Source organism: Streptomyces sp. NPDC029296 (assembly GCF_055569255.1).
Genome location: NZ_JBVHXT010000005.1, coordinates 41,354 through 156,637, shown reverse-complemented (window position 1 = coordinate 156,637; position 115,284 = coordinate 41,354). Strand labels below are relative to the sequence as shown.

The 115,284-nt window shown below is 72.3% G+C and carries 91 protein-coding genes, 1 tRNA gene and 2 pseudogenes; 54 read left to right on the top strand and 40 right to left on the bottom strand.

Features of this window, described 5'->3' with window-relative positions; all coding sequences use genetic code 11:
• Positions 1-529: 529 nt before the first annotated feature.
• Together ACZ4W9_RS06365 and ACZ4W9_RS06360 are read right to left on the bottom strand one after the other, a co-directional pair.
• Complete coding sequence (locus ACZ4W9_RS06365; RefSeq protein ID WP_467933577.1) at positions 530-1,612, bottom strand: PadR family transcriptional regulator; 1,083 nt, start codon at positions 1,610-1,612, stop codon at positions 530-532.
• Between the two features lies 1 nt (position 1,613).
• On the bottom strand, positions 1,614-2,714 hold the full coding sequence (locus tag ACZ4W9_RS06360; protein WP_467933576.1) for a DUF4097 family beta strand repeat-containing protein: 1,101 nt from the start codon (positions 2,712-2,714) through the stop codon (positions 1,614-1,616).
• Positions 2,715-3,251: 537 nt separating this feature from the next.
• Between ACZ4W9_RS06360 and ACZ4W9_RS06355 the strand changes: the two genes are divergently transcribed.
• The 8 genes from ACZ4W9_RS06355 to fxsT all read left to right on the top strand — a co-directional run bounded on the left by ACZ4W9_RS06355 (position 3,252) and on the right by fxsT (position 16,319).
• Positions 3,252-3,431 carry a DUF6104 family protein gene (locus ACZ4W9_RS06355; protein WP_003992906.1) on the top strand — a complete coding sequence of 60 codons (180 nt, stop codon included), beginning with the start codon at positions 3,252-3,254 and terminating at the stop codon, positions 3,429-3,431.
• 180 nt (positions 3,432-3,611) lie between these two features.
• Positions 3,612-4,022 (top strand): CU044_2847 family protein, encoded by a 411-nt coding sequence (locus ACZ4W9_RS06350; RefSeq protein WP_467933575.1) that lies wholly within the window; start codon positions 3,612-3,614, stop codon positions 4,020-4,022.
• On the top strand, positions 4,019-6,658 hold the full coding sequence (locus ACZ4W9_RS06345) for a VMAP-C domain-containing protein (protein ID WP_467933573.1): 2,640 nt from the start codon (positions 4,019-4,021) through the stop codon (positions 6,656-6,658). The genes ACZ4W9_RS06350 and ACZ4W9_RS06345 overlap by 4 nt, the downstream gene beginning before the upstream one ends.
• A gap of 183 nt (positions 6,659-6,841) precedes the next feature.
• Positions 6,842-7,846, top strand: a complete 1,005-nt coding sequence (locus ACZ4W9_RS06340) for an AAA family ATPase (RefSeq protein ID WP_467933572.1) — start codon at positions 6,842-6,844, stop codon at positions 7,844-7,846.
• A gap of 7 nt (positions 7,847-7,853) precedes the next feature.
• On the top strand, positions 7,854-11,552 hold the full coding sequence (locus ACZ4W9_RS06335; protein WP_467933571.1) for an SAV_2336 N-terminal domain-related protein: 3,699 nt from the start codon (positions 7,854-7,856) through the stop codon (positions 11,550-11,552).
• Between the two features lie 91 nt (positions 11,553-11,643).
• Positions 11,644-11,919: a hypothetical protein gene (locus ACZ4W9_RS06330; protein ID WP_467933569.1), complete on the top strand. Its 276-nt coding sequence runs from the start codon at positions 11,644-11,646 to the stop codon at positions 11,917-11,919.
• A complete protein-coding gene (locus tag ACZ4W9_RS06325) occupies positions 11,916-13,232 on the top strand; it encodes an aKG-HExxH-type peptide beta-hydroxylase (RefSeq protein ID WP_467933568.1) in 1,317 nt (438 codons plus the stop codon). The genes ACZ4W9_RS06330 and ACZ4W9_RS06325 overlap by 4 nt, the downstream gene beginning before the upstream one ends.
• Positions 13,233-13,313: 81 nt before the next feature.
• On the top strand, positions 13,314-16,319 hold the full coding sequence (gene fxsT, locus ACZ4W9_RS06320) for an FxSxx-COOH system tetratricopeptide repeat protein (RefSeq protein ID WP_467933567.1): 3,006 nt from the start codon (positions 13,314-13,316) through the stop codon (positions 16,317-16,319).
• A gap of 55 nt (positions 16,320-16,374) precedes the next feature.
• Here fxsT and ACZ4W9_RS06315 read toward each other — a convergent pair whose 3' ends face one another.
• From ACZ4W9_RS06315 to ACZ4W9_RS06300, 4 genes are all read right to left on the bottom strand, one after another.
• A complete protein-coding gene (locus tag ACZ4W9_RS06315) occupies positions 16,375-20,226 on the bottom strand; it encodes a multifunctional oxoglutarate decarboxylase/oxoglutarate dehydrogenase thiamine pyrophosphate-binding subunit/dihydrolipoyllysine-residue succinyltransferase subunit (protein WP_467933565.1) in 3,852 nt (1,283 codons plus the stop codon).
• Positions 20,227-20,526: 300 nt separating this feature from the next.
• Positions 20,527-21,651, bottom strand: coding sequence for a sensor histidine kinase (locus ACZ4W9_RS06310; protein WP_467933564.1), 1,125 nt, complete (start codon positions 21,649-21,651; stop codon positions 20,527-20,529).
• The gene (locus ACZ4W9_RS06305) at positions 21,648-22,388 is read right to left on the bottom strand and encodes a response regulator transcription factor (RefSeq protein WP_030789897.1); all 741 of its coding nucleotides are present in this window, start codon (positions 22,386-22,388) and stop codon (positions 21,648-21,650) included. Before ACZ4W9_RS06305 ends, ACZ4W9_RS06310 begins: the two co-directional genes overlap by 4 nt.
• A gap of 112 nt (positions 22,389-22,500) precedes the next feature.
• The gene (locus tag ACZ4W9_RS06300; protein WP_467933563.1) at positions 22,501-23,178 is read right to left on the bottom strand and encodes a spermine/spermidine synthase domain-containing protein; all 678 of its coding nucleotides are present in this window, start codon (positions 23,176-23,178) and stop codon (positions 22,501-22,503) included.
• 335 nt (positions 23,179-23,513) lie between these two features.
• Here ACZ4W9_RS06300 and lon point away from each other — a divergent pair, with 335 nt between their 5' ends.
• Positions 23,514-25,943, top strand: a complete 2,430-nt coding sequence (gene lon / locus ACZ4W9_RS06295; RefSeq protein ID WP_467933562.1) for an endopeptidase La — start codon at positions 23,514-23,516, stop codon at positions 25,941-25,943.
• Positions 25,944-26,028: 85 nt separating this feature from the next.
• Here lon and ACZ4W9_RS06290 read toward each other — a convergent pair whose 3' ends face one another.
• Together ACZ4W9_RS06290 and ACZ4W9_RS06285 are read right to left on the bottom strand one after the other, a co-directional pair.
• On the bottom strand, positions 26,029-28,377 hold the full coding sequence (locus ACZ4W9_RS06290; RefSeq protein ID WP_467933560.1) for a SpoIIE family protein phosphatase: 2,349 nt from the start codon (positions 28,375-28,377) through the stop codon (positions 26,029-26,031).
• A gap of 185 nt (positions 28,378-28,562) precedes the next feature.
• Positions 28,563-29,405 (bottom strand): lysozyme, encoded by an 843-nt coding sequence (locus tag ACZ4W9_RS06285; protein ID WP_467933559.1) that lies wholly within the window; start codon positions 29,403-29,405, stop codon positions 28,563-28,565.
• 241 nt (positions 29,406-29,646) lie between these two features.
• On the opposite strand from ACZ4W9_RS06285, the gene ACZ4W9_RS06280 reads away from it, so the two are divergent.
• Entirely contained in the window at positions 29,647-30,138 is a 492-nt protein-coding gene (locus ACZ4W9_RS06280) for a MarR family winged helix-turn-helix transcriptional regulator (RefSeq protein ID WP_358688584.1), read from the top strand.
• 4 nt (positions 30,139-30,142) lie between these two features.
• Here ACZ4W9_RS06280 and ACZ4W9_RS06275 read toward each other — a convergent pair whose 3' ends face one another.
• The gene (locus ACZ4W9_RS06275; RefSeq protein WP_467933557.1) at positions 30,143-30,931 is read right to left on the bottom strand and encodes a protein phosphatase 2C domain-containing protein; all 789 of its coding nucleotides are present in this window, start codon (positions 30,929-30,931) and stop codon (positions 30,143-30,145) included.
• A gap of 384 nt (positions 30,932-31,315) precedes the next feature.
• Between ACZ4W9_RS06275 and ACZ4W9_RS06270 the strand changes: the two genes are divergently transcribed.
• The 6 genes from ACZ4W9_RS06270 (at position 31,316) to ACZ4W9_RS06245 (ending at position 37,567) form a co-directional block, all read left to right on the top strand.
• Complete coding sequence (locus tag ACZ4W9_RS06270; RefSeq protein WP_467933556.1) at positions 31,316-34,135, top strand: sensor histidine kinase; 2,820 nt, start codon at positions 31,316-31,318, stop codon at positions 34,133-34,135.
• Positions 34,132-34,629, top strand: coding sequence for a roadblock/LC7 domain-containing protein (locus tag ACZ4W9_RS06265; protein ID WP_318201427.1), 498 nt, complete (start codon positions 34,132-34,134; stop codon positions 34,627-34,629). The genes ACZ4W9_RS06270 and ACZ4W9_RS06265 overlap by 4 nt, the downstream gene beginning before the upstream one ends.
• A complete protein-coding gene (locus ACZ4W9_RS06260) occupies positions 34,626-35,051 on the top strand; it encodes a DUF742 domain-containing protein (RefSeq protein WP_467933554.1) in 426 nt (141 codons plus the stop codon). The genes ACZ4W9_RS06265 and ACZ4W9_RS06260 overlap by 4 nt, the downstream gene beginning before the upstream one ends.
• Positions 35,032-35,688 carry a GTP-binding protein gene (locus ACZ4W9_RS06255; RefSeq protein WP_467933553.1) on the top strand — a complete coding sequence of 219 codons (657 nt, stop codon included), beginning with the start codon at positions 35,032-35,034 and terminating at the stop codon, positions 35,686-35,688. Before ACZ4W9_RS06260 ends, ACZ4W9_RS06255 begins: the two co-directional genes overlap by 20 nt.
• A gap of 33 nt (positions 35,689-35,721) precedes the next feature.
• Entirely contained in the window at positions 35,722-36,975 is a 1,254-nt protein-coding gene (locus ACZ4W9_RS06250; RefSeq protein WP_467933552.1) for a styrene monooxygenase/indole monooxygenase family protein, read from the top strand.
• A gap of 85 nt (positions 36,976-37,060) precedes the next feature.
• Positions 37,061-37,567: a hypothetical protein gene (locus tag ACZ4W9_RS06245; RefSeq protein WP_467933551.1), complete on the top strand. Its 507-nt coding sequence runs from the start codon at positions 37,061-37,063 to the stop codon at positions 37,565-37,567.
• Between the two features lie 10 nt (positions 37,568-37,577).
• Here ACZ4W9_RS06245 and ACZ4W9_RS06240 read toward each other — a convergent pair whose 3' ends face one another.
• The 4 genes from ACZ4W9_RS06240 to ACZ4W9_RS06225 all read right to left on the bottom strand — a co-directional run bounded on the left by ACZ4W9_RS06240 (position 37,578) and on the right by ACZ4W9_RS06225 (position 40,833).
• On the bottom strand, positions 37,578-38,693 hold the full coding sequence (locus ACZ4W9_RS06240; protein WP_467933549.1) for a C40 family peptidase: 1,116 nt from the start codon (positions 38,691-38,693) through the stop codon (positions 37,578-37,580).
• A 112-nt stretch (positions 38,694-38,805) separates the two neighbouring features.
• Complete coding sequence (locus ACZ4W9_RS06235; RefSeq protein ID WP_467933548.1) at positions 38,806-39,132, bottom strand: hypothetical protein; 327 nt, start codon at positions 39,130-39,132, stop codon at positions 38,806-38,808.
• Entirely contained in the window at positions 39,129-39,794 is a 666-nt protein-coding gene (locus ACZ4W9_RS06230; protein WP_467933547.1) for a TetR/AcrR family transcriptional regulator, read from the bottom strand. The genes ACZ4W9_RS06235 and ACZ4W9_RS06230 overlap by 4 nt, the downstream gene beginning before the upstream one ends.
• Positions 39,795-39,894: 100 nt before the next feature.
• Positions 39,895-40,833 carry an AurF N-oxygenase family protein gene (locus ACZ4W9_RS06225; RefSeq protein ID WP_467933546.1) on the bottom strand — a complete coding sequence of 313 codons (939 nt, stop codon included), beginning with the start codon at positions 40,831-40,833 and terminating at the stop codon, positions 39,895-39,897.
• A gap of 122 nt (positions 40,834-40,955) precedes the next feature.
• Between ACZ4W9_RS06225 and ACZ4W9_RS06220 the strand changes: the two genes are divergently transcribed.
• Positions 40,956-42,065, top strand: coding sequence for a ferritin-like domain-containing protein (locus tag ACZ4W9_RS06220; RefSeq protein WP_467933545.1), 1,110 nt, complete (start codon positions 40,956-40,958; stop codon positions 42,063-42,065).
• A 92-nt stretch (positions 42,066-42,157) separates the two neighbouring features.
• Complete coding sequence (locus tag ACZ4W9_RS06215) at positions 42,158-43,012, top strand: hypothetical protein (RefSeq protein WP_467933688.1); 855 nt, start codon at positions 42,158-42,160, stop codon at positions 43,010-43,012.
• A 7-nt stretch (positions 43,013-43,019) separates the two neighbouring features.
• On the opposite strand, the gene ACZ4W9_RS06210 is transcribed toward ACZ4W9_RS06215, so the two are convergent.
• From ACZ4W9_RS06210 to ACZ4W9_RS06190, 5 genes are all read right to left on the bottom strand, one after another.
• Positions 43,020-44,477 (bottom strand): penicillin-binding transpeptidase domain-containing protein, encoded by a 1,458-nt coding sequence (locus ACZ4W9_RS06210; RefSeq protein WP_467933686.1) that lies wholly within the window; start codon positions 44,475-44,477, stop codon positions 43,020-43,022.
• 35 nt (positions 44,478-44,512) lie between these two features.
• Positions 44,513-45,874, bottom strand: coding sequence for an FtsW/RodA/SpoVE family cell cycle protein (locus ACZ4W9_RS06205; RefSeq protein WP_467933544.1), 1,362 nt, complete (start codon positions 45,872-45,874; stop codon positions 44,513-44,515).
• Positions 45,875-46,041: 167 nt separating this feature from the next.
• Positions 46,042-47,286, bottom strand: a complete 1,245-nt coding sequence (locus ACZ4W9_RS06200; protein ID WP_467933543.1) for an ATP-binding protein — start codon at positions 47,284-47,286, stop codon at positions 46,042-46,044.
• A complete protein-coding gene (locus ACZ4W9_RS06195) occupies positions 47,283-48,014 on the bottom strand; it encodes a hypothetical protein (RefSeq protein WP_467933541.1) in 732 nt (243 codons plus the stop codon). Before ACZ4W9_RS06195 ends, ACZ4W9_RS06200 begins: the two co-directional genes overlap by 4 nt.
• Positions 48,015-48,078: 64 nt before the next feature.
• Entirely contained in the window at positions 48,079-48,585 is a 507-nt protein-coding gene (locus tag ACZ4W9_RS06190) for a protein-tyrosine phosphatase family protein (RefSeq protein ID WP_467933540.1), read from the bottom strand.
• A 98-nt stretch (positions 48,586-48,683) separates the two neighbouring features.
• On the opposite strand from ACZ4W9_RS06190, the gene ACZ4W9_RS06185 reads away from it, so the two are divergent.
• Complete coding sequence (locus tag ACZ4W9_RS06185) at positions 48,684-49,487, top strand: nuclease-related domain-containing protein (RefSeq protein ID WP_467933539.1); 804 nt, start codon at positions 48,684-48,686, stop codon at positions 49,485-49,487.
• A 476-nt stretch (positions 49,488-49,963) separates the two neighbouring features.
• On the opposite strand, the gene ligD is transcribed toward ACZ4W9_RS06185, so the two are convergent.
• Positions 49,964-50,851, bottom strand: coding sequence for a non-homologous end-joining DNA ligase (gene ligD, locus ACZ4W9_RS06180; protein ID WP_467933537.1), 888 nt, complete (start codon positions 50,849-50,851; stop codon positions 49,964-49,966).
• 53 nt (positions 50,852-50,904) lie between these two features.
• On the opposite strand from ligD, the gene ku reads away from it, so the two are divergent.
• Complete coding sequence (ku, locus tag ACZ4W9_RS06175; RefSeq protein ID WP_467933536.1) at positions 50,905-51,975, top strand: non-homologous end joining protein Ku; 1,071 nt, start codon at positions 50,905-50,907, stop codon at positions 51,973-51,975.
• A gap of 27 nt (positions 51,976-52,002) precedes the next feature.
• Here ku and ACZ4W9_RS06170 read toward each other — a convergent pair whose 3' ends face one another.
• Positions 52,003-53,238: an MFS transporter gene (locus ACZ4W9_RS06170; RefSeq protein WP_467933535.1), complete on the bottom strand. Its 1,236-nt coding sequence runs from the start codon at positions 53,236-53,238 to the stop codon at positions 52,003-52,005.
• Between the two features lie 114 nt (positions 53,239-53,352).
• On the opposite strand from ACZ4W9_RS06170, the gene ACZ4W9_RS06165 reads away from it, so the two are divergent.
• Together ACZ4W9_RS06165 and ACZ4W9_RS06160 are read left to right on the top strand one after the other, a co-directional pair.
• Positions 53,353-53,748 carry an ArsR/SmtB family transcription factor gene (locus tag ACZ4W9_RS06165; protein WP_467933533.1) on the top strand — a complete coding sequence of 132 codons (396 nt, stop codon included), beginning with the start codon at positions 53,353-53,355 and terminating at the stop codon, positions 53,746-53,748.
• 114 nt (positions 53,749-53,862) lie between these two features.
• Positions 53,863-55,101: an MFS transporter gene (locus ACZ4W9_RS06160; RefSeq protein WP_467933532.1), complete on the top strand. Its 1,239-nt coding sequence runs from the start codon at positions 53,863-53,865 to the stop codon at positions 55,099-55,101.
• A gap of 4 nt (positions 55,102-55,105) precedes the next feature.
• Here ACZ4W9_RS06160 and ACZ4W9_RS06155 read toward each other — a convergent pair whose 3' ends face one another.
• The 8 genes from ACZ4W9_RS06155 to ACZ4W9_RS06120 all read right to left on the bottom strand — a co-directional run bounded on the left by ACZ4W9_RS06155 (position 55,106) and on the right by ACZ4W9_RS06120 (position 67,786).
• Positions 55,106-55,519 (bottom strand): type II toxin-antitoxin system VapC family toxin, encoded by a 414-nt coding sequence (locus ACZ4W9_RS06155; protein ID WP_467933531.1) that lies wholly within the window; start codon positions 55,517-55,519, stop codon positions 55,106-55,108.
• A complete protein-coding gene (locus ACZ4W9_RS06150; RefSeq protein WP_467933529.1) occupies positions 55,516-55,779 on the bottom strand; it encodes a CopG family transcriptional regulator in 264 nt (87 codons plus the stop codon). The genes ACZ4W9_RS06155 and ACZ4W9_RS06150 overlap by 4 nt, the downstream gene beginning before the upstream one ends.
• A 523-nt stretch (positions 55,780-56,302) precedes the next feature.
• A complete protein-coding gene (locus ACZ4W9_RS06145; protein WP_467933528.1) occupies positions 56,303-58,456 on the bottom strand; it encodes an AIPR family protein in 2,154 nt (717 codons plus the stop codon).
• Between the two features lie 62 nt (positions 58,457-58,518).
• Positions 58,519-60,027, bottom strand: coding sequence for an HsdM family class I SAM-dependent methyltransferase (locus tag ACZ4W9_RS06140; protein WP_467933527.1), 1,509 nt, complete (start codon positions 60,025-60,027; stop codon positions 58,519-58,521).
• Between the two features lie 371 nt (positions 60,028-60,398).
• Positions 60,399-61,928 (bottom strand): class I SAM-dependent DNA methyltransferase, encoded by a 1,530-nt coding sequence (locus ACZ4W9_RS06135; RefSeq protein ID WP_467933525.1) that lies wholly within the window; start codon positions 61,926-61,928, stop codon positions 60,399-60,401.
• A gap of 98 nt (positions 61,929-62,026) precedes the next feature.
• The gene (locus tag ACZ4W9_RS06130; RefSeq protein WP_467933685.1) at positions 62,027-63,547 is read right to left on the bottom strand and encodes a restriction endonuclease subunit S; all 1,521 of its coding nucleotides are present in this window, start codon (positions 63,545-63,547) and stop codon (positions 62,027-62,029) included.
• A 14-nt stretch (positions 63,548-63,561) separates the two neighbouring features.
• Entirely contained in the window at positions 63,562-67,401 is a 3,840-nt protein-coding gene (locus ACZ4W9_RS06125; RefSeq protein WP_467933524.1) for a DEAD/DEAH box helicase family protein, read from the bottom strand.
• Positions 67,402-67,714: 313 nt separating this feature from the next.
• Positions 67,715-67,786: transfer RNA gene (locus ACZ4W9_RS06120), tRNA-Arg, on the bottom strand.
• 117 nt (positions 67,787-67,903) lie between these two features.
• Here ACZ4W9_RS06120 and ACZ4W9_RS06115 point away from each other — a divergent pair.
• The 25 genes and pseudogenes from ACZ4W9_RS06115 to ACZ4W9_RS05995 all read left to right on the top strand — a co-directional run.
• Positions 67,904-68,407: pseudogene (locus ACZ4W9_RS06115) on the top strand (response regulator); the annotation flags it as partial.
• A 931-nt stretch (positions 68,408-69,338) separates the two neighbouring features.
• A complete protein-coding gene (gene nrtL / locus ACZ4W9_RS06110; RefSeq protein WP_467933523.1) occupies positions 69,339-70,319 on the top strand; it encodes an ArgS-related anticodon-binding protein NrtL in 981 nt (326 codons plus the stop codon).
• A 53-nt stretch (positions 70,320-70,372) separates the two neighbouring features.
• Positions 70,373-71,764, top strand: coding sequence for a diaminopimelate decarboxylase (gene lysA / locus ACZ4W9_RS06105; RefSeq protein WP_467933521.1), 1,392 nt, complete (start codon positions 70,373-70,375; stop codon positions 71,762-71,764).
• 162 nt (positions 71,765-71,926) lie between these two features.
• Entirely contained in the window at positions 71,927-73,219 is a 1,293-nt protein-coding gene (locus ACZ4W9_RS06100) for a homoserine dehydrogenase (RefSeq protein ID WP_318201389.1), read from the top strand.
• Positions 73,220-73,225: 6 nt separating this feature from the next.
• On the top strand, positions 73,226-74,284 hold the full coding sequence (gene thrC, locus ACZ4W9_RS06095) for a threonine synthase (protein ID WP_467933520.1): 1,059 nt from the start codon (positions 73,226-73,228) through the stop codon (positions 74,282-74,284).
• 273 nt (positions 74,285-74,557) lie between these two features.
• On the top strand, positions 74,558-75,475 hold the full coding sequence (gene thrB / locus ACZ4W9_RS06090; protein WP_467933518.1) for a homoserine kinase: 918 nt from the start codon (positions 74,558-74,560) through the stop codon (positions 75,473-75,475).
• A gap of 422 nt (positions 75,476-75,897) precedes the next feature.
• Positions 75,898-77,922, top strand: a complete 2,025-nt coding sequence (gene rho, locus ACZ4W9_RS06085) for a transcription termination factor Rho (protein WP_467933517.1) — start codon at positions 75,898-75,900, stop codon at positions 77,920-77,922.
• A gap of 358 nt (positions 77,923-78,280) precedes the next feature.
• Positions 78,281-79,411: an LCP family protein gene (locus ACZ4W9_RS06080; protein ID WP_467933516.1), complete on the top strand. Its 1,131-nt coding sequence runs from the start codon at positions 78,281-78,283 to the stop codon at positions 79,409-79,411.
• A 149-nt stretch (positions 79,412-79,560) separates the two neighbouring features.
• Positions 79,561-79,782: a 50S ribosomal protein L31 gene (gene rpmE, locus ACZ4W9_RS06075; RefSeq protein ID WP_030740744.1), complete on the top strand. Its 222-nt coding sequence runs from the start codon at positions 79,561-79,563 to the stop codon at positions 79,780-79,782.
• 109 nt (positions 79,783-79,891) lie between these two features.
• Positions 79,892-80,959 (top strand): peptide chain release factor 1, encoded by a 1,068-nt coding sequence (prfA, locus tag ACZ4W9_RS06070; RefSeq protein ID WP_467933515.1) that lies wholly within the window; start codon positions 79,892-79,894, stop codon positions 80,957-80,959.
• A 35-nt stretch (positions 80,960-80,994) separates the two neighbouring features.
• A complete protein-coding gene (prmC, locus tag ACZ4W9_RS06065) occupies positions 80,995-81,840 on the top strand; it encodes a peptide chain release factor N(5)-glutamine methyltransferase (protein WP_467933513.1) in 846 nt (281 codons plus the stop codon).
• A gap of 52 nt (positions 81,841-81,892) precedes the next feature.
• A complete protein-coding gene (locus tag ACZ4W9_RS06060; protein ID WP_467933512.1) occupies positions 81,893-82,540 on the top strand; it encodes an L-threonylcarbamoyladenylate synthase in 648 nt (215 codons plus the stop codon).
• A complete protein-coding gene (locus ACZ4W9_RS06055) occupies positions 82,537-83,214 on the top strand; it encodes an arsenate reductase/protein-tyrosine-phosphatase family protein (RefSeq protein WP_467933511.1) in 678 nt (225 codons plus the stop codon). Before ACZ4W9_RS06060 ends, ACZ4W9_RS06055 begins: the two co-directional genes overlap by 4 nt.
• A 73-nt stretch (positions 83,215-83,287) precedes the next feature.
• Positions 83,288-84,526 carry a serine hydroxymethyltransferase gene (locus ACZ4W9_RS06050; RefSeq protein ID WP_467933509.1) on the top strand — a complete coding sequence of 413 codons (1,239 nt, stop codon included), beginning with the start codon at positions 83,288-83,290 and terminating at the stop codon, positions 84,524-84,526.
• Between the two features lie 161 nt (positions 84,527-84,687).
• Positions 84,688-86,001, top strand: coding sequence for an MraY family glycosyltransferase (locus ACZ4W9_RS06045; protein ID WP_467933508.1), 1,314 nt, complete (start codon positions 84,688-84,690; stop codon positions 85,999-86,001).
• Between the two features lie 303 nt (positions 86,002-86,304).
• A complete protein-coding gene (locus ACZ4W9_RS06040) occupies positions 86,305-86,742 on the top strand; it encodes a hypothetical protein (protein ID WP_467933507.1) in 438 nt (145 codons plus the stop codon).
• A 273-nt stretch (positions 86,743-87,015) separates the two neighbouring features.
• A complete protein-coding gene (gene atpB, locus ACZ4W9_RS06035; RefSeq protein WP_467933684.1) occupies positions 87,016-87,786 on the top strand; it encodes a F0F1 ATP synthase subunit A in 771 nt (256 codons plus the stop codon).
• A gap of 80 nt (positions 87,787-87,866) precedes the next feature.
• A complete protein-coding gene (locus ACZ4W9_RS06030) occupies positions 87,867-88,109 on the top strand; it encodes an ATP synthase subunit c family protein (protein ID WP_086697884.1) in 243 nt (80 codons plus the stop codon).
• A 41-nt stretch (positions 88,110-88,150) separates the two neighbouring features.
• Positions 88,151-88,699 (top strand): F0F1 ATP synthase subunit B, encoded by a 549-nt coding sequence (locus tag ACZ4W9_RS06025; RefSeq protein WP_467933505.1) that lies wholly within the window; start codon positions 88,151-88,153, stop codon positions 88,697-88,699.
• Complete coding sequence (locus ACZ4W9_RS06020) at positions 88,696-89,511, top strand: F0F1 ATP synthase subunit delta (RefSeq protein WP_467933504.1); 816 nt, start codon at positions 88,696-88,698, stop codon at positions 89,509-89,511. The genes ACZ4W9_RS06025 and ACZ4W9_RS06020 overlap by 4 nt, the downstream gene beginning before the upstream one ends.
• A 150-nt stretch (positions 89,512-89,661) precedes the next feature.
• Positions 89,662-91,251 (top strand): F0F1 ATP synthase subunit alpha, encoded by a 1,590-nt coding sequence (atpA, locus tag ACZ4W9_RS06015; protein WP_030610097.1) that lies wholly within the window; start codon positions 89,662-89,664, stop codon positions 91,249-91,251.
• A gap of 21 nt (positions 91,252-91,272) precedes the next feature.
• Entirely contained in the window at positions 91,273-92,190 is a 918-nt protein-coding gene (locus tag ACZ4W9_RS06010) for a F0F1 ATP synthase subunit gamma (RefSeq protein WP_467933503.1), read from the top strand.
• The gene (gene atpD, locus ACZ4W9_RS06005; protein WP_362198338.1) at positions 92,190-93,626 is read left to right on the top strand and encodes a F0F1 ATP synthase subunit beta; all 1,437 of its coding nucleotides are present in this window, start codon (positions 92,190-92,192) and stop codon (positions 93,624-93,626) included. Before ACZ4W9_RS06010 ends, atpD begins: the two co-directional genes overlap by 1 nt.
• Before the next feature lie 110 nt (positions 93,627-93,736).
• Positions 93,737-94,111, top strand: a complete 375-nt coding sequence (locus tag ACZ4W9_RS06000; RefSeq protein WP_467933501.1) for a F0F1 ATP synthase subunit epsilon — start codon at positions 93,737-93,739, stop codon at positions 94,109-94,111.
• A gap of 154 nt (positions 94,112-94,265) precedes the next feature.
• The gene (locus ACZ4W9_RS05995) at positions 94,266-94,712 is read left to right on the top strand and encodes a DUF2550 domain-containing protein (protein WP_467933500.1); all 447 of its coding nucleotides are present in this window, start codon (positions 94,266-94,268) and stop codon (positions 94,710-94,712) included.
• A 38-nt stretch (positions 94,713-94,750) separates the two neighbouring features.
• Here the strand turns inward: ACZ4W9_RS05995 and ACZ4W9_RS05990 are convergent, their stop codons facing one another.
• The 3 genes from ACZ4W9_RS05990 to ACZ4W9_RS05980 all read right to left on the bottom strand — a co-directional run bounded on the left by ACZ4W9_RS05990 (position 94,751) and on the right by ACZ4W9_RS05980 (position 98,525).
• Positions 94,751-96,571, bottom strand: coding sequence for a glycosyl hydrolase family 18 protein (locus ACZ4W9_RS05990; protein WP_467933499.1), 1,821 nt, complete (start codon positions 96,569-96,571; stop codon positions 94,751-94,753).
• 137 nt (positions 96,572-96,708) lie between these two features.
• Positions 96,709-97,356: a response regulator gene (locus ACZ4W9_RS05985; RefSeq protein WP_467933497.1), complete on the bottom strand. Its 648-nt coding sequence runs from the start codon at positions 97,354-97,356 to the stop codon at positions 96,709-96,711.
• Positions 97,353-98,525 carry a sensor histidine kinase gene (locus ACZ4W9_RS05980; protein ID WP_467933496.1) on the bottom strand — a complete coding sequence of 391 codons (1,173 nt, stop codon included), beginning with the start codon at positions 98,523-98,525 and terminating at the stop codon, positions 97,353-97,355. The genes ACZ4W9_RS05985 and ACZ4W9_RS05980 overlap by 4 nt, the downstream gene beginning before the upstream one ends.
• Positions 98,526-98,676: 151 nt before the next feature.
• Here ACZ4W9_RS05980 and ACZ4W9_RS05975 point away from each other — a divergent pair, with 151 nt between their 5' ends.
• Positions 98,677-99,228 (top strand): hypothetical protein, encoded by a 552-nt coding sequence (locus ACZ4W9_RS05975; protein ID WP_467933495.1) that lies wholly within the window; start codon positions 98,677-98,679, stop codon positions 99,226-99,228.
• Here ACZ4W9_RS05975 and ACZ4W9_RS05970 read toward each other — a convergent pair.
• From ACZ4W9_RS05970 to ACZ4W9_RS05960, 3 genes are read right to left on the bottom strand one after another with little or no spacing between them, the layout of a single operon-like run.
• A complete protein-coding gene (locus ACZ4W9_RS05970; RefSeq protein ID WP_467933494.1) occupies positions 99,225-99,797 on the bottom strand; it encodes a cob(I)yrinic acid a,c-diamide adenosyltransferase in 573 nt (190 codons plus the stop codon). The genes ACZ4W9_RS05975 and ACZ4W9_RS05970 overlap by 4 nt on opposite strands.
• Positions 99,798-99,810: 13 nt before the next feature.
• On the bottom strand, positions 99,811-100,560 hold the full coding sequence (locus ACZ4W9_RS05965; protein ID WP_467933492.1) for an ABC transporter permease: 750 nt from the start codon (positions 100,558-100,560) through the stop codon (positions 99,811-99,813).
• 14 nt (positions 100,561-100,574) lie between these two features.
• A complete protein-coding gene (locus ACZ4W9_RS05960) occupies positions 100,575-101,360 on the bottom strand; it encodes an ABC transporter ATP-binding protein (protein ID WP_467933491.1) in 786 nt (261 codons plus the stop codon).
• An 80-nt stretch (positions 101,361-101,440) separates the two neighbouring features.
• Between ACZ4W9_RS05960 and ACZ4W9_RS05955 the strand changes: the two genes are divergently transcribed.
• The 4 genes from ACZ4W9_RS05955 to ACZ4W9_RS05940 all read left to right on the top strand — a co-directional run bounded on the left by ACZ4W9_RS05955 (position 101,441) and on the right by ACZ4W9_RS05940 (position 106,557).
• Positions 101,441-102,082: a TetR/AcrR family transcriptional regulator gene (locus tag ACZ4W9_RS05955; RefSeq protein ID WP_467933490.1), complete on the top strand. Its 642-nt coding sequence runs from the start codon at positions 101,441-101,443 to the stop codon at positions 102,080-102,082.
• A 123-nt stretch (positions 102,083-102,205) separates the two neighbouring features.
• Positions 102,206-103,054, top strand: coding sequence for a 3-hydroxyacyl-CoA dehydrogenase family protein (locus ACZ4W9_RS05950; protein WP_467933489.1), 849 nt, complete (start codon positions 102,206-102,208; stop codon positions 103,052-103,054).
• 157 nt (positions 103,055-103,211) lie between these two features.
• Positions 103,212-103,535: an STAS domain-containing protein gene (locus ACZ4W9_RS05945; RefSeq protein ID WP_014675024.1), complete on the top strand. Its 324-nt coding sequence runs from the start codon at positions 103,212-103,214 to the stop codon at positions 103,533-103,535.
• 316 nt (positions 103,536-103,851) lie between these two features.
• Complete coding sequence (locus ACZ4W9_RS05940) at positions 103,852-106,557, top strand: ATP-binding protein (RefSeq protein WP_467933487.1); 2,706 nt, start codon at positions 103,852-103,854, stop codon at positions 106,555-106,557.
• A gap of 348 nt (positions 106,558-106,905) precedes the next feature.
• Here ACZ4W9_RS05940 and nucS read toward each other — a convergent pair whose 3' ends face one another.
• Positions 106,906-107,577 carry an endonuclease NucS gene (gene nucS / locus ACZ4W9_RS05935; protein WP_467933486.1) on the bottom strand — a complete coding sequence of 224 codons (672 nt, stop codon included), beginning with the start codon at positions 107,575-107,577 and terminating at the stop codon, positions 106,906-106,908.
• A 275-nt stretch (positions 107,578-107,852) separates the two neighbouring features.
• Between nucS and ACZ4W9_RS05930 the strand changes: the two genes are divergently transcribed.
• Positions 107,853-108,245, top strand: a complete 393-nt coding sequence (locus tag ACZ4W9_RS05930) for an SCO5389 family protein (RefSeq protein ID WP_467933485.1) — start codon at positions 107,853-107,855, stop codon at positions 108,243-108,245.
• A gap of 138 nt (positions 108,246-108,383) precedes the next feature.
• Here ACZ4W9_RS05930 and ACZ4W9_RS05925 read toward each other — a convergent pair whose 3' ends face one another.
• Positions 108,384-109,412 (bottom strand): LLM class flavin-dependent oxidoreductase, encoded by a 1,029-nt coding sequence (locus ACZ4W9_RS05925; protein ID WP_467933483.1) that lies wholly within the window; start codon positions 109,410-109,412, stop codon positions 108,384-108,386.
• Between the two features lie 222 nt (positions 109,413-109,634).
• On the opposite strand from ACZ4W9_RS05925, the gene ACZ4W9_RS05920 reads away from it, so the two are divergent.
• Positions 109,635-109,967: an ATP/GTP-binding protein gene (locus ACZ4W9_RS05920; RefSeq protein WP_467933482.1), complete on the top strand. Its 333-nt coding sequence runs from the start codon at positions 109,635-109,637 to the stop codon at positions 109,965-109,967.
• A 36-nt stretch (positions 109,968-110,003) separates the two neighbouring features.
• Here the strand turns inward: ACZ4W9_RS05920 and ACZ4W9_RS05915 are convergent, their stop codons facing one another.
• The 4 genes and pseudogenes from ACZ4W9_RS05915 to ACZ4W9_RS05900 all read right to left on the bottom strand — a co-directional run.
• Positions 110,004-110,891 (bottom strand): ABC transporter permease, encoded by an 888-nt coding sequence (locus ACZ4W9_RS05915; protein ID WP_467933481.1) that lies wholly within the window; start codon positions 110,889-110,891, stop codon positions 110,004-110,006.
• Entirely contained in the window at positions 110,888-112,411 is a 1,524-nt protein-coding gene (locus tag ACZ4W9_RS05910; protein WP_467933479.1) for an ABC transporter ATP-binding protein, read from the bottom strand. Before ACZ4W9_RS05910 ends, ACZ4W9_RS05915 begins: the two co-directional genes overlap by 4 nt.
• Before the next feature lie 268 nt (positions 112,412-112,679).
• Complete coding sequence (locus tag ACZ4W9_RS05905) at positions 112,680-113,615, bottom strand: cellulose-binding protein (protein WP_467933478.1); 936 nt, start codon at positions 113,613-113,615, stop codon at positions 112,680-112,682.
• A 187-nt stretch (positions 113,616-113,802) separates the two neighbouring features.
• A pseudogene (locus tag ACZ4W9_RS05900) lies at positions 113,803-115,284 on the bottom strand (hypothetical protein); the annotation flags it as partial.

Here is a 115,284-nt window from a genome sequence, read left to right as displayed (position 1 = left end):
TGCCCAGCCCACCCGTCGTCCGGTCGATTCGGTTGGCCGGGAGGCGGACCTCCGGGGCCCTCTCGCCCCGGGCGTTCGCCCGCAGGTCCGCTCGACTCGGGCGGCTGGAGGTGGGTCTTCGGGGCTTCGCCTTCGGCCCGGGAGTCTGCCCAGCCCACCCGTCGTCCGGTCGATTCGGTTGGCCGGGAGGCGGACCTCCGGGGCCCTCTCGCCCCGGGCGTTCGCCCGCAGGTCCGCTCGATTCGGTCGGCCGGGAGGCGGGCCTCCGGACTGCCCTTAGCCCGGGGAGTTTGCTCACCCTCCACCCGACTCGGTCGGCTGGAGGGCGGGCACCGCAGGGCACCGTCTCGGCCTCGGGGGTTTGCCCACCCGTCCGTCGAGTCGATTTGGTCGGCCGGGAGGCGGGTCTCCGGGGCTGCTCCCCTGGCCCCCGGGGAGCGTGCCCGTTCGTTCAGTCGACTCGGTTGGGTGGTGGGTGGGCCTTCCCGGTTCGGTCGGTGGGGGTGCCTGGGGGCCGGTGTGGTGCCGGTCAGGGGGTGCGCGGGTGGAGAAGCGCCGCGATGTGGGCCGCTGCCTTGGTGAGATGGTGGCGGGTTTCCCGGAGCTGGGCCGGGGTGATGCCGTTGTCCCGGGCCGCGTCCCGGATGTCGTCGCGGAAGCGGTCCAGGAGGCGGTCCAGGTCGCGGGCCGGGTCGCCGGTGGGCGTCTCGTGGGCCCAGCCCGGTTCGTACCCGGCGGGGAAGTCCTCCGGGGCCGGGGTGTAGTGCGGCTCCGAGGGCGGGGTGGGCCGGGGCGTCTCCTCGGCGGCACGGGGGGAGCCCCAGTCCCTGCCGAAGTCCTTGCCCAGGTCCCTTCCCCAGTCCTTGCCGAAGTCCTTTCCGAACTCGCCGAACTCCCTCGCCAGTTCGGACAGGCCCTCGCGGAGGCCCGTCGGCCAGTCGCCGCGCGTGAAGTGGTCCTGGACGCTTTCCTGGACGCGCCGGGCGATGCGCTGCACCTCCTCCTGCGCCTGGACCCGCGCCCGTGCCTGCGCCTCCTGTGCCTGGCGGCGGGCCCGCTGGGCCTCCTCGCGGGCCCGGCGGCTCTCGTCCTTCGCGCGCCGCGCCTGCTCCTTCCACTCCTGCTTGGCCCGGCGCATCTCCTCCTTGGCGGCCTTCCACGCCTCCTTGTCACCCGGCTCGCCGGACTCCCCCTGGGTGAAGTCACTCCCGGACGTCCGTGAGCGGCGCGCCTCGGAGGCGGCGGCACGCATCTCGCGGCGCAGGTCGCCGGCCGCGCCGCGCACGTCGGCCCTTATCTCGGCGGCCAGTTCCGCGACCGACTCGCGGATCTCCAGCTCCAGGTCGGCCAGCTCACCGCTGCGGTCGGCCAGTTCGGCGCGGCCCGCGTCCGTGATGGCGTACACCTTGCGGCCGCCCTCGGTGGTGTGCCGGACCAGGCCCTCCGCCTCCAGCTTGGCCAGGCGCGGGTAGACCGTGCCCGCCGAGGGGGCGTAGAGGCCCTGGAACCGTTCCTCCAGGAGCCTGATCACCTCATAGCCGTGGCGCGGGGCCTCGTCGAGCAGCTTGAGCAGGTACAGGCGCAGGCGGCCGTGGGCGAAGACGGGAGGCATGTCAGAGCACCTTCTTGTCGGTCGTGCCGTCGGCCGGTGCGCCGGTGGCGGCGGCGTCCTGGCCGGAGACGGAATTGTCCCCCGGAGCGGCCGGGGAGCGATCGGCCGGGTGGGGTGCCGTTCGGGCGTCCGGTGTGGTGGCGGCGGCGGGGGCGGTGCCGTCCGTCGTGCCGGCGCCGGTGTCCGTGCCCCCACTCGTGTCCCTGCCCGTGGCCGGGTCCGTGTCCTTGTCCGCGCCCGTGCCCGTGGCGGGGTTTCGTGGGGGCCTGGGGTCTCCGGCGCGGGTTTCCTCCTCGTCCCGGGGCGGGCGGCGCAGCAGGGCTATCGAGCCGGAGACCGTGGTGGCCCGCAGCCTGCCCGTGCCCGCGCCGAGGCGGCCGGTGATCTTGTGCGTGCCCCACTGGCCGTGCACCCGCAGTCCCTCGAAGGCGTTGGAGATCACACCGCTCGCGGTGTTCGCCTCCACCTCGGCGTCCGCCGGATGCGGCAGCCGGATGGCGATCTCACCGGAGACGCTGGTCAGGCCGACGTCCGTGGGGCCGTCCGGGTCCAGGTCGACGATCACCGAGCCGCTCACGGTGTCGGCGCGCACGGAGGGGCCCGAGCCCTCGACCACGGTGAGGTCCCCCGACACGGAGTGGAACGTCAGATCCCCGGTGACCGCCTGGGCCTCCACGCTTCCCGAGACGGTCTCCGCGCGGACCGGGCCCGAGACGCCGACCAGGGTGGTGTCGCCGTTCACCCCCCTGATCACCGACGGGCCGCGCATGCCCGAGACCACCGTGCCGGCGCCCCCCACGCCCACCTCCACGCGCGTGTCCGCCGGGACCGCCAGGGAGACCACCGCGCTGCGGCGCCAGCCCCTGCGCTCGATCCACTTGAGGAGACCCTTCCAGGGCAGGTCCTCATACGCCACGGTCAGCGTGGTGCCGCTCTGGGTGACCACCAGGGGCGGGCCGTCGAGTTCCGAGACCTCCAGGCGGGCCGTCGTCTCCTCCGTGCCGACCACGTTCACCGTGCCGTTGATGATGCGGACCTGAAGTTCGCGCACGGGGCTGTCGAAGGTCAGCTTCTTGGGTTCGGTGACGGACCACTCGGACATGGGACCTCCTCGGCCGGGCAGAGCGACGACACGCCATATCGCGTCCTCTCCAAAACACGTTATATCGCGGCCACGGGAAGTCAAGACACCCTTTCGAGTGCCCGCGCGACCCCGCGCCCGGCCCATGCGGCGCGGGCGGTGGCGCACGCGGGGGATGCACCGGCGTGCGGTTGTGCGGCCAGTGGTGCGGGCGCGGGACGGTGCGAGGGGAGCGCGGACAGACGGGCGCGGGACGGTGCGAAGGGAGTGCGGACGGGCGGGCGCGGGACGGTGCGAAGGGAGTGCGGACAGACGGGCGCGGGACGGTGCGAAGGGAGTGCGGACGGGCGGGCGCGGGACGGTGCGAAGGGAGTGCGGACAGACGGGCGCGGGACGGTGCGAAGGGAGTGCGGACGGGCGGGCGCGGGACGGTGCGAAGGGAGTGCGGACGGGTGGGCGCGGTGGCGCGCGGCCGCCCCTGTCCGGCCCGCCGCGGCGGCGGCATACGCTGGTGGGGAGAGTTGCCGGCTGGATGTTCACGCAGGAGACGTAGCCCCTATGTACTTCACCGACCGCGGTATCGAGGAGCTGGAGAAGCGGCGTGGCGAGGAAGAGGTCACCTTCGAGTGGCTCGCCGAGCAGTTGCGCACGTTCGTGGACCTGAACCCGGACTTCGAGGTGCCCGTGGAGCGGCTGGCCACCTGGCTCGCCCGGCTCGACGACGAGGACGACGAGTAGGCCGACGAGCCCCCCGCGCGGAGGCCGGACACAGCCGGGCGTGCGGAGCGTGCGCGTACGGCCGCTTCCGCGCCCCCCAGGGGCGATCATCGGCCGTATCGTTCACCGGCGCACCTCTTCCCCTCCCCCTCTCCCCGCCCCGGAGTTAGCCTTCTCCTCCCATCGGCGAACGGGGGCGTCATGGCTGGAGGAGTCGAACGGATACGCCTGGACGACGGGACCGTCGTCTGGGCCAGGATCGGCGCGGCCGACGAGGAGGAGCTGGACGAGGGCGGCTACTGGGACACCGGACTCGGCGGCCGGGTCATCGACATGGCGGAGGGGCTGGCCGGCACGGTCGGGGGAGTCGTGCGCTCCCTGCGCGCCGGTCTGGACACCCCGGCCCCCGTCGAGGTCTCCGTCAGCTTCGGCATCGAACTGACGGCGCAGGCCGGCAAGATCGTGAGCGCCATCGCGGAGGGCGGCGGCCGGTCCTCCCTCACCGTGTCCCTGACCTGGACCGAACCGGCCGCGACGGCGGACGGCGCGGATCCCGCGGCACCGGACGGCACCGCCGTACCGCCGCGGTCCCCGGCGCCGGGCGCCGCATGAGCGCCTTCGACGAGATGGTGCGCCCCTCCCTCGCGCGCATCGGCGCACCGGGTGACGGGTATGCAACGGACCGTGACGCCTACTGGGGCTCGGGGTTCTTCATAGCCCCCGGCTGGCTGTTGACCTGCGCCCATGTCGTGGGGAAGGGGGGAGCCGCGGTGTGCCGAGGGGACAGCGCCCTGAACGTGACCTGGCAGGAGCGCACCGCCGACGGCACCTGGGAGCCGCGCGGCTCCACCGGGACGGCCGCCGCCGTCGTACCCCGGCCCGAGGGCGGGGGACCGCCGCGGGACCCCTGGCCGTTCCCCGACCTCGCGCTCGTCCGGGTCGCCGGCGCCGACGACGTGCGCTGCCTGTGGCTCGGCGACCGGGAGGCGGGCCCCGGCACGCCCCTCGGGCTCTACGGCTGGTCGGCGCAGACCGGAGAGCTGGGCATCCGGCACGGCACGGGCGAACTCGCGGGATCCGACGCGCGGGCCCTGCTGCTCGCCGGGAGCCTGCCCATCGGCGGACTGTCCGGCGGGCCGGTGCTCGACCTGCGGCACGGCTGCGTCATCGGTGTGATCAAGGGCCGCCGACGGGAGGAGGGCGTCGCCGTCCCGGTCACCGCGCTGTACGAACTGCTGGACTCGCGGGAGGCCGGCCGCGTGGCGCGTACGGTGCTGCGCGCCCACGACCTGCACCACGCGAGCCTCCTCGGCGCCCCCTCGCCGCAGCCGGACTGGACCGCCTTCCAGGCCGCCCTGCCCGGCCGGGCGCCGTCCGTCTCCGGGATCACCGCGGAGCTGCGCACGCGGCTGTACGGCCATCTCGCCCAGCTGCCGCCGCCGGCCGGCGCCGGTGAGGTCGTCCACCTCGTGGAGGACGTCAAGGCGCAGGTACGCGGGGAACGCCTGCGCTCGCTGCTGCTGCGCAACGTACGCACCTGGCGCGAGGGCGCCGGGCTGCTGTACGGCCTGCGCACGCCGGCGCCGGGCGGCGGCGGAACGCTCGTCGACCTCGACGCCGTGCTGCTGTACGCGGCCCGGGTGGCGCGCAAGGCCGCCCGGGAGCGCGCCGGGGAGGTGGACGCGGAGCGGCTGCGGGAGTTCACCGACTGGATCGCCGGGCAGGCCGCCGGCCACCGGCACTGGGCGGTCGGCGAGGCCATCCGCGCACTGCTGGAGGGAGCCGACGGCCGGCCGGATCCACCGGACGCGCCCACCGGGGGGCGGCTGGTTCGGCCAGGGGCGCCTCCTGACGGCTGGCCGGTTCCGCCAGGGGCGCCCGTGGACGGCCGGCCGGTTCCGCCAGGCGCCGCCACTGACGGCCCGTCCGTCCCACCGGCTGTACGGCCCGACGACCGGCCCGCCCCGCCGGCCGTGCGGCCCGACGACAGGACGACCGCACCTCCCGCCGTGCGGCCCGAGGACCGGACCACCCCTCCCGCCGTACAGCCCGTCCCCCCGGGCCGCTCGGCCGTCTCGCCCCACCTCCCCGACGGCTTCCTCGCCGATCCGTCCACCGCACCTCCCTCTCCCCATGGAAGCGCCCCGGCGCCGCCGCCCGCCGAAGCCGTCGCGGCGACGCCGGCCCCGGCCGCCTGCGCCGGCACCGCCCTGCCCGCGGGCCCCACCCCCGAGCCCGCCCGGGCGCCGCTCGCCCCGCCCGCCGCCGGTCACCGGATACCCGCCCCCGCCCCGGGGTGTCCGGCGTGGGCCGTCCCCGGGCCCTCCTCCGACTCCCGTACCGACGTCCTCGTCAAGGTCGGACCGGCCATCTACGGCCGGCATCCCTGGAGCGTGCAACTGCTCTACGACGGCCAGGACGTCACCCCCGTCGACGGCGACGACCGGGGCGTGCGGGCCGAGGAACTGGCGCGCGTGCTGCGGGAGCCGCTGGCGCGGGCGCTGAGCCAGGGCGACCACGGCGAGCACCTCGCCGCGATCGAGGTCTTCCTGCCCCGCAAGCTGTTCGATCTCCCCGTGGACGACTGGCAGTTGCTGCCCGGCCCGGACGGCACCGGACTCGCCGGGTCCACCGGGGACGACGACCAGGACGACGAGGACGACGACTTCGTGGACGAGCGGGCCCTGCCGCTCGGGATGCGGCGGACCGTCGTCATCCGGGACGTGCGGCGCAACGGCCTGCCCCCCGCCCCGGAGTGGCGGCGGCGCTGGAAGGGCGTGCGGTACGGGCCGCTGGCCCACGGGACGCTGCACGGCCGGGCGGTCGCCGACGGGCACCCGCCGGGCGCCGGGACCGGGGGCAAGTACCCCTATTACGGCGCCCTGTCGGCACTGGGCGACGCGTCCGTGCCGGTGTACTGCGGTCCCGTCGGCAGCGGCGAGGGCTACGCGGCGATGCGGGACGCGCTGCGCTCCGGGCACTCGGTGGTGCTCTGGCGCCGCGACCGGCACGACCACGACGAGTGCGGGGACTTCCACCGGCAGGCCGCCGGCCTGCTGGGCCTCGCCGGGCACGCCGACGGGCTGCACGGCCCGGTCCGCGACCTGCGCATCCGGCTGGCCGACCCGGACACCGCCCGGGCGCACGGCCTGCGCGGGAAGGTCGCCGTACTGTTCGACCCGCCGGACCGGCCGCCGTACGGGTCGGAGAACATGCGGCCCCCGCCGCTGGCCGCGCCCGGCGGCTGACCGCCGCCGGTTCCGCCCGTCCGCTGGACGCCGCGTCAACTCCGCGCGCCGGCACGGAGGTTCACCCGCGCGGACGGGGAGCCGGGCACCGCGAACCCCGGCGGATCCGGCCGGCGAACGGTAGCCTCGTACGTCGAACGGCCGGGCCCGCTGCATGATCACCCAAGCCGGGAGGAGCCCAAGGTGAACGACTGGCGGATCTACCGCGGAGTGGGTCAGCCGCACGACGGCATGCGGCGGTTGCCGGCGCCGCCGCCCTGGCGCGACTTCGCCGCCTCCCGGGACGGCACGGCGAGCGGCCCGGACGACCCCAGCAGCGCCCGCAGGCTCGGGGTGCGCCGCCGGCTCGTCGAGAACTACGCGCCCCGCCCGGCCGAGGTCGACGCGGTCAACGCGGCCCTCTATCTGCGCCGGCCCCTGCTGGTGACCGGCAACCCGGGCACGGGCAAGTCGACCCTGGCCTACGCGATCGCCCACGAACTGGGCCTCGGCAAGGTGCTGCGCTGGCCCATCGTCAGCCGTACCAGCCTCCAGGACGGGCTGTACCGGTACGACGCGATAGCCCGGCTCCAGGACGTCCAGCTGGAGCGCGCCCGTGGCGGCGACACGGCCTCCGGCATCGGCTCCTACATCCGGCTCGGCCCCCTCGGTACCGCCCTGCTGCCCGCCGGGGAGCCCCGGGTGCTGCTCATCGACGAACTCGACAAGAGCGACCTCGACTTGCCCAACGACCTGCTGAACACCCTGGAGGAGGGCGAGTTCTCGATCCCCGAGCTGGAGCGGCTGGCCGACCGGGAACCCGTGGTGGAGGTGCTCACCCACGACGGCGACCGGGTGGCCGTGCACGGCGGGCGCATCGCGTGCACCGCGTTCCCGGTGATCGTGCTGACCTCCAACGGCGAACGCGACTTCCCCGCCCCGCTGCTGCGCCGCTGCGTCCAGCTGGAGCTCGACCCGCCCGGCGAGGAGCAGCTCACCGCCATGGTCGAGGCACACCTCGGCGCGGACGGCGCGGGCGCCGGCGCGGACCTGATCCGCAGGTTCCTGGAGCGCGAACCGGGCGAGGTGCTCGCCGCCGACCAACTCCTCAACGCCCTGTTCCTCACCCAGCACGATCCGCACGCGCAGGGCCTCAGCCGGGAGCGGATCGCCGAGATGCTGATGCAACCGCTCGACCGTACGAGGTGAGGGGCGGATGCCGGGGATGCGTCTGGACGAGCTGATCGGCAAGCTGCGCCAGGGCGGTCTCCAGCCGACCGCCGAGGACCTCGCCGACGCGCTGTGGCTGGCCCGGCGGCTGGGCACGGCCGCATCCCCCGACGCCGCCGGCCCGCCCGGAGCGGACGGGACGGGCCCGGTCACCGGCGGCGCCCCCGGACCGGAGCGGCCGGCCGCGCCGCCCGGCGCCGGCGGGGAGCCGGGGCGGGGCGCCACGGCCGCGCCCCCGGCGGACCCGCCCGCGCCCGCCGTGCCGCTGCGCACCCCGGCCCCCGCCGTCCCGCCCGGCCGGACCGGCGGCACCGACGACGGCGGAGCCGCCACCACCTTCCCGGTCCGCGCCCCCGCCGCCGGCGCCCTGCCCGGACTGCTCGGCCTGCAGAAGGCACTGCGTGCCCTCGGCCGCTACCGCACGGCCCCCGTGCCCGGCCGGGACGAGCGGATCGACGAGACGGCCACCGCCGAGCGGGCCGCCGCCAGCGGCATCCTGCTCCCGGTCACCCGGCCCGGCCGGCACCGGCGCTGCGAGGTCCAGCTGCTCATGGACACCGGCCCCGCCATGGCCGTCTGGGGCGAGATGGTCGAGGAACTGCGCCAGGCCTGCCAGCAGTCCGGAGCGTTCGCCTCCGTCCGCGTCCACCAGCTCTACGCCGACGAATCCGGCACCCCCCTCGTCGGTACGACCGCCGGTCCCGGCCGGCGCACCCGGCTGCGCCCCGCCGAGGAACTGCACGACCCCAGCGGGCGCCGGCTCACCTTCGTCATCAGCGACTGCGTCGGCCCGCTGTGGCAGAGCGGCACCGCGCAACGCCTGCTGCACCGCTGGCCGCGCACCGCCCCGCTGGCCGTGGTCCAGCCGCTGCCGCCCCGGCTGTGGGGCCGTACCGCGCTGCCCGCCGAACCCGGACTGCTGGTGCGCACCGGGGAGACCGGCGGACGCCTGGACTTCCTGCCCGAGGACGAGCCGTGGGAGGAGGTCCCGCCCGGCGCCCGGCCCGTGCCCGTGCTCCAGCCCACCCCGGAGGCGTTCGAGGCCTTCGCCCGGCTGCTCGCGGGCACCGGACCCACCCGTGAGCCCGCCTGGGCCGGCTTCGCCCACCCCGCCGCCGCACCCGCCGGCCACGTCGAAGCGCCGCCCCCGCGCGGCGACGACGAGCTGCTGCGCGCCTTCCGCGCCGGCGCCTCGCCCGGCGCCCTCCGGCTGGCCGTCTACCTCGCCGCCGCGCCCCTCACGCTGCCCGTCATGCGGCTGGTCCAGCGGGCCATGCTGCCGGACACCGGGCCCATGGAGCTGGCGGAGGTGCTGCTCAGCGGACTGCTGCGGCAGGTGCCCGGCACCGAGGACCAGCCGTGCTTCGCCTACTCGCCCCGGATGCAGGACCTGCTGCTGTCCTCCCTCGACCAGGACACCGCCGGACTCGTCCTCAAGCACTGCTCGGCCTATGTGGAGCGGCACTTCGGCAAGGGCACCCGCAACTTCGCCGCCCTGGCCGCGGCCCGGCTCGCCGACCACGCCCCCACGGCCGGACAGCCGCCCGAGGACGACGGAACGCCGTACGGCGACGGGGTGGAGGCCGAGCTGTTCGCCCGGATCCCCGCCCGCGTCCTGCGCTTCTACCTGCCCGACCTGGTCACGCCCGACCCGCTGGCCGAGGCCGAGCGGCTGCTCGTGCGGTGGCGGCAGCTCGCCGACCCGGAGCTGCTGCGCCGGGCCGGTGAACAGGCCCGCGCCGCGACGGCGGGCGCCGCCCCGGCCGGCGGGTCCGGCCGCACGGCCCGGGCCCTGCTGGTCCTCGGCCGGGTGCTGCGCGCGGAGGCCGGTACGGCGGGCGCGCGGGCTCAGGGGCGGCGCGCCGGACTGCTGCGGGAGGCCGTGGCCGAACTCGCCGCCGCGTACGGCGCCGCCCGCGCCGACAGCCGGGAGCGGGCCGAGACGGCGCTCGAACTGGCCGGCGGCCGTAGGGAGCTGTGGCGCCTGACGGCGGAACCGGACCACCTGACGGAAGCGCTGCGCGTCCTCGACCCCGGCACCCCGCCCTGGCCCCGCGTCACCGCACGGGCCCGCGCCTGGCGGGCCGGCGTCGAGGGGGAGCGGGGCCCGGGTGAGGACCTGCCCGGGCCGGGCGGCCACGGCACCGGGAACACCGCGGAGACCACCGCGACCGCGAACGCCGGCACCGCCCCTCCGCGTCCGGGCACCGCCCCTCCGCCTCCGGACTCCGCCCCTCCGCCTCCGGACTCCGGCCCCGGTCCGTATCCGGACGCCGACCTCGGCCCACGCCCGGACGCCGACCTCGGCCCGCGCCCGGACGTCGGCCCCGGTCCGCGCCCGGACGTCGACCTCGGCCCGCGCCCGGACGTCGACCTCGGCCCACGTCCGGACGTCGACCTCGGTCCGCGCCCGCACGGTGCGCCATGGCCCGCCGACGGTGACGACGGCGTGCCCACGGCCTCCGGCACCCGTACCGGCCCGCCCCCCGTGCCTCCCGGCAGCCACGCAAGTCCGTCCGCGCCCACCACCGCCCCCCACGCCGCGCCCCCGCCGTCCCCCGGTGCCGTCGGCGGCCCTGTCCGGGAAGTCACCGTGGGGCAGGTGCCGGACGTGCCCTGGGAGGTGCACACCCATCGCGCCCGGGTCCTCCTGCGCGGGCGGTTGCTGCTCGACCTGCGGCGACCCGGTGACGCCGTGCCCGAACTGCGCGAAGCGTGCGCGGCGCCGGCGGGGCAGCGGGCTTCGGGGGCCGTACGGGTGCCCGTGCTGCTCGACCTCGCGCGGGCCCTGCGCGGGGCCGGGGCCGAGGACGCCGAGACCCGGCGGACGCTGCGCGAGGCGCTCCAGGCCGCCGGGGACGACCCCGCCCTGCTGCTGCCCGCCCTGGCCGCGCTCGCCGGCTTCCACGACGCGGCGGGCGAGTTCGCGGAGGCCGACGCGGCCTACGAGCGGGCCGCGCCGCTCGCCCCCGCCGACGGCCCCCCGCGCGTCCGGCTGCTCACCGCCTGGGGCGAATCGCTGCTGCGGCGGGCCGCCGCGGACGACGGCGCCGCCGTGGTGGACCGGGCCGAGTACGTGCTGCGCGAGGCGCTGACCGCGCTGCCCGCCCGGTCCGCGCGCCGCGGCCGGCTCCAGGGCCTGGTGGGCAGCGCGCTCGCCCAGCGCTTCCGCCACCTCGGCTTCCTGCCCGACCTGTTCGAAAGCCGCCATCTGCTCGGCCAGGCGGTGCGCGCGACGACCGACGCCGCCGTGCGGGCCGAGGCGTGGCTCCAGTTGGGCCGGGTGCGGCTGGAGGGCTGGTACCGCGCGGGCGCGCCGCTGCTGACGGAGGCGCTCCAGGCGTACGAGAACGCCGAGCGGGAAGCGTGCGCGGCCCACGGCGGCGACCCCGGTTCGGTGACGGCCGCCCGCGCCCTGCACGGCCGTGGCGCGGTGCTGGCGCTGATGGACCGCCCCGGCGCGGCCCGCGAGGCGTTCGGCGCGGCCCGGGAGCAGTGGCAGCGGCTCCTCGGGGCGCTGCGCGAAGCCGACTGGGCCGATGCCGAGCTGACCCGGCGGGCCGAACGGGAACCGCCGCCCCCGCACGCCCGGTCGCTGCCGGAGCGGGTCTGGCGGGAGACGGCCCCGCCCTGGTGGCCGTGGTCCGAGGACTGGCCGGACGCGGGCGCGCGTGACCGGAGTTGAGCCGTCCGGGGTTTCCGGTTCCGGCCGGTAGGGAAGAAGTGGGCAGCCACTGCGGCCGTGCGGGGCGGGCGTGGGCAGGGAGGAGCCGAGGGTGGGGGAGTTCAGCACACGGGGGGCCGGCCTCGGCGTGGACGCCGAAGGCGTCGCGTTCCCGCCCGACCTCACCGACGTCGACCTGCCGACACTGCGTGCCATGGACGATCCGGCGGTGCTCGCCGCGGTCGCCGGGGTGCTCGCCGACCCGGAGGGGCTGCGCCGGGTCTGGTACACCACCCAGAGTGACGACGGCCTTGTGACGGGCCGGCCGGGGCATGCGTTTTCGGCCTCTCCCGCGCCGCCCTTACGCGGCGAGGACACCGTGGCATGACCCGGGGAGCCGTGGGACCCGTCGGGGACATACGGCCGGCCGCCCCGGCCCCCGGCCCGCTCTCGCCGGGGATCCTCGCCGCCCTCGCCCGCACCCGGCCGCTGCCCGCCGCCACCTCGGCCCTGCACACCGCCCTGCACGCCCGGCGATTGCTGCTGCTGAAGTCCCTGCTGGTCCGGGCCGAGGCCACGGGCCCCGCCCTGCCGCCGGCGGCGCGGCGCCGCTTCGAGGACGACTGGGCGCTGCTGGAACGGGCCGAGCGCGCCGGCCCGGCGGCCGTCCGCGCCGTACTGGACTACCCGACGACCGGCGCCTGGCTGGCCGCCGTACTCGCCGCGCCCGACGGCCCCGCCTTCGCGGAGGGTCTCGCCGGCCTCGGCGCGGTGGCCGTCGCCGCCGCGCTGCGCGCCCACTGCCCGTTCACCACGACCCGGGACCTGCCGGCCGGCACCCTCGCCCTGCCCGGCACCGGGCTGCTGCGCGGCGCCCCGGGCCGGGTCCGGCTGTCCGGCCGGGCCGGGACGCTGCGGGTCGCCGACGGCGACGGCCGCGCCCTGCTGCTGCCCGGGGCCGCCGGTGCCGGCACCCGGTGGACCGCCGACGGCGCCCTCGCCTGGTCGGCGCTGCTCACCCTGCCCGGCGGCGACGCCGTACTCGACGACGTCGACCCCCACCGGGTGCCCGCCGGCGGCATCGGGCCCACGGCGCTGCCCGCCGCCGAGCGTCCCCGCTCCGACCACGCCGCCTGGGCCGCCCGGTGGCGCGGCGCGCGGGCCCTGCTGGCCGCCACCCATCCGGCCCGCGCCACGGAGACCGCGGCGCTGGTACGGGCCGTCGTCCCGCTGGTGCCGCCCGCCGGCGCCGGACCGTCGCTGAGCGCCACCGTGCGGACCGCGCCCGGCGCCGTCCTGGCCCAGCTCCCCGCCGACCGGCGGGAGCTGGCCGAGCTGCTGGTGCACGAGACGCACCACACCAAGCTGGCCGTGCTGGACGAGCTGGTCCCGCTGTGGCGGCCCGGCCGCAGCCTGCACCGGGTCGGCTGGCGGCAGGACCCGCGCCCGGTCCCCGGCGTGCTCCAGGGCGCCTACGCCCACCTCGCGCTCCTCGACCTGTGGGGGCGGGCCCGCACCGGATGCGCCCGGGCCTGGCGGCGGCGCGCCGCCGAGCGGTTCGAGGCCTGCCGGGAACAGGTCGCCGAGGCCTTGTCCGTGCTGGCCGATTCCGATGAACTGACCCCGCAGGGAAGGGAGTTCGTCCGGCAGATGGGCAGTCACCACGCACGCCTGGGGGTGCGGGCCCACCCGCCCGGGTGACGCTCCGTAGGGTCATTATTGCGTTACGTTATGTATGCGTCCGCCCGACGACCGGCGGCCGCGGTGGAACAGGGAGCGGCGATGGCGGAACAGCGGCGGCCGGGCGCGAGCGGCGCGGCGGCGGCACCCGAGCACGTGCTCGTGGTCTTCCCGGGGTACTACCGCTCGTGGGCGGCGTGGATCGCGCAGTGCCTGGAACGGCACGGCCACCGGGCCACCCTCCAGCGCTGGGACCCGCCGCGCGAGGTGGCCTTGGAGGACTCGCTCGGCGACCTGCTGCTGGCCCGGGGAAAGGTGCTGCTGGTCCTCAACGACTGGTTCTTCGAGCTGGGCCCGCGCCCGCCCGGCGAGTGGAACGACGCGCTGCGCGGCTTCGTCGCCGCGCACGCCGACCGGTTCGCCGCGGTCAACCTCACCAACCGGCCGCTGCTGCCCGCCACCGCCGTCCTCGAACCGGCCAGCCTGTGGTCGCTGAGCGAGGCCGCCGCCGAGGAACGCCTGCTGCGCCGGCTCGGCCTGGAACCGCTCGCCCGCCCCCGCGCCCTGCCGGGCCGGATCCGCTACCCCGACGAGCGCTGCGAGATCTGGGGCGAGGTGCCCCGCCGCAACCCGCGCTTCACCGGCCGCGACGACCTGCTGGGCGAACTCCACCAGCGGCTCGCCGACGCCGAGCGCGGAGCCGCCGCCTGCACCCTCGTCGGCATGTCCGGCATCGGCAAGACCCAGCTGGCCGCCGAGTACGCCCACCGCTTCAGCACCGACTACGACCTGGTGTGGTGGGTCAACAGCGACGACCGCACCATCCAGCGCGACCGCCTCGGCGAACTCGCCGTCGACCTCGGCCTGCGCATCGGCAGCGAGCCCGGCGAACGCATCCGCGCGGTCCGCAACGCCCTGCGGCGCGGCGAGCCGTACGCCAACTGGCTGCTGATCTTCGACGGCTGGGACGACACCGACGGCATCGCCTCGCTGCTCCCGCAGGGCACCGGGCACGTCCTGATCACCTCCCGCAACCGGGGCTGGAGCGAGCACACCGACGTGCTGGAGATCCCGTCCTTCCTGCGCCCCGAGTCCACCGCCTACCTCCTGCGCCGCGCCCCGCACATCACCGCCCGCGAGGCCGACGAGGTGGCCGCCGAGTTCGGCGACGTGCCGCTGCCGCTGGTGCAGGCCGCCTCCTGGCTCGGCGAGTCCCGCATGGAGGCCGCCGAATACCTGCGGATGGTGCGCGAACGCCGGCTGTCCACCGTCGACGAGCCCGTCGCCCGGGACGGCTTCCCGCAGTCCTCCCTCACCTCCTGGGCCATCCTGCTCAACCGGCTGCGCCGTTCCCAGCCGCAGGCCATCGAGGTCCTCGGCCTGTGCACCGCCTTCGCCCCCGGACGCATCCCGCTCGGCCTGATCCGCGCCTACCCGCGCGCCGAACTGCCCGGCGAACTGCGCTGGATGGCCACCGACCTGCCCGCCTGGACCCGGGCCCTGGACACCCTGGTGAACTACTCGGTGCTCACCCGGGAGACCCGCGGACCGCTCACCGCCGACGCCGGCCCGCACCAGGAGTCGGTGCACATGCACCGCCTGGTCCACGACATCGTCTCCAAACTGACCGGGGACAACGGCGGCGACCTGCACCGGCGGGCGGTGCGCACCCTGCTCGCCGAGGCCGACCCGGGCAACCCCGCCGACAGCCGCAACTGGCCCCGCTACGCCGAACTGCTGCCCCACCTCCAGCCCTCCGGCGCCCTCGCGAGCGGCCAGCCGCGCGTGCAGGAACTGGTGCTGAACTGCCTGCGCTACTGCACCCGCAGCGGCGAGTACGGCAGCGGCCTGGAACTGGCCCGGCAGGTGCGCGAGCACTGGTCCCGGTTCATGGACCCGATCGACCAGCCGATGCTCGACCTGGCCACCCAGGAGGGCAACATGCTGCGCAACAGCGGCCGGTTCCGCGAGCTGTACGAACTGCACCGGGGCGTGCTCCGGCAACTGCGGGCCGCGCCCCGGCGCAACGAGATCGGCGAGCTGGTCAGCAAGAGCGCCCTCGCCTCCGGCCTGCGCGCCCTCGGCCGCTACCAGGAGGCGTACGACCTCCAGCGCGAGGTGCTGGAGGGCAACGAACGGCTCCTCGGCCGGGACGAGCCCCCCACCCTGGTCGCCCGGCACAACCTCGGCGTCACCCTGCGCATGCTGGGCCGGTACACCGAGGCGCTCGACCTCGACCTGGAGACCCTGGCCCGGAGCGAGACCGTGCTGCGCGCCCGGCACATCAACACCCTGCACTCGGGCAACGCCGTCACCCACAGCCTGCGCCTGCTCGGCCGCTACCGGGAGGCACTGGCCCGCCAGGAACCCGTCGTACGGCTCCACGTCCAGGTGCTCGGTCCGCAGCACCCGCAGACCCTGGAGTCCCGCGCCCAGCTCGTCATGTGCCGGCGCCGCGAGGGCGGACACGCGCCGGACGTCGGCCCGACCATGGCCGGCCTGCTGGACCAGCTGGTCCAGCTGAACGGCCGCGAGCACTACCGCACCCTGGCGTTCCTCACCAACTACGGCAACTACCTGCGCGAGCACGGCGATCTCAGCCAGGCCCGCGACCTCATCGACGAGGCGGAGGCCGGCTGCCGCTCGCTGCTCGGCCCGGCGCACCCCGTGGCCACCGGCATGCTGACCAACACCGGGCTGGTGATGCAGGCCGCCGGCGAGCGGGCCGAGGCGCTGTCCATGTTCGAGTCCGCGCTCGCCGGACTGGGCGCCACGCTCGGCCCGGACCACCCGTGGGTGCTGGGCTGCGCCCTCAACGCGGCCGGCGGACGCAACTTCTGCGGCCGGATCGAGGACGCGGTGGAACTGAGCCGCGACACCCTGCGCCGGTCCCGCCACGCGCTCGGCCACGAACACCCGCTGACCCTGTCCTGCCAGGTGGCGCTCGCCGCGGACCTCCGGGCGGCGAACGAACAGGACGAGGCGGGCAAGCTGGAGGAGGACGCCCTCCTCTCCCTCACCCGCACCCTGGGCGCACAGCACCCGCACACCCTCTCGGCGAGGCAGCGGGCCAGGCCGTACTGGGACTTCGAGGCGTACCTCGGCTGACGCGAAAGGGCCCGGCACCGAGCGCGAACTCGGTACCGGGCCCTTTTCGGGAGGCCTACGCCTCGAACACCTCACGCACGAGCTGCTCCTGCTCGGCCTGGTGCCGCTTCGCGGAGCCCACCGCGGGCGACGAGGAGTGCGGACGCGAGATGCGCCGCAGCCGCTCACCGGCCGGGATGTCCGCGCCGACCGCCAGGTCCAGGTGGTCGATCAGGTTGAGCGCGATGAACGGCCACGCACCCTGGTTCGCCGGCTCCTCCTGCGCCCAGAGGTACTTCTCGGCGTTCGGGTACTTGTTGACCTCCGCCTGGAGCTCGTCACCCGGCAGCGGGTACAGCCGCTCGATGCGGATGATCGCCGTGTCCGTGACGCCCCGCTTCTGCCGCTCGGCCTCCAGGTCGTAGTAGACCTTGCCGGCGCAGAAGACGACCCTGCGGACCGCGGCCGGGTCGACCGTGGCGTCGCCGATGACCGGGCGGAACTGGCCGTTCGTGAACTCCTCCGCCTTCGACGCGGCGGCCTTCAGGCGCAGCATCGACTTCGGGGTGAAGACGACCAGCGGCTTGTGGTGCGGGTTGTGCACCTGCCACCGCAGGAGGTGGAAGTAGTTCGACGGCGAGGTCGGCATGGCGACCGTCATGTTGTTCTGCGCGCACAGCTGGAGGAACCGCTCGGGGCGCGCGGAGGAGTGGTCCGGGCCCTGGCCCTCGTAGCCGTGCGGGAGCAGCAGGACGACGCCGGAGGTCTGGCTCCACTTCTGCTCCGCCGACGAGATGAACTCGTCGACGACCGTCTGGGCGCCGTTGACGAAGTCGCCGAACTGGGCCTCCCACATCACCAGCGCGTCCGGGCGGGCCAGCGAGTAGCCGTACTCGAAGCCCATCGCCGCGTACTCGGACAGCAGCGAGTTGTAGACGTTCAGCCGCGCCTGGTCCTCGGAGAGGTACTGCAGCGGGGTGTACTCCTCGCCGGTCTCCCGGTCGATCAGCACCGCGTGGCGCTGGCCGAAGGTGCCGCGCTGGGAGTCCTGGCCGGCCAGCCGGACCGGGGTGCCGTCCAGCAGCAGGGAGCCGATGGCGAGGGTCTCGCCCATGCCCCAGTCGATCGTGCCGTCCTCCACCATCGCCGCGCGGCGCTGGAGCTGCGGCAGCAGCCGCGGGTGGACGGTGATGGTGTCGGGGATGTTGACCTGGGACTCGGCGATCCGCTTGAGGACCTCCGAGGAGATCGCGGTCGGCACCGCGACCGGGAAGCCGTCCTGGGGCGCCCGGACGTCGCCGGCGGCCGGCTGCGAGGTGGCCTCGCGGACCTCGGTGAAGACCTTCTCCAGCTGACCCTGGTAGTCCTGGAGCGCCTGCTCGGCCTCTTCCAGGGTGATGTCGCCGCGACCGATCAGCGACTCGGTGTACAGCTTGCGCACCGAGCGCTTCTTGTCGATCAGGTCGTACATCAGCGGCTGGGTGAAGGCCGGGTTGTCCGACTCGTTGTGACCGCGGCGGCGGTAGCAGATGAGGTCGATCACCACGTCCTTGTTGAACGCCTGGCGGAACTCGAAGGCGAGCCGCGCCACGCGCACGACGGCCTCGGGGTCGTCGCCGTTGACGTGGAAGATCGGGGCCTCGATCATGCGGGCCACGTCCGTCGCGTACATGGAGGAACGCGAGGACTCGGGGGCCGCGGTGAAGCCGACCTGGTTGTTGATGACGATGTGGACCGTGCCGCCGGTGCGGTAGCCGCGCAGCTGCGACATGTTCAGGGTCTCGGCCACCACGCCCTGGCCCGCGAAGGCCGCGTCGCCGTGGATCGCCACCGGCAGCACCGTGAAGTCCGTGCCGCCCTTGTTGATGATGTCCTGCTTGGCGCGGGCGACACCCTCCAGGACCGGGTCGACGGCCTCCAGGTGGGAGGGGTTGGCGACCAGCGAGACCTTGATCTGCTCGCCGTCCAGGCCGGTGAAGGTGCCCTCGGCGCCCAGGTGGTACTTCACGTCGCCGGAGCCGTGCATCGACTTCGGGTCGAGGTTGCCCTCGAACTCGCGGAAGATCTGCGCGTACGACTTGCCGACGATGTTGGCGAGGACGTTCAGCCGGCCGCGGTGGGCCATGCCGATGACGACCTCGTCCAGGCGGGACTCGGCGGCGGAGTCGATCACCGCGTCGAGCAGCGGGATGACGGATTCGCCGCCCTCCAGCGAGAACCGCTTCTGACCGACGTACTTGGTCTGCAGGAAGGTTTCGAACGCCTCGGCGGCGTTCAGCCGGCGCAGGATGCGCAGCTGCTCCTCGCGCTCCATCTTGGAGTGCGGGCGCTCCACCCGGTCCTGGATCCACTTGCGCTGCTTGGGGTCCTGGATGTGCATGAACTCGATGCCGGTGGTGCGGCAGTACGAGTCGCGGAGCACGCCGAGGATGTCGCGCAGCTTCATCATCGACTTGCCGGCGAAGCCGCCGACGGCGAACTCGCGCTCCAGGTCCCACAGGGTGAGGCCGTGCTCGACGATGTCCAGGTCGGGGTGCTTGCGCTGCTTGTACTCCAGCGGGTCGGTGTCGGCCATGACGTGGCCGCGGACCCGGTAGGAGTGGATCAGCTCGAAGACGCGGGCGGCCTTGGTGACGTCGTCGTCGTGGCTGGCGTCGATGTCCTTGAGCCAGCGGACCGGCTCGTAGGGGATGCGCAGCGCCTCGAAGACGTCGTCGTAGAAGCCGTTCTCGCCGAGCAGCAGGTTGGCGACCTGGCGCAGGAACTCGCCGGAGGCGGCGCCCTGGATGACCCGGTGGTCGTAGGTCGACGTGAGCGTCATGACCTTGGAGACGCCGAGCTTGTTCAGGGTGTCCTGGCTGGTGCCCTGGAACTCCGCCGGGTAGTCCATGGAGCCGACGCCCATGATCACGGACTGGCCGGGCATCAGACGCGGCACGGAGTGGACGGTGCCGAGGCCGCCCGGGTTGGTCAGGGAGACCGTGACGCCGGAGAAGTCGTCCATCGTCAGCTTGCCGTCGCGGGCGCGGCGGACGATGTCCTCGTAGGCCTGCCAGAACTCGAAGAAGTTCAGCGTCTCGGCCTTCTTGATGGCGGCCACGACGAGCTGGCGGTCACCGTTCGGCTTGACCAGGTCGATGGCCAGGCCGAGGTTGACGTGCGCCGGCTTGATCAGGGTCGGCTTGCCGTCCTTGACGCCGTACGCCCAGTTCATCGACGGCATGGCCTTGATGGCCTGCACCATCGCGTACCCGATGATGTGCGTGAAGGAGATCTTCCCGCCGCGGGCGCGCTTGAGGTGGTTGTTGATGACGATCCGGTTGTCGAACAGGAGCTTCACCGGGACGGCGCGGACCGAGGTGGCGGTCGGCATCTCCAGCGAGGCGTCCATGTTCTTCGCCACGGCGGCGGACGGGCCGCGCAGCGTGACCAGCTCGGGACCCTCCGGGGCCTCCTTCGCCGAAGACCGCGCGGCGCCAGCCGCTCCAGTGGAGCCGGTGCTTGCACCGGGCTTCGGCTGAGCGGGCGCCTGTGCGGGTTGCGCCGGCTTGGCCGGGGCGGCCTTCGCCGCGGGCGCCTGAGCGGGGGCCGCGGGTGCCTGGGCGGGTGCCTGAGCGGGGGCCGCGGCGGGCTTCGGGGCCGGGGCGGCGGCCTGGGGGGCCGGGGCCGCGGGTGCCTGCGGGGCCGGGGTGGTCTCTGCGGCCCCCGTGGCCGCAGCACCCGCCGGGGCCGGGGTGGCAGGAGCACCCGGCTTGTAGTCGGCGAAGAAGTCCCACCAGGCGCGGTCTACGGAATTCGGGTCCTGGAGGTACTGCTGATAGATCTCGTCGACGAGCCATTCGTTCGCACCGAACGCGGCGGCGGGGTTCTTCCCGGCTTGGTCGTCGGTGGAGATGCTCGATGAGTTACTGGGGGACTGTGGCGACACGGCGGCAACCGCCCTCTTCCGCTTCACAAGGTGATGGACAGCGGGAATAAAGGCTACGCCTCCCTGGCCGGGAAGGTCAGGTCGGGCATGGTCATCGTCGCGTAAGTCACATCGGAAATCTTGTTTCGGGGCTTGATATGGCGGGAAACAAGCGTGGTTCCGCGCAGGAGAGGGTGCGGCGGCGCGGCCCGGCGCGCCGTTGTCCGACGGGTGCCCCGGGCCTGCGCTGATCACACGTGTCGAGCCGGGCGAACGCGCGACGACCGGTGTGGATCTTGGTCTTCCGGTTCGGACCTTACGTCAACTCGCCGGGGAAGTCAGTCCCGGAAGAGTGACGATGATCCGGCAGCCACGCTCGGATTCGGCCACGCCGATCCGGCCGCCGTGCAGATCCACCGCCCACCGGGCGATGGCCAGCCCGAGCCCGGTTCCGCCGTCGCTGCCCGGGCCGTGCGGCCGGGTGGCGGCACCCCGGTTGAACCGCTCGAAGACCCGGTGCCACTCGGAGCGGGGGATGCCGGGGCCCTCGTCCAGGACCTCCAGCACCAGCGACTCCGGCTGCGGCCCGCGCCGCGCCCGTACGGTGACCCGGCCGTGCGGGGGGCTGTGCTTGACCGCGTTGTCGATCAGGTTGGCGACGACCTGGTGGATGCGCTCGGGGTCCGCGTGCGCGGTCAGCTCCGGCGGCGAGACGTCCAGGTGCAGATGGACGTCCGTGCGGGTGTGGCTGCCCGAGCCGGAGGCGATGCCCGCGCGCGCGGAGGCGACCATGTTGGCCTCCTTCAGCACGCCCGACAGGTACGGCCACACCTCGAACCGCCGGGCCTTCAGCGGCACCACGCCGTTGTCCAGCCGGGACAGGTCCAGCAGGGTCTCCACCAGGCGGCCGAGCCGCTCGGTCTGCTTCAGGGCCGTCCGCATGGTCTCCGGGTCGGCCTCGGTGACCCCGTCGACGATGTTCTCCAGCACCGCGCGCAGCCCGGCGATCGGGGTGCGCAGCTCGTGCGAGACGTTCGCCACCAGCTCCTTGCGCTGGTTGTCCTGGGCCTCCAGCTCGTCGGCCATGACGTTGATCGTCTGGGCCAGGTCGCCGAGTTCGTCCCGGCGGTTCTCCCGCACCCGGCGCGTGTAGTCGCCGTGCGATATGGAGCGGGCCACCGTGTTCATCTCGTCCAGCGGCATGGTCAGCGAGTGCGCCACGAACTGGGTGATGAGCAGGGTGGCGATCATCGAGAAGACCGTGATGAAGCGCAGCTCCGTCTTGGTGTGCACCGCGACGATCGACAGTCCGGTGGTGATCAGCACCGCGATGACGACCAGCGCGCCCAGCTTGGTCTTGATCGAGAACGGGCGTACGCCGCCCCAGGGGTCCTCGCCGAGGATCCCGGGGCTCCTCCGTGCGGCCTGGCGCCCGCTGTCGCTCACGGGGCCGGTGTCTCCAGCGCGTAGCCCACGCCGTGCACGGTCCGGATGCGCTCGGCGCCGATCTTGCGGCGCAGCGCCTTGATGTGGCTGTCGACCGTGCGGGTGCCGGAGGCGTCCGCCCAGTCCCACACCTCGGCCAGCAGCTGCTCCCGGGAGAGCACCGCGCGCGGGGTGTTCGCCAGGCACACCAGCAGGTCGAACTCGGTGGGCGTCAGGTGGACGTCCTCGGACTTCACCCGCACCCGGCGCTGCGCGTGGTCGATCTCCAGTTCGCCGAGGCGCAGGATGCCGGTGCGGGGCGTGGCGGCGGCCAGCGCGGCCCGCTCCACCCGGCGCAGCAGCACGTGCACCCGGGCCGCCAGTTCCCGCATGGAGAACGGCTTGGTCATGTAGTCGTCGGCACCCACGCCGAGCCCGACCAGCATGTCCGTCTCGTCGTCGCGCGCGGTGAGCATCAGCACCGGCACCGGCCGCTGCGCCTGCACCCGCCGGCACACCTCGAGGCCGTCGAAGCCGGGCAGCATGATGTCCAGGATCAGCAGGTCGGGCTGCCAGGCCTCGGCCGTGTCGACGGCGGCCGGTCCGTCGGCCGCCGTTTGCACCAGAAACCCCTCGGCGCGGAGCCGGGCCGCGATGGCGTCGACGATCGTGGGGTCGTCCTCGACGACCAGCACCCGGCGCTGTGCGCCCGGGGTGGTCGTCGCCGCGCCGCTCTGGGAGGTGTGTGTCTGCTCCATCGCCCGCCCCTGTTGTTGCTTTCCGGAATCCGTGGGGTGATCCCATGTCTGCGTTCGACGCTTGAATGATCGGCGTCAGGGCAGCACATTACGGGGACTCACCGCGCTGTCGCTATCCAGGTCGGACGGCGAGGTGGACGACGTCGGGAACGCCCCGGGCAACCGGCACCTCTTCGGTACGCACCTGCTGGAACCCGGCATTCCGCAAGGTTCCTTCAAATTCCGGAGAGGGTTCGGCGGACCATACCGCGAGTACTCCGCCGGGCCTCAACAGCCGTGCGCAGGCGGCGAGTCCGGCCGGCGAATAGAGGCTGTCGTTGTCCTCGGTGACGGTCCAGCCGGGGCCGTTGTCGATGTCGAGACACAGCGCGTCGAACGTGTCCGATGTCTCATTGACGTAGGTCACGAGATCCGCTCGCACGATCGCGGTGCGCGGGTCGGCGAGCGCGCCGGCGGAGATCTCGGACAGCGGGCCGTCCCGGTGCCAGTCGATGACGGCGGGCTCCCGCTCCACGACGGTGATCCGCCCCCACGCCGGGTCGGCCGCGGCGTGTGCGAGCGAGAAGCCCACGCCCAGCCCGCCGATCAGCACCGCCGGGGCGGGGCGCCCGTCCAGCGCGTCCCGCGCGGCGTCGACCAGCAGCCGTTCCGAGCGGCCGTCGGAGGTGTCCATCAGGAAGCAGCCGTTGGCGATGATCTGCAGGTGCACACCGTGCCTGCGCAGCACCACCTCGCCGTACGGGCCTTCGCGCCGATCCAGGATCACGGGAGTGTCGTACAGGGCAGTCATGCCCCCCATCCTGCTCGAACAGGGCCGGGCGGTCACGGGATTTGTGCGGGACGTCCACGGACGAGTGGCCCCCGGGCGGGGAGCGCGGATGCCCGGCGGGTGGGAGAGCGCCGCGCGCCGCCCCGCGCCCGCCGCCGGCGTGGACGGCGGCGCGCCGGCGGCGGGGCGCGGGCCCCGGCGGCAGGCGCGCCACCCCGCGGGACCCGGAGAACTCCCGCGACCCCCCACTCCCTTGGCCGTACGTGATCGCTCACAGCGAACAAGGCCCCGGGAACAATCGGCGGCGCCAGAACATTGAGTCGGCATAGCTCAAGTTGACTGCCTAAGGGGAGATCATGGCTGCTGAGTCACCGGCGTTCACGCTGACCCTGCCCGTGCTGCCGCTCGACGACGAGGTCGTGCTGCCCGGGATGGTGGTTCCGCTGGACCTGAGCGACGCCGAGGTACGGGCCGCGGTGGAGGCCGCGCAGGCCGCCGCCCGTTCCGAACCCGGAAAGCCCAAGGTGCTGCTGGTGCCGCGCATCGACGGCACGTACGCCAGGACCGGCGTCCTCGGCACGGTCGAGCAGGTCGGCCGGCTGGCCGACGGTGACCCCGGCGCCCTGATCCGCGGCCGCAGCCGGGTCCGCATCGGCGCCGGCACCACCGGGCCGGGCGCCGCGCTCTGGGTGGAGGGCGCCCGCGTCGAGGAGAGTGTCCCGGAGCCGCTGCCCGGCCAGGTCGCCGAGCTGGTCAAGGAGTACAAGGCGCTCGCCACCAGCTGGCTGCGCAAGCGCGGCGCCTGGCAGGTCGTGGACCGCGTCCAGGCCATCGACGACGTGTCCGCGCTCGCCGACAACTCCGGCTACTCGCCCTTCCTGACCACCGAGCAGAAGGTCGAACTGCTGGAGACCGCCGACCCGGTGGCCCGCCTCCGCCTCGCCACCCAGCAACTGCGCGACCACCTCGCCGAGCAGGAGGTGGCCGAGACCATCGCCAAGGACGTCCAGGAAGGCGTCGACAAGCAGCAGCGCGAGTTCCTGCTGCGCCGTCAGCTGGAGGCCGTCCGCAAGGAGCTGCGCGAGCTGAACGGCGAGCAGGAGGGCGAGGAGTCCGACGACTACCGCGCCCGCGTGGAGGCCGCCGACCTGCCGGAGAAGGTCCGCGAGGCCGCCCTGAAGGAGGTCGACAAGCTGGAGCGCGCCTCCGACCAGTCGCCCGAGGGCTCCTGGATCCGCACCTGGCTGGACACCGTCCTGGAGATGCCGTGGAACGAGCGGACCGATGACAGCGCTTCCGCGTACGACATCCGGGGCGCCAAGGCCGTGCTGGACGCCGAACACGCGGGCCTGGAGGACGTCAAGGAGCGCATCACCGAGTACCTGGCCGTGCGCAAGCGGCGCACCGACCGGGGCCTTGGCGTCATCGGCGGGCGGCGCGGCGGTGCCGTCCTCGCCCTGGTGGGCCCGCCCGGCGTCGGCAAGACCAGCCTCGGGGAGTCCGTCGCGCACGCCATGGGCCGCAAGTTCGTCCGGGTCGCCCTCGGCGGCGTCCGCGACGAGGCCGAGATCCGCGGCCACCGCCGCACGTACGTCGGCGCGCTGCCCGGCCGGATCGTGCGCGCCATCAAGGAGGCCGGGTCGATGAACCCGGTGGTCCTGCTGGACGAGATCGACAAGGTCGGCTCCGACTTCCGGGGCGACCCGGCCGCCGCCCTGCTCGAAGTCCTCGACCCGGCGCAGAACCACACCTTCCGCGACCACTACCTGGAGGTCGAGCTGGACCTCTCCGACGTGGTCTTCCTCGCCACCGCCAACGTCCTGGAAGCCATCCCGGAGGCCCTCGCCGACCGCATGGAGATCGTCCGCCTGGACGGCTACACCGAGGACGAGAAGGTCGTCATCGCCCGTGACCACCTGCTCCCGCGCCAGCTGGAGCGCACGGGCCTGGACCGGGACGAGGTCACCCTGGAGGAGAGCGCCCTGCGCAAGCTGGCCGGGGAGTACACCCGCGAGGCGGGCGTGCGCACCCTGGAGCGCTCGATCGCGCGCCTGCTCCGCAAGGTCGCCGCCCAGCACGAACTGGGCGAGCGGGAGCTGCCGTTCACCGTCACCGACGGCGATCTGCGCGACCTGATCGGCCGTCCGCACCACGTGCCCGAGTCCGCCCAGGACCCGGCCGAGCGCCGTACGGCCGTGCCCGGCGTGGCGACCGGTCTCGCGGTCACCGGCGCGGGCGGCGACGTGCTCTACGTGGAGGCGTCCCTGGCCGACCCGGAGACGGGCGCGGCGGGGCTCACCCTCACCGGCCAGCTGGGCGACGTGATGAAGGAGTCGGCGCAGATCGCGCTGAGCTTCCTGCGCAGCCACGGCGCCGAGCTGGAGCTGCCGGTGGCCGACCTGAAGGACCGGGGCGTGCACATCCACTTCCCGGCGGGCGCGGTGCCCAAGGACGGCCCGAGCGCGGGCATCACGATGACCACGGCCCTCGCCTCGCTGCTCTCCGGCCGCCTGGTCCGCACCGACGTCGCCATGACCGGCGAGGTCTCGCTGACCGGCCGCGTCCTGCCCATCGGCGGGGTGAAGCAGAAGCTGCTCGCCGCCCACCGCGCCGGGGTGACCACCGTGATCATCCCCAAGCGCAACGAGCCCGACCTGGACGACGTCCCGGCCGAGGTGCTGGACAAGCTCGACGTCCACACCGTCACGGACGTCCGCCAGGTCCTGGAACTGGCGCTCGCGCCGGCCGTGAACGGCGCGGAGCCGGCGGTTCCCGTGGCGGCGTGACGGACGCCGCGGGAAAGGCGGGGCCCGGGTTCCGTGAGGGAGGCCCGGGCCCCGGCCGTGCCCGCGTCCGGCGTCCGGCGTCCGCTCAGAGCACGGCCGGGGACTGCTCCGCCCACACCGTCTTGCCGGTCCGCTCGTGCCGGGTGCCCCAGCGCTCGGCGAGCTGGGCGACCAGCAGCAGGCCCCGGCCGCCCTCGTCGAAGATCCGGGCCCGGCGCATGTGCGGGGTGCTGCCGCCGGCGTCGTACACCTCGCAGATCAGGCCGGTGCCCGGGCGGAGCAGCCGCAGCCGGATGGGCGGGCGGCCGTAGCGGATGGCGTTGGTGACCAGCTCGCTGGCGATCAGCTCGGTGGTGAACACGGCGTCCGCCAGGCCCCAGGCGGACAGCTGCTCGTCCACGTACCGGCGGACCCGGGAGACGACGGTCGGCTCGTTGTCCAGTTCCCAGCAGGCCACCCGGTCCCCGTGCAGGGCCCGGGTGCGGGCCAGCAGCAGGGCGATGTCGTCCTCGGAGCGGTGGTCGAGCAGCTCGGTGAGGACCCGGTCGCACACCGAGTCCAGCGGGGACGCGGGGCCTTCGGCCGCCCTCTCCAGCGCCCGGCCGAGGGCGTGGTCGCGGGCCCCGGACGGCCCGTTCGCGCAGAGCGCGAGGAGGCTGCCCTCGGGCAGTTCCGTCTCGACCGTCTCGAAGGGCGGCCCGCCCATGCCCAGCGGCGGACCGGCGGGCACGTCGAGGAAGCGGACGGTGCCGTCCGGGGTCGCCACGGCGGGCGGCGGATGCCCGGCCCGGGCCGCCGCGCACCGGCGGGAGACGGGGTCGTAGACGGCGTACAGGCAGGTGGTGCCGATGCCGCCGGCGGTCTCGGCGGCCGGGTCCGCGCTGCCCTCGTCGGCGGCCAGCCGCAGCACCAGGTCGTCCAGGTGGGTGAGCAGCTCGTCGGGGGGCAGGTCCACGTCGGCCAGGGTGCGCACCGCCGTGCGCAGCCGGCCCACGGCGGCGGAGACGCGGATGCCGTGGCCGGCCACGTCGCCCACGACGAGCGCCACCCGCGCCCCCGACAGCGGGATCACGTCGAACCAGTCGCCGCCCGGACCGGCCCCGGTCGCGGCCGGCAGACAGCGGGTGGCGATCTCCAGGGCGGCCTGAACGGGCGGCGGGTGCGGGAGCAGGCCGTGCCGCAGCGGCGCCGGAGCGCGGGGCGGGGCCTCGGCGCGGGCCCGCTCGACGCAGACGGCGGCCTTGGCGGCGAACTCCTCGGCGAGCCGCACGTCCTCCGGACCGAAGGGCTCCCGCCCGGGGGTGCGGCCGAACAGGGCCACGCCGAGCGGGCCGCCCCCGGTGAGCAGCGGCACCGCCAGCAGGAACCGCGTCCCGGACGCGCGCAGCCACCCGGCGCACGGGTCCAGCGCCGCCCACTCGGCGATGCCCGGTTCCGCCGTGTCGTACAGCAGCGGACGGGCCGTCGCCAGGCACCGGGCGGGCGGCGAGCCGGCCGGGCAGACGACCGCCTCGCCGACGCAGGTGCCCCGGGCCGGCCCGCCGCCCGGGTCCGCGCGCAGGGCGGCCCGGCGCAGCACGACCTGGCCCGGCGGCGGCCCGCCGGCCCCGGAGCGCGGATGGTCCAGCAGGTCGACCGTCATGGCGTCGGCCAGCCGCGGGACGGTGGCCTTGCCCAGTTCCTGGGCGGCGAGGACCTGGTCCGCCGCCCGGACGCGGGCGCCGGGCTCGCCCGCCGGGCGCCGCCGGCCGGCGCCGCCGGGGTCCGGTGGCGGCAGGGACAGGCAAACCGCCCGTACCCGGCCGTCGGCGTCCTTCAGCGGGGTCAGGGCGACGGCCTGGGCGAGGTCCGGACCGAGCCGGCCGCGCGCCTCCTGCGGCCGGCCGGTCTCCAGCGCGGCCCGCATGGACCGCTCGGCCTCCTCGCTCGCGGCGCCGGGCACGATGTGGCCCAGGCGCAGCCCGCGCATCGCGGCCTCGGGCAGGGCGAGGGCGTCCTCCAGCCGGCGGTTGGCCCGCAGCAGGCGCAGGTCGGGGCCGAAGAGAGCCAGTGGAAAGGGGGACTGGAGAAAGGTCCACTCCTCCAGGGGATCGCCCCGGGGCGGCTGCGGCCGGGCCGTCACCGCGCTCACCACGAGCCAGTCGGTGCGCCCGGTGCCGGAGGTCCGGCGGTGGGCGATGACGTCCAGCTCCAGGCGCCGGCCGTCCTGGTGACGCAGCGGGACGGTGCCGTGCCAGCGGCCCTGCCCGGCCAGCGTGCGGCGGGTGGCGGCCGGGTCGGTGACCGGGTCGGTGGCGAGCAGTGCGGCGGCGGGCCGGCCGATCACCGCCGGGGAGTCGTAGCCGAGCAGCCGTCGCGCGCCGTCGCTCCAGCCGGTCAGGATGCCCCGCTCATCGATGGTGGCCGTGGCCGTGTACGTCGACTGTCGCTCCATCGCCGCTCATCTCGCCCTTGCTCGGCAGGCTCTCCTGACCAGCATGATCCCGGACGGGGCGGAGCACCAACGCAGGGCGGCGGCGGGTGGGGACGGCCCACGTCCGCTCCCCGTGCGCGCCGGACGCGCACGGGGTGTGCGCCGGAGCCGCCCCGCCCCCGGCCGGCCCGGGACCGGCCGTCGCCTCAGCCGTTGGCCAGGGCCTGCACCCGGTCCAGGGCGCCGTTGAACTTGTCGTGGTCGCCGACGGTCGGGCCGGAGGAGGTGTACTGCCACATGGTGTAGAACGACCACCCGGCCGGCAGGGTCCCCGGGTCGGTGGCGTAGCGGGCGATCCACAGCGGGTTGTTCGTCGCGAAGCCGCCGTAGTTGCCGGTGCACTGGGTCCACCAGCTGGTGGCCGTGTAGATCACGGCGTAGCGCCCGGTGCGCGCCTTGTAGGTGTTGACGAAGTCGGCGATCCAGCCGACCATCTGGCTCGCGGTCTTGCCGTAACACGCGGCGCCGTACGGGTTCCACTCGATGTCGAGGGCGCCGGGCAGGGTCTTGCCGTCCCCCGACCAGCCGCCGCCGTGGTCGACGAAGTAGTTGGCCTGGGTGGCGCCGCTGGTGGTGTCCGGGGTGGCGAAGTGGTAGGCGCCGCGGATCATGCCCACGTTGTAGGAGCCGTTGTACTGCTGGGCGAAGTACGGGTTCGTGTAGTACGTGCCCTCCGTCGCCTTCGTGTACGCCCAGCGCACCCCGCTGCCCCACAGCGTGGACCAGGCGACGTTGCCCTGGTACGCCGAGACGTCCACGCCCTCGGTCTGGGTGGCGTCGCCGGTGCTCGGGGTGCCGTCCCGGCCGTCGTGGGCGAGGACGCCGATGCCCAGGTAGGCGGAGCCGCGGGCGGGCGTGGCCGCCGCCCGGGCGGAGGTGAGGGGCAGCGTGAGGGAGAGCGCCGCGAGCAGGGCCGTGACCAGGACGGCGAGGGGGCGCGGGCGCAGCGGGCGGGTACGACGGGTGGGACCGGGTCTGAGCACGGTCATGGCGTGCCTCCGGGGTGGGGAGTGGGGGAGCGGGGTGGGGATCGTGGGGGGTGTCCGCCGACCGGCTGGGCGTGGGCATGCCAGTAAGGGCGTGGTAAAGAAGCTACGCACGTAGATGACGGCGTGGAAGGGGGTCCGGACGACGCCGTTGGTCTACGCCTGCGAAATACTGACCGAGCTGCGGCAATGACGACGTGTGACAGAAACTTTCAGGACTGCGAAACCGATCAGGGGTGCTGACGTGCACGAGGACAGAAACAGCGGGGGACTTCACGCCGCCAGCCAGGTGACGCCCAGTGGTGCAGACCAGGAATTCCTGGCGCTGGAACGCGAGTTGACCGTACTGCTGCGGCGCGCCCGGGCCAACCAGGCCGAGATGGCCCGCGAGGTCCACCCCGACCTGGAGTCCTCCGCCTACGGCCTGCTCATCCGGCTGGACGAACTGGGCGGCCAGCGGGCCACCGAACTCGCCGCCTACATCGGCGTCGGCAAGGCCACCATGTCCCGGCAGCTGCGCGCGCTGGAGGAACTCGGCCTGATCGCCCGCGAACCCGACCCGGCCGACGGCCGCGCCTGGCTGGTCACCCTCACCGAGGAGGGCAGCCGCCGCGTCGGCACCGTCCGCGAGGCCCGCCGCGCCCGCTACGTCCGCCAGCTCGCCCACTGGGACCGCCGCGAGGTCGCCGAGCTGGCCCGGCTGCTGCACGGGCTGAACGACGTCATGGCGAAATAGCGGCTCACAGCTCCGCGTACACCACCGTCGCGTCGTCATGCGTCTTGCCCCGCCCCAGGTAGGCCCGCTCCTGACGGTCCGCCGTCTCCAGCTCCCGCACCCGCTCGACCAGCGACCGGGCACCCTCCTTGGCGACCACGTCGAACAGCGCCGTCCAGTCGCCCACGCGGAACGTCTCCGTCCAGCGGGCCGCGCCGTCCGTCAGCGCGGCCAGCGCCCGCACCGCGCGCCGGGGCAGCACACCGGTGACCGCACGGGACGCCACGGCAGGGTCGGCGGCGGCCGTGAAGAAGCCGCCCTCCTTGTTGCGCACGTGCGCGTCGACCAGGGCGTCCGTGGCGAGCGCGGAGCGGGGCAGCCGGGCGAGCCGGTCGTCCACCACCGGGGTCACCTCCCCGCCGGGCCCCCGCAGCAGCAGCGTCGAGTCGCACAGCACCAGGTACTCGACCTCGGCGGCCGACCAGCGGGCCAGGGCGACGGTTGCCTGGGGCGTTCGCGGGTGAGAAAGGTCACAGGTGCCCGCGTGGGCGTCGGCGGTGCGCCGGATCGCCCGCGCGAGAATCTCCGGCAGCGTCAGATCTCGGCCGGAAACGGTCAGTTCGGTCAGCGCCCCGCCCAGTCGCGCGGTGAACCAGGGCACGGAGTGCAGACAGCCCGCGCCGTCGCCCGGCGGCGTCACCCCGTCCAGGACGACCACGCAACCTCCCTGTCCGGAGGCGGGTAGTCCGACACCGGCGAAGTCCTCGTTGGGTCGGGTCGCGTCGCCGGGTTCCGAAACGAGATCAGTGCGCACCCGGTCAGTCTGCACGACCCCTTCACACCGTGCGCCAGGGGCCGGCCGGCCCCGGGGATTTCCCGCGACCTCGCAGGTCAGGCGCCTGATTTGGGCAAGAATGGGACACTCCGGGAAGGCGTGGTGGCGAATATTGCCAAAGCCTGCCGCGCGCGTCCAACCGGCCCGCCGCACCGGAGCCGGACACGCGCCGGAGGAACTTGCCCGCCAACTCCCCTCCGATGTTCACTCCTTCGGGTGGCGGGTCAGGTGATGCGCGGCCCCTGCCCACCGGCGCTGGGAGGGTCGGGAACCATACGAACCGGGTGTACGCACCACTTGGCCCCGAGATGACGGGGTGCCACCCGGGCCCCTGGGTACACGAGTTCAGGAATGCGAGCACCGGTGCAGAAGAAGCGGCCTCGGCGCACAGGCAGTCAGCCGGCCCCCGCGGGGACCGTCCCGCAGACCCCCGTGGGCACCGGCCGCCCCACCCATGTGCGCACCCGGCTGATCGTCGCCGTCGCCGTGGTGGCCGCCGCCGTGGCCGGAGCCGGCGCGCCCGCGCTGCTCACCGTCTCCCGGGACGTCGGCGACAGCCAGGAACTGGTGACGCTCGCCACCCGCACCCAGGACGCGCTCACCCTCGCCCACTCCCTCGCCGACGAACGCGACGAGGTCACCTCCTACGTCGCGGCCGGCCGTCCCAAGTCCAAGGCGCCCGCCGAGGACCGCAGCGCCCGCGTGGACCGGCAGGCCGGGGAACTGCGGGCCGACCCCGACCTCCCGGGCCGCCTGCGCACCGCCCTCGACGGCGTCGACAAGGCCCGCCGGGCCGCCCTCACCGGCCGCACCGACGCCCTCCGGACCCACCAGGCCTACTCGGCGGCGATCACCGAACTGCACCGGCTCGCCGAGCGGCTGGCCGAGATGATGCCCCCGCGGGCCGGCAGCGGCGCCCACGCCCTCGCCGAACTGGACTCGGCCGTCCAGCAGTCCGCCGCCGCCCGCGGCCTGCTGCTGGCCGCGCTGAACGTCCCCTCCCACGACCGGACGGTCATCGACCCCGTCACCGGCCTGCCCACCACCTCCACCACCGGCAGCGACGCGGAGCGCAAGCAGCGCGACGCGCTCACCGCCGCCGCCCAGCAGGCCCGGCTGCGCGCCGACGCGGCCCTCGCCGGCTTCCGCGCGACCGCCCCCGAGGCGGCCGTCGACTCCTACGACTCCACGGTCACCGGAGCCGAGGTCAACTCGGCCGAGAAGTACCTGGCCACGTTCACCGGCCGGCCGGCCCTCGCCGACGGCGAACCGAAGGTCGGCGTCAAGAAGCTGGACGCGGCCCTGTCCGCCCGCGTCGACCTGATGCGCGGCGCCGAGTCCGCGCTCTACGACCACCGCACCAAGGACCTGGAGAAGCTCCGGGACGACGACGTCACCGCGCTGGAGATCCGCGTCGCCGTCCTCGGCGTGCTGCTGCTGGTCGCGGTCGGCATCGCCACCGCCATGGCCCGCAGCCTGACCCGCCCGCTGTCGGTGCTGCGCCGCGGCTCGGCCCGGCTGGCCGAGGCCGAGGACCCGGCGGCCCAGGACCCGATCGCCTTCACCGGCCGCAACGACGAGTTCGCCCAGGTGGTGCGCTCGGTCAACGCCCTGCACGCGCACGCCGCCGCCCTGCACGAGCGGGTGGCCACCCTGGAGACCGACCGCAAGCACCTGGTGGGCCAGCGCCAGAAGATGGCCGACGCCCGCGAGGAACTGCGCGCCGAACTCGCCGAGTCCGCCGCCCAGCTGGAGCGGCTGCGCACCAGCATCGGCTCCACCTTCGTCAACCTGGCCCTGCGCACCCTCGGCCTGGTCGAGCGCCAGCTCGCGGTCATCGAGGGCCTGGAGGAGCGGGAACAGGACCCCGAGCGCCTGTCCACCCTGTTCAAGCTGGACCACTTCGCCACGGTCATGCGCCGGCACAGCGAGAACCTGCTGGTCCTCGCCGGCACCGAGCACGTCCAGCAGCACCCCGGCCCGGTGCCGCTGGTCGACGTGGTCCGCGCGGCGGTCAGCGAGATCGAGCGCTACGAACGCGTCCGCATCGCCGCCCTGCCCCCGCACGCGCACCTGGCCGGGTTCGCCGCCGACGACCTCTCCCACCTGCTGGCCGAACTGATGGAGAACGCCACCTCCTTCTCCCCGCCGGACCTGCCGGTGGAGGTCTCCGGCTGGCTCCTGGAGTCGGGCGAGGTCATGCTCTCCGTCCAGGACGAGGGCATCGGCGTGGCCGAGGAGCGCCTGGCCCGCCTCAACGCCCGCCTCGGCGACTTCGATCCCCGGTCGCTCTACGACCAGGAGGACGCCGACGGTCTCGGCCTCGGCCTGTACGTCGTCGCCCGCCTCGCCCACCGCCACGGCGTCCGGGTCCAGCTGCGCGAGCAGAAGCAGGGCGGCACCGCGGCGGTCGTGGTCCTGCCGGCCCAGCTCCTCGCCGAGGCCCCGCCGGCGACCCTCCCGCCGGCGAACGCGTCCGGCAGCACCACGGGTACGTACACCCTCCCGGGTGCCGACGCGGAGGCCAACTCCAACGTCCTGCGGGCCCGCACCAAGGACCCGCTGGTGGCCCTGGCCGAACAGGCCGTACGGGACACCCACGAACAGGCCACCCCGTCCGCCGGGACCGCGGAGACCCGCCCCAAGCCGGCGGAGAGCCCCGCCGAGACCACGATGGAACTCCTCCTGCCGACACCTCAGGAGGAGCCGGCGCGGCGGGAGGACGCGACGGAACCGGAGGAACCGGCCGGCACCCCGACTTCGTCGCCCACGGCCCCGCCGGCCGCCGACGGCGAGGACGCCCCGCAGGGGCCGCCCGCGGCCGGCGACGAGACCCGCACGGGCGGCACGGGCGGGAGCCCGGACGCCGCCGGAGGCGAAGCCGACGCGCACGCACCGGCCGGGGCCCCGCGGACGGACGCCGAGGAGCGGCTCACCAGCAAGGGTCTCCCCAAGCGCACGCCCAAGATCACCGCCCCCGCCGCCCCGGCCCGCCGGCAAGGCACCCGCGTCGACGCCGAGGCCCTGCGCCGCAGGCTCGGCGGCTTCCGCAACGGCGCCGAGGCCGGCTACCGCGACGTAGAGGCGGAGATCGCCGAGAAGACGGCCGGCCACCGGCGGCCGACCAGCTACGCACACGCCGAAGAAGCCACGGGGGGCACAGCCGAGGAGGCAAGCAGTTGACCGCGCCCACAACCTACGGACTGAGCAGTGAAGCCCGTAACCTGCACTGGCTGCTGACCAACCTGGTCGAGGAAGTACCCGGCATCCAGTCCGTCGCCGTGGTCTCCTCGGACGGACTGCTGCTGCTGTCGTCCGACCCGGCGCACACGGAGCAGTCCCGTGCGGCCCGCCCGGCGAAGGGCCCGCGCGGCTCCTCCGCCGACCTCGCCACCATCGTCTCCGGCATCGGCAGCCTCACCGTGGGCGCCGCCCGGCTGCTGGAGTTCGGCGGGGTCAAGCACACCATGATCGCGATGGACGAGGGCAGCCTGTTCGTGATGTCGATCAGCGACGGCTCGCTGCTCGGCGTGCACGGCAGCGCCGAGTGCGACATGAGCGTCGTGGCGTACCACATGGCGCTGTTCGTGGGCCGTGCCGGGCATGTCCTGACGCCCGAACTCCGCAGCGAGCTGCGGAAATCCATGGAGTCCGAGTCGACGGGGAGCACCCGGTGACCGGCCCCGCGAACAAGCCCGGGAAGCAGCGGCTGCCGGTACGCGGCGGCGACCGCAAACCCGCCCGCGTCCGCCCCTACTCGCTCACCGGCGGCCGTACCCGCTTCGGCCACGTCCTCCTCGTGGAGACGTTCGTGGCCGCGCTGGAGGCCCCGGAGGAGCGCAAGGAACTGACACAAGGCTCGCAGGGCGCCCCGGGCATGCCCGAGATGCGGGCCATCGTCGAACTCTGCCGCCGTATGCGCACGGTGGCCGAAATCGCCGCGCTGCTGAAGATGCCGCTCGGCGTGGTCCGCGTCCTCCTGAGCGATCTCGCGGACCAGGGAAAGATCCGTGTGTACGGCACCGGAACCGGTCACGGCACCGGCCGCCCGGACCGCGCGCTGCTGGAAAGGGTGCTGAGTGGACTCCGCCGTCTCTGACGCCACCGCCGCCTTCGGGGGACCGTCCCTCGCCGCCTCCTTCGCCGAGCCGGACGAGGACCTGAAGGCCTGGCAGACCGACCGCACGCGCGCTCCCATCGCGACGAAGATCGTGGTGGCGGGCGGCTTCGGCGTCGGCAAGACCACCCTGGTCACCTCCGTCTCGGAGATCACGCCCCTGCAGACCGAGGCGCTGATGACCGAGGCCAGCGAGGGCACCGACGACCTGTCGGCCACACCGGGCAAGCTCACCACCACCGTGGCCATGGACTTCGGCCGCATCACGCTCGACGACGACCTGGTGCTCTACCTGTTCGGCACGCCGGGCCAGCAGCGGTTCTGGTTCATGTGGGACGACCTGGTGCGCGGCGCGATCGGCGCCGTCGTCATGGCCGACACCCGCCGGCTGAAGGACTGCTTCCCCGCGCTGGACTACTTCGAGAGCTGCGGGCTGCCCTACGTCGTCGCGGTCAACCACTTCGACGGCAGCGAGCGGTTCGAACCGGAGGACGTCCGGGAGGCGCTGACGATACCGGCGCACATCCCTGTCATGATCATGGACGCGCGACGGCGGTTCTCGGCCATCGAGACCCTCCTGGCCCTCGTCGGCCACGCGCTGGACGAAACCCCCGAGTAGTCCGGTCCCAGCCCCCGTAGGAGACACCACCGCATGCGGAAGATACTCGTCGTCGGAGCCGGCCAGTCCGGCCTCCAGCTCGCCCTCGGCCTGCAGTCGCACGGCTACGAGGTCACCCTGATGTCGAACCGGACCGCGGACGAGATCCGCACCGGCCGTGTCATGTCGACGCAGTGCATGTTCCACACGGCACTCCAGCACGAGCGCGACCTGCAGCTGAACTTCTGGGAGTCCCAGGCCCCGAAGATCGAGGGACTCGGCGTCTCGGTCGCCGCGCCCGGCTCGCACGACCCGGGCCCCACCCAGCGGGCCATCGACTGGGTGGGCAGGCTGGACGGGTTCGCGCAGTCGGTGGACCAGCGGGTGAAGATGGCCGGCTGGATGGAGACCTTCGCGCAGCGCGGCGGCCAGCTGGTCATCCACGGCGCGGCCGTCGGCGACCTGGACTACTTCTCCCGCACCTACGACCTCGTCCTGGTCGCGGCCGGCAAGGGCGAGCTGGTGTCGATGTTCGCCCGCGACCCCGAGCGCTCCCCGTACGCCGAGCCGCAGCGGGCGCTGGCGGTGGCGTACGTGCACGGCCTTGGCCCGCGTCCGGAGCACCCGGAGTTCGACGCGGTCCGCTGCAACCTGGTCCCCGGCGTCGGCGAGCTGTTCGTCATGCCGACCCTGACCCTCTCCGGGCGGGCCGACATCCTGTTCTGGGAGGGCATACCCGGCGGCCCGCTCGACGCCTTCCGGGGCGTCAAGGACCCGGCCGAGCACCTCTCCCTGACCCTGGAACTCATGGAGAGGTTCACGCCCTGGGAGTACGCGCGGGCCACCAAGGCCGAACTGACCGACGCGGGCGGCACGCTGGCCGGGCGCTACGCCCCGACCGTGCGCAACCCCGTCGGCCGGCTGCCCTCGGGCGGTCTCGTCCTGGGCGTGGCCGACGTGGTCGTGGCCAACGACCCGATCACCGGCCAGGGCTCCAACTCGGCGTCCAAGTGCGCGGCGGCCTATCTGGCGTCGATCCTGGAGCGCGGCGACAAGCCCTTCGACGAGGAGTGGATGCGGGCCACCTTCGACCGCTACTGGGCCACCGCGCAGCACGTCACCAAGTGGACCAACGCCATGCTGGCCCCGCCGCCGGAGCACGTGCTGAACCTCATCGGCGCGGCCGGCTCGCTCCAGCCCGTGGCGGACCGCTTCGCCAACGCGTTCAACGACCCGTCCGACTTCGAGGACTTCTTCTACGACCCGGAGAAGACGGCCGCCTACCTGGGGTCGCTCACGGAAGCCTGATGGTTTTGTCCCCTTTTGACACCTGATACCGGCGGAGGGACGCTGGGACAGGTGTGCAGGGGGGACAAGCCATGGAGGAGTTTCCATGAATGGTCGTCGTGTACGCCTGGCGGTTCTGGCACCCCTGGCGGTGTCGTCGCTCGCGTTGGGGTCGGTGACGTTGTCCGCCTCGACAGCGGCGGCGGCATCGCCCACCTGCGGCGTCAGAAGCACCGAGAACCCGAAGAACCTGCTCGTCAGCGGCAAGGACTTCAAGCCGAACAAGGCCGTGGCCGTCGAGTCGGGCAGCGGTGCCGAGGGCAGCGTGAAGGCGGACGCCAGTGGCGGCTTCTCCCTGACGGTCACCGACGCGAGCGGCACCGTCAGCGCCCAGCAGATCGGCGGTCCCGAGGTCAAGTGCGGTACGGCCGAGGAGGGGGAGCAGAAGAACGCCAAGGAGCAGTACAACGAGGGCTTCGACAAGGGGTTCGCGGCCGTGAAGCGGAGCTGCAGCGCGCAGGACGAGCAGCAGGGGCTCGTGGCCGTGGACGAGAACTTCAAGCAGGGGTTCAAGGAGGGGGCGAAGCAGGCGCGCGACCAGTTCTGCGACTAGGGCGCGGCCGTCACTCCGGCGCCGGCTCCGGCCGGACCGCGCCGAGCACCGGGTGGGACGCGAGCGGTGAGACCTTCACCCTCCCGCCCGGTCTCGGCGCCTGGACGACCTTCCCGTCCCCCACGTACATCGCCACGTGGGTCGCGTCGGGGAAGTACACCACCAGGTCTCCCGGGCGCAGCCGGCGCAGCGGGACCCTGGTCAGCCGGGCCCACTGCTCCTGGCTGGTGCGCGGGACCGCGACACCCGCCCGGGACCAGGCCTGTGAGGTCAGTCCCGAGCAGTCGTAGGCGTCCGGGCCCGCCGCGCCCCACCGGTAGGGCTTGCCGACCTGGTCCAGCGCGTAGCGGACCGCGCGCTCGGCGGCCGGGGCGGCGGGGGCGCCGGCCGCCGGGGCCGCGGGGCGTTCGTCGGGCAGGGCGCCCGCCGCGGTCAGTTCGCGCTGGGCCTCGGCGATCCCCTGCTCCTCCAGCCGGGCCACGGCCGCGAGCTGGTCCGGGGTGAGGGTGGCCAGCACGCGTTCCACGTCGGCCAGTCTCCTTCGGACGTCGTCGCGCTGCCCCTTCTGCCGGGCGGCCAGGCCGAGCCGGGTGTCCAGGGCCTTCCGGGCCGCGCGGGCCAGGGCGTCCTGGCGCCGCTCGGCGACGGTCAGCCGGGCCACCGTACGGGCCCGTTCGCGCGCCAGCTCCCCGATGACGTGCCCCTCGTCCAGCGCGTGCTGCGGATCGCGCGCGAGCAGGAGGCGGACGTAGGGGCCGAGGCCGCCGCCGCTCTGGTACTGCTGCCGGGCCAGTCGGCCGGCGTCCAGCCGCGTGGTCCGCAGGGCCAGCCGGGCGCGGGCGAGTTCCCCGTCCAGCCGGGCCACCTCGGCGCGCTGCCGCTCCAGCTGCTCCGTGGTGGCGTTGTAGGTCTCGGTGGCCTGCTCGGCCTGCCGGTACAGCCGCTGAAGGTCCGTCAGCAGCCGCGCCACGGAGGGCTGTGCGCCGGGCGCGGCCGGGTCCGGCCGCGCGTCGGGTACGGCCAGGGACGGCCGTGGGTCCGGTACGGCCGCGGCGGGCACGGGTGCGAGGACGGCCTGGGCCGCCACCGCGGCCGTACCGGCCAGACGCAGGAGCACTGCTGACACGCCATCACCTCCGGCGCGGGGAGGGCGGTCCCTCCGCCTCCCGTCGCACGGTGATAATCAGACGTGTCGGCACACAATATGCGGGAAGCCTGCGCGATTCGGCGCACCGCTTTCACTCGTTCGTGTCACCCGGCTTGCCGGATCGCGGGGCATCCGGCGGGGGAGCGGACGCGGCGGCCGGCTTGGACCAGGGCCACCTGAGCCGTCCGCCGGAGGTGTCGGCGGGGTCGTACCGGTACTTCCAGCCCCGCACCAGCCCGAGCCGCCGGCTGTGCCCGCGCGGCTCGCGCCGGTAGACCAGCACCGTGGGCCGGCCGCCGTCCGGGTCCGGGACGGGGATGCGGTACGTCTTCGGGGGGTGCCCGGTGGGGCCGAGCAGGACGGGCAGCACGCGCCCGTCCATGGGGCCGCCCTCGAAGGGGGTGTCCTGGCTCTTCACGGGGCCGGTACCCGGCCGTCCTCGGAGAGCGTGGCGACGAGCGCCGCCGTCTGCGGATCGCGGCCCGCCGTGACCGTGAGGACGGCCACGAACTGCTCCACCAGCCAGTCCCGCAGCTCCGCGGGCGGCGGCTGTTTGTCGTTGTCCAGCCAGATCAGGGAGGCCGCCTCCACGGCCGCGATCCACATGCGCACGGTCATCCGCAGCGGCCGGCCGGGGTCGCGGACCTCCAGGTGCTGGTAGATGTGGTCGGCGGCGGACCGGCGCACCCCGTCCACGATGGCGGTGGTGCGCTTGGTCTCCACCACGCTGCCGCCCTGGAGCAGCGCGCTGAAACCGGTGTCGTGCTGGTCGACGAAGGCCAGATAGCGGTCGAGGACACGGGACAGGCGGGACAGCGCGGACGTCTCGTGGGGCTCGTCGAAGCACTGGTTCAGCTGCTCGGCGGCCGACCCGAGCGCGGCCTCGTAGAGCTGCTGCTTGCCGCCCGGGAAGTAGCGGTACACCAGGGGACGCGAGACTCCGGCCGCCTCCGCCACGTCATCGAGGGACACATCCTCGGGCGCGCGGTGCGCGAAGAGCGAGAGCGCGGCGTCGAGGAGCTGGCTTCGTCGCTCCTCGACGCTCAGGCGGCGGTATGCGGGGGTGGCCGACGGGGTCATGGCGGTCAGCCTAACCGCCGGGGTGGGGCCGCCATGCGGCGCACGCGGGCGGCGGGGGGCACTCGCGCCGTGCTCCGCGCCCCCGGGCGGGGTGCCGGGGCTACGCCAGGAGACCCGACGACCTCCACAGCCGGCGCCCCACGCCCCGCAGGACACCGATGTCGTCCAGGAAATCGGTCAGCCGCTTGGCACCCGTCTGCATGATCTCGCGGCGGTGCCCGCTCGCCTTCACCTGGGCCATCGCCTCGCGCTTGTCCAGACCCACGTTCGTGTACACCTCCGGGTTGACGAACGCGACCGAGAACACCCGGGCGAACTCGCCCGAGGTGACCCGGGTGAACTCCTGCGACCACTTCGGCGCGGTCACCATCTGGCGCCGCAGCTCCTCACGGGCGTACCGGACGTGCCGGGCCTCCTCCACCACGTGGATCCGCGTGACGCCCCGGATCAGCGGCTGGACCCGCTCGTCGGGGAAGGTCAGCCGCTGCATCCAGTCGAGGACCTCCTCGCCGAGCAGCGTGGCGGTGAAGGAACCGGGCGTGGTCGAGATCGTCTTGAACAGCCGGCCCAGGTTCTGGTGGGTCCGGCTCACCGGGTACCAGGGGGTGTCGCCGTGCGATATCAGGCGCGCGAACATCTTGGAGTGCCGGCACTCGTCCTCGATCTCGGTGAGGGCGTACCGCACGTGCGCGCTCGTCGCCGCCTTGTCGTAGATGTGCCGGACCAGCAGTTGCATCAGGATCAGCTCGAACCAGATGCCGAGCGAGGCCAGCGCCGCGGCCTCGTGCTGGGAGAGCAGGATGCGCTGCTCCTCGCCCATCCGCCGCCACATCGGGGTGTCGTACAGCGAGACCAGCTCCGGCGGCCAGAACCACTTGCCCTCCTCGAAGGGCGCGTCCCAGTCCAGCTCCTTGTCCGGGTCGAAGGAGTGCTTGGCGGAAGAGGCGAGCAGCCGTTCGGCCACTTGTTCCCGGTCCTTGAGCAGGCCGAGCGCGTCGCGCAGCCCGTCCAGCGCGTCCGCTTCCGTCAGGGTCGTCATGGCTCCCTCACCTCGTTACCCGGGGGTAGTCGTCCTGTTCTTATAAGACTCCCTGTCAGTAAGGTCGTCAATCCCCCGCGCCGGACTTGTTGGCACGGCATCCCGGCGTAAGCCTGGGGAGTATGCGGACCCATGACCTGTACGCCGACGATCCGGGAGACTCCCCCTGGCAGGTGCCCGCCACCGGTGCGGCCCGGTTCACCTGGGAGTACGACGACGGACGCGACCGTCTGCTCGCCCTGTACCAGAAGGGCAAGGACAAGCAGTGGGACGGGCGGACCCGCATCGAATGGGACCTGGAGGTGGACCCGTACGACCCCCTCGGCACACCCGAGGAGGCCATGTCCCTGTACGGCACCCGTCATTGGGACAAGCTCTCCGAACAGGACAAGGGCGAACTGCGCCGGCACTACGCCTCCTGGCAGTTCAGCCAGTTCCTGCACGGCGAGCAGGGTGCGATGATCTGCGCGGCGCGGATCGTGGAGTCGGTGCCCGACCTGGACGCCAAGTTCTACTCCGCGACCCAGACCATGGACGAGGCCCGGCACGCCGAGATATACGGCCGCTTCCTGCACGAGAAGGTCGGCCTGCTCTACCCGGTCAACGACGACCTCCGGGCGCTGCTCGGCGACACCCTGCGCGACAGCCGCTGGGACATGCCCTGCCTGGGCATGCAGGTGCTGATCGAGGGCCTGGCGCTGGCCGCCTTCGGTATGATCCGGGACACCACGGACAAACCGCTGCCGCGACAGATCCTGACCTACGTCATGCAGGACGAGGCCCGGCACGTGGCCTTCGGCCGGATGGCACTGCGCGACTACTACCGGCAGCTCACGGACGCCGAACTGCGCGAGCGCGAGGAGTTCGTCATCGAGGGCTGCCATCTGATGCGCGACCGGCTGCGCGGGGTGGAGGTGCTGGAGAACTTCGGCATCCCGCGGGCCGAGGCGGCGCGGATCAGCGAGGACTCCGCGTTCCTGCGGCTGTTCCGCAAGCTGCTGTTCAGCCGGATCGTCCCCTGCGTCAAGGACATCGGCCTGTGGGGCGGGCGCCTTCGGCGGGCCTACGCGGACATGGGCGTCTTCGAACTCGGCGACTTCGACCTGGACCGGCTGATGGCGCAGGACGAGGAGTCGGCCGACCGGCTGGACGCCGAACGCTTCGCCGCGGAGGAACGGGAACGGGTGGCGGAGGTGGAGGCGGCGATCGAGTCGGGCACGACGGAGGACTGACCGGGCGCCCGGGAGGCGGCGGTCCGGCGCCGGGTCACGCGGGACGCGGTGCCGGGCGGGTCGCCGGGGTGCAGTAGCGTGCTGGCGTGTCCATGCCTCCGTCGCAGCCGCCGCCGTACCCGGGGCCCTACGGCCAGCAGCCCCCGCAGGCCGCCCCCGGCCCGTACGGCTCGCCGTACCCCCAGCAGGCGCCCCCTCCGCAGCAGCAGCCGTACCCCCCGCAGCAGTCGTACCCCCCGCAGCCGTACCCGGGCGGGCAGCCCTACCCGCCGCAGCAGCCCTACCCCGGCTGGGGCGTGCCGCCCATGGTGCCGCCGCCGAGGAAGCGCCGGATCGGGCTGGTGCTCGGCATCGTGGGCGGAGTCGTCACGGTCGTCGTCGCCGGTCTCGTGGTGCTCGGCATGGTGGCCGACAGCGGTTTCCCGGCGGCGCGGAACAAGCTGGTCCTGCCGCACAGCCTGCTCGACGGCGAGTACACCCTCGCCGAGGACCTCTCCGGCACCGAGGGCAAGGGGATCGAGGACGAGGCCGACGGCGCCTGGGACGCCAGGGACGTCCACGCCACCGTCGGCCGCTACAGCCCGCCCGGCGACGACTCCCGGGCCATGCTGCTCGTCTCCGGCATGTACGGCCGGTTCAAGAACACCCCCGCGATCCGCCGCGGCCTGCTCAAGGGCGCCGCCGAGGCCGACGGCGTCACCGTGGAGCAGCCCGCGCGGGACGTCACCCCGTCCGGCGCCGCCACCTCCGTCAGCTGCCAGGTGCTCACCCAGAAGAGCGCCGCGGTCACCCTGACCTACGGCGTCTGCGCCTGGGCGGACGGCAACACCGCGGCCGTCGTCGGCAACGTCGACCGCTCCGTGCGGGACCCCGCCGACGTGGACCTCCAGGAGGCCGCCCGCACCACCCTGCGGATCCGCTCCGAGATGCGGCGGCCCGCCGGCTGACCCGCGCTCACCCGCCGAGCACGGCCCGCATCACCTCGCGCGCGATCGGGGCCGCGACGCCGTTGCCGCTGATCTCGCCCCGGTCCGCCGACGCGTCCTCCACCACCACCGCGACCGCCACCTGCGGCTCCGGGGCGTCCTCGGACTTCGCCCAGGAGACGAACCAGGCGTACGGCACCCCCGTGTTGCCGACCCCGTGCTGTGCCGTGCCGGTCTTGCCGCCGACCAGCACACCGGGCAGGGACGCGTTGGTGCCGGTGCCCTCCCGGACCACCCCGGCCATCAGCTCCGCGAGCCGCGCCGCGGTGGCCGGCCGCATCACCTGCCGGCCCGGCCGGGCCCCGCTCCCGGACAGGGGCTCGCCGCCGTGCCGGGTGGTCCGCTCCACCAGGTACGGCGGACGCAGCACACCGCCGTCCGCGACCGCCGCCGCGACCATCGCCATCTGCAACGGCGTGGCCCGCGTGTTGTACTGCCCGATCGAGGACAGCGCGAGCTGCGCCCGGTCCACCCGGGTGTCGAAGGTGCTGGGCGCCACGGAGAAGGGCACGCGCACCTCGGCGTCGTTGAACCCGAACGCCTGCGCCATGGCCACCATGTCCCGCGCCCCCACGTCCACGCCCAGCTTGGCGAAGACCGTGTTGCAGGACCACTCGAAGGCGTCCCGCACCGAGGCGTCCGCACAGCCGTCGCCCTCGTTGGTCAGCCGCGTGGTGGTGCCGGGCAGCCGGTAGGGATCGGGGGAGTCGGTGCGCTCGTCCAGGTCCGTGACCACGCCCGCGTCCAGCGCCGCCGCCGCGGTGACCACCTTGAACGTCGACCCCGGCGGATACGTCTGCCGGACCGCCCGGTTGAGCATCGGCTTCTCCGGATCGTGGTTGAGCCGGGCCCACGCCGCCGTCACCGCCTCGTTGTTGCCCGACAACTCCGCCGGGTCGTACGACGGGCTGGTCACCAGTGCCAGGATCCGGCCCGTGGCCGGCTCCACCGCGGCCACCGCGCCCTTGCGCCCGGCCAGCCCCCGGTACGCGGCCTCCTGCGCCCGCCGGTCCAGGGTGGTCACCACGTCACCGCCCGGAGCGCGCCCCCGTGTAGCGTCGCGCCACAGCGGCAGCGGCGCGAGCAGCGGATCGGTGCCGGACAGTACCCCGTCCTCGGTGTGCTCCAGGAACGTGGTGCCGTACTTCTGTGAGGAGAACCCGGTGACCGGCGCGTACAACGGGCCGTCCGCGTAGGAGCGTTCGTACCGCAGCTGCTCGCCGGTGTCCACCGACCCGGTGACCGGCCGGCCGTCCACCAGGACGTCCCCGCGCGGCTGCTGGTAACGGGCGATCACGGCCCGCCGGTTGGCCGGGTTGCCGTCGTACTCCCGGGACCGCACGACCTGCACCCGGGCCGCGTTGGCCAGCAGCGCCGCCAGCAGCAGCGCGCAGAACGCGCGGGCGTGCCGGATGTACCGCGCCATCGGCCGCCCGCCCTCGGGCAGCGAGCCGTACTCGCTCATGGCGCCTCCCGGCCGTCGTACTGGCTGCGCGCCGAATCGCTCACCCGGACCAGCAGCGCCACGATCGCCCAGTTGGTGACCACCGACGAGCCGCCCTGGGCGAGGAACGGCATCGCCATGCCGGTCAGCGGGATCAGCCCGGTCACCCCGCCCGCGATCACGAACACCTGGAGCGCCACGATCGAGGCGAGCCCCACCGCGAGGAGCCGGCCGAACGGCTCGCGCAGCGCCAGCCCCGCCCGGTAGCCGCGCTCCACCAGCAGCGCGTACAGCAGCACGATCGCCGCGAGCCCCGCGAGTCCCAGCTCCTCCCCGGCCGTCGCCAGGATGAAGTCCGACTTGGTCGCGAAGCCGATCAGGATGGAGTGCCCGAGCCCGAGCCCGGTGCCCAGGATCCCGCCGGCCGCGAAGGCGAACAGGGACTGGGCGAGCTGGTTGGGGCCCCGCCCGGCCTCGATGGTGGCGAACGGGTGCAGCCAGTCCTCGATCCGCCCGCCCACGTGCGGCTCCAGCCGTCCCACCGCGACGGCGCCCAGCACGGCGAGCAGCAGCCCCACCGCGATCCAGCCGGTGCGCCCGGTGGCCACGTACAGCAGCACCACGAACAGCCCGAAGAACAGCAGCGAGGTCCCGAGGTCCCGCTCGAGCACCAGCACGCCCACACTCACCAGCCAGATCGTCAGGATCGGCCCGAGCACCCGGCCGGTCGGGAACTGCAGCCGCCACAGCCGGTGCCCGGTGTACGCCAGCGCGCTGCGGTTGGCGGCCAGATAGGCGGCGAAGAACACCGCGAGCAGCACCTTCGCGAACTCGCCGGGCTGGATGGAGAACCCGGCGATCCGGATCCAGATCCGGGCCCCGTTGACCGCCGGGAACAGGATCGGCAGCGCCAGCAGGGCGAGGGCGGCCACCACACAGACGTACGCGTACCGCTGGAGCACCCGGTGGTCCCGCAGCACCAGCACGACACCGATGAACAGGCCGACACCCAGCGTGGACCACACCAGCTGGGTCGGGGCCGCCCGGTCGCCCGGCGTCTCCAGGTCCAGCCGGTAGATCAGGACCAGCCCCAGCCCGTTGAGCAGCACCCCGATGGGCAGCGGCAGCGGATCGGCGTACGGCGCCCGGATGCGCACCGCGATGTGGGCGAACAGGGCGAGCACCCCGAGCCCGGCGCCGTATCCGACGGCACCCGGCGGTACGGTCCCGGACCGGGCCAGCCCCACCGCGCAGTAGCCGTACACGGACAGCAGGACGGCCAGCACGAGCAGGGACAGCTCGACGCCCCGGCGCCGGGGAAGACGCACGGCGCGCGCGGGAGCGGGTACCGCCGCCAGGGTGCTTCCGGCCTTCGTCATGCCCGGAACCTACCGAAAGGTGAAGTCTTGTGCCCCTTGTTCGGTGGCCGGGCGCGCCCCGGGGCGAGCGCCCGACGAGCGCCGGGCGGCATCGACACGCGGCTCCGCCGCGTGGGCGCGCCCGGCCCCACACGACGGAGGGCCCGGAAACCCCCGCGGTCCCGGGTTCACTCGCCCCCGGGCAGCCACAACGTCGCCACCGCGCCCCCGTCCGCCGCGTTCCCGAAGCCCAGCGCGGCGCCCAGCACCTCCGCCTGCCCCACCGCGATGGTCAGCCCCAGCCCGTGCCCGGTCGCCCCGCCCTCCGTGCGGAACCGCTGCGGCCCGTGGGCCACCAGGTACTCCGGATACCCGGCCCCGTGATCCCGCACGGTCACCACCGGCCCGTCCACGGTCAGCACCACCGGAGGCGCCCCGTGCCGGTGAGCGTTGGCCACCAGGTTCCCCAGCACCCGCTCCAGCCGCCGCCGGTCGGTCTCCACCCGGACGTCCCGCTCCACGCGCACCTCGGTGTCGGTGCCCGAGGCCCGTACCACCCGCTCGGCCAGCGCGCCGAGGGCCTCCGTGCCGAGCTCCAGCCGCTCCCGCCCGGTGTCCAGCCGGGAGATCTCCAGCAGGTCCTCGGTGAGGGTGCGCAGCGCCGCCACCCGGTCCCGCACCAGCTCCGTCGGACGGCCCGGCGGCAGCAGCTCGGCCGCCGCGTGCAGCCCGGTCAGCGGAGTGCGCAGCTCGTGCGCCACGTCCGCGGTGAACCGCTGCTCGCTCAGCAGCTTGCCCTGCAACGAGGCCGCCATCGAGTCCAGCGCGGCGGCCACCGCGGCGACCTCGTCGGGCGGCCGGGACGGGTCCTTCGTACGGGGGTCGTTCACCCGGGCGTCCAGATCACCCGCGCTGATCCTGCGCGCCACCCGCGCGGTGCCGTGCAGCCGCCGGGTCACCCGGGTCACCGCGAACACGCCCACCAGCACGGTCGCGCCGATCGCCAGCCCCGACGACCACACGATCGACCGGTCCAGACCGGCGATCGTGCGGGACTGCTGCGAGTAGTCGACCGCCACGCCCAGCGCCCGGTGCCCGGCCACCGGCCCCGCCGCCCACATGGCCGGGCGCCCCCGGTAGACCGCGACCATCGTGCCGCGCTGCCCGGCCACCGCCAGCCGCCGCAGCTCCGGGGGCAGCTCCGCGGGCTCCACCCGGGCGCCCGGGAGCAGCCTGTCCCCGGCCTCGTACGCCTCGGTGGCGTCCGCCAGCCGGGACAGCGCCAGGTCACGGGCCTGGCCGACGGTCTGGTCGGTCACCGAGACATGCACCAGCACACCCAGCAGCGCGGCCAGCGCGCAGCACATCACCGTCATGAACGCGGCGGCCTTGACGGCGAGCGCCCCGGACCAGTGCGGCAGCGTGGGCCTCATCGCGCACCCGGGGAGGCCGAGGGGGACGGGGACGGCTTCCCCTTGCCGTGCCGCCCGTCGCCGACGTGCAGGTACTCGTCGCGGGAGAACACCATCGCGCGCTGGCCCGGGTCCCACACCCAGGTGGTGCGGTACTCGTAGCCGGAGGTGTCGGCGGGGGAGCGCTCGATCAGCGCCCGCCCGGCCAGCTCCACCCCGGTGAGCGCGTCGTTGTCGGCCAGCACCTGCACCAGCCGGCGCCCCTCGACGGTGTAGACCCGCACCGCCGTCTGGTTGGTCGGGTACAGCCGGAAGCCGAGCGTCAGATCCGCCCGGCCGTCCCCGGTCAGGTCCCGGTAGTACGGCTTGAGCAGCGGACAGCGGGCCCGCTGTCCGCCCGGCCGGCACTGCCGCATCCGGTCCACCGTCGCGTGGTACGCCCCCTTGGGCCCGTAGTCGCCCGGGTGCGCCGCCAGCTCCGCCTCGACGACGTCCACCGGATCCACCTTCCGTACGCCGCCGGCGGGCACCGTGACGCCCTTGACGGTCTCCCGGGTCGACACGGCGTACGGATAGGCCGGGCTGGACGCCGGCCTGAGGTCCGGCCACAGCCGGGCGGGGCTGACGGCGGTCGTGGTGGGCCCGGCGCCGCGCAGCCCGCCGGTGTCCCCGCAGGCCGACACCGTCGCGGACAGCAGGACGACGGCGGCCAGGGAGAGGGCGGTACGCGCGGAACGACGGGCTGGCATCCCTACATTCTGACGGAAGTCTGCTTTGTACTGCTTCGCGCGCCGGGCACGAGGGGACGGGGAGCTACTCGGCCAGCTCCTCCAGCAGCCGCACGGTCGCCAGCCCCGTCCGCAGGTACTCCACGAACAGCTCGTTGTGCAGCGCCCACGCCGAGCGCCGGGCCCGGATCAGCTGGATCGCCTGGTCGGCCGTGTCACCCCGCTGGACCAGCGCGTGCGCGACGACCAGCCCCGAGCGGTTGTACCCGTGGTAACAGCGCACGAGCACCCGGCGGCCGGCCTCCAGCGCCTCGTTCACCGCCCGGGCCAGCCGGATCACCCCGGCCAGCTGCGTGCCGTCCAGCGGTCCGTCCGGTATCGGCCACACATGGTGCTCCACGCCCGGATCGGGCCCGTACCCCGGCAGCCGCAGCAGCGTCTGCACCACGTCGAACTCGTCTCGTACGACGGCGAGCTCCAGCCGTCCGGAACGGTCCCGGAACTCGTGGCCGCCCATCCACAGACCGGGCACGATCTCGTTCCACGCGCTCTCCGGAGCCGGCACGCCGGGCTGCATTCCGCGGGTCCGCAACGGTCCCTCCCCAACTCCCCGCACAGGGCCGCCTCCACGGTAACCGGTCTTGCCCCCGGAGCACCCCGCCTGTTCCCATGGTCGAGGGGTGATGGCGCATGAGCGGACTGCGCGTGGTGCCGGCCTTCCGGCACGGTGGTGAGCGGTTGTACGTCTGCCGCGAGGACGGAGCCGGCATCGCCTGGTACGACCGTGAGACCGGCCGGGTCAACCTCCTCGGCGAGGACAGCCGGGACGCCGTGCTGGCAGCCCTGGAACCCTTCCTCACCGGTCCGGTGACCGTGGGCCCGCCTCCCGTCCCGACCCCCGCCGAACTCGCCCGGCTGACCCTGCACCCGGACGACGACCTGGCCCCCAACCGCCCCGGCGAGGCCCTGCTCGTCGCCCTGGACCGCCACCCCGGCCCCGCGCACCGGCTGCGCCCCGACCCCCGGCGGCGCGCGCTGACCGCCGAGCAGACCGTCGGCCGGGCACTGGACGCGCTGGAGGGCGCCGGCTGGCACACCCTGCACTCCGTCCCGCTGCCCGGCGGCGACCGCGTCCACCACCTGGTGATCGGCCCCGGCGGCCTGTTCGCCGTCCACGCCCTGTACGCCCGCCGGGCCCGGGTCCGGATCGCCGACCCGATGGTCGCCCTGGGCCGCCGCGAGGCCGAACCGCTGCTGCGCCCGCTGCGCTCCGCCGCCGACCGCGCCTCCTACGCGCTGACCGCCGAGGTCCGCCCGGTACTGGCCCTGGTGGACCCGGCCGGGGTCACCGTGACGGTGCCGCCGCGGGGGGTGCGGATCCTGCGGGACCCGGAACTGGCCGACCTGGCCCGGCTGGGCGGGGTGCTCAAGCCGGCGGACGTGGAGGCACTGCACGGGATGGCCCGGGACCGGAACGTCTGGCGGAGGGTCTGAGCCCGGCGGACGGCCTCCGGGCGGGCGGCCGGGCCTGTCCGGGCGCGGTCGGGCCGGGCCGGTCGGGGTAGCGGGGCGGGGGGTCGCGGGGTGGGGCAGTGCGGGTGGGTGGTTACCGGTCGGGGCAGTGCGGCGGGGGGTTGCGGGGCGGGGCAGTGCGGTGGGTGGTTGCCGGGGCGGCAGGGCGGCAGGGCGGCCGGCGGTTGCCGGGGCGGGCAGGTGGCGGGCGGTCGCGGGTCCGGGCAGGGCGGGGCAGTGTGGCGGGTGGTTGCCGGGGCGGGCAGGGTGGCCCGGCGGTTGCCGGAGTGGGCAGGTGTCGGGCGGTCGCGGGGCCGCTCCGGGCCGGGCAGCGCGGCGGTGGTCGCCGGGCCGGGCAGGGCGGCCGGCGGTTGCCGGGGCGGGCAGGCGGCGGACGGTCGTGGGCCCGGGCCGGGCCGGGCGGTTGCCGGTCAGGGGCCGTGGCGGGCCATCGCCGGTCACGGCAGCGCGGCGGCCGACTCCGGGTCCAGCAGGGGCGCCATCAGATCGCCGTGGTCCGTCAGGCGCGGGGCGACGTCCTCGGGCCGGAACTCCAGCTGGGCGGGGGCACGGCAGTCGGCGACCTCCTGCCAGGTCACCGGCGTGGACACCAGCGGGACCGGGCGGGCGCGCACGGTGTACGGGGTGGCCGTGGTCTTGCGGGCCGCGTTCTGGCTCCAGTCGACGAACACCTTCCCCGGCCTGAGGCTCTTCGTCATCCGGTGCACCACCAGCCGGGGCAGCGCCCGCTCCGCCTCCACCGCCAGCGCCTTCGCGTACTCCGACGTCCGCTCGGACGAGCTGCCGCGCACCGCCGCCAGCAGGTGCAGCCCCTTCGACCCGGCGGTCTTCGGGTACGCCTCGATCCCGTCCGCGGCGAGCCGCTCCCGCAGCCACGAGGCGACCTCGCAGCAGTGCACGATGTGCGCGGGCGGCCCCGGGTCCAGGTCGAAGACCAGCCGGTCCGCCTCCTCGGGACGCCGCACCAGCCACTGGTGGGTGTGGAACTCGGTGACCAGGTTCGCCGCCCACACCAGGCTCGGCAGGTCCTGTACGACCACCATCCGGGCCGGGCTGTCCGCGGAGGACCGGGGGACCTCGGCGGTGGTGACCCACTCGGGCGTACCCGGCGGCACGTTCTTGGTGAAGAACAGCTGCCCTCCGGGGCCGTCCGGATAGCGCAGGAAGGACACCGCCCGGTCGCGCAGATGGGGCAGCAGGGCGGGGGCGGCGGTCGCGTAGTAGTGCAGCAGCTCCCCTTTGGTGAAGCCGGTCTCCGGATAGAGCACCTTCTCCAGGTTGCTGAGCGCGACCCGGCGCCCCTCCACCTCTGTGATAGGCGTCATAGGATGACAATCCCAGACGAACCGGAAAAAACGGCGATGGAAGGGTGCGGCACGTGCGATCGATATGGAACGGCGCGATCTCCTTCGGCCTGGTCAGCATCCCGATCAAGCTGGTGAACGCCACGGAGAGCCACGCGATCTCCTTCCGCCAGATCCACACCGAGGACAACGGCCGCATCCGCTACCGCAAGGTGTGCGAACTGGAGGACCGCGAGGTCACCCAGGCCGAGATCGGCAAGGCGTACGAGGACGCCGACGGCACGATGATCCCGATCACCGACGAGGACCTCTCCCACCTCCCCATCCCCACCGCCCGCACCATCGAGATCGTGGCCTTCGTGCCGGCCGACCGGATCGACCCGCTCCAGATGGGCGCGGCGTACTACCTCGCGGCCGGCGGGGCCCAGGCCGCCAAGCCGTACACCCTGCTGCGCGAGGCCCTCAAGCGCAGCAACAAGGTCGCCATCGCCAAGTACGCGCTGCGCGGGCGGGAGCGGCTCGGGATGCTGCGCGTGGTCGACGAGGCCATCGCCATGCACGGCCTGCTGTGGCCGGACGAGGTCCGGACCCCGGAGGGCGTCGCGCCGGACGAGCACGTCACCATCCGCGACAAGGAGCTGGACCTCGCGGACGCCCTGATGGACACCCTCGGCGAGGTCGACCTGGAGGACCTGCACGACGAGTACCGCGAGGCGCTGGAGGAGGTCATCGCCGCGAAGGCCACCGGCGAGGTCCCGGCAGAGACCCCCGCCCCCGCCGCCGGCGGCAAGGTGCTGGACCTGATGGCCGCCCTGGAGAACAGCGTCCGGGCGGCCCGCGAGTCCCGCGGCACCCCGGGCGAGGAGGCCGAGGTCAGACAGCTCCGCGGGGGCGGCTCGGCACCGAAGGAGACGGGCGCCAGGAAATCCACGTCGACGAAGAAGGCCCCGGCCGCGAAGAAGACGGCCCCCGCCCGCAAGTCGACGCCCAAGGCGGGGGAGGGCACGGGAACGGCGAAGAAGACATCGACGGCGAAGAGCACGGCGGGAAAGAAGGCGGCGACCAGGACCACGGCGAAGACGGCGGCGAAGACGACGGAGAAGACGACGGAGAAGAAGGCGGCGTCCCGCAAGCGGACGGCGTGAGGGGCGCGAGGGGGCGCGGCAGGCCGCTCAGCCGGCCGAGGCCACCCGCCCGTGCCCGGACAGCACCACCGCGCCCCCCGCCACGGCCAGCCCCGCCAGCGCCGTACCGAAGACCGTCGCCCCCGCCGTCAGCCCCACCGCGTCGCTCAGATAGCCCGCGCTCACCGGCAGCAGCCCGGCGGGAAGGTAACCCCCCACGTTGAAGGCCGCGTTGGCCTCGGCCAGCCGTGCCCCGGGCACCGCCGAGTTCAGCAGCGACAACCCGCCGAGCTGCCCCATTCCCTGCCCGGCCCCGGCCAGCAGCGCCGCCCCGGCCAGTGCCGCGACCGACCCGGTGTGCACGGCGCCGACGAGCACGGCCATGCCGAGCGCGGTCGCCCCGGCGCCCGCGGCCAGCACCGTACGCCGCCCCAGCCGCCGTACCGCGAACTGCACGCCCGTCGCGCACAGGAACATCGCGAACGCCAGCGCCCCGGAGACGGCCCGGCTGCCCGTACCCAGCAGGCCCGCCAGCAACGACGGCCCGAGCGACAGCACGAAGGACGTGGCGGTGATGCCGGGCGCGAACACGGCGATCCCCAGCGCGAGCCGCCACCCGGCCCCCCGGGGCACCCCCGGCACCCGGATCCACCCACCGGCGCCGGTGTTCCCCCGCCCCGGCCCCCGCACCGGCATGCGCAGCACCACCACGACGGCCGACACCAGCAGCGCCGCCTCCACCACGAACACGGTGACCGCGGGCCCGGGCAGCGTCTCGGACAGCACGCCGGCCAGCAGCGGTCCCACCCCCGCCCCGAACACCATCGCGCAGGAGGCGAGCAGCGCCGCGAGCCGCCGCCGGCCGGGCCCCGCCACGTCCGTCACCGCGGCCATCCCCGCCGAGACCACCGCCCCCACCGCGACACCGGTGCACAACCGGGCCACGACCAGCGCCCCGACCCCGCCGGCGGTCGCGAAGACCAGGCAGGCGACGAGGGCGAGCCCCAGCGCGGGCAGCAGCACCGGCTTGCGCCCGAACCGGTCGGAGACGACACCGCAGACCAGCAGGGACCCGAGCAGCCCGGCGATGTAACAGGCGAAGACCACCGTCAGCGTGCCCCTGCCGAACCCCATCTCGCGCTGCCACAGCACATACAGCGGGGTGGCCGCGTTGGACAGCACGAACACCGCCGTCACGGGCCAGGCGGCGAGCCACACCCAGCGGACGGGCACCTCGCCCCCGCCCGCCGCTCCCCGGGCGCGTACTCCGGCCGTCGTCGTCATGGCACAGTCCTCCCCTGGACCGAGGTACGACCCAAGTCGTACTTGTACGAGTGGAGTCGAACTTAGCATGCAGTACGATCTGAGTCGTACAGAAAGTCCGCGAGAGGGAGCCGCATGACCGGGCAGAGCACCGAAGCGACCCAGCCGGCCGTGGGCATCAAGGAGCGGCCGGAACCCCCCGGCCTCCCCGACCCGCTGCCCGAGCCGGCCGTCGCCGACATCAGGCTGGAAACCGTGCTGGGCGCGCTCAGCGACCCGCTCAGACTGCGGATCGTCCGCAAACTCCTCCTGGAGTCGCAGGAGTACGACCACACCTGCGGCTGGTTCGGCCTGGACCGCCCCAAGTCCTCGCTGACCCACCACTTCCGGGCCCTGCGCGAGGCGGGCGTCACCCGGCAGCGCCAGTACGGACTGGAGCGCCGCAGCCAGGTCCGGGTGGCCGACCTGAACGCCCGCTTCCCCGGCCTGCTGGACCTCGTCGCCGCGTGGACCCCGCCGGAGGGCGACTGAGCCGGCGCGGCTCACCGGGGTGCCCGGGATGCGGACCGCGACCCGGTCCGCGACCATGGAAGTCGTCGCGAGGGGAGGGGCAGTCAGGCGGCCGACCTCCTGGGAGTGTGAGCGATGACCGGTGACAGACCCTCCGCGGCGGCCTGGCGCAACCTGGTCATGGCCACCGTCGGCTTCACCCTCACCTTCTGGGCCTGGAACCTCATCGCCCCGCTCGCCGGCGACTTCGACGTCCGCCTGCGCATGGGGGCCTCGGCCCAGTCCCTCCTGGTGGCGGTCCCGGTACTGGTCGGCTCACTCGGCCGGGTCCCGGTCGGCGCGCTCACCGACCGCTACGGCGCCCGCCTGATGTTCCCGCTGACCAGCGCCCTGACGATCATCCCCGTACTGCTCCTGATCCCGGCCCGCTCGTCATACGTGGCCCTGCTGCTGGTGGGCTTCGTACTGGGCCTCGGCGGCACGACGTTCGCGATCGGCGTGCCACTGGTCAACTCCTGGTTCCCGCCCGCCCACCGGGGCGCGGCCCTCGGCATCTTCGGCATGGGCATGGGCGGGGTGGCGCTGTCCGGCTTCCTCACCCCGCGCATGTACCACCGGGACGAGAACCTGCCGTTCCTGGTGATGGCGATCGCGCTGGCGGTGTACGCCGTGCTGGCCGCCTTCCTGATCAACGACCGCCCCGGCCGTCAGATCCCCTCGACGCCACTGGCCACACGCCTCGGCCAGGCCGCCCGCCTCCGCGTCACCTGGGAACTGTCCGCGCTCTACGCGATCGGCTTCGGCGGCATCGTCGCGTTCGGCGTCTACCTCCCCACCTACCTGCGCACCTGGTACGGCCTCACCCCCACCGACGCCGGCACCCGGGCGGCCGGCTTCGCCCTCGTCACGGTGATCTTCCGCCCCCTCGGCGGCTGGCTCGCCGACCGCGTCCACCCGGCGATCGTCACGGCGTGGGCGCTCGGCCTGGTGGCGGTCCTGGCGATCCTCCAGTCCTTCGACCCGGCCCTGGTCCCCACCGCCACGGTCTGCCTCCTGCTGATGGCGGCGGGCCTCGGCACGGCCAGCGGCTCGGTCTTCGCCCTGGTCTCCCGGGTCACCCCCCAGCCCCAGGTGGGCAGCGTCACCGGCATCGTCGGAGCGACAGGCGGCCTCGGCGGCTTCGTCCCACCCCTGGTCATGGGCGCCGTCTACAGCGCCAAGTCCTCCTACTCCATCGCCTACATGCTCCTGTCCGACCTGGCCCTGGCGGCCTGCGTCTACTCCTACGCCCGCATGCGCACAGCGGGCCCCACCCCGGAACAGACTCCGAGCCGGACCTCCGCCCACGAGAAATCGACGGGCCGAAGCACCTGAACCGTCAGGTCTTGACGACCGTGGCGTGTGTGCCGCACAGCATCGCGAGGTCCTCCGGGTCGGAGGTGAGGATCGTGACCGGCCCGGGCGAGGCCAAGGCGGTGGCGGCGAGCATGGCGTCGATGGCGTACTTGTGGCCGTGCAGGCCGGCGTCGGCGAGCAGAGTAGCCGCGTGGCGGGCGATCGGCTCGGTGACCGGTTCGATGACCAGGCGGGACAGCGTCCACTCCAGGGCCGGACGGTTGACGCGGGGGTGGACGACTTCGACGAGGGTGGCCGCCGAGGTGATCACGCGGAGATCGTCAGCACGCGCCAAGGCGAGCCAGGCGGTGACCGTACGATCGCGCAGGACGGCCTTGGCCAGCCCTTCGCAGTCCAGGACGAGGGTGCCGCCGGGAACCGCGGGGGAACGGGTCACGCGGCGCTCGCTCCGCGCCGTGCCTGCTCGCGCCGCGCCTGGGAGAGCTGGTCGCGCAGCGATTGGATCTCTTCGTCCGTGACCGCTCCGTGCTCCGCCTCGGCGACGGCGATGAGTTCGTTGAGGTTGTCGCGCTCGATCTGACGAGCGACGGCCGCGGCCACGTAGGCGGACAGACCGGAGGGCCCACTGCGGGCCTTGGCCGCCTCGGCGATGTCGCGCGGCATGGTGATCGAGTACTTGCCGGTAGGATCACTCATGCTACTCATCCTACCCATTACCATCCCGGTTGGGCGCCCCGCTGTGGTCGGCATGGTGCCGAAGGCGGCGCGTTGACCTGGAGGCAGCCAGTGATTGCCATGTGGAGTTCGGCAGCCGCGCAGTTTGGGATTCGTTGATACGAACGGTCCTCCGCGCCCTTGGGACGACCTGCTGGGCCCGGCCGTGATGTGCGGCGTGCGGTGCGTCACGCGATCAAGCTGGGCCGACTCCGCGCGATTCTCGGAATGATGTCCCCTTCTCTCAGAACAAAAGAGTCCTTGACCTGTATCTCAGCAGGCAAGGACTCTTTTTGCACTACATGCGAAGTGCATGGCCGTGGTCGACATCCTCCCCCCTGACCTCGACCGTTCAGACTCGGGTGAACACGGCGCTAGAGTTGTGCAAGAACTTTCGGAATTATACGACGCTCATAGCCGCCTCTCGATCGTGCCTAAATAGCGCTCGCTGTAACCACAAACGCGGAGTCCGCCTTACGGCCGTAGAATTCCCCTGCTCTGGCGGCTACTCGGCGTCCTTCTCTTCCTCCATACCGTCAAGAAGTCTCCGGGCGAGGATGGCGAGCGTTTCGCCGTCCTGGGTGGCCCAGCGGGCGGTGCCCTGGTTCGAGACGGGCCGTCCTTCCCATTCGGCCAGCTCCCACATCCGTGCGATGAGCCCACTGGGCGAATACGCGTTGCCGTCGGCAGCCCAGACGATCGGGCGTGCCCGGTTGGTGTTGGTCCACTTCGCGAGTGCTCGGCGCGGGTTCGCGTCGAGCCATGCGGCGAGTGCGTCCTTCTCCGGCTGCAGGTACAGGGCGAGGTGCAGCGGTGCCCCTTCCTCCAAGACGCCCTTGTCGACGATGACGTGCACCGCGTTGGGCCTGCGGCGTTTGCGGGGCTTGTTCTCCTCGCGCCGGTACTGCGCGGCGGCGTCTTCGGTCCCGCCGCCTTCGAGCGCTGCCAGGGTCGCGGTCACGAGGTCGGCGGCCTGCCCCGGATCGGCGCACACGCGTTGCAGACTCGACCGGGTTCCCACTCCGTCCAGAGCCTGTACGAGCGCCGGGACGACACGCTTGACCAGGTCGGGCACCTGCTCCTTGGCTTCGGCGGCCCAGGTGAGCGACTGGTCCGGCTCGCCCATGCCGGCGTCCTGGGCAAGGAGTTGCCGGAACACCAGGTGGGTGATGAGGAACGTGCCGTCGTCAATGACGGCAGCCGCTCGCCCGGCGTACTGTTCGCGTTCCACACGCAGAGCCGTACGCACCGCCCGAAGGACGTTCACGGCGTTCCAGGTCTCGTACACGCTGGGCACGGACCGGAAGAGAGGGTCGTAGATACCGCTACCGCCCCGTTCCCACAGCACGTCGGTGGTGCCGGATGCGACGAGCCTGGCCGCGAACCGGCTGCCGCTATGGGCGCAGGCGAGCGCGCACGCGGCTTCCACCACGGAACAACCCTCGTCGTCCTGGGGTTCGAGTTCGCTGCGGCGCACGCTGTATACGAGGCCGAGTTCGGCACGGAACTCCTTGATGAGCACCGCCTGGACGGGTTCGAGGGCGATGCGGTCGCGCTCGGTGATGTGGTTCTGCCGGTTGGTGGCCTGGGTGGTGCGGTTGGCGAACTCGGTGTCGCCGCCAGTGACGATGAACCGGACAGTGACCTGGGCGAGTCCCGCTTCGTCGGACTGCTCGGCGGCGTCGATGACAGAACGCACCGTCTGTGCGCCGTTCACGACACTGGCGCCCTTGGCCGTGATGCGGACGGGATGGCGCTCGGGGAACTTCTGCGATCCGGGCACCGCTTCCAGGGAGTCGCACAGGACGGTGACGCCGTTGTTGAAGTACCAGAAGTGGGACGGTTCGCCGGTGAGCGTGTCCAGCAGCTCCTTGTTGATGGGGGTGAGCCCCAGCGGGTCGCGGATGTTGCGGACGAACAGCTCGTTGCCGTGCTCGACCCAGGTCGCGACCTCTTCGGCCTGTACGACGCCCTCGTAGGAGAGGTAAGGCGAGGGCACGCTGAACCAGGGGTGGAGCGTCGCCGACAGTGTGACGGGCTCGCTCTGCTGGTCCTTCAGCACCAGGGCGTGGATGTCAGGGGCGTGCAGGAAGCGATGGTCGACGTACTCACCGTGGGAGTTGAACTCTTTCTCGCCGTTGTTGATGACCTGCAGCACGCCCGGCGAAGGAGGCTTGGTGCCCATGAGGGCGATCACTTGGGTGATTCGGGTGCTTTTCTCGCCGATCAGGTCATGTGCCCGTTTGGCGAGTATCTGGCCGCGGGGGTTGAACTGGGCCGCCTCCCCGGAATCGATGAGGGTGAGCCCGGCGAAGAGCTTGTGCACCGCGGTCTCGTCCGCCTTGGCCGTCCCCTCGGGGCTCCATTTGGCCTGCACGAGGTAGATGTGCGCGTTCGCCTCGTCGATGGCGATGGCGTCGATCCCTTGGTCCTGGCCGCCGTCGATGACGCAGTCGGCCGCCCGCTCGGGGGTCCATCCGGTCATGATGCGCACTGCGTGCGCGGCCAGGGCGCGGGAGCGGAACGCGGGCTGGATCTTCTCCGGCGGACGGTTACCGAAGTCGCTCACGTCGATAAGGCCGGAGTACGTTATGTCAAAGGCGCGCGCGGTTTGGCGGACCGGGGCGGGCACGGCGGGGTGTTGGGGAATCGCGTTCATGGTTTTCCTGTATGGCTGACGGGAAGCGATAGCGACGAAAGAGGGTGGCACGGGGGCCGAGGTCAGCTGAGCGAGTCGAGTACGACCTGGAAGCTCCTCTGTGCGTCGCCGAGGTGGTCCACGATCGACTGCGCGATCTCGCGCGGGTCGCCGAAGTCGTCGGTCGCGTCGGCGGGATGCGCCTTCAAGTCGAGGCTGGCAGTGCTGCTGTCCAGTATCTTGCGCACGGCATCACGGTCGTACCGCTTGAAGCGCGACGATTCGACACGCTCCGCGCGCCCCTCTTCTCCGGGCCGGTACGCCTCCAGGAACTCCGCGAAGTCATTCTCCGTGAGCGGGTTCTCGGTGTCGGTGTGGTGCCGGTCGCGGGCGTCGTATACCCACAGCTCGTCGGTGGCCGGATCACCGTTCGGGCGCAGGACGGACTTGGTGAAGAACAGCACGTTCGACTTGGAGCCGGTGTCGTGGAACATGCCGGTCGGCAGTCGCAGCAGCGTGTGCACGTCGCAGTTCCTCAGGAGTGCCCTGCGAATGGTGGCCGCCGCTCCGCCATGGAACAGCACACCATCGGGGACGAAGACGGCTGCCCTGGCCCCCTGCGGCAAAGTGATGGCCAGATGCTGGAGGAAGTTGGCGGGGAGCGCGGCGTTCTGCGCCCAGAAGTCGTCCCGCCGCTCGGTGTTCGCCTCGACGTTGCTCTTGAACGGCGGGTTGCAGATGGCGACGGTGGCGGCCACGTCTCGCTCGTACCGGTGCACCAGGCGTTCCTTCGTGTCTAGCGAGTCCGCGCGCAGTATCGGCGGTACGTCGTGGAACTGACGCCCGGTGTTGAGGAGGACGTTCATCGTCGCCAGGCGGCACATCTGTACGTCGATGTCGGCGCCCGCGATGGCGGCGGCGTCCACCCGGCCCCCGTGCGCGGCCATCTCGCGGTGGGCGGCGATGAGGCTGCTGCCGACCCCGACGGCCGTGTCGACGACCCGGTCCCGTGGAGTCAGCGCGAGCGCCTTGGCTATCACGGTGAGCAGATGGGGCGGGGTGAGGAACTGGCCTGTCTCCCGCTTGGCCCTGATGTCGTCCCGGCAGTCGGCTATCAACAGCGAGAAGGCGGAACCGAGCTCATCCCGGCGCACGTCCGACCAACGGTACGGGTCGAACTCCTCGACGATCAGCCGCCCGAGATCCGCCATCTTATCGGCCGGCCAGGGGCGGGAGTCGTGGAAGAGAACACTCGCGATAGCCCGGCGTGGATCCTGCGGGTTCGGCTTGCCGAGTTCTGCCATCAGCTCGGTCAGGGCACGGTGCAGATCCTCACCGCCGGCGAGTACGAGTCTCGGCCAACTGCCCGCTGGCGCGATCGGCGGGCTCGCGAACACTCCCGTCCGCTGGGCGCGCTCGTGGTCGAGCTTGAGGAAGAGCAGATAAGCGATGTGCTCGGTGAACTCCAGCCGGGTCAGCCCTTTGAGGCTCGGCTTCTGTTCGAAGAACCGCTGCCAGCGCCGGAAGATACCGTCGGCCGTCCAGTGCCCCTCCGGCCCTCTCGCCCCGATGTTCTCGCGTTCCGTCGCCATGCCCCACCCGTTCTCGAACGTCCCTATCTGAGTGTGATACGCCGACGGGCCACTCCCCTGTTCCGGCAGCGCCGGATCCGATGACGAAGCGCTCCTAGAACACATCGGAACCGGCCGATCGGGCCGCAGGCGATCAACTCCCTTCCAGGGTAGGCGCAAGTACGGCGTCCAGAACCCCGAGCAGTACTTTTTTCGGCCTGCCTGACCCAGCTCTCCTACTGAATCGGAATCCAGCAACACACCTGCTTGCCGACCGGCGTGTCCGTGACCCGCCACCTCAGCGACGAGCGGAACGAAGTCACCACACTGGAAAGAGGCGAACAGCAGACGGGTTGGCGGTTTTCAGTGAACCGCCAACCCGTCTGCTGCCTCTAATCCCTGTCGGCTGACGGCGGCACGTCCTTCTTCAGTGCACGGGCCACGGCCGTGAACTGGGCCAGCGCCACTTCGAGTTCGTCGACGATCTCTTGTGCGATCACGTCCGGTGACGCGTACTCCGTGGTCGCGGCGGCGTCGGACTTGAGTACCGTGAGGTCGAGGTTGACCTTGTCCCGAGCGATCAGCTCATCGTAGTCGTACGCGCGGAAACGGTCACTCGGGGTGCGCTTGCTGAAGTCCGTGCCGCCGGAGTGGTACGCGGCGACGAAGTCGTCGAGGTGCTGGCGGCCCAGCTGGCGCTGCTTGAGAGTGAAGCGCTGGTCCGTACGGAAGTCGTAGACCCAGAGCTCGCGCGTGCCGGGGCGGCCTCCGGTGCGCTGGCCGGTCTTGTCGAAGAACAGGACGTTGGCCTTGACGCCGTTGGCGTAGAAGATGCCGGTGGGCAGACGCAGCAGCGTGTGGACGTCGCAGATGTTGAGCAGGTTCCGGCGGATGGTCTCGCCGGCGCCGCCTTCGAAGAGGACGTTGTCGGGGAGGACGAGGGCGGCTCGGCCGTTGGTCTTCAGCAGGTTGTAGATGTGCTGGACGAAGTTGAGCTGCTTGTTCGTCGTCGGCGCCCAGAAGTCGGTGCGAGAGGTGTACGACTCACCGGTCACCGAACCGACGCCGAAGGGCGGGTTGGCGAGCACGATGTCGTAGTGCCGCTTCGGCGGGCGGGCCAGAGAGTCCTGGATGGTGATGAGCGGCTTGGCCTCGGAGCTTCCGATGCCGTGCAACAGCATGTTCATCAGGGCGAGGCGGCCGGTCTCGCGGACGAGTTCGTAACCGGTGATCGCGCCGCTCTGGAGAGCGCGGCCCTTGTCGCCGTACAGCTCGTCCTCGTAGTTCTGGACGAGGTGGGCGTGCGCCGCGATGAGGAAGCCGCCGGTACCGCAGGCCGGGTCGGTGATGGTCTCACCGGGCTTCGGCTGGACGCAGTCGACCATGGCGTCGATGAGCGGGCGGGGTGTGAAGTACTGGCCGGCGCCGGTCTTGCGGTCCTCGGCGCCGCGCTGGAGGAGGCCTTCGTAGGCGTCGCCCTTGAGGTCCTGGTTCTCGGTGGTCCAGGTGTAGGGGTCGATCAGATCCTTGATCAGACGTTCCAAAACGGCGGGTTCCTGGATCTTGTTCTGCGCCTTGGTGAAAACCTCGCCGAGCATAGTGCCGCCGCGCTGACCAAGGTCCTTGAGGATGAACTCGTAGTGGTCCAACAGGGCCTCAGCGGACCGGGTGATAAGACTCTTCCAGTCCCTCCCCTCGGGAACGAGAGGCTTCTCGGGGGCATTACGACGGAAAGCCGCCGGGCGGTTGGCGCGCTCGTCGGCCATCTTCAGGAAGAGAAGGTAGGTTAGCTGCTCGACGTAGTCGAGGGTGGAGACGCCGGAGTGGCGCAGCAGCTCGCAGTACGACCAGAGGCGGTTGACGAGGGTTGAGGTAGAGGTGGTAGCCGGGGCTGCTGGGGCGGCCTTGGTGTTCGGTTCCACGGCGCGAGGGACGGGAGTCGTGCCGGGTACCGCAGAGGCCGCCACTCCAGCGGAATCAGCGGGAGTCGGCTTGCCAGTACTGCTGCTCATGATGGTGCTCACAGGGGAAGTGCTTCCTGGATGCCAGAGGGGACCGGTCGGCCGGAGGCCCGAGGGGCGGCGGGGGCAGTCGTGGGAGGTGTCCGCTTACGCTTGGCCGGCTTGATCCCAGCAGCCCGCTGAGCACGAATTCGGTCGAGGACGGCGGAAGCAGGCTCGTCGTCGGGGTCCTGTGCCACAAGGGCCCCCGTGAAAGCGGCGCGTAGAAGGGCACCACGCAGGTTCTCCCCCTGCCTGGATACTTCCTGAGCCATTTGCCGGGCAGTCTCGACTTCCGCCAAACGGCTCTCGATCGACTTGACCAAATCTCCTTGTACAGATTTCGGCGGAACCGGTACAGGCAACAGCTTGATTCGCCGGAGGCTGATGGAAGCGAGGTTCACTGTCTGCTTCCCATTGCGGTCACACCAGTTCTTGCCAAAAGTGTTAGCGTGCCAGGCGAGCAGCCGAGGATCCAGTGCATTCCCTGCAATTCGAGCACGGAAGACATGATTCTGGTGAATGCAATTCTCGATTTGCCCTTCCCATATCCATCCACGGCCCAACTTGTCGCGGTCTCCCCCTTCGTTGAGAAGGACGTCTCCGACTTCGAGCCTCAGTGATTCGGCCTTCTTTGCGGGAACCCGAATAGTTTCAACTCGATCGAGCAGAATTCGCCCGCGCTGAACATTTGCGACCCGCAGGTACGGAACCTCAACATATTCAGGATCGCTTTGCTTTTTACTGTCTTTGGTGACCCCGCCGACGACGTCCGCAATCTCCCCAAGGCGCCTCCACCGCCATCCTGCTGGGAGATCTGGAAGCGTTCCGTCATCGACATCTGCGGGTTCGATCAGAGCAGGGAACCGATCAACTCCGTCAAGCCCACCGCACGCGCCGCCCCCCGTAATCTGGTTTTTCAGGACTTCAGAGCTGGCTAGTGCGGCCTGGACTGCGACCATGCCGGTTGCGATATACGCCAACTGCTCGTTCAGCTTGGCAACAATGCGGTGCTGTTCGGCGAGGGGCGGTACAGGGATCTCCAGCTCAACCAGGTAAGGGCGTGGCACGCGGCGTTGGCCTACAGCACCGGTCATGTGATGTTCCGCCGCACGACGAACATGCCGTTGCAGCAAGAAGTGCATCAGGTATTCAGGGAGAACAGCCCCTCGACTTCGCAGCACATGAAACTCGGTACTTCCCAGAGCTCGCCCGCCTGCCAGCCCTCGCGCCTTCGCGATCTTCCCATTCTCCATACAGGGTGTGATCTTCGCGAAGAGTACGTCGTCTTCCTGGAACCTGGTCAGTGACTTCCTCTTGAAATCGCCATATCGAACCTGAGTCGACGCATCCATGCTTCCAGTCTCCGCTTCGACGGAGGCCATGGGCACCTGTGAGACGAGCTCATCATCGCCGGGTTCCTCATCAAACCCCCGGGGATTCACATCGCACAACTCACCGATGGTGGCTCGAACCCACCCCGCAGGCAGCCGCCCCGCGTCCGCGACATCCCTCTCGGAGCCCGAACCCCCCGGCCTCACACCCGAGTCGGTCGTCACGCGCTCAGCTCCCTGTCCAGCTCATTGATGATGTGTTCCGCCTGCGCCCCCCCGAATTCCGCGAGGAATCCGTCCGTGCCGTTGCGCGAGGTGAAAGGGGCGTAATCGAGGTCAGCGGTGTCGAAGCGTACACGCTCGGCCGTCGCCGCGGCGATGCGGTCGAGCCACCAGCGCTGCTGTTCGGTGAAACGCGCGCCCGCCTGTTCCTGGCGGGCGATCCAGGCCTGATAGCGCTCCCGCACGAACTCCTCGTGCGGGCGGGGTGCCGGGGCGCCCTGTGCGACGCCGCCCGCGAGTTCGTAGCGGAGCAGGGCAAGTAGATCGGAGGCCGTGTGCTTGCGCTGGGCTCCGTCTGTCACCGCCTCACCGACCTTCTCGTACGCCTTCCACAGCCTGTCCGGAGTCCACGCGCGCGGCGGGCGGGCGATGCTGCGCGCCACGTCCTTGAGCCGGTCCATGGCGACGCCGGGCGGCACGTCGGAGCCGGCGCTGAACGCGACGGACAGCGCCGCGATCTCGTCACGGTTCTCCGCGATGTAGCGGCGCCAGTCGCGGACCGTCTCCGTCGCCGCGTCTTCATCGTCGGCCACGGCCCCCGCGCGAAGCAGCTCGTCGGTGCCGTTCTCGTCATAGAGGATGTCCTTCGCGCGCCGCATCTCCAGCAGGCGGGCGCGCAGCGGCGGTGTCGCGGCGAGAGGTCGGACGGACTGCTCGATGAGGTTGCGTACCGCGCGCTTGGGATTACGGCCCGCGCGTTCGGCGGCCTCTCGGACTTCCAGCTGCCGGTCCGCGGAGACGGCTTCGACCATCCCGTGAATGATCTTCTTCAGCTCTAGCCCACCGCTCAGCCGCCGGATCTCGACGCGCTCCTCGTCCGTCATCTGGATGTCGAGTTTGGCGAGGCGGGCCGCGAGGGTGGAGACCTCTTCCTCTTCGATGGTGTTCGCGGCGGTCTTGCGGAGCAGCTTCTCCAGGCTGATCTGCTTCTCGGTGTGGCGTTCCAGCGGTGCCGCGTCGACCTTAGGCCTCCTCGTCACGCCGACCGCGTCGACGATCACGAAGCGGGTCTTGGGGCCGACGCCAGGGGTGACCTTTTCGAAGTCGGTCAAGGACAAGGTCCGGGCGCCGCGGCCCTTCATTTGCTCGAAGTAAGCCCAGCTCTTGACGTCCCTGAGGAACAGCAGGCATTCCAGCGGCTTCACGTCCGTGCCCGTGGCGATCATGTCGACGGTGACTGCGATGCGCAGCTCAGGAAGGTTACGGAAGGCCGCGAGACGATCGGAGGCGTTGCGGGCCGCGCTGGTGATCTTCGCGCAGAAGTCGTTGCCCTTGCCGAAGACATCGCGGACGACCTCGACGACCTCCTCCGCGTGGTTGTCGTTCTTAGCGAAGACCAGCGTCTTGGGCACGTACATCTCGTCCCACCGCAGCGCGCCCGTGGACGGGTCATATTTCGCACGCTCGGGAAAGATCTCTGTGAACAGACGGTCGCGGAAGGTTTGGACGACCGTACGCAGCTGATCCTTGCTGATGACTCCGACACCGACCTGGTTGGCGCCGTACTCGATGTCCTCGTCAATGTCCTCGTAGCGCTGGCGGCGGGTGCGGCGGTCGCGGACCGGGATGGTGCCATGCGCGATGACACCGCCCTCGGCCGTTATCCGCGTCTCGATCTCGTAGACGGAGAAGTCGACGTTGACACGATCGGCCACCGCCTCCTGGTAGGAGTACTCGCTGACCAGGTTGCCGTTGAAGTAGCCGAAGGTCTGAGCGACAGGAGTGGCGGTGAGGCCGACGATGGGAGCGTCGAAGTATTCAAGGACGGAGCGCCACTTGCCGTAGATGGAGCGGTGGCATTCGTCGACGATGATCAGGTCGAAAGCTTCCGGAGGGATGTCGGCGTTGTAGCCAACCTGGATGCCGCCCGGCACGTCGACGCCATAGTCGATCTCGCCGTCGCCGCGGTCGCTGCCCGGCAGGCTCGCGCCGGTCAGTTCCATGTAGAGGCGCTGGACGGTGGAGATGACGACCTTGGAGGAGGCGAACATGCCCTCTGCGCCGAGACGCTGGACGTTGTAGAGGTCGGCGAACTTTCGGTCGGTGTCGGGAGTCTTGAAGTTCTCGAACTCGGCGAAGGCTTGCACACCGAGGTTGTTGCGGTCGACGAGGAACAGGACACGCTCGGCGCGCGCGTACTTGAGCATCCGGTACGAGAACGTCACGGCCGTGAACGTCTTGCCGGCGCCGGTGGCCATCTGGACGAGGGAACGAGACTGCCCCATCCCCTGCTGGCCCTTGCCGAGCGCCACCGAGTCCTCCACGCCACGCACCGTCTTGATCTGCGCGGGGCGCAGCGGGCGTTCGTCGAGGTCGGGCATGCGCCAGCGCAGCCGAGCCCGGTAGCTGGGGGCCTGCTCGTCCTCCTCGGCCTGGCGGACCCAGCGGGCGAGGGTGCGCGGCTGGTGGAAGGAAAAGATGCGGCGGGTACGGGAGTCCGGGTCCAGGACGGACCGAAAGCGGGTCTCGCCGCCGTCGCTCACGTAGCGGAACGGGAGTGGGGTGCGCCAGGCGTTGAGGCGCTGCTGAGCGTCGGTGGGATGGTCGGCGTAGCGGTCGGCCTGGGCTTCCGCGGCGGACAGGTCGGCGCCCTCGCGCTTGGCCTCGATGACGCCGACGAGCATGCGGTCGACGTAGAGGGCGTAGTCGGCGCGGCCCCGGGCGGTGGTGACCTCGCGGACGGCGACGCCATTGCCCCGCCGGTCGCCCTGGACGTGGAGGTTGAGGTCCGCGCCACCGTCCTGGACGTCCCATCCGGCCGCTCTGAGCATCGCGTCGAGCCGCTCGCGGACCTGCACTTCGGTGAGCGGTTCGCGGGAGGCCTGCTCCGCGTTGTCGAGGAGACGGGCGCGCTCGGCGACGGCGGCCGACGCGGCGGATCGGTCGGTGCGGTCGGCACGGCTGCGGCCGATTCGCGTGGCCTCGGCGGCGGCCTGGAACTCCTTGAGCTGGTCCTGCATGGCCGCGACGGCGCGGGCCAGCTCCTCACGCTCGGCCTGCGCCTGGGCCAGCTCGCGCTCGACGGCGCTACGGGCGGCCTGTTCGGCCTGGGCCTGGGACGCCTGGTCGTGGTAGCTGAGGCGGGCGTGTTCGAGTTCCTTGCGGGCCTGGGCGACGTCCTGAAGCAGGCGCTCGTTCTCGGCGGCTGGGGTTCGGTCGGGGCTGGGTGGCACGAACGGCAACTGCGCGCGCGAGCCGGTGAGCAGCCGGTGGTACCAGACCCCGAGACGGAAGCAAGTGCGCAGGGCCCGGAAGGCGTCATCGGCGCTGTCGAGTCCCGAGTGGTTCGCGTCATTACCGAGCGTGCGCACCTCGTGAAAGGCGGTCTCTACATCGCCATGGAGATACCCCTCCCGGTCCAGTGCCCGCAATCGGTCGAACTGGGTGCCGCCCTCCACGCGGACGCGCCCCCGGCTGACGAGGTCGGCGGCCATGGCCTCGCCGAACTGGCGAGATTTGATCAGTGACGTGTTCGGGTCGCTGAAGACTTGGCTCTCGGCCGCAGTTCCGTACGCGACGAGCAGCGGAAGGTGCGGCAGCAGGAACCCGAAGTTGCGGGACCGCTCGGCCAGGCGTACGAGTCGGGGGTCTGGTGTATGAGGCGCCCCGCCTGCGCTGCTCATGAGGCGATACCGCCTTTCCGGGAGGTCGTCGATGTTTGTGCAGCGTGATCGCGAGTGAATTACTGACAAACTGAAGGGAAGGTGTTCGGTGACTTTCGGCTCTTGGGGCAGGGGAAGGCGACCGCCTCGTATCAAACTGTGAACCCTGTTGTTCAAGACACCCCCTGCGTCGAGCACCCAACAGCATAGGCTCACCACCGACACCAGCAGTCGGCTAGCTGATGGGAAGCCAGTCATCTGGGGTTCGCTTGGCTGGCGCGATCCATGGCACGTTCTGGATCTTGGACCGTTGGGTCTTGCCCAGGCGCGGTCCGCGTGCCCACCTGCGGCAACGCCCTAAGATCCCGTCCACGCCTCGTTCGCAGACCCCGACAGACGCCGCCCCGGGCGGCACACTGCTGCACACACGCGAAAACCCCGACCTCAGCGTTTCCGCTGGTGTCGGGGTCTTCAGGCACCTTGTGCAAGGTGCCCCCGGCAGGATTCGAACCTGCGCACACGGCTCCGGAGGCCGTTGCTCTATCCCCTGAGCTACGAGGGCGTGTCGGGCGCTGAGCTTCTCGCTCGCGGCGACGGGTAGAACACTAGCAGGTCCGGAGGGGTGATCAGCAATTCGGTTCCCCGGGTGGGGTGGGCAGGTCCCCTGTAGGGGGTGGAAGTGGGGAAAACCCGGACGCGGTGGCCGGTCCGCACCTACTCTCGACTTGTGCCAGGCGCTCCGGGTCGGGTGCTTGTTGTGGACGACAACAAGGTCATCCGGCAGCTGATCAGGGTCAACCTCGAGCTGGAAGGGCTAGAGGTCGTGACCGCGGCCGATGGTGCCGAGTGTCTGGATGTGGTGCATGAGGTGCGCCCGGATGTCGTGACCCTCGATGTCGTCATGCCCCGGCTGGACGGGCTCCGCACCGCCGCCCGGCTCCGCGCCGATCCCCGTACGCAGCACCTGCCCGTCGCCATCATCAGTGCGTGCACCCAGCACGAGGTCCAGGCCGGACTCGACCTCGGGGTCGACGCCTTCCTCGCCAAGCCCTTCGAGCCCGCCGAACTGGTCCGGCTCGTGAAAGACCTCATCGAGGGGAAGGCCGGGCGTGCGGCATCCGGGGGAGACGGAGACGGGTCCGCCGCGGACGACGGGCATGGGAACGGGGGCGGGCATGGGGGAGACGGGCCGGGTGAGGTGGGTGACGGGGGTGTCGTCGAGCCGGCGGTCGACGGGGGCAACGCCGAGCCAGCGGGTGTCGAGAACGGTGGCGAGGGAGAGGAGATCGACGAGGGTGTCTCCGGTCATGAGCGCCTCCCTTGCCGGCAAACCCTCCCGTGTCAGCAAGGTCTCGCCGACCACGAAGGCCTGCGCCCGCATGAAGACCTGCGTGGGTACGAGGACCCGCCCGGGCGCCATGAAGGTCTGTCCGGTCACGAAGGTTCCCCCGGTCGCGATCACCTATCCGGTCAGGAAGGGCTGGCCCCCGGCCGTGAAAGCCTCCCCGTGCACGAAGGCGTCCCCGATTCCGGTGGCCTGACCGGTTCCGACGGCCTTCCCAGCTCCCACGACCACTCCAGTCAAAGTCACGAAGGCCTCCCGAGTGCCGGTCTCCCGAGTCCCGGCGCGCTCCCCGCCGCCGGTCTCCCGACTTCCTGCGGCCTCCCCGCCTCCGGCCTGCCAAACCCCGACGGGCTCCCCAGCCCCGACGGCATTCACCCCTAGCCACGGGCCCCGGGCCCCGTGCCTCAGGCCCGCACCCCTGCCTGCCTCGGCCCCCCGGCCCGCGCCTCTGGCCTCTGCCCTCAGGCCCCTGCCCTCGACCCGCACCCCTGGCACCCCGCCCTGCTCCCGGCCCGTACCCCGGTCCGGCCCCGGGCCCCGTGCCCCAGGCCCGCACCCCTGCCCCGGCACCCCCGGCCCCCCGGCCCGCGCCTCTGACCTCCTGCCCCGGCCCCGCCCCCCAGCCGTCCACGGCTCCCCAACTCCCGCCGCCCCCAGCAGCACCGGCACGTACACGCCCTCCGCCGCCCCACCCCCTCACCCACCCCCCGCCCCGGAAAAGCCATAACCGGCTCGCCCACCCACCCCCCTCCTCCCCTACGCTTGTCCCGTGACCCCCGCCGAGCTCTCCCGCACCGTGTTGCACGCGGTGTGCCGTGCTGTCGATGACGGCGAGCTGCGCGTGGCCGTGCCCGAGCGGGTCGTGGTGACCGAGCCGGGGCCCGGGGGGTGCGGGGACTTCGCCACCGCCGTCGCGCTGCGGCTCGCCCGCGCGGCCGGGCAGCCCCCGCAGCGGGTCGCCGCGATCTTGCGGGAACGTCTCGTCGGGGCCGACGGGATCGAGGACGTCGTCGTCACCGGGCCCGGGTTCCTGAACATCCGGCTCGCGGAGCGGGTCGACCCGGTGGCCGCGCTCGTCGCGGAGGTCCGGGAGAAGGGCGCCCGGTACGGGCACGGGGACGCCCTCGCCGGACAGGTCGTCGCGCTCCGGGTGCCGTACGAGGTGCGGGCCGAGGTCGTCGCCGACAGCGTCGTACGGATCGTGGGGACCCAGGGCGGGCGGGCCACCGTAGAGCACGGCGAGCCCGTCAATCTGCGGCCCGTGCCCGCCCCGGAGGACCCCGCGCCGCTCGGGCCCGACGCCGCCCGGTGGGCCCTGCTCCACCCCGCCCCGCACGACCGGCCCCGGATCACCGCCGACCACCTGGTGCAGCGCGAGGGCAACCCGCTGTTCCGGGTGCGCTACGCCCACGCCCGCGTCCGTTCCCTCGGCCGCAACGCAGCCCGCCTCGGCTTCGCCGCCGAACCCGGTCCCCCGCACACCAAGGCGGGCGCCCCTCTTCTCACCCCCCTCGCCGACCACCCCCGGATCCTCACCGCGGCCGCCACCCACCGTGCCCCGGACCGGCTCGCCCGGCATCTCGTCACCGTCGCCGATGCCGTGCTGCCCCTGCTGCCTTCCGTGCTTCCCGTCGGCGAGGAGAAACCCTCGGCCGCCCACCGCGCCCGGCTGGCCCTCGCCGAAGCAGCCGGGACGGTGCTGGCCGGTGGCCTGTCCCTGCTCGGCATCGACGCACCCGAACATCTCTGAGGCGCGTGAGCGGATGCGCCCCGGAGAGAGACAGAGAGCCTGAGAATCACGTCATGAGCCGTTCCGCCCATCCCGCCGGGCCCCGCCACGCCGACGTCCTGCCCGAGGGGCACCACCCCGCGCCGCCCGCCGACCTCAACGCCCTGGACCGGAAGGTGTGGGCCCAGACCGTCGCGCGCGGCGACGACGGTGTGGTCGGTGTCGCGGGCATCCCCGTCACCCGGCTCGCCGAGGAGTTCGGCACGCCCGCCTACATCCTCGACGAGGCCGACTTCCGGGCCCGCGCGCGGGCCTGGCGCACCGCGTTCGGCCCGGACGCCGACGTGTTCTACGCCGGCAAGGCCTTCCTCTCCCGGGCCGTCGTGCGGTGGCTGGACGAGGAGGGGCTGAATCTGGACGTGTGCTCCGGTGGCGAGCTGGCCACCGCGCTGTCCGCGGGGATGCCCGCCGAGCGCATCGCCTTCCACGGCAACAACAAGTCCGTCGAGGAGATCCGCCGGGCCGTCGAAGCCGGCGTCGGGCGGATCGTGCTCGACTCCTTCCAGGAGATCGTGCGGGTCGCCCACACCGCCCAGTCCCTCGGCAGGCGGCAGAAGGTCCAGATCCGGATCACCGTGGGCGTCGAGGCGCACACGCACGAGTTCATCGCCACCGCCCACGAGGACCAGAAGTTCGGCATCCCGCTCGCCGGCGGGCAGGCGGCGGAAGCCGTGCGGCGGGCGCTCCAGCTCGACGGGCTGGAGCTGATCGGGATCCACTCGCACATCGGCTCGCAGATCTTCGACATGTCCGGCTTCGAGGTCGCCGCGCACCGGGTCGTCGGCCTGCTGAAGGACATCCGTGACGAGCACGGCGTCGAACTGCCCGAGATCGACCTCGGCGGCGGGCTCGGCATCGCCTACACCAGTGCCGACGACCCGCGCGAGCCGCACGAGATCGCCAAGGCGCTCACCGAGATCGTCACCCGCGAGTGCGAGGCCGCCCGGCTGCGCACGCCCCGCATCTCGGTGGAGCCCGGGCGGGCCATCGTCGGACCCACCGCCTTCACCCTGTACGAGGTCGGCACGGTCAAGCCGCTCGACGGGCTGCGGACCTACGTCTCCGTCGACGGCGGCATGTCGGACAACATCCGCACCGCGCTGTACGACGCGGAGTACAGCGTCGCGCTCGTCTCCCGCGCCTCCGACGCCGAGCCGGTGCTCGCCCGCGTCGTCGGCAAGCACTGCGAGAGCGGGGACATCGTGGTCAAGGACGCGTTCCTGCCGGGCGACCTGGCACCGGGCGACCTCGTCGCCGTGCCGGCCACCGGCGCGTACTGCCGGTCCATGGCCAGCAACTACAACCACGTCCTGCGGCCGCCCGTCGTGGCCGTCCGGGACGGCGAGGCCCGGGTGATCGTCCGGCGCGAGACGGAGGAGGACCTCCTGCGCCTCGACGTCGGGTGACGCACCCCCCGAGAACGACGGGGGCGGAAAGAACGGAAGATCTCCGGTCTTCGGCCCCCGCACAAATGAAATAGATGTCTCACGATCCGGACGAAGGGTAGAAACTCCCGTCCGGTGAGTGAGACTGGACCAACCGTAGACGGTATGAGGAAACGAGGTCGGATGATGCGTACGCGTCCGCTGAAGGTGGCGCTGCTGGGCTGTGGAGTGGTCGGCTCAGAGGTGGCGCGCATCATGACGACGCACGCCGCCGATCTCGCCGCCCGCATCGGCGCGCCGGTCGAACTCGCCGGCGTGGCCGTACGGCGCACCGGCAAGGCGCGCGAGGGCATCGACCCCGCGCTCGTCACCACCGACGCCACCGCCCTGGTCAAGCGCGGGGACATCGACGTCGTGGTCGAGGTCATCGGCGGGATCGAGCCCGCCCGGACGCTCATCACCACCGCCTTCGAGCACGGCGCCTCCGTCGTCTCCGCCAACAAGGCGCTGCTCGCCCAGGACGGCGCCGCCCTGCACGCGGCGGCCGAGGCGAACGGCAAGGACCTCTACTACGAGGCCGCCGTCGCCGGCGCCATCCCGCTGATCCGGCCGCTGCGCGAGTCCCTCGCCGGCGACAAGGTCAACCGGGTCCTCGGCATCGTCAACGGCACGACCAACTTCATCCTCGACAAGATGGACTCCACCGGCGCCGGCTACCAGGAGGCCCTGGACGAGGCCACCGCCCTCGGGTACGCGGAAGCCGACCCGACCGCCGACGTCGAGGGCTTCGACGCCGCCGCCAAGGCCGCGATCCTCGCCGGCATCGCCTTCCACACGCGCGTCCGCCTGGACGACGTCCACCGCGAGGGCATGGCCGAGGTCACCGCCGCCGACTTCCGCTCCGCCAAGGAGATGGGCTGCACCATCAAGCTGCTCGCCATCTGCGAGCGCTCGAAGGACGGGACGTCGGTCACCGCGCGGGTGCACCCCGCGATGATCCCGCTCAGCCACCCGCTCGCCTCCGTGCGCGGCGCGTACAACGCCGTCTTCGTGGAGAGCGACGCCGCCGGGCAGCTGATGTTCTACGGCCCCGGCGCCGGCGGCTCGCCCACCGCCTCCGCCGTCCTCGGCGACCTGGTGGCCGTCTGCCGCAACCGGCTCAACGGCGCCACCGGCCCCGGCGAGTCGGCCTATGCCGACCTGACCGTCTCCCCGATGGGCGACGTCGTCACCCGGTACCACATCAGCCTCGACGTGGCCGACAAACCGGGCGTGCTCGCCCAGGTCGCCACCGTTTTCGCCGAGCACGGCGTGTCCATCGACACGGTTCGGCAGCAAGGCAAGGACGGCGAGGCATCTCTCGTCGTCGTCACCCACCGGGCCTTTGACGCCTCCCTGTCCGGGACCGTCGAGGCGCTGCGCAAGCTCGACACCGTGCGGGGTGTCGCCAGCATCATGCGGGTTGAAGGAGAGTAACCAGCAATGACCCACCAGTGGCGCGGAATCATCGAGGAGTACCGGGACCGGCTGCCCGTCTCCGACACCACGCCGGTCGTGACGCTCCGCGAGGGCGGCACGCCCCTCGTGCCCGCGCAGGTGCTCTCCGAGCGCACGGGCTGTGAGGTCCACCTGAAGGTGGAGGGGGCCAACCCCACCGGGTCCTTCAAGGACCGCGGCATGACCATGGCGATCAGCAAGGCCAAGGAGGAGGGGGCGAAGGCCGTCATCTGCGCCTCCACCGGCAACACCTCCGCCTCCGCCGCCGCGTACGCGGTGCGGGCGGGCATGGTCTCGGCCGTCCTGGTGCCGCAGGGCAAGATCGCCCTCGGCAAGATGGGCCAGGCCCTCGTGCACGGCGCGAAGATCCTCCAGGTCGCCGGCAACTTCGACGACTGCCTCACCCTCGCCCGCTCGCTCAGCGAGAACTACCCCGTGGCGCTGGTGAATTCGGTCAACCCGGTGCGGATCGAGGGCCAGAAGACGGCCGCCTTCGAGATCGTGGACATGCTCGGCGACGCGCCCGACATCCACGTCCTCCCGGTCGGCAACGCGGGCAACATCACCGCGTACTGGAAGGGCTACCAGGAGTACGCCGCCGACGGCGTCTCCACCCGCACCCCGCGGATGTGGGGCTTCCAGGCCTCCGGCAGCGCCCCGATCGTGCGCGGCGAGGTCGTCAAGGACCCGTCGACCATCGCCACCGCCATCCGCATCGGCAACCCGGCCTCCTGGCAGCGCGCCCTGGCCGCGCGCGACGAGTCCGGCGGCGCCATCGACGAGGTGACGGACCGTGAGATCCTGCGCGCCTACCGCCTGTTGGCCGCGCAGGAGGGCGTCTTCGTGGAGCCCGCCTCCGCCGCCTCGGTGGCCGGTCTGCTGAAGGCCGCCGAGCAGGGCAAGGTCGACCCGGGCCAGCGCATCGTGTGCACGGTCACCGGCAACGGCCTGAAGGACCCGGACTGGGCCGTCGCCGGCGCCCCGCAGCCGGTCACCGTCCCGGTCGACGCCGCCACCGCGGCCGAGCGCCTCGGCCTCGCCTGAGCGCCCCGAACCGGGAAATCCCTGACAAGGTGCACAGGGGGCTTACGACACGCATCGTGCGCCTCCTGTGCGCCCTATGTCGCCACAGAACCTTCCTTCGATAGGCTGTAGCGAACCCGCCTGCCGCATATGCCCTCGCGCATGGCAGGCGCCGCGCCGTCTCCGCGGCCCGACGGGTGTTCGTACGTCAGTCATCGGCAGTCCACCGAATGACCATCGAATCCATCGAGCGTCATTCGACCGCAAACGCAGCTCAAGGAGAGTCTTCGAGCGATGGCCGGTCCAGCGTTCCGCGCCGCCGCCGTCCGGGTGCGCGTCCCCGCCACCAGCGCCAACCTCGGCCCGGGCTTCGACGCCCTGGGCCTCGCGCTGGGGCTCTACGACGACGTGGTCGTCCGGGTCGCCGACTCCGGGCTGCACATCGACATCGCGGGCGAGGGCAGCGAGACCCTGCCGCGGGACGAGAGCCACCTCCTCGTCCGCTCCCTGCGGACGGCCTTCGACCTGCTGGGCGGACAGCCCCGCGGTCTGGAGATCGTCTGCGCCAACCGCATCCCGCACGGCCGCGGCCTCGGCTCCTCCTCCGCCGCCATCTGCGCCGGCATCGTCGCCGCCCGCGCCGTGACCATAGGCGGCGAGGCCCGCCTGGACGACGCCGCGCTGCTGGAACTGGCCACCGAGATCGAGGGCCACCCCGACAACGTGGCCGCCTGTCTGCTCGGCGGTTTCACCCTGTCCTGGATGGAGGCCGGCACCGCCCGTGCCATCAGGATGGAGCCGCACGATTCCATCGTTCCGGTGGTTTTCGTGCCCGGAAAGCCGGTACTGACCGAGACCGCGCGCGGACTGCTCCCGCGCAGCGTGCCGCACGTGGACGCCGCCGCCAACGCGGGCCGCGCCGCCCTGCTGGTCGAGGCCCTGACCAGGCGCCCCGAGCTGCTGCTGCCCGCCACCGAGGACCGCCTCCACCAGGAGTACCGCGCCCCGGCCATGCCCGACAGCGCCGCACTGGTGGAGCGGCTGCGCGCCGACGGTATTCCGGCCGTCATCTCCGGCGCCGGTCCCACCGTCATGGCCCTCGCCGACGCCGACAGCGCCGACAAGGTCTCCCACCTCGCGGGTGAGGGCTGGGCCGCCAACCGGCTGGACCTGGATGTGCAGGGAGCGAGCGTCCTGCCGCTCGCGACGTGACACACGGTTGCCGGATTTGGAGAGGGGAATGTTTGTTGGATCCGGTAGTGTTAATCTCAAGTCTGCACCCGACCTCACCATGGCGAGGTGCCTCGTGTCCCCGTCCGGGACAGACATTCTTCCGGGAGCCTCCCGGGCCACTCCGTGACCCTTGCGCCGTACCTGGGCAGTACGACGTACGCGGACACTGAGCGGGCCACAGGTGGGGGTACCCCCCTCCGGGGGAGCTCCGGAGCAGGTGCTACCACGCCACGTGACACTGGGTGCCACGGCTCGCGGAAGCGCCGTCACCGCACATTATCTTCCGCCGCTTTGGCGGACCACCGCCCCGGCACGGTTCACAGAAGACAGGACCGTAGCCGGACAGCACAACCGGTCGCCGAGCCAGACAGGCCGACGTCCGCTCCAGGGAAGGACCCTTCGTGAGCGACACCACCGATCTGATGGGCGCACGTGTCGAGGACACCGCTGCCGCGCCCGCCACGGACGCCTCCGCGCCTGCCGCCGGTGCCGGGTCCCGGCGGCGCCGCGGTACCGGCCTCGAGGGCATGGTGCTGGCCGAGCTGCAGCAGGTCGCCTCGGGCCTCGGGATCAGGGGCACGGCGCGGATGCGCAAGAGCCAGCTGATCGAGGTCATCAAGGAGGCGCAGGCCGCCGGGGGCGCCGCTCCCAAGGCCGAGGCCGCCGCCACCGAGACCAAGCCGAAGCGCCGGGCCACCTCCCGGACGCGCACCGGCGAGGAGACCGCCGGCAAGAAGGCGGAGAAGGCCGCCGAGGCCCCCGCCGAGAAGGCCGCGGCCCAGCAGCAGATCGAGATCCCGGGCCAGCCGGCCGGGGACACCGCCCGCGCGGCTGCCGAGCGCGGGGGAGACGACGCCCCGACCGAGCGCCGTCGCCGCCGCGCCACGGCCGACGCGGGCAGCCCGGCCCAGAACGGCGCCGAGACCGTCGCCGCCGAGGCCCGCACCGAGTCCAAGGCCGAGACGCCGGCCCAGCCGCAGCAGGGCGACGCCAAGGGCGACGCCGGTGACGGCGAGGGCCGTGGCCGCCGGGACCGCCGCGAGCGCGGCCGCGACCGGGAGCGGGACCGTGACCGGGACCGGGACCGTGACCGCCGTAACAAGGGCGACGAGCAGCAGGGCGGCCAGCAGCGTCAGCAGCAGGGCCAGCAGCAGGGCGGCCGTCAGGACAGCCGGCAGGACGACGACGACTTCGAGGGCGGCCGCCGTGGCCGCCGCGGCCGCTACCGCGACCGCCGTGGCCGTCGCGGCCGCGACGAGATCGCCGAGCCGCAGCTCGCCGAGGACGACGTCCTGATCCCCGTCGCGGGCATCCTGGACATCCTCGACAACTACGCCTTCATCCGGACCTCCGGCTACCTGCCGGGTCCGAACGACGTCTACGTCTCCCTCGCCCAGGTCCGCAAGAACGGCCTGCGCAAGGGCGACCACGTCACCGGCGCGGTCCGCCAGCCGAAGGAGGGCGAGCGCCGCGAGAAGTTCAACGCGCTGGTCCGCCTGGACTCCGTCAACGGCATGGCGCCCGAACACGGCCGCGGCCGCCCGGAGTTCAACAAGCTGACCCCGCTCTACCCGCAGGACCGGCTCCGCCTGGAGACCGACCCGGGCGTGCTGACCACCCGGATCATCGACCTGGTCTCGCCGATCGGCAAGGGCCAGCGCGGTCTGATCGTGGCCCCGCCGAAGACCGGCAAGACCATGATCATGCAGGCGGTCGCCAACGCGATCACGCACAACAACCCCGAGTGCCACCTGATGGTCGTCCTCGTCGACGAGCGTCCGGAAGAGGTCACCGACATGCAGCGGTCGGTCAAGGGCGAGGTCATCTCCTCGACCTTCGACCGTCCGGCCGAGGACCACACCACGGTCGCCGAGCTGGCCATCGAGCGCGCCAAGCGCCTGGTCGAGCTGGGTCACGACGTGGTCGTGCTGCTGGACTCGATCACCCGTCTGGGCCGCGCCTACAACCTGGCGGCGCCGGCCTCCGGCCGCATCCTGTCCGGTGGTGTCGACTCGACCGCGCTCTACCCGCCGAAGCGGTTCTTCGGCGCGGCGCGCAACATCGAGGACGGCGGCTCGCTGACCATCCTCGCCACCGCCCTGGTGGACACCGGGTCCCGCATGGACGAGGTGATCTTCGAGGAGTTCAAGGGCACCGGCAACATGGAGCTGAAGCTCGACCGGAAGCTCGCGGACAAGCGGATCTTCCCCGCGGTGGACGTGGACGCGTCCGGCACCCGCAAGGAGGAGATCCTGCTCGGCGCCGAGGAGCTGGCGGTCGTCTGGAAGCTCCGCCGGGTGCTGCACGCGCTGGACCAGCAGCAGGCCATCGAGCTGCTGCTGGACAAGATGAAGCAGACCAAGTCGAACGTCGAGTTCCTGATGCAGATCCAGAAGACGACGCCGACGCCCGGCAACGGCGACTGAGCGTCCGGGCACTGCCGGGGAAAGGCCGCCTCCCTTCGGGGGAGGCGGCCTTTCCCCGTCTTCCGGCACCGCCGCTGCCCCTTCCGGCACCGCCTATGGCGAGATCTTCGCCACAGCGCCCCCGGTGCCCGCCCACCGCCGGGCGCACCGTCGGCGGCCCCGAAACCGCAGGTGAGCGCCGTCCGCCCGGCATGCCCGACTACACACCGTGGCGATTTCCGTACACGGCGGCCACTGTGCGTTGTGCAACCCTGTCCCGAGTTTCTCCGTCTGACCTGGCGGAGCGACGATGGAGCGGTGACGACCGCGCCCGACCCTGGCCGCAGGGGGTACCCGACCGCCGAGACCTAGGAGCGATGTGGCCGCCGAGAGCACGCCCGCCATAACCGAGCCGGGCACGACCGGACCCCGCCGCCGGGGGAAGGGGCGCCGCCGCAAGGCCCCCAGCACCGGTCGCAAGGCCCTGCGCGCGACCGCCTGGACGGCCGCGGGCGTCGTGGTGCTGGGCGGCGCCGGAGCCGGGTTCGTCTACTTCAAGCTCAACGGCAATCTCCGCAGCGTCGACCTCAACCAGGCCCTCGGCACCGACCGGCCCGCGAAGGTCGACAACGGCTCGCAGAACATCCTGGTCCTCGGCTCGGACACCCGCGCCGGCACGAACAAGAAGCTCGGCGGCGGCACGGACGACGGCAGCGCCCGATCCGACACGGCGATGATCGTCCATGTGTACGAGGGCCACAAACAGGCCAGCGTGGTCTCCATCCCCCGGGACACCCTCGTCGACCGCCCCGAGTGCACCGACACCAAGGGCACCGCCCACCCGGCCGCCACCGGCGTGATGTTCAACGAGGCGTACTCCACCGGGGGCGCGGCCTGCGCGGTCAAGACCGTCGAGTCGATCACCGGCATCCGCATGGACCACTACCTGGAGGTCGACTTCGAGGGCTTCCAGCAGCTCATCGACGACCTCGGCGGTGTCCGGATCACCACCACCAAGGACATCCACGACCGGCAGAGCCACCTCGACCTCAAGGCCGGCCCGCACACCCTGAACGGCGAGCAGGCCCTCGGTCTGGTCCGCACCCGGCACGGCGTGGGCGACGGCTCCGACCTCGGCCGCATCCAGCTCCAGCAGGCGTTCATCAAGGCCCTCATCGACCAGGTCAAGCACGTCGGCGTCCTCACCAACCCGAAGAAGCTCTACGACCTCGCCGACACCGCCACCAAGGCCGTGACGACCGACTCCGACCTCGGCTCGGTCAACGCCCTGATCGACTTCGCGGGGAGCCTGAAGGGCATCGGCTCCTCCCAGATGAAGATGGTCACGATGCCGGTCCAGTACGACCCGGCCAACCCCAACCGCGTCCTGCTGGACACCGCCAAGGCGCAGCTGGTCTGGAACGCCCTGCGGGACGACCGGCAGATCCCGAAGGCGGCGACGCGGGGCACGGCGACGGGCGAGGCCAAGGGCGTCGTCAGCGCCCCGTAGGACGTCCCGCGCTCCCCCCGGAATAGAACAGCGGCACCCCCGGTTTGGGTGGATGGCGCCAGTCCTGGCAGACTGGTACGTCGGCTCCGGTTCACGCCTCCGCATCCCGCGGCAGCGACCCGGCGCCCTCCCGAAACCTAGGAGACACCTTGAAGCGCGACATCCACCCCGCGTACGTCGAGACGCAGGTCAGCTGCACCTGCGGCGCGTCGTTCACCACCCGCAGCACCATCGAGTCCGGCACCATCCGGGCCGAGGTCTGCTCCGAGTGCCACCCGTTCTACACGGGCAAGCAGAAGATCCTCGACACCGGTGGCCGTGTGGCCCGCTTCGAGGCCCGCTTCGGCAAGGCCGCCGGCTCCAAGAAGTAGCGAGCCCCATTTCGCCGGTCCACGGCCACACCCCGCTCACGGGCGGGTGTGCCCGGGACCGGCGTTTTTGGTCGCCGCCCTTCCCTTCACCGCAGTACAGGAGCCCAAGATGTTCGAGGCCGTCGAGGAACTCGTCGCCGAGCACGCCGACCTGGAGAAGAAGCTCGCCGACCCGTCGGTCCACGCCGATCAGGCGAACGCGCGCAAGCTGAACAAGCGCTACGCCGAGCTGACCCCGATCGTCGCCACGTACCGCTCCTGGAAGTCGACCGGCGACGACATCGAGACCGCCCGCGAGCTGTCCGCCGTCGACCCCGACTTCGCCGCCGAGGTCAAGGACCTGGAGAAGCGGCGCGAGGAGCTGACCGAGAAGCTGCGCCTGCTGCTCGTCCCGCGCGACCCCAGCGACGACAAGGACGTCATCCTGGAGATCAAGGCGGGCGCGGGCGGCGACGAGTCCGCCCTCTTCGCCGGCGATCTGCTGCGGATGTACCTGCGCTACGCCGAGCGCGTCGGCTGGAAGACCGAGATCATCGACGCCACCGAATCCGAGCTGGGCGGCTACAAGGACGTCCAGGTCGCGGTGAAGACCCGCGGGCAGATCGAGCCCGGCCAGGGCGTCTGGGCCCGGATGAAGTACGAGGGCGGGGTGCACCGCGTGCAGCGCGTCCCGGCGACCGAGTCCCAGGGCCGCATCCACACCTCCGCGGCCGGCGTGCTCGTCACGCCCGAGGCCGAGGAGGTGGACGTGGAGATCAACCCCAACGACCTCCGCATCGACGTCTACCGGTCCTCCGGCCCCGGCGGCCAGTCCGTGAACACCACCGACTCCGCCGTGCGCATCACGCACATCCCGACCGGCGTCGTCGCCTCCTGCCAGAACGAGAAGAGCCAGCTGCAGAACAAGGAGCAGGCGATGCGTATCCTGCGTTCCAGGCTGCTCGCCATGGCGCAGGAGGAGGCGGAGCGCGAGGCCGCCGACGCCCGCCGCAGCCAGGTCCGCACCGTGGACCGCTCCGAGAAGATCCGCACCTACAACTTCCCGGAGAACCGCATCTCGGACCACCGCGTCGGCTTCAAGGCGTACAACCTGGACCAGGTCCTGGACGGCGACCTCGACGCGGTCATCCAGGCCTGCGTCGACGCCGACTCGGCGGCGAAGCTCGCCGCCGCGTAAGACCCGTACGCACGAGTACGACACGGAGGAGACGCGTGAACCTGCTGCTCGCCGAGGTGGCCCAGGCCACCCAGCGGCTGGCCGACGCCGGTGTGCCCTCGCCGCGCAACGACGCGGAGGAGCTGGCCGCCTTCGTGCACGGCGTGAAGCGCGGTCAACTGCACTCCGTGAAGGACGCCGACTTCGACGCCCGGTACTGGGAGGTCATCGCCCGGCGCGAGCAGCGCGAGCCGCTGCAGCACATCACCGGGCGGGCCTACTTCCGCTATCTGGAGCTCCAGGTCGGGCCCGGGGTGTTCGTGCCCCGGCCGGAGACCGAGTCGGTGGTCGGCTGGGCGATAGACGCGGTCCGCGCGATGGACGTCGTGGAGCCGTGCATCGTCGACCTGTGCACCGGCTCCGGCGCCATCGCCCTCGCCCTCGCCCAGGAGGTGCCGCGCTCGCGCGTGCACGCCGTGGAGCTGTCCGAGGACGCCCTCGTGTGGACCCGGAAGAACGTGGCCGGCTCCCGCGTCGACCTGCGCCAGGGCGACGCGCTGACCGCCTTCCCGGACCTCGACGGCCAGGTCGACCTGGTCGTCTCCAACCCGCCGTACATCCCGCTCACCGAATGGGAGTACGTCGCCCCGGAGGCCCGCGACTACGACCCGGAGCTGGCGTTGTTCTCCGGTGAGGACGGTCTCGACCTCATCCGGGGCATCGAACGCACCGCGCACCGGCTGCTGCGCCCCGGCGGTGTCGTCGTGATCGAGCACGCCGACACCCAGGGCGGCCAGGTGCCGTGGATCTTCACCGAGGAGCGGGGCTGGGCCGACGCCGCCGACCACCCCGACCTCAACAACCGGCCGCGCTTCGCCACCGCCCGCAAGGCGCTGCCGTGACCACCCCGACGACTTCCATCCCGCAGTACGTGTACGAGGAGGCCCGCTAGTTATGGCACGGCGATACGACACCAACGACGCGACCGACCGCGTGACGGGTCTGCGCGAGGCCGCGTCCGCCGTCCGCCGGGGCGAGCTGGTGGTCCTGCCGACCGACACGGTGTACGGCATCGGCGCCGACGCGTTCTCCTCGGAGGCGGTCGCCGACCTGCTCGCCGCCAAGGGCCGGGGCCGCAACATGCCCACCCCCGTCCTCATCGGCTCCCCGAACACCCTGCACGGCCTGGTCACGGACTTCTCCGAGCTGGCCTGGGAACTGGTCGACGCGTTCTGGCCGGGCGCCCTGACGATCGTCGCCAGGCACCAGCCGTCCCTGCAGTGGGACCTCGGCGACACCCGGGGCACGGTCGCCGTGCGCATGCCGCTGCACCCGGTCGCCATCGAGCTGCTCACCGAGGTCGGCCCGATGGCCGTCTCCTCGGCGAACCTCACCGGCCACCCGGCGCCGGAGGACTGCGACGCGGCCCAGGGCATGCTCGGCGACTCCGTCTCCGTCTACCTCGACGGCGGCCCCACCCCGGGCAACGTGCCGTCGTCCATCGTGGACGTCACCCGCGCGGTGCCGGTGCTGCTGCGCGAGGGCGCGCTCTCCGCGGAGGAGCTGCGCAAGGTCGTACCCGACCTCGAGGTGGCGAATTGACGGCCCCTGGGACGGGGCGCGGCATAGGCGGCGGGAGCTGGAGCGCGGAGGAGACGACGACGTTCGGGTTCCCCCGCGACACCTTCCGCATCCTCCACGTCAGCACCGGCAATGTGTGCCGCTCGCCCATCACCGAGCGGCTGACCCGCCACTTCGTCGCGGAGCGGCTCGGCGTGCTCGGCGGCGGTCTGATCGTGGAGAGCGCGGGCACCTGGGGCCACGAGGGCGCGCCCATGGAGTCCCACGCGGAGACGGTGCTCGCCGAGTTCGGCGCGGACGCCTCCGGCTTCGTCGGCCGGGAACTGCTGGACGAGCACGTGATCAAGGCCGACCTGGTGCTGACCGCCACCCGCGACCACCGCGCCCAGGTCATCTCCATGGGCCACTCGGCGGGTCTGCGCACCTTCACCCTGAAGGAGTTCACCCGGCTGGTCCGGGCGATAGATCCGGCCACCCTGCCGCCCCTGGAGGACGGCGTGGTCATGCGGGCCCGGGCGCTGGTGCGCGCGGCGGCGGCGCTGCGCGGCTGGCTGCTCGCCCCGACCGCCGAGGCGGACGAGGTGTACGACCCCTACGGCGCGCCCCTGACCTTCTTCCGGTCCATCGGCGACGAGATAAGGGACGCCCTGGACCCGGTGGTGACGGCACTGACGGGGGTCCCGGCGCGGGCGTAGGGCCCGCCGAGCCCCGACGCGGTCTCCGGCCTACATTGGAGCTACGTCACCGCCGACCGCCCGGGAGCCCGCCATGTCGGTCACCCACACCCTCGAGACCGACGTGCTGCGCCGGCAGGACCCGGCGATGGCCGAACTGCTGCTCGGAGAGCTGACGCGGCAGTCGACCACCCTCCAGCTGACCGCCGCCGAGAACTTCTGCTCCCCGGCCGTCCTCGCCGCCCTCGGCTCCGCGCTCGCCAACAAGTACGCCGAGGGCTATCCCGGCGCCCGCCACCACGGCGGCTGCGAGATCGCCGACGCCGCCGAACGCGCCGCCGTCGACCGCGCCAAGGACCTGTTCGGCGCCGAGCACGCCAACGTCCAGCCGCACTCCGGCTCCTCGGCCGTGCTGGCCGCCTACGCGGCCCTGCTGCGCCCCGGCGACACCGTCCTCGCCCTCGGCCTGCCCTACGGCGGCCACCTCACCCACGGCTCGCCGGCCAACTTCTCCGGCCGCTGGTTCGACTTCGTCGGCTACGGCGTCGACGCCGAGACCGGGCTGATCGACCACGACCAGGTGCGCCACCTCGCCCGCAACCACCGGCCCAAGGCCGTCGTGTGCGGCTCCATCGCCTACCCCCGCCACCCGGACTACGCCTTCTTCCGGGAGGTCGCCGACGAGGTCGGGGCCTATCTGATCGCGGACGCCGGCCACCCCATCGGGCTGGTCGCCGGGAAAGCGGCGCCGAACCCGGTGCCGTACGCGGACATCGTCTGCGCGACCACCCACAAGGTGCTGCGCGGTCCGCGCGGCGGGATGATCCTGTGCGGGGCCGAGCTGGCCCGGCGCGTGGACCGGGCCGTGTTCCCGTTCACCCAGGGCGGCGCCCAGATGCACACCATCGCCGCCAAGGCCGTCGCGTTCGGCGAGGCGGCGACCCCGGGGTTCGGCGGGTACGCCCATCGGGTGGTGGACAACGCGCGGGTGCTGGCCGGTCACCTGGCCGCCGAGGGGCTGGCCGTCACCACCGGCGGCACGGACACCCACCTGATCACCGCGGACCCGGCCCCGCTCGGCGTGGACGGCCGCACCGCGCGCGGCCGGCTGCTGGCGGCCGGACTGGTGCTGGACTGCTGTGTGCTGCCGCACGGCGACGGCCGCGGCCTGCGCCTGGGCACGGCGGCGGTGACCACCCAGGGCATGGGCGAACCGGAGATGGTGCGGGTCGCGGCGCTGCTCGCGGCCGTGCTGCGCGGGCGGACGGAGCCGGCCCGGGCGCGGGCGGAGGTCCGCGCGCTCACCGGCCGCTTCCCGCCGTATCCGGGCTGAACGGGGGTAGAAGCGGTCCCGTACCTCCCGGTGTGGACCGGTCCGGGAGGGGGCGTACGGCCCCGGGTGCAACCTCCGTCGCTACCCGGCCGTCCTCATCCATATGCATCCGTCGCTAGGGTGTGAGGCTGTGATGGCCAGCGAGACCTGTGGGGAAGCCCGTGCGTGAATACCTGCTGACGCTCTGCATCACGGCCGCGGTGACGTATCTGCTGACGGGGCCGGTACGGAAGTTCGCGATCGTGGCCGGGGCGATGCCGGAGATCCGGGCCCGTGACGTGCACCGGGAACCCACTCCGCGTCTCGGCGGTATCGCGATGTTCTTCGGCCTGTGCGCGGGCCTGCTGGTCGCGGACCACCTGACGAACCTCAGCGAGGTCTTCGCCAAGTCGAACGAGCCGCGGGCGCTGCTCTCGGGGGCCGCCCTGATCTGGCTGATCGGCGTCCTGGACGACAAGTTCGAGATCGACGCGCTGATCAAGCTGGGCGGCCAGATGATCGCCGCGGGCGTGATGGTCATGCAGGGTCTGACGATCCTGTGGCTGCCCATCCCGGGCGTCGGGAACGTCGCGCTGACCCAGTGGCAGGGCACGCTGCTGACGGTGGCCCTGGTGGTCATCACGATCAACGCGGTGAACTTCGTGGACGGCCTGGACGGTCTCGCGGCCGGCATGGTGTGCATCGCGGCCTGCTCGTTCTTCCTGTACGCCTACCGGATCTGGTACTCGTACGGCATCGAGGCCGCCGCCCCCGGCACCCTGTTCGCGGCCATCCTGATGGGCATGTGCCTGGGCTTCCTGCCGCACAACATGCACCCGGCGCGCATCTTCATGGGCGACTCCGGCTCGATGCTGATCGGCCTGGTCCTGTCGGCGGGCGCGATCTCGATCACCGGCCAGGTGGACCCGGACGCCCTCGCGCTGTTCACCGGCTCGGAGAAGGCGGCCGTCCACCAGACGGTGCCGGTCTACATCCCGCTGCTGCTCCCGCTGACCATCATCGCCGTGCCGGCGGCCGACCTGGTGCTGGCGATCGTCCGCCGCACCTGGCGGGGCCAGTCCCCGTTCGCCGCCGATCGCGGCCATCTGCACCACCGTCTGCTGGAGATCGGCCACTCGCACAGCCGGGCCGTGCTGATCATGTACTTCTGGTCGGCGCTGATCGGCTTCGGGGCGCTGGCGTACTCGGTCAACTCGGCGTCGATGTGGATCGTGCTGGGCGTGGTCTTCCTCAGCGCGATCGGCCTGGTCCTGCTGCTGCTTCCGCGCTTCACCCCGCGCGTGCCGCTGTGGGCCCAGCGCTTCGTGCCGCCGCGCTACCGCAGGCGCCGCCCGGCCCCCGAGGCCGCCGCGGAATCCGCCGCCGCCGAGGAGGGCGCCGAGAGCGCGGAGCGGTCCCCGGTCCCGGCCGGGATCTCGGGCGTCAACGGGGCGACCGCGATCGGCGCCCGATCGCGTTTCCCCGACCGCGGCTGAGACGGCCAAGGTAAGAATCTGACTAGAGCATTGCCAACTCGTGGGGGAGCAAAGCGCCCTAATACCAGACAACTGGGCGGCGTTTTTGCACAGACGGGCACGTTCACTCTCATGTGTGACAGCCAGCACACCCAACAGGTAAAGACCTCATCAAATAGTTTGTGATACGGTTCACGAGAACCCCGGATAGGACCGAGATGCCTCAGTGCGACGGTCCGCAGGTGTGAGATCTCGATCACTCGGTCCGGGACTACGCTCGTCCATGACGACACCCTGCCCCCTTGTGAAAGCGGAGTTGCCGCCATGCCGTCCAATGACGCCCGGAACCTCTTGCGGATCGCTGTGCCCACAGCGGCTGCGGGCGCGATCGTCGTCGCCGTGAGCGCCGCGGTCGCGGGAGGCAAGGGTGCGCTCGGTGCGGCCGTCGGCACGGTGCTAGCCGTCCTGTTCATGGGAATCGGCCTCTATGTGCTCCAGTGGACGGCAAAAACGCTCCCGCAGCTGTTCCAGGCGATGGGGCTCCTGCTCTACGTCGCTCAGCTGCTGCTCCTCCTGATCTTCGTCGCTGTCTTCAAGGACACCTCCCTCTTCAACGCGAAGACGTTCGCCGTGTCGCTCGTTGTCGCGACCGTCGTGTGGATGGCCGCGCAGGCTCGCGCGCACATGAAGGCCAAGATCTTCTACATCGACCCGGACTCCGCGAAGAGTGAGAAGCCCGCGAACACAGGGCCGAAGTCGTGAGGAGTAGGGGCGGGATAAAGGCTTGTGAGATCTCCTGCTATCGTCCGGTGCCAACTGCGGCATCGCGGGCGCGGGCATCTGAGCTGACGCCTGCTCGATCGCGAGGCTCGATGCCCCCCAGCCGCCCCCACATCCGTAACACCAGTCCGGTGCCGATCCGCGGCCGCGTGCCGCGCCGACACAACGAGGTTGCCGTACCCATGCGTCACGCCGAAGGAGCCCGCGGTGAGTGCTGACCAGACCCAGCTCGCCTTTGACTGGAGTTGTCGGATCATGTCCGACAACGGGTGCGGCTTCCCGGCTCCGGGCCTGCACTCGTTCCTGTTCAAGCCGATCGGCACCGTCGGGGGCTACGAGTTCAACAAGGTGATGCTGCTCGCGCTCATCACCACCGTGCTCGTCGTCGCGTTCTTCTGGGCGGCCTTCGGCAAGGCCAAGGTCGTCCCGGGCAAGATCCAGATGATCGGCGAGGCCGGCTACGACTTCGTGCGCCGCGGCATCGTGTACGAGACTCTCGGCAAGCGCGAGGGCGAGAAGTGGGTACCGCTCATGGTCTCCCTCTTCTTCTTCATCTGGATCATGAACATCTGGTCCGTGATCCCGCTGGCCCAGTTCCCGGTCGCCTCCGTCTTCGCCTTCCCGGTCGTCCTGGCCGCGCTCGTCTGGATCCTCTGGGTCGGACTGACGTTCAAGCGCCACGGCTTCGTCGGTTTCTTCAAGAATGTCACGGGCTACGACAAGTCGCTGGGCGCGGTCCTGCCGCTGGTCATGGTCATCGAGTTCCTCTCGAACCTGATCGTCCGCCCGTTCACCCACGCGGTGCGACTCTTCGCCAACATGTTCGCCGGTCACCTGATGCTGGTGATGTTCACCGTCGCCTCCTGGTACCTGCTGAACAGCTGGATGGTCCCCGCCGCGGGCGTCTCCTTCATCATGACCATGGTCATGATCCTCTTCGAGCTTTTCGTGCAGGCCGTCCAGGCGTACGTCTTCGTACTCCTCGCCTGCTCCTACATTCAGGGCGCTCTCGCCGAGCACCACTGAGCCGAACCACCCGCCCTGTAAACCCCCAGACGTCCGGTGGCCAACCCCCACCGGTCCATGAAAGAGAAGGAAGAACCGGCATGTCCGCTCTCCAGACCCTTGCTGCCGACGGTGTCACCGGCTCCCTCGGTTCCATCGGCTACGGCCTCGCCGCGATCGGCCCCGGCGTCGGCGTCGGCATCATCTTCGGTAACGGCACGCAGGCTCTCGCCCGCCAGCCCGAGGCGGCCGGTCTGATCCGCGCCAACCAGATCCTGGGCTTCGCCTTCTGTGAGGCGCTCGCCCTCATCGGCATCGTTATGCCGTTCGTGTTCGGTAAGTGATCACCCTTTCTTACTGACACGCATCGACGAAAGGCACTGATGTGATCGCCAACCTGGTGCAGCTGGCGGCCGAGGAAGAGCAGAACCCGCTCATCCCTCCGGGCCCCGAGCTGCTCGTCGGCACCATCGCCTTCGCCATCGTGTTCTTCTTCTTCTGGAAGAAGCTGCTTCCGAACATCAACAAGGTTCTGGAGGAGCGTCGCGCGGCGATCGAAGGCGGCATCGAAGAGGCCGACGCCATGAAGGTCGAGGCCCAGAGCGTCCTTGAGCAGTACAAGGCTCAGCTCGCCGAGGCCCGGCACGAGGCCGCGCGCCTGCGCCAGGAGGCGCAGGAGCAGGGTGCCGCGCTCATCGCCGAGATGCGGGCCGAGGGCCAGCGTCAGCGCGAGGAGATCGTCGCCGCCGGTCACGCGCAGATCGAGGCCGACCGCAAGGCCGCCGCGTCCGCGCTGCGTCAGGACGTCGGCCGGCTCGCCACCGAACTGGCCGGCAAGCTCGTCGGCGAGTCCCTTGAGGACCACGCCCGCCAGAGCCGTGTGATCGACCGCTTCCTCGACGAGCTCGAGGAGAAGGCCGAGGCCACGCGATGAACGGAGCGAGCCGCGAGGCACTGGCAGCCGCCCGGGAGCGTCTCGACGCGCTGACGGACTCCACGTCCGTGGACGCCGCGCAGCTCGCCGACGAGCTGGCGGCCGTCACCGCGCTGCTCGACCGCGAGGCCGGCCTGCGCCGGGTCCTCACCGACCCGGCGCAGCCCGGAGAGGCGAAGGCCCAGCTGGTCCAGCGTCTGATCGGCGGCCAGGTCAGCGGGTCCACCGCCGACCTGCTGTCCGGACTGGCGCGGTCCCGCTGGTCGCAGCCGCGCGACCTGGTGGACGCGCTGGAGGAGCTGGCGGACATCGCCGACCTCACGGCGGCGGAGAAGACGGGCACGCTCGACGACGTCGAGGACGAGCTCTTCCGGTTCGGCCGGATCGTCTCCTCCAGCACCGAACTGCGCGCCGCGCTCACCCACCGCGCCGCCGGCGCCTCGGCCAAGACCGAGCTGCTGCACCGGCTGCTGGGCGGGCGGGCCAAGCCTGCCACCGAGCGACTGGTGACGCGCCTCACCACCGCGCCGCGTGGACGTAGCCTGGAAGCGGGACTGGAGTCCCTGTCCAAGCTCGCCGCCGAGCGCCGGAACCGCGTGGTCGCCGTCGTCGCCACGGCGGTGCCGCTGAGCGACGGCCAGAAGCAGCGCCTCGGCGCCGCCCTGACCAAGCTCTACGGCCGTCGCATGCACCTCAACCTCCATGTCGACCCCGAGGTCGTCGGCGGCATCCGGGTGCAGGTCGGTGACGAGGTCATCAACGGCTCCCTCGCGGACCGGCTCGACGAGGCCGCCCGCCGCATGGCGAGCTAGCAGCAACTCGATAGATCGGTCCCTCGGCGCATACCGAGAGACGCAGTACGTACTTACGGCCCTGGTTGGGCCGTGCAGAGGATTCCTGGGGGTCGCCCCCAGACCCCCAAAGTGAAACTTCGGGCCCAACAAGGAGAGCAGGGAACCCAGATGGCGGAGCTCACGATCCGGCCGGAGGAGATCCGGGACGCGCTGGAGAACTTCGTCCAGTCGTACAAGCCGGACGCGGCCTCGCGCGAGGAGGTCGGTACGGTCACCCTTGCCGGCGACGGCATCGCGAAGGTCGAGGGCCTGCCCTCGGCCATGGCCAACGAACTGCTGAAGTTCGAGGACGGCACCCTCGGCCTCGCGCTGAACCTGGAAGAGCGCGAGATCGGCGCCATCGTCCTCGGTGAGTTCAGCGGCATCGAGGAGGGTCAGCCGGTCACGCGCACCGGTGAGGTCCTCTCCGTCGCGGTCGGCGAGGGCTACCTCGGCCGTGTCGTCGACCCGCTCGGCAACCCGATCGACGGCCTCGGCGAGATCGAGACCGACGGCCGCCGCGCCCTCGAGCTGCAGGCCCCCACGGTCATGCAGCGCAAGTCGGTGCACGAGCCGATGGAGACGGGCTACAAGGCCGTCGACGCGATGACCCCGATCGGCCGTGGCCAGCGTCAGCTGATCATCGGTGACCGCCAGACCGGCAAGACCGCCCTGGCCGTCGACACGATCATCAACCAGCGCGACAACTGGCGCTCGGGCGACCCCAAGAAGCAGGTCCGCTGCATCTACGTCGCCATCGGCCAGAAGGGCTCCACCATCGCGTCGGTCCGCCGCGCGCTGGAGGAGAACGGCGCGCTGGAGTACACGACCATCGTCGCCGCCCCGGCGTCCGACCCGGCCGGCTTCAAGTACCTGGCGCCGTACACCGGCTCGGCCATCGGCCAGCACTGGATGTACCAGGGCAAGCACGTCCTGATCATCTTCGACGACCTGTCGAAGCAGGCCGACGCCTACCGCGCCGTGTCGCTGCTGCTGCGCCGCCCGCCGGGCCGTGAGGCCTACCCGGGTGACGTCTTCTACCTGCACTCCCGTCTGCTGGAGCGCTGCGCCAAGCTCTCCGACGAGATGGGCGCGGGTTCGATGACCGGTCTGCCGATCGTCGAGACCAAGGCCAACGACGTCTCGGCGTTCATCCCGACCAACGTCATCTCCATCACCGACGGCCAGTGCTTCCTGGAGTCGGACCTCTTCAACGCCGGTCAGCGCCCCGCGCTGAACGTCGGTATCTCCGTCTCCCGAGTCGGTGGTTCCGCCCAGCACAAGGCGATGAAGCAGGTCTCCGGCCGCCTCCGCGTCGACCTCGCCCAGTTCCGTGAGCTGGAGGCGTTCGCCGCCTTCGGTTCCGACCTGGACGCCGCCTCCAAGGCCCAGCTGGAGCGCGGTCAGCGCATGGTCGAGCTGCTGAAGCAGGACCAGTACCAGCCGATGTCCACCGAGGACCAGGTCGTCTCCGTCTGGGCCGGCACCACCGGCAAGATGGACGAGGTGCCGGTCGCCGACATCCGCCGCTTCGAGAAGGAGCTGCTGGAGTACCTGCACCGCCAGGAGCAGGGCCTCATGACCTCCATCCGCGAGGGCGGCAAGATGTCCGACGACACCCTCACGGCCGTCGCCGACGCGATCGCGGACTTCAAGAAGCAGTTCGAGACCTCGGACGGCAAGCTGCTCGGCGAGGACGCCCCGTCCGCCGCCAAGTGACGTAAGGAAGGGACCTGACTCATGGGAGCCCAGCTCCGGGTCTATAAGCGTCGCATCCGATCCGTCACCGCGACCAAGAAGATCACGAAGGCGATGGAGATGATCGCCGCCTCGCGCGTCGTCAAGGCGCAGCGCAAGGTGGCGGCCTCCACTCCCTACGCGACCGAGCTGACGCGCGCGGTCACGGCGGTCGGTACGGGTTCGAACACCAAGCACCCGCTCACCACCGAGGCGGACAACCCGACCCGCGCCGCGGTCCTGCTCCTCACGAGCGACCGCGGTCTGGCCGGCGCCTTCAACTCCAACGCCATCAAGGCGGCGGAGCAGCTGACCGAGCGCTTGGAGCGCGAGGGCAAGCAGGTCGACACGTACATCGTCGGCCGACGCGGTGTCGCCCACTACAACTTCCGTGAGCGCAAGGTCGCGGAGTCGTGGACGGGCTTCACCGACGAGCCGTCGTACGCGGACGCCAAGACGGTGGCGGCGCCCCTGATCGAGGCCATCCAGAAGGACACGGCCGAGGGTGGTGTGGACGAACTCCACATCGTCTTCACCGAGTTCGTCTCGATGATGACGCAGACGGCGCTCGACGCCCGGCTGCTGCCGCTGCGCCTCGACGAGGTGTCGCAGGAGACCGCCCCCCAGGGCGAGATCCTCCCGCTGTACGACTTCGAGCCCTCGGCGGAGGACGTCCTCGACGCCCTGCTGCCGCGCTACGTGGAGAGCCGGATCTACAACGCGCTGCTCCAGTCGGCCGCTTCGAAGCACGCCGCCACGCGGCGCGCGATGAAGTCGGCCACCGACAACGCGGGTGAGCTGATCAACACGCTCTCCCGTCTTGCCAACGCGGCCCGCCAGGCCGAAATCACCCAGGAAATCAGCGAGATCGTCGGTGGCGCGAGCGCCTTGGCCGACGCGACCGCGGGGAGTGACCGATAATGACCACCACTGTTGAGACCGCGACGGCTACGGGCCGCGTCGCCCGGGTCATCGGCCCGGTCGTCGACGTGGAGTTCCCCGTCGACGCGATGCCGGAGATCTACAACGCCCTGCACGTCGAGGTCGCCGACCCGGCGAACGAGGGCGAGAAGAAGATCCTGACCCTGGAGGTCGCCCAGCACCTGGGTGACGGCCTGGTCCGCACCATCTCCATGCAGCCCACCGACGGCCTGGTCCGCCAGGCCCCGGTGACGGACACCGGCTCCGCCATCTCCGTCCCGGTCGGCGACTTCACCAAGGGCAAGGTGTTCAACACCCTCGGTGAGGTGCTGAACGTCGACGAGTCCTACGACGGCGAGCGCTGGCCGATCCACCGCAAGGCGCCGAACTTCGACGAGCTCGAGTCGAAGACCGAGATGTTCGAGACCGGCGTCAAGGTCATCGACCTGCTGACCCCGTACGTCAAGGGCGGCAAGATCGGTCTGTTCGGCGGTGCCGGCGTCGGCAAGACGGTGCTCATCCAGGAGATGATCTACCGTGTCGCCAACAACCACGACGGTGTCTCCGTGTTCGCCGGTGTCGGCGAGCGCACCCGTGAGGGCAACGACCTGATCGAGGAGATGTCCGACTCGGGCGTCATCGACAAGACCGCGCTGGTCTTCGGTCAGATGGACGAGCCCCCGGGCACCCGTCTGCGCGTCGCGCTGGCCGGCCTGACCATGGCCGAGTACTTCCGTGACGTCCAGAAGCAGGACGTGCTGTTCTTCATCGACAACATCTTCCGCTTCACGCAGGCCGGTTCCGAGGTCTCCACGCTGCTCGGCCGCATGCCGTCCGCGGTGGGTTACCAGCCGAACCTGGCCGACGAGATGGGTCTCCTCCAGGAGCGCATCACCTCGACCCGCGGTCACTCGATCACCTCGATGCAGGCGATCTACGTCCCCGCCGACGACCTGACCGACCCGGCCCCGGCCACCACCTTCGCCCACCTCGACGCGACGACGGTTCTGTCCCGTCCGATCTCCGAGAAGGGCATCTACCCGGCCGTGGACCCGCTGGACTCCACGTCCCGGATCCTGGACCCGCGCTACATCACGCAGGACCACTACAACGCGGCCATGCGCGTGAAGACGATCCTGCAGAAGTACAAGGACCTCCAGGACATCATCGCGATCCTCGGTATCGACGAGCTGGGCGAAGAGGACAAGCTCGTCGTCCACCGGGCCCGTCGTGTGGAGCGCTTCCTCTCCCAGAACACCCACGTCGCCAAGCAGTTCACCGGCGTGGACGGTTCGGACGTGCCGCTCGACGAGTCGATCGCCGCGTTCAACGCGATCTGCGACGGCGAGTACGACCACTTCCCCGAGCAGGCGTTCTTCATGTGCGGTGGTCTCGACGACCTCAAGAAGAACGCGAAGGAGCTGGGCGTCTCCTGAGCCCCGAGCTCATCGGAGGGGGCGGGCGCGTCCCGCCCCCTCACCCACGCCCACTAGAATTGACCCCAACACCCGGCGCCCCTGCCGGGTGGTGACCCGAGGAGCCACTCTTGGCTGCTGAGCTGCACGTCGAGCTGGTCGCCGCCGACCGCCAGGTCTGGTCCGGCGAGGCCACCCTGGTCGTCGCGCGCACCACGTCCGGCGACATCGGCGTCATGCCCGGTCACCAGCCGCTGCTCGGTGTGCTGGAGTCGGGCCCGGTGACCATCCGTACGAGTGAAGGTGGAACGGTCGTCGCCGCGGTGCACGGCGGTTTCGTCTCGTTCGCGGACAACAAGCTGTCCCTGCTGGCCGAGATCGCCGAGCTGTCGGACGAGATCGACGTCCAGCGCACGGAGCGGGAGCTGGAGCGGGCGAAGGCGGAGGGCGACGCCGCCGCCGAGCGCCGCGCGGACGTCCGACTGCGTGCTGCGGCGGCGCGCTGATCCAGCCGCGCGGTACGTTGACGTCACTCAGCCGCGGCCGGCCCGGAGTAATCCGGTGCCGGTCGCGGCTGAGGCAGATGTGGGTGTTTTTTCCGTTTCATTACTCAAGTACAGAAGCAGTTCCCCCAACTAGGAGACGAGGAGGTCGGTGCCGATGGTCCTCGCTCTGACTGTGTGCGGAATCGTGGTCGCGCTCGTGGTCGTGGGACTGTTCCTGTTCGGGCTGCGGCGCCGGCTCATCCAGCGCTCCGGCGGCACCTTCGACTGCTCGCTGCGCTGGGACGTCTCCGAGAAACCGGACGCGGGCGGCAAGGGCTGGTCCTACGGCGTCGCCCGCTACAACGGCGACCGCATCGAGTGGTACCGGGTCTTCTCCTACGCCGTCCGTCCCCGCCGGGTCCTGGAGCGGGCGCAGATCGAGGTGGCCGGGCGCCGGCTGCCCGACGGCGAGGAGGAACTGGCGCTGCTGTCGGACGCGGTGGTGCTGGCCTGTACGCATCGGGGCACGCGCCTCGAACTCGCCATGAGCGAAGACGCGCTGACCGGATTTCTCGCGTGGCTGGAAGCAGCCCCGCCCGGTCAGCGCGTCAATGTCGCTTAGGACTCTTTTTCGGTTGTAGCGCGGGTCCCGCGGGTGTCCTACAGGTTGTCGCTGATGGCGCTCACCAGTTCGCCGTTGGCGGTGTCACCGGTGAAGTCCCAGAAGAACGCGCCGCCGAGGCCCTGGCTGTTGGCCCAGGCCATCTTCGTCTTGATGGTGGCGGGGGTGTCGTAGGACCACCAGTTGCTGCCGCAGTGCGCGTACGCGGTGCCGGCGATGGTGCCGGTGACCGGGCAGGACGTCTTCAGGACCTTGTAGTCCTCGATGCCCTGCTCGTAGGTGCCGGCCGCGGGGCCGGTGGCGGTGCCGCCGGGGGCGTCCTGGGTGACGCCGGTCCAGCCGCGGCCGTAGAAGCCGATGCCGATGAGCAGCTTCTTGGCGGGGACGCCGATCGCCTTGAACTTGGCCATCGCGTCGGCGGTGGTGAAGCCCTCCTTCGGAATGCCGTTGTAGGAGGTCAGCGGGGAGTGCGGGGCGGTCGGGCCCTTCGCGTCCCAGGCACCGAAGAAGTCGTACGTCATCACGTTGTACCAGTCGAGGTACTGGGCGGCACCCGCGTAGTCCGCGGCGTCGATCTTGCCGCCGGTGGTGGCGTCCGCCGTGGTGGCGGCGGTGACCAGGTTGTTGGCGCCGAACTTGGCGCGCAGCGCGGCCATCAGGTTCTTGTAGGCCGCGGCCCCGCTGGTGTCACAGGTGAGACCGCAGGCGTTCGGGTACTCCCAGTCGATGTCGATGCCGTCGAAGACATCGGCCCAGCGCGGGTCCTCGACCAGGTCGTAGCAGGACTGCGCGAAGGCCGCCGGGTTCTTGGCCGCGTCACCGAAGCCGCCGGACCAGGTCCAGCCACCGAAGGACCACAGCACCTTGATGTGCGGGTACTTGGCCTTCAGCTGGCGCAGCTGGTTGAAGTTGCCGCGCAGCGGCTGGTCCCAGGTGTCGGCGACGCCGCTGACCGAGTTCTCGGCGGTGAACGCCTTGTCGTAGTCGGCGTAGGAGTCACCGATCGTGCACTTGCCGCCGGTGACGTTGCCGAAGGCGTAGTTGATGTGCGTGATCTTGGCGGCGGAACCGGACGTCACCAGGTTCTTGACGTTGTAGTTCCGGCCGTAGATGCCCCACTCGGTGAAGTAGCCGAGCTTGACCTTGTCACCGGTGGGCGGGGGAGTGGTGCCGCCGCCGGTGGTGTGCACCTTCACCGCGCCGCTGACCGGACCGGTCTGGTCGGCCGTGTCGCGGGCCTGCACGGTGTAGGAGTAGTCGGTTCCGGCGGTCAGCCCGGTGTCGGTGTACGACGTGGTGGTGACCGTGGAGACCTTCTTGCCGTCGCGCAGGACGTCGTAGTTCTTGACGCCCTTGTCGTCGGTGGCCGCGCTCCAGGAGAGCTTCACCGAGGTGTCGGTGACGGAGGAGGCGGTCGGGGTGCCGGGGGCCGACGGGGCGGCGTCGCCCGGGACCGTGGCGCCGTCGCAGCTGTCGCCGTTGAGCTTGCAGTTGGACGGGGAGCCGGAACCCGTGCCGTTGAAGCCGAAGGAGACGGAGGCGCCGGGGGCGATGGTGCCGTTCCAGCCGACGTTCTTGGCGGTCCAGTGGTCACCGGAGTTGGTGACCGTGGCGTCCCAGGCCGAGGTGGCCTTGGTGCCCGAGGGGAAGTCCCACTCGATGGTCCAGGAGCTGATGCTGCTGGTGCCGGTGTTCTTGACGGTCCACTGGCCGCCGAAGCCGGAACCCCAGTCGCTGGTCTTGGTGAAGGTGGCCGTGGCGTTGCCGGCGGCCTGGGCGGGGCTCGCGAGAGCGACGGCGCCGGCCAGGGGGAGCAGCAGGGACGCGAACCCTGCCGCGGCTCTGTGTCTGAAGCGCATGCTGCGCCTTCCTCGTCGTAGAGGTGTCAGGGGCATGACTGAGCCTTCATGCCCCACGGTGCTGCGAGGGTAGAAAGGTCTGGACCACAGGTCAATAGGTCTGGACCATTCTGGGGGCCATTCCGGCGGCTGCCCGGCTAGAGCCCCAACTCCTTCGCCAGCACGGCCGCTTGCACCCGGCTGCGCAGCCCCAGCTTGGCCAGCAACCGGCTGACGTGCGTCTTCACCGTGCCCTCCGCCATGTCGAGCCGGCCCGCGATCTCCGCGTTCGACAGGCCCTCGCCGATGCGGCCGAGCACCTCCCGCTCCCGCCGGGTCAGCTCCCCCAGGACCGCCGGATCGGCCGCCGCACCCCGGTCCGGGACCGCGCCCGCGGCGAACTCGGCGATCAGCCGCCGGGTCACGGCCGGCGCCACGATGCCCTCCCCGCGCGCCACCGTCCGCACCGCCTCCAGCAGCTCCCGCGCCTCCGCGTTCTTCAGCAGGAACCCCGCCGCCCCGGCCCGCAGCGCCCCGAACACGTACTCGTCCAGGTCGAACGTGGTCAGCACCAGCACGTCCGCGAGGCCCTCGGCCACGATCCGCCGGGTCGCGGACACCCCGTCGAGCACCGGCATCTGCACATCCATCAGCACCACGTCGGGCCGCAGCTCACGGGCCAGTTCCACCGCCCGCTCCCCGTTCGCCGCCTCCCCGGCCACCTCGATGTCGGGCGCGCTGCCCAGGATGAGTACCAGCCCGGCGCGGACGGCGGACTGGTCCTCGGCGACCAGGACACGGATCATGCGGAATCTCCTTCGGTGAGCGGAAGAGCGGCCCGTACGGCCCACAGCCCGTCCCGGGGCCCGGCCTCGAACGTGCCGCCGAGCAGCGCCGCCCGCTCCCGCATCCCGGTCAGACCGGAACCGGAGCCCGGCGCGCGGGGGCCGTCGCCCGGCCGGTAGGGGCTGGTCACCCGGATGTCCAGCAGGTCGTCCCGCTGCCGCAGCACGACGCGCACGCACCCCTCGGAAGCGTGCTTCAGGGCGTTGGTCAGCGACTCCTGCACGATCCGGTAGGCGGCCAGCTCCACGGGCGCCGGCACCTGACCGTGCCCGGCGTCCAGGCGCACGTCCAGGCCGTTGGCCCGGGCGGTGGCGACCAGCGCGCCGAGGCCCGTCAGGGTGGGGGAGGCGGCGGGCTGCCGGTCGCCCGAGCGGTCCCGCAGGATCCCGATCAGCCGGCGCATCTCGGCCAGTCCCGCCACGCTGTTCTCCCGGATGACGGCCAGCGCGTCCCGGGAGGTTGCCGCGTCGTCGAGGGAGAGCGCCGCCGTGGAGTGGATGGCGATGGCCGACAGATGGTTGGCGACCATGTCGTGCAACTCGCGGGCCACCCGGGCGCGTTCCGCGGTCACCGCCTGGGCCCGGTCCATCTCGGCCAGCAGCGCGGTCTGTTCGGCCCGCAGCCGGGCCGCCTCGGCGGCGTCGCGGTGGCCGCGCACCAGGGCGCCGGTCGTGGCGGGGGCCAGCGCCACCACCGCGACGCCCAGCCCGATCAGCAGCCCCTGCGGATCGCGCCACAGCGCCACCGGCACCACCCCGCCGAGGACCGTCAGCATCCCGGTGATCCACGGGATGCGGCGGGCCGAGGCGGGGGTGCCGTACAGGACGGCCGCGTACACCAGGTCGGTGTACAGCACGACCGTGGCCATGCTGCCGAGGGTCACCGTGTCCAGCGCCAGCATGAGGGTGCCGATCAGCAGGCCGGTGCGCGGGCGGACGCGGCGCAGCGGCTCACAGGCGGCGGTCAGCGCCAGCGGGACCAGGGGCGCCCAGGGCGCGTGCCACAGCACCAGGTCGGTCGTCGCCTCCCGGGGGTGGATGCCGAGCGCCCACAGCAGCACCCCGCCGAGCAGCCCGACCACGGCGATCCACCAGTCGTCTCGGTGCGGGCGGGGGAGCGTGCGGGCCATGCCCCCATCCAACACGGCCGCCGCACGCCCCGCCTGCTCCCCGGGAAGGGTGCGGGACTGCGACTTTCGCTTACGGCACTCTCCTCAGCGCCGACGACGCGGCCGGCCCGGGCGGCCGGGATCCTGGAGGGGTCAACGAGGGGAGCGAACCGTGATCGTCGGCCTGGTCATCGCCTGCGAGGTGGCGTTCTGGGTGCTGCTGGCGGCCGGCCTGGCCTTCCGGTACGCGCTGCGGATGCCGCGCACCGGACTGGCACTGCTGCTGTGCGAGCCGCTGCTGGAGGCCGTGCTCTTCGTCGCCACGGCGATCGACCTCGAGCACGGCGCCGAACCGGACTGGCGGCACGGGCTCGCCGCGGTCTACATCGGCTTCACCGTCGGTCTCGGCCACTCCACCGTCAAGTGGGCCGACGCCCGGGTGGCCCACCGCTTCGCCGGCGGCCCGCCCCCGGTGAAACCGCCCAGGTACGGCACCGCCCGCGCCGTCCACGAGTGGAAGGTCGCGGGCCGCTGGATCCTGGCCGCGGTCGTGGCACTCGCCCTGCTCCAGGGGGCGGTCTGGTACGTCGGCGACGACGGCGACACGGGTTCGCTGCGCGGCTGGCAGCAGTCCATGCTGTGGCTGATCGGCATCAACGTGCTCATCGCGGCGAGCTACACCCTGTTCCCCAAACGGGAGCCGGCCGGGCGCGGCCGGACCTAGCGCTCCCCGCCCGGCACCCACAGCACGTCCCCGGTCTCCGTGTTGGCGCTGCGGGCCAGGATGAACAGCAGGTCGGAGAGGCGGTTGAGGTAGGTCGCGGTGAGCGGGTTCATCGTCTCGCCGTGTGCCTCCAGGGCCGCCCAGGTGGAGCGCTCGGCCCGGCGGACGACCGTGCACGCCTGGTGCAGCAGGGCCGCGCCCGGGGTGCCGCCCGGCAGGATGAAGGAGCGCAGCTTCTCCAGCCGCTCGTTGAACCGGTCGCAGTCCGCCTCCAGCCGGTCGATGTAGAACTGCTCCACCCGCAGCGGCGGGTACTCGGGATCCTCCACGACCGGCGTCGACAGGTCCGCGCCCACGTCGAACAGGTCGTTCTGCACGCGGGTGAGGACCGTGACGATCTCCTGGGGCAGCCCGCCCAGCGCGAGGGCGGTGCCGATCACCGCGTTCGCCTCGTTGGCGTCCGCGTACGCGGCGATCCTGAGGTCCGTCTTGGGCACCCGGCTCATGTCACCGAGGCTGGTGGTGCCCCGGTCGCCGGTCCTGGTGTAGATACGCGTCAGATTGACCATGCGGCCAGCGTAGTTACGCCCCGGCCGTCCGGAACACCCGAGTACCCGCCGTCACGGCCAGCGCCGCGAACCCCACGGCGACCAGGACGCCGTAGAGCATGTGCGCGCTCGTGTAGTCGCCGACGTACGCGTCCCGGACCGCGTCCACCAGGTAGCGGAACGGCACCAGGTGCGACAGCGCGTTCAGCCAGGCGGGCGCGAGGTTCATCGGGAGCATCAGCCCGGACAGCAGCATCGACGGCATCGACACCGCGTTGATCAGCGGGCCGAACTCCTGCGGACTGCGCACCTTCATGCCGAGCGCGTACGACACCGAGGCCAGCGACACCGTGAGCAGGGCCACGAAGACGAAGCCGATCAGGATGCCGGCCAGCGGCGCCCGCAGGCCCATCACCAGGGCCGCCAGCACCAGCAGCACCGCCTGGAAGACGAACACGGTGGCGTCCCGCAGCACCCGGCCGAGCAGCAGGGCGAGCCGGCTGACCGGGGTCACCCGCATCCGCTCCACCACCCCCTGCCCGTTCTCGATGATCACCGTGAACCCGGCGAACAGCGCGCCGAACAGGCCGAGCTGGAGCAGCAGCCCCGGCACCAGCACCTGCCAGGAACCGCCCCGCCCGCCCAGCGGCAGGTCCGTGAGCAGCGGGCCGAAGAAGAGCAGGTACAGCAGGGGCGTCAGCACGCCGAAGAGCAGCGCGAAGCGGGAGCGCAGGGACTGGCGGAGATAGCGGCCGTAGACGAGGGCCGTGTCGTGGAGCAGCATCGTTCCCGTCTCTCCTATACGGCTACGGGGGCGGTGTCGGCCGGGGCGGGCCCGCGGCCGGTGATGGCGAGGAACGTGTCCTGGAGGGTGGCGTCGAGCGAGCCGCCGTAGCGGAGCTTGAGCGCGCCCGGGGTGCCCTCGGCGGCGATCGTGCCCCGGTCGACGATCACCAGGCGGTCGGCCAGGGCGTCGGCCTCGTCCAGGTAGTGGGTGGTCAGGAAGACGGTCGTGCCGTGCTCGTCGCGCAGCCGGCGGACCAGCGCCCACAGGTCGGCGCGGCTGCCGGGGTCCAGACCGGTGGTCGGCTCGTCCAGGAACAGCACCTTCGGGCGGTGGGTCAGCGCCATCGCGATGTCCAGCCGTCGCCGCTGACCGCCGGAGAGCGCGCCGGTCCTGCGGTCGAGGAGCCCGGTGAGGTCCAGCTCCGCGGCCAGTTCGGCGGCGCGGGCGACGGCCCGGTCCCTCGGCAGGCGGTACATCCGGCCCTGGGTGACGAGTTCCTCCCGCACGGTGATCCGCGGATCCACCCCGCCGGACTGGGCGACGTAGCCGCTGGCCCGGCGGACCCCGGTGGGATCGGCCACGAGGTCGCGGCCGGCCACGGTGGCCGTGCCGCCGGTCGGCCTGAGCAGGGTGGTGAGCATGCGCAGGGTGGTCGTCTTGCCGGCGCCGTTGGGGCCGAGGAAGCCGAGGATCTCGCCCTCGTGGACGGTGAGGTCGATGCCGCGGACGGCTTCGACGGGGCCGGCTTTCGTGCGGAAGGTGCGGGCCAGGCCCGCCGTGCGGATGACTGCTGCCATGCCCACAGAAAAACAGAGTCCCTGAAATTTTGCAATGACTGCAAAATTTCATCGGACCCAGCGAAGTTAGGATGGCGGGCATGGCTGAAGGGCTCAGGGAGCGGAAGAAGAGGCAGACGCGGCAGTTCATCTCGGATGTCGCCACGGGGCTGTTTCTGGAGCGCGGCTTCGAGGCGGTGACCGTCGCGGAGATCGCCGAGGCGGCGAACGTCTCCGTCAACACCGTCTACAACTACTTCCCGGCCAAGGAGGACCTCTTCTTCGACCGCTCGGCCGGCATGGCCGACCGGCTCGCCCGCTGGGTCCGCGGCCGGGACGAGGGAGAGTCCGCCGCGCACGCCGTCCTGCGGGAACTGCGCTCGGAGGTCGAGGCCGTCTCGCCCCGGGTCGGCCTGATGCCGGGCTACGACCGCTTCATGCGGGTCATCCACGAGGCGCCGGCGCTGCGTTCACGGCTGTGGAGTCTGCAACAGGAGGCCCACGACATCCTGGAGGCGACCCTGCGCGAGGAGACCGGCGCCGCGGCCGAGGACCCACTGCCGGACCTGATGGCCGGTCAGATCTGCTGGGTCCAGCAGGCCGTCTTCGTCGCCATCGGCCGCGAGATGGTGGCCGGCCGCAAACCGGCCGAAGTATCACGAGAGGTACTCGTCCTGCTGGACGACATCGAGGACCTGTTGAGTGAAAACGTCCTCAACTACGCCGTCCGAGGCGAGGTCTGACCCCTGCCGGTGTGATGTCCGTCAATTGAGACGTGACGCGCGTTACTTACCGGTCACACGGCGCCGCCGGAGCGCTATGGTCCGCCGGAGAGGCAGACGTTCAGCGCGTTCAAGGGAGTCGGAGTGGCACGGAAGCTTGCCGTCATCGGGGCCGGGCTCATGGGATCCGGTATCGCTCAGGTCGCCGCCCAGGCCGGCTGGGAGGTCGTGCTGCGGGACGTCACCGACGAGGCGCTCCGGCGCGGCACCGACGGCATCAGGGCCTCGTACGACAAGTTCGTCGGCAAGGGCAAGCTGGCGGCCGAGGACGCCGAGGCGGCCCTCGCCCGCATCACCCCGACCACCGACCTGGACGCCGCCGCCGACGCGGACGTCGTCGTGGAGGCCGTCTTCGAGAAGCTGGAGGTCAAGCACGAGATCTTCCGCGCGCTCGACAAGCTCGTGCGCGAGGACGCCGTGCTCGCCTCCAACACCTCCGCCATCCCGATCACCAAGATCGCGGCGGCCACCGAGCGCCCCGAGCGGGTCGTCGGCGTCCACTTCTTCTCGCCGGTGCCGATGATGAAGCTCGTCGAGCTGGTCCGCGGCTACAAGACCAGCGACGAGACCCTCGCCACCGCCCGGGAGTTCGCCGAGTCCGTCGGCAAGACCTGCATCGTCGTCAACCGCGACGTGGCCGGCTTCGTCACCACCCGGCTCATCTCCGCCCTCGTGGTGGAGGCGACCAAGCTGTACGAGTCCGGCGTCGCGACCGCCGAGGACATCGACCTCGCCTGCAAGCTGGGCTTCGGCCACGCCATGGGCCCGCTCGCCACCGCCGACCTCACCGGCGTGGACATCCTCCTGCACGCCGCGAGCAACATCTACACCGAGTCCCAGGACGAGAAGTTCGCCCCGCCGGAGCTGATGCGCCGGATGGTGGACGCCGGTGACATCGGCCGCAAGAGCGGGCAGGGCTTCTACACGTACTAAATCCCCCACGCCGTCACATACGCCCCGGGCGTATCACTCCCGGGGGTGAATTCGGTATCGGTTCGCTTACAAACAGCAACCGCATCGCCACCCGCACAGTCAGACGGGGCACAGCATCCGTCACCGAGACGCCAACCGCACTCAACGGGGAGCGCATATGCACATCAGGGGCGACCACGCCGAGCTGGTCGTCGGGGGCCGCCTCGACGTCCGCAGCGCGGCGGACGCCCGTACGGCCCTGCACTCGGCCGTCGACACCGGAGTCGGCGACCTGGTGCTCGACCTGTCCGAACTGGATTCCTGGGACGCCACCGGACTCGGCGTGATCATGGGTGCCCACCGGCGGGCCGGCCGCTGCGGGCGCCGGCTGGTGCTGCGGGGCGTGCCCCCGCAGATGCAGCGCCTGCTGGTGGCCACCCGGCTGCACCGCATCCTGGCCATCGAGGGCGGCATCGGCGTGGAGTCGCTGCCCCGGGTCTGAGGCACCCGGGTCTGAGGCACCCGCGAGGCCGGGACGCGCGGGGTGTGCGGCGCGTACGGGTGAACCGGCGCGCAGCGGCCCGACCCTGGCGCATCCGCCGGCGCGCACGTCGGGGAAAATCCTCCCAAGACCGTGACGTCTCGGACGGCATGGCACCCCGCCCTGTCGGAGACACCCGGTGACGGTTTAGTGTGCGGTCGCCCGCCGTCTCGCGACCCTCGACCGAGCGGGCCCGGACCAGAAGCGACAGCGCGGTGTGCGACAAGGCCGGGAGGGCCACAACACGGGCACACGACGCTTTTGGGAGCTTGAACCCATGGACCCGATCAACCCGGGACCCGAGGACCACGGCCAGGCGCACAGCCGCCGCCCGCCCCGGGACCCCCTCGCCTCCGACCTCGCCCCGGCCACGCCCGCGCCCGCCCGCATGGACCGGGTGGTCTGCGGCGCCCTCCAGCTGACCGTCAACCCGGTCGACGGCAGCGAGATCGAGCCCTGCCCGCCGGCCGAGCGCCCCGGCAGGCCCGCCAGGCGCACCGCCGCCGAGCGCGCCGAGGCCGCCCGGGCTGCCCGGCCGCCCGCGCCGGCCGGCTCCGCCCCGGCCGAGCCCGCGGTGCCGGAGCGGCAGGAGGAGCGCGAGCGCCTGACCCGGCTGCTGGCCCGGGGCCGCTCGGTCCGCCTCACCGGCCCGGCCGGGTCCGGCCGCACCGCCCTGCTCGACCTGGTCGCCGAGGACTGCCGCGACCTCGCCCCCGACGGCGTGGTCCGCCTGGGCGGCTTCCGCCGCACGCCCGGCGATCTTTTGCACGAGCTGTTCCACGCCGTCCACCACGCCCCCGGCTACCGCCCCGATCCGGACGAACTCCTCGCGCTCGTCCGGGAGATCGGCGCGGTCGTCGTCCTGGACGACCTGGAGTTCGGCGGGACCGCCCTGGACGAACTGCTCGACGCCACCCCCGAGTGCGCGTTCCTGTTCGGCGCCGCGCCCGACGTGCCCGCGCCCTCCGCCGAGGCGGACGTGGAGGAGGTCTTCCTCGGCGGCCTCGACCGGGCCGCCGGGCTGGAGATCCTGGCGCGGACCGCCGGCCGGGCGCTCACCGAGGAGGAGGTCAACTGGGCCGGCGACCTGTGGTTCGAGTCCGAGGGGCTGCCGCTGCGGTTCGTCCAGGCCGGCGCCCTGCTGCGGCAGCGCGACCACCTGCGGGCCAGCGCCGGCGCGGTGGACGAGTACGGCGTCTTCGAGGACGTGCGCAACGCCCTCGACCTGCCGGTCGAGCCGGCGGAGGAGGTCCCGCTGCCCTCCCTGGGCGAGGCCGCGGCGCCCGCCCCGCTGCTCGCCTCCCGGCTCACCGCCTCCGCCCGGGCCGCCCTGCGCTTCGCGGTGGCCCTCGGCGGGGAGCTGCCGCACCAGGCGCATCTGCCCGCCCTGGTCGGCGACACCCACGCCGACGCGGCCCTCGCCGAACTGCTGGAGTGCGGGCTGGTCGCCCCGGTCGGCTCCCGCTACCGGCTGGCGGCCGGTGTGCGGGCCCAGCTGGAGGCCGCCGGATACGCCGACGACGCCGCCGAGCACGCGCTGACCGCGGCCCGGCACTACGCCTGGTGGGCCGGGCATCCCTCGGTCACCCCGGACCGGGTGTGCGCGGAGGCCGACGCGGTGCTGGCCGCGCTGGCCGCCGTCGTCCCGCGTACGTCGCCGGGCGCGGAGGGCGAGGAGAGCGGCGCGGTACGGCTGGCGCGCACGGCGGCGCCCGCCTTCGCCGCGGGGCTGCACTGGAGCGCCTGGGAACGGGCCCTGCGGTCCGGTGCGGAGGCCGCCCGGCTGACCGGCGAGGTGGCCGAACAAGCCTATTTCCACCATGAGTTGGGCATCCTCGCGCTGTGCACCGGGCAGTTCGGCCGGGCCCGTGCCGAGCTGGAGGCGTCGAGCGGGCTGCGCGGCGCCCTCGCCGACAAGCGGGGCGCGGTGGCCGGCCGCCGGGCGCTGGCGCTGCTCGCCGACCTCGCCGGTGAGGTGCCGGGGGCGCCGGTGCGGGGACCGGCGGCGCCGGGGGCTTCGGCGCCGGGCTCCGTGGTGCCGGGGTCTTCGGCGCCGGTGGAGGAGGAGCCGGCGGAGGTGCGGCAGGACGGACCGGCGCCGGTGCCCTACGGCCTCGCGGGCGAGGCCCCGGCCACCCGGCAGCTGACGCGGCCGGTGCCGCAGACCGTGCCCCAGCCGGTGTCGGCGCCGGCATCGGTGCCGGGGGCGCGGCCCGGGGCACGGGGCGGCGGCCTGCGCCGGCTGGCCCGGCGCAACCTGGTGGCGGCGGGGGCGGGCGCCCTGCTCGCGGCCGTGCTCGGCACGGTCGTCACGCTCGGCATGACGTCCTCCGGCAGCAGCGAACGGGACCCGGCGGGGAAGGTCGACGCCAACCCGTCGGCGAGCCAGGGGACGGACGACGGAGAGTCGGGCGTGGGGCCGACGGACACCGGGGACACCGGCGCGCCCGGCGGCGGCCGGCCCACGTCGCCGGGGCCCGACGGCACGTACGGCACGGCGGACGACCCCGTCCCGCCGGGCGCCACGACGCGTCCGTCGGAGAGCGTGGAGCCGTCGCGTCCCGGCACGTCCTCCGGCTCGCCTTCGACGTCGCCGAAGCCCGGCGGATCGGGCGGTTCGTCCACCGGCGGCACGACGGGCGGCACGTCCGGCGGCTCGACCGGGGGCGGTGACACAGGTTCCACCGGTTCGTCCGGCGGTACGTCCACGGGGGGCGGCGGCTCGACGACCGGCGGCTCCACGGACGGCGCGGCCACGGGCGGCTCGACGGGGACCGACACCGGCGGCTCGACCGGTACGACGGGCGAGACGACGGGCGGCTCCACGGACGGCGCGGCCACGGGCGGTACGACGGACGGCGGCACCGACACCGGCGGCTCGACGACCGGCGACACCTCCGGCACGACGACCTCCGGCTCCACCGAGGGCACCACGGCCTCGGCGTCGCTCCCGGCCCCGTCCACGACGAACTCGCTGATCTGACCCCGCCCGCCGCCCCACGCCACGACGGGGAAGCGGCGGGCGCAGGCGCCCGTCAGACCATCGGCAACCCTGGCGCGCCGCGACGGCGGTGTCCGGCGGTGCCGGCCGGGGACCTGGGCAGGGCCGGCACCGCCGCCCCACGCCGCGCCGGCTGAGCGCCGTCGCGGTGGGGGTGCCCGGTGCCGGTCTGCCGGCGACGGTGTGTGTGGGCGGAGGCGGCCCCGTGGCGGGGCCGCCCGCGTCGGCGTCGGCGTCTTCGTTCCGCCGCGGCCCTGGCGCGCCGCGATGCCGGTGTGCGGCGGTGCCGGCCGGGGGTCGTCGCGGCGGGGACGACGGGCGCCGGGGTGGTCAGAAGAGGCGGAGTTTGTCGTCCTCGATGCCGCGGAGGGCGTCGTAGTCGAGGACGTGGCAGCCGATGCCGCGGTCGGTGGCGAGGACGCGGGCCTGGGGCTTGATCTCCTGCGCGGCGAAGACGCCGCGGACCGGCGCGAGATGGGGATCGCGGTTCAGCAGTTCCAGGTAGCGGGTGAGCTGCTCCACGCCGTCGATCTCGCCGCGCCGCTTGATCTCCACCGCGACCGTCTGCCCGTCGGCGTCCCGGCACAGGATGTCCACCGGACCGATCGCGGTCATGTACTCGCGGCGGATGAGGCTGTACCCCTCGCCCAGGGTCTCGATGCGGTCGGCGAGCAGCTCCTGGAGGTGCGCTTCCACGCCGTCCTTGATCAGGCCCGGATCCACCCCGAGTTCGTGCGAGGAGTCGTGCAGGATCTCCTCCATCGTGATGATCAGTTTCTCGCCCGCCTTGTTGACGACGGTCCACACGCCCGCGTCCTCGCCCGTCCCCTCCTTCAGCGTGCAGGGCGGCGACATCCAGTTGAGCGGCTTGTAGGCCCGGTCGTCGGCGTGGATGGAGACGCTGCCGTCCGCCTTGACGAGGATCAGGCGCGGCGCCGAGGGAAGGTGGGCGGTGAGCCGGCCGGCGTAGTCGACCGAGCATCGGGCAATGACGAGACGCATGGTCGGCAACGCTACTCGACGCGCGCCGGTGCACGCGATCCGCCCATCCCGCTCCCTGTGGATCGCCCCAATTGTCCCTGGAAACTCTTGTTCATCCCTGGCCGATAGTGAGCATGAGCCGACCGTTCCATATACGCATTCTGCTGGTGTGGTCACCGACCGTTGCCTACCGTAGGGACGGGAGGTTGCGGCCCCTGTACCGAGCGTGATCGAAATCGCGAACTCCCCCATCTGTCCGCCAACCCCTGCGCTTCGGGGGTGCGAGAGGAGAACCCATGTCGCTCGACGTCTCACCGGCCCTACTCGAACAGGCCGAGCGAGGCGAGGTCGACGATGCAGCATTCGTCGACTGCGTCCGGACCTCCCTGCCCTACGCATGGGAGATGATCAGCTCCCTGGTGGCCCAGCTGAAGGTGGACGGCGGATCCTTCGCCGACAACCAGACGCCCCCGCCGGACGAGCAGGCGCGCGGTCAGCTGCTGCGTGCGCTCGCGAGTGACGCCATACGCGGCGCGCTGCAGCGGCACTTCGGTGTGCGGCTGGCCTTCCAGAACTGCCACCGGGTGGCGGTGTTCCCGCTGGACGCCTCGGTGGACGAGACGCTGGCCCGCTTCACGTCGGTGCGCAGCCAACTGCTGAACCAGTCGCCGGAATTCCGGGACTGCTGACGCGGCCGCGGTTACGGACGGGACCGGATCGGGCAGCCGTCGGCCTGCCGCTCCGCCCCGCGGGAGGTGCATACGCCGTCGGGGCGGCGAGCCCCCGGCCGGCCCCGCACCGGGGCCGGCCGGCACGGGGCCGGGTGGTCAGCGCAGCTGGGGCAGTACCTCGGTGCCGAGCCGCCGCAGGTTCTCCTCGGTGGCCGCGAGCTGTCCCGAGCCCTCGACCATGAGGGCGAAGCGGCTGATCCCGGTGCGCTCCGAGGTGGCCGCGAGCCGGTCGGCGGCGAGCCGGGGGGTGCCCACCGGATGCAGCCCGCAGAGCAGTTCGGTGTAGGCGTACGGATCACGCATCACCCGCTCGCGCCCGTCCACCGTCACATGGGCCGCGAGCCCCTGGCGCAGCCAGCCCGGCATCGCCTTCAGCAGGGTTTCGGCCGCGTCCGCGCTCCGGTCGGCGAGCTGGCAGACCCCGGCCGAGACATGGGCGGCGCCCGCGATCTCCTCGGCCGGCCGGCCCGCCGCGCGGGCGCAGTCCCGCCACAGGGCGACCATCTCTGCCTTCTCCTCGTCCCCGACGTGCATGCCGAGCAGCATCGGCAGCCCGCGCTCGGCGGCCAGCCGTACGCTCGCCGGTGAGGTGCAGGCCAGGACGACCTCGGGGCCCGGGGTGTCCGTCAGGGCGTCCGACGGGCGGGGCACCACCGGCACCTCCCGGAAGGAGTACCGCTCCCCGGAGGCCGCCACCGACGGTTCGCCCAGCCAGCGCAGCAGCAGATCGAGGGACTCGGGGAACCCGTGTTCGTAGGCCTCCAGGCCCGCGCCGAAGACCTCCAGGTCCACCCAGGGGCCGCCGCGCCCGACGCCCAGCGTGAACCGTCCGCCGCTGGTCAGGTGGAGCAGCGCGGCCTGCTCGCCGAGGGCGACCGGGTGGGCGGTGGGCAGGACACTGACCGCCGTGCCGACCCGGATGCGGCGGGTGCGGCCCAGCAGCAGCGCGGCCAGGGTGACCGCCGACGGACATGTGCCGTAGGGCACGAAGTGGTGCTCGGCCAGCCATACGGCGTCCAGCCCGGCCTGCTCGGCGACCTCCGCCGAGCGGACCGCCCGGTGCAGGGCCTCGTCGGGGCCCTGGCCCGGGAACTGGGCGGCCAGCACAAAAGTTCCTACGCGCATCGCATTTCCTGCTTCCTTGGCTCCGACCCGGAGCTCCCCCGCCGGGCATAACCGTCTGACACGTGCCAAGGACACGGTCCCGCAGGGAGATTTGCCGATTGTCTGCAGAATGGATCGCTTCGGAGGGGGACTTGTGGGGGTTGGTTCCGTACCCGTACCCCGCTCGGCGCCGCGTAGGCTGGATGGCACCCGTGCTCCCTGTATAGCCCCGAGAGGTGTCCCGTGTCCCCGCGTCGCAACCGACCGAAGGCAGCCGGATCGTCGGGCCGGAGCGCCGAGGACGACCGCGCCGGCCGGTACGGCGGCTGGCAGTCCACGGAGAGCTGGCAGGGCGAGGACTGGAGCGTGCGGCATGTCGCCGGGGCCAGCGCGGAGGGCAAGACCTACCGCTGCCCGGGCTGCGACCAGCTGATCCCCTCCGGCGTCCCGCACGTGGTGGCCTGGCCGGAGTTCGCGGGCGTCGACGACCGCCGGCACTGGCACAAGGCCTGCTGGAACGCGAAGGACCGCCGCACCACGCCGGTGCGGCGGTCCCGTAACGTGCCGAGGTTCTGAGCCGTAGGGCCCCGTCCCCGCGACGTCCTCGCGGGGCTACACGTCGCGGCTCCGCAGCAGCGCGTACGTGCCCGCGTACACCGCCGCCGTCACGCCCAGCATGATCCACAGCGGGTCCCAGCCGGACGGGCCGGACTCGGTCAGGGAGTTGGCGTAGAAGACGCTCAGCTGGTTCGGGATCGAGTACTCGAACAGCCAGTCGCGCAGCTTCTCCATCGACTCCGCGACCATGAACATCGCGATCACGAGCGGTGCCAGCACCACGCCGATCATGATGGTGATGGCGCCCGCGGAGTGCCGGATGACCGAGCCGATGAGCAGCGAGAGCAGCCCGAGCAGCGCGATGTAGAGGCTGATGCCGACGGTGGCCTTGAACCACTCCGAGCCGCTCGGGGAGTCGGCGCCCGCGCCCTCCAGCATGGACACCTGGACCATCGCCACGAAGGCGGACGTGGCCAGGGTGAACACGAAGGCGACGGCGAAGAACACGAGCGACTTCGCGGCGAGCACCCGGGCCCGGCTGGGGCACGCGGTCATCGTCGTACGGATCATGCCCGTGCCGTACTCCGAGGCCGTGGTCAGCACGCCGAGCGTGATGATGCAGATGGAGCCGAGGAGCAGGCCGAAGAAGCCGAACGACAGCGGGTTCTCGCCGGCCAGGGTCGACGGGTCGGAGTTGGCCTCGACCAGCGCGCCGGCGGCGAGGCCGATGCCGACGACGAGCAGCACGAACACGCCGAGCGTCCACATCGTGGAGCGCACCGACCTGATCTTCGTCCACTCCGAGGCCAGCGCGTGCCCGAGGTGGGTGCGCACGACCGGGATGGGCGAGGTGTAGCCGGGGTACGCCCCACCGGGCGCCGCCGCGTGCCAGTCGGGCGCGGCGGCGGGGGCCTGCGGCATCGGGGGCTGGGGGGTGCTCATCGGGCGTCCTCGGGCTGGGTCGTCGGGGCGGCGGAGACGGGGGCGGCGGCCGGTCCGGGAGCCGGGGCCGCGTCGGCGGCCGGGCTCGCGGCGGGGGCCGGGCTCGCGGCGGGGACCGGCGGAGCGGCGGCGGGCGCCTGCCGCGGCGCGGGCGGCGCCGAGGGGGCCTGCGGGGCGGCCGGCGCCTTCTGGGTCAGCAGCGTCGGCCGGTCCTGCGCCACCGGCGGTGCCGACGGAGCCGAGGGAGTCGGCGCGGACTGCGGGGCCTGACCGGCGGCCCGGCCCGGTGCGTCCGACGCCCGGCCCGCCGTGCCCGAAGGCGCCGGTGCGGCCGCGGGGGCCGGGGGAGCGGACCGGGCGTACGGGTTGGGCGTTGCCGGAGCCGCCCCCGGGACGGCACCCGCGCCCGGAGCGCCGTACCCGTGCGCGTCCTGGCCGGGCGCCGGGGCACCGCCGTACGGGCCGCCCGCCGGCAGCGTGAAAGGCGCTTCGCCCTGCTGGGGCGGCGGCGGGGCGTACCAGCCCGGCTGGCCCTGGCCGGGGACCGGCACGGGCGGCTGGGCGCCGGGCGGCAGCGGCTGCCGGAGACCCGCCTTCTGGTCGACGGTCGAGCGGTAGTCCACCGCGGCCTGGGTCATCCGCATGTACGCCTCTTCCAGCGAGGCCTGGTGCGGGGACAGCTCCCACAGCCGGACGCCCGCCTCGTGCGCGAGGTCGCTGATGCGGGGCAGCGGCAGCCCGGTCACCCGCAGCGCGCCGTCCTGCTCGGGCAGCACGTGCCCGCCCGCCTCGGCGAGCGCGGAGGACAGCTTCTCCCGCAGTTGCGGCTCGGTGTCGGGGGTGCGGACGCGCGCGAAGTCGGCGGAGTTCGCCGAGATGAAGTCCGTCACGCTCATGTCGGCGAGCAGCTGCCCGCGGCCGATCACGATGAGGTGGTCGGCGGTCAGCGCCATCTCGCTCATCAGGTGGGAGGAGACGAAGACCGTCCGGCCCTCCGCCGCGAGCGCCTTCATCAGGTTGCGGACCCAGAGGATGCCCTCCGGGTCGAGGCCGTTGACCGGCTCGTCGAAGAGCAGCACCTGCGGGTCGCCGAGCAGCGCGGCGGCGATGCCGAGGCGCTGGCCCATGCCCAGCGAGAAGCCCTTGGAGCGCTTCTTGGCCACGTCCTGGAGGCCGACGACGCCGAGCACCTCGTCCACCCGGCGGGCCGGGATGCCCGACAGCTGGGCGAGGCTCAGCAGGTGGTTGCGGGCGGAACGGCCGCCGTGCACGGCCTTGGCGTCGAGCAGCGCGCCGACCTGACGGGGTGCGTTGGGCAGCTTGCGGTACGGGTAGCCGCCGATGGTGACCGACCCGGACGTGGGGTTGTCCAGCCCGAGGATCATCCGCATCGTCGTGGACTTGCCCGAGCCGTTCGGCCCGAGGAAGCCGGTCACGGCGCCCGGCCGCACCCGGAAGGAAAGGTTGTACACGGCGGTCTTGTCGCCGTAGCGCTTGGTCAGGCCGACAGCCTCGATCATGCTCCGCACCCATCGAAAAGGTTCAGGAAGGCGGGGCACACGCCCCCGTAAGGGTTAGGAGGATATCCAGGCGCTGACGGTTCCGCCCAAGAGAGAGTAAAGCCGGAGCGCCGCGCGGGGGGCGACGGCCGCGACCACCGGGCGTCCCGGCGCCCGGGGAGGACGTGGACGCTCTTGATCACCGGGCCTCGCGGTTTGCGGCAGGGAACGGCGAAGGGGCGGCGGGACCGGGCCCCACCGCCCCTCGCGGTGTCACCGTCGCATACGACTACCGGGACTGCTGCGCCGGGACGCTGCGGGAGACCGGCTCGTCGTCGCTGGACGTGCCGGCCGCGGCCACCGCGGCGCCGGTCAGCGTGGCGAGCATCTCGCGGACGTTGGTCAGCTGGGCGTTGATGCTGTCGCGGCGGTTGGTGAGCGCCGCCAGCTCCCGCTCCGACTCGGAACGGATCCGGTCCGCCTTGGCGTTGGCGTCGGCCACGATGTCCTCGGCCTGCCGCTGGGCGGTCTCCACCGTCTGGCGGGCCCGGCGCTCGGCGTCGGTGCGCAGCTTCTCCGCCTCCAGGCGCAGCTGTTCCGCCCGGTGCTCGATCTCGGCGAGCCGCTTCTCGGCCTTCTGCTGGCGCGAGGCGAGGTCGCGCTCGGACTGCTCGCGCCGCTTGGCGAGGTTGGTCTCGAAGTCGGCGGCGGCCTGCGCGGCCTTGGCGCGGGTCTCCTCGAAGAGGGCGTCCGCCTCCTCGCGCTTGGACTGCGCGTCCTTCTGCGCCTCGGCGCGCAGCTGGGCCGCGTCGGCCTTCGCCTTCTCGACGATCCGGACGCCCTCGTCCTCGGCCTTGGCCTTGCGCTCGGCCGAGTACGTCTCGGCGTCGTTGCGGACCTGCTGGGCCGCGGACTCGGCGAGGTCGCGGTGCTGCTCGGCCGCCCGCCGGGCCTCCTCACGCAGCTCCTTGGCCTCTTCCTCGGCCAGCCGCAGGATCTTCTCGACTCGCGCGCCGAGACCCGCGTACGACGGCTCGGCGTCCGTGATCTGGGCCTGGGCGTTCTGCGTTTCGAGGTGCAACTCCTCGATGCGCTTCTCCAGGGCGGTGATCCGGGCGAGAGCGCTGTCACGGTCGGAGACGAGCTTGGAGATACGTTCGTCCACCTGAGCGCGGTCGTATCCACGCCGCACAAGCTCGAAGCCGTAGGGGGAAGTGTCGCTCATGGGGTTCCTGTCGAATGAGACCGGTGAGTGAGGTGATAAAAGGAATCCTAGGGGCCGCAGCGGTGTGTCATCGAGCGGATACGGTTTTGATCTGGAGAATGGCACCTCTTTTGAGCGGCTGACCGTGGGACGGCTCGCCGAGGAGTCGGGCAAAGCCCCCAGAAAACACCGGAACCCTCCCCGAACGCTAGCCCTCTGACGCCTTGCCACCCGATCGGGGGGCGCCCACCGAGGCGCCCGCCTTGACCCCGCCGTCCTTGCCGGACGCGGGCGCCTCGAAGGACTCCAGCGCCTCCAGGACGTCCTGCACCCGGGAGATCTCGGCGTTGATGTCCTCGCGCCGGCGCATCAGGATCTCCAGCTCCCGCTTGCCCTCGTCGACGGTGCGCCGGGCCTCGCGGATCGCCTCCGCCTTCAGCTCCTCGGCCTCCTCCACCGTACGCCGGGCGTCGCTCACCGCCTGAGCCTTCAGCTCCTCGGCCTCCTTGACCAGGCGGGCCTTCTTCTGCTCGGCCTCCTTGAGCAGCCCCTCGGCCTTCTTCACCGCGGCGATCCGCACCTTGCCCGCCTCGGAATCGGCCTCCGTGACCAGCTCCCTGGCCTTCGCCTCGGCCTTCGCGAGCTGCTCCTCGGCGGCCTTGATGAGCGCGTCGCAGCGGTCGCCGGTGGACTTCATCGTCTCGGCGGCCTCCCGGCGGGCCCGCTCGTGCAGCTCCTCGATCTCCGTGGTGACCCGGTTGCGCAGTTCCTCCGCGCGCTCCCTTATCGCGGTGGCGTCCCGGCGCGCGCCGACCAGCAGCTCGTCCGCGTCCGTACGGGACTTCTCCACCAGCGAGTTGCCCTCGATGGTCGCCTCGGCGACGATCCGCTCGGCCTCGCTGCGGGCCGCGCCCACCATCGTGTCGGCCTGCGACTCGGCGTCCGCCGTGGTCTTCAGGGCCTGCGCCTGTGCCTCGGCGAGCAGCTTGTCGGCCTCGGCCGTGGTCTCCGTGATGAGCTTGTCGACCTGCTCGGCCGCCTCCGAACGCCGCTTGTTGGCGTCCTTGCGAGCCTCGTCCAGGGTCCGCTCGGCCTCCTGGCGCGCGGAGCCGACGAGCCGTTCGGCCTCGGCCTCGGCGTCCGCCTTCGTCCGCTCGGCCTCCGCCCGCACCCGCTTGGCGTGCGTCTGCGCGGAGCCGACCTGCTCGGCGGCCTCCGCCCGCAGCCGCTCGGCGTCGCCCGTGGCGTCCCCGATCAGCCGCTCGGCGTTCGCGACGGCCTCCGTGCGCACGCGCTCGGCCTCGGCCAGCGCCTCGGTGCGCACCCGCTCGGCCTCGGCGGCGGTCTCGTTCTGGAGCCGTTCGGCTTCGCTGCGGGCCTCGGTGATGAGGGTGTCGGCCTGGGTGGCGGCGTCCGAGCGGATGCGGTTGGCGTCCTCGCGGGCGTCCGCCCGGGTACGGGCCGCCGCCTCGTTGGCCTCGGTCAGCGTCTCCGACGCCTTCGTCCGGACGCGCTCGGCCTCGGCGGCCGTCTCCGTCCTGAGCCGCTCCGCCTCCGTGATCGCCTCGGTGCGCACCCGCTCGGCCTCGGCGGTGGTCTCGTTCTGGAGCCGTTCGGCTTCGCTGCGGGCCTCGGTGATGAGGGTGTCGGCCTGGGTGGCGGCGTCCGAGCGGATGCGGTTGGCGTCCTC

Coding starts and splice junctions, on each gene's coding strand:
- ACZ4W9_RS06365 (WP_467933577.1), bottom strand. CDS start 1,612: ATGCCTCCCGTCTTCGCCCACGGCCGCCTGCGCCTGTACCTGCTCAAG.
- ACZ4W9_RS06360 (WP_467933576.1), bottom strand. CDS start 2,714: ATGTCCGAGTGGTCCGTCACCGAACCCAAGAAGCTGACCTTCGACAGC.
- ACZ4W9_RS06355 (WP_003992906.1), top strand. CDS start 3,252: ATGTACTTCACCGACCGCGGTATCGAGGAGCTGGAGAAGCGGCGTGGC.
- ACZ4W9_RS06350 (WP_467933575.1), top strand. CDS start 3,612: ATGGCTGGAGGAGTCGAACGGATACGCCTGGACGACGGGACCGTCGTC.
- ACZ4W9_RS06345 (WP_467933573.1), top strand. CDS start 4,019: ATGAGCGCCTTCGACGAGATGGTGCGCCCCTCCCTCGCGCGCATCGGC.
- ACZ4W9_RS06335 (WP_467933571.1), top strand. CDS start 7,854: ATGCCGGGGATGCGTCTGGACGAGCTGATCGGCAAGCTGCGCCAGGGC.
- ACZ4W9_RS06325 (WP_467933568.1), top strand. CDS start 11,916: ATGACCCGGGGAGCCGTGGGACCCGTCGGGGACATACGGCCGGCCGCC.
- fxsT (WP_467933567.1), top strand. CDS start 13,314: ATGGCGGAACAGCGGCGGCCGGGCGCGAGCGGCGCGGCGGCGGCACCC.
- ACZ4W9_RS06305 (WP_030789897.1), bottom strand. CDS start 22,388: ATGGAGCAGACACACACCTCCCAGAGCGGCGCGGCGACGACCACCCCG.
- ACZ4W9_RS06300 (WP_467933563.1), bottom strand. CDS start 23,178: ATGACTGCCCTGTACGACACTCCCGTGATCCTGGATCGGCGCGAAGGC.
- lon (WP_467933562.1), top strand. CDS start 23,514: ATGGCTGCTGAGTCACCGGCGTTCACGCTGACCCTGCCCGTGCTGCCG.
- ACZ4W9_RS06290 (WP_467933560.1), bottom strand. CDS start 28,377: ATGGAGCGACAGTCGACGTACACGGCCACGGCCACCATCGATGAGCGG.
- ACZ4W9_RS06285 (WP_467933559.1), bottom strand. CDS start 29,405: ATGACCGTGCTCAGACCCGGTCCCACCCGTCGTACCCGCCCGCTGCGC.
- ACZ4W9_RS06250 (WP_467933552.1), top strand. CDS start 35,722: ATGCGGAAGATACTCGTCGTCGGAGCCGGCCAGTCCGGCCTCCAGCTC.
- ACZ4W9_RS06245 (WP_467933551.1), top strand. CDS start 37,061: ATGAATGGTCGTCGTGTACGCCTGGCGGTTCTGGCACCCCTGGCGGTG.
- ACZ4W9_RS06230 (WP_467933547.1), bottom strand. CDS start 39,794: ATGACCCCGTCGGCCACCCCCGCATACCGCCGCCTGAGCGTCGAGGAG.
- ACZ4W9_RS06225 (WP_467933546.1), bottom strand. CDS start 40,833: ATGACGACCCTGACGGAAGCGGACGCGCTGGACGGGCTGCGCGACGCG.
- ACZ4W9_RS06220 (WP_467933545.1), top strand. CDS start 40,956: ATGCGGACCCATGACCTGTACGCCGACGATCCGGGAGACTCCCCCTGG.
- ACZ4W9_RS06215 (WP_467933688.1), top strand. CDS start 42,158: ATGCCTCCGTCGCAGCCGCCGCCGTACCCGGGGCCCTACGGCCAGCAG.
- ACZ4W9_RS06210 (WP_467933686.1), bottom strand. CDS start 44,477: ATGGCGCGGTACATCCGGCACGCCCGCGCGTTCTGCGCGCTGCTGCTG.
- ACZ4W9_RS06205 (WP_467933544.1), bottom strand. CDS start 45,874: ATGACGAAGGCCGGAAGCACCCTGGCGGCGGTACCCGCTCCCGCGCGC.
- ACZ4W9_RS06200 (WP_467933543.1), bottom strand. CDS start 47,286: ATGAGGCCCACGCTGCCGCACTGGTCCGGGGCGCTCGCCGTCAAGGCC.
- ACZ4W9_RS06195 (WP_467933541.1), bottom strand. CDS start 48,014: ATGCCAGCCCGTCGTTCCGCGCGTACCGCCCTCTCCCTGGCCGCCGTC.
- ACZ4W9_RS06185 (WP_467933539.1), top strand. CDS start 48,684: ATGAGCGGACTGCGCGTGGTGCCGGCCTTCCGGCACGGTGGTGAGCGG.
- ligD (WP_467933537.1), bottom strand. CDS start 50,851: ATGACGCCTATCACAGAGGTGGAGGGGCGCCGGGTCGCGCTCAGCAAC.
- ACZ4W9_RS06170 (WP_467933535.1), bottom strand. CDS start 53,238: ATGACGACGACGGCCGGAGTACGCGCCCGGGGAGCGGCGGGCGGGGGC.
- ACZ4W9_RS06165 (WP_467933533.1), top strand. CDS start 53,353: ATGACCGGGCAGAGCACCGAAGCGACCCAGCCGGCCGTGGGCATCAAG.
- ACZ4W9_RS06160 (WP_467933532.1), top strand. CDS start 53,863: ATGACCGGTGACAGACCCTCCGCGGCGGCCTGGCGCAACCTGGTCATG.
- ACZ4W9_RS06150 (WP_467933529.1), bottom strand. CDS start 55,779: ATGAGTGATCCTACCGGCAAGTACTCGATCACCATGCCGCGCGACATC.
- ACZ4W9_RS06145 (WP_467933528.1), bottom strand. CDS start 58,456: ATGAACGCGATTCCCCAACACCCCGCCGTGCCCGCCCCGGTCCGCCAA.
- ACZ4W9_RS06140 (WP_467933527.1), bottom strand. CDS start 60,027: ATGGCGACGGAACGCGAGAACATCGGGGCGAGAGGGCCGGAGGGGCAC.
- lysA (WP_467933521.1), top strand. CDS start 70,373: ATGAGCCGTTCCGCCCATCCCGCCGGGCCCCGCCACGCCGACGTCCTG.
- ACZ4W9_RS06100 (WP_318201389.1), top strand. CDS start 71,927: ATGATGCGTACGCGTCCGCTGAAGGTGGCGCTGCTGGGCTGTGGAGTG.
- thrC (WP_467933520.1), top strand. CDS start 73,226: ATGACCCACCAGTGGCGCGGAATCATCGAGGAGTACCGGGACCGGCTG.
- thrB (WP_467933518.1), top strand. CDS start 74,558: ATGGCCGGTCCAGCGTTCCGCGCCGCCGCCGTCCGGGTGCGCGTCCCC.
- prfA (WP_467933515.1), top strand. CDS start 79,892: ATGTTCGAGGCCGTCGAGGAACTCGTCGCCGAGCACGCCGACCTGGAG.
- ACZ4W9_RS06060 (WP_467933512.1), top strand. CDS start 81,893: ATGGCACGGCGATACGACACCAACGACGCGACCGACCGCGTGACGGGT.
- ACZ4W9_RS06050 (WP_467933509.1), top strand. CDS start 83,288: ATGTCGGTCACCCACACCCTCGAGACCGACGTGCTGCGCCGGCAGGAC.
- ACZ4W9_RS06040 (WP_467933507.1), top strand. CDS start 86,305: ATGCCGTCCAATGACGCCCGGAACCTCTTGCGGATCGCTGTGCCCACA.
- atpB (WP_467933684.1), top strand. CDS start 87,016: ATGTCCGACAACGGGTGCGGCTTCCCGGCTCCGGGCCTGCACTCGTTC.
- ACZ4W9_RS06030 (WP_086697884.1), top strand. CDS start 87,867: ATGTCCGCTCTCCAGACCCTTGCTGCCGACGGTGTCACCGGCTCCCTC.
- ACZ4W9_RS06020 (WP_467933504.1), top strand. CDS start 88,696: ATGAACGGAGCGAGCCGCGAGGCACTGGCAGCCGCCCGGGAGCGTCTC.
- atpA (WP_030610097.1), top strand. CDS start 89,662: ATGGCGGAGCTCACGATCCGGCCGGAGGAGATCCGGGACGCGCTGGAG.
- ACZ4W9_RS06010 (WP_467933503.1), top strand. CDS start 91,273: ATGGGAGCCCAGCTCCGGGTCTATAAGCGTCGCATCCGATCCGTCACC.
- atpD (WP_362198338.1), top strand. CDS start 92,190: ATGACCACCACTGTTGAGACCGCGACGGCTACGGGCCGCGTCGCCCGG.
- ACZ4W9_RS05995 (WP_467933500.1), top strand. CDS start 94,266: ATGGTCCTCGCTCTGACTGTGTGCGGAATCGTGGTCGCGCTCGTGGTC.
- ACZ4W9_RS05990 (WP_467933499.1), bottom strand. CDS start 96,571: ATGCGCTTCAGACACAGAGCCGCGGCAGGGTTCGCGTCCCTGCTGCTC.
- ACZ4W9_RS05985 (WP_467933497.1), bottom strand. CDS start 97,356: ATGATCCGTGTCCTGGTCGCCGAGGACCAGTCCGCCGTCCGCGCCGGG.
- ACZ4W9_RS05980 (WP_467933496.1), bottom strand. CDS start 98,525: ATGGCCCGCACGCTCCCCCGCCCGCACCGAGACGACTGGTGGATCGCC.
- ACZ4W9_RS05970 (WP_467933494.1), bottom strand. CDS start 99,797: ATGGTCAATCTGACGCGTATCTACACCAGGACCGGCGACCGGGGCACC.
- ACZ4W9_RS05965 (WP_467933492.1), bottom strand. CDS start 100,560: ATGCTGCTCCACGACACGGCCCTCGTCTACGGCCGCTATCTCCGCCAG.
- ACZ4W9_RS05960 (WP_467933491.1), bottom strand. CDS start 101,360: ATGGCAGCAGTCATCCGCACGGCGGGCCTGGCCCGCACCTTCCGCACG.
- ACZ4W9_RS05955 (WP_467933490.1), top strand. CDS start 101,441: ATGGCTGAAGGGCTCAGGGAGCGGAAGAAGAGGCAGACGCGGCAGTTC.
- ACZ4W9_RS05945 (WP_014675024.1), top strand. CDS start 103,212: ATGCACATCAGGGGCGACCACGCCGAGCTGGTCGTCGGGGGCCGCCTC.
- ACZ4W9_RS05940 (WP_467933487.1), top strand. CDS start 103,852: ATGGACCCGATCAACCCGGGACCCGAGGACCACGGCCAGGCGCACAGC.
- nucS (WP_467933486.1), bottom strand. CDS start 107,577: ATGCGTCTCGTCATTGCCCGATGCTCGGTCGACTACGCCGGCCGGCTC.
- ACZ4W9_RS05930 (WP_467933485.1), top strand. CDS start 107,853: ATGTCGCTCGACGTCTCACCGGCCCTACTCGAACAGGCCGAGCGAGGC.
- ACZ4W9_RS05925 (WP_467933483.1), bottom strand. CDS start 109,412: ATGCGCGTAGGAACTTTTGTGCTGGCCGCCCAGTTCCCGGGCCAGGGC.
- ACZ4W9_RS05915 (WP_467933481.1), bottom strand. CDS start 110,891: ATGAGCACCCCCCAGCCCCCGATGCCGCAGGCCCCCGCCGCCGCGCCC.
- ACZ4W9_RS05910 (WP_467933479.1), bottom strand. CDS start 112,411: ATGATCGAGGCTGTCGGCCTGACCAAGCGCTACGGCGACAAGACCGCC.
- ACZ4W9_RS05905 (WP_467933478.1), bottom strand. CDS start 113,615: ATGAGCGACACTTCCCCCTACGGCTTCGAGCTTGTGCGGCGTGGATAC.